We start from the raw sequence: 107,303 nt of genomic DNA, 5'->3' as shown, positions 1-107,303 counted from the left end.
AGCAACGCTTTCAACTCGCCTCTGCTCAGTCTAACGTCTCGATTGGTCATGGCACTTCCCCTTCCACGGGAATCGGTGATCGCAATGTCACCACCGTGCCATGGCCGCTCGCCCCTCAGAGCAAGCGCCGTTCTCTCTCCAAAACTTTTTGCAGAACCTTCAGCACATTATCGAGCCTAGCCGCAGATGGCCGATGGCGTGTAGACGAGCGAAGAAACATACGGCAGGTCAATATCCCCGTATGGCATCGACCTCGATATAGAGAGGGGCTGCAATTCAGCCCCAGCTATAGACCGTTGCGGCCGGATCAGACGGGCTCGCGGGTGAGATGAACCGCAATTGAATTTCGTTCCACGATCTGGGCTGCCAGGACACGATGCTCGAAAGGTAACGTGGCCTGCGCTAACCTCTTCAAGAGAAGCTCCGCCGCCGCCGCCCCGATCAAATGCGCCGGCTGGGCGATGGCTGTGATACCCTGGGCCACGAATTGCATCCAATCGAGATCGTCGAAGCAAAGCAGCGAAACGTCTCCTGGAATCGCAAGCTTTAGTGCGGAAGTCGCCTCCAGAACGCCTGTCGACATCACACCATCGGCGGTAAATAGAGCGGACGGCGTATTGCGCATTGTCAGCAGATCGAGCGCCTCCTTGCGAGCTGCCTCGCTAGAATAGACCGCTACGCGGCGGATCAACCGCAGATCCGGCTCGATACCTGCGGCACGATGGGCTTCGAGATAACCCAACAATCGTTGCCAGCTTGGATGATGGTAGCGAACATCGAAGCTGGAGAGATCCGCGTTCGCCACAAAGGAGCCAACATCATCGCGGTGGCCCGGCCCGAGTTCCGCCAGTATTCCGATGCGGCTGTGTCCGGCGGCGATCATGGCCGCGATGCTGTTACGCGTCACAGAAACGTTGTCGACCACGACTGAATCGGTTTCCAGGCCCGCCACTATGCGGTCGAACTGCACGACGGGGCAGCGGGCCGCGACTGCTTCACGAAGATGATCCGGCTCGTCCACGAAGGTCGATGAGACGATCAACCCGTCGACCTGCTTTTCCAGCAGCAACTGCACCGCCTCTCGCTCGAGTTCGGCATTTTCGTCACTATTCGTAACGATAACCCCGAAGCCGCCACCGCGCGCGACATCCCCTATTCCGCGCAGCACGCTGGCGTAGAATGGGCTTTCGATGTCGCCAACCACAACTCCGATAGTCTGCGTCTTACCGGTGATCAGGCCTTTGGCCAGGCGATTGGGGCGATAGCCCAGCGCAGCTGCCGCCGCGCGCACCTTCTCCCGAACCTCAGGACTGCTGTAGCCGTAGTCACCAAGTACACGCCCCGCGGTGGCGGAGCTCACCCCGGCCCGGCGAGCGACCTCTATGATAGTTGCGTTTTTCGACGATTCTTGAGTCACTCGGCAAACCCCGCCGCCCATGCGCACGCGTGACGGCGACCTAGCGGCAGTTAATCCCGCCCCGCAAGGCCGAACACCGCAACAGCCGCCGTTGCGCACACCATTGCAATCACAGCACCTCTGACAGAAAGCGCCGAAGACGCGGGCTTTGCGGATTGTCGAATAGATCCTCTGGTCGGCCTGCCTCGACTATCCGCCCCTCGTCCATGAATACGACCTGGTTCGCGACCTTGCGAGCGAAGTTCATCTCGTGCGTAACGACCACCATCGTCATCCCGCCCCGTCCGAGGTCGGCCATTAAGTTCAAGACACCTTTGACCAATTCCGGATCGAGGGCACTGGTGACTTCGTCGAACAGCATGATTTCGGGTTCGAGGGCCAGGGCGCGCGCGATGGCTACCCGCTGCTGTTGCCCGCCCGAGAGATTGGCCGGCCGATGGTCTTTGCGCTCCAGCAGTCCGACTTCATGCAGCCTCGCTAAGGCCACCCCCTCAGCCTCCTCGCGCGACATGCGTTTTACTTTGCGCAGCGCCAGGGTGATGTTGGCGAGGGCGCTGCGGTCGGGAAACAGATTGAACTGCTGGAAAACCATGCCGACGCGCCGCCGGAGTTGGTCAGGCGTCTGTTTGTAGATGCTTTCGCCATCGAGCAGAATGTCACCGGCTCGACACTCTACGAGGCGGTTGAGGCAACGCAGCAAGGTCGACTTGCCCGAGCCGGACGGACCGACGAGGCAGGTGACGGTCCCGGGCTCGACCTTCAGACTGACGTCATGAAGCACCTGGACGGCGCCGTAGGCCATGTCGATGTTCTTGACCTCGATGCCGCCGCCCTTGAAGCGGGTGGGCGCCGCTGCGGGCAATTTCGCAGCGCCCGGCACGCCGGCTTCGGCAAGCTCGGCGACTTCCTTGAGGCCGCTCTGCACAGCGGTGATACGTTTGCCGACGCGCATGCGCGCGTCGATGTAATTGACGAGGTGGGTCAGCGGCACCGTGATCACGAGATAGAACACGCCGGCCAGCAACAGCGGCGACAGGTTGCCGGTCAGCACGGCCTGGTCCTGGCCAACGCGGAACAGTTCGCGTTCGGAGGCGAGCAGACCAAGGAAATAGACCAGGCTGGAGTCTTTGACGTTGCCAATAAACTGGTTGACCAGTGCAGGCAGGACGCGGCGGATGCCTTGCGGGATCACCACCAGGCGCATGCCTTGGCCATACGTCATACCGAGAGTGCGGGTGGCGTCGATCTGACCACGCTCGACGCTCTGGATGCCGGCGCGGAAAATCTCTCCGATATAGGCGCCGGCGATCAGGCTGAGCGCCAGAATGCCCAGCGGATAAGGCGATGGACCGAACAGATCTCGGCCCAACCGCGCGAAGCCTTGGCCAATGATCAGGATCGTGACAATAGCAGGAAGCCCGCGGAAGATATCGGTGTAGACCCGCGCAAGGAGTTTCAGCGGCCGGTTCTCTGAAATCCCCATGACTGCGAGGACGATACCGATCAGCGTCCCGAAAAACGTCGAGGCAAGGGCCAGGATCAAAGTGTTCTTGAGGCCGACCATCACCATGTTTGGCAGAACTTCTGCCATCGCCTGGAAATCAAGGAAGCTGCGGGCGAAGGTATCGAACCAGCTCATATCAAGTCCATCTATAACTCGGCCGGGCACCGTTGCTCACGGGCCCGGCCGGAAACGAAAATGAATACGCGCGAATTTACTTCTTGGGCAGATATTGATCCGGCATCGGAGTGCCCGGGAACCACTTCTCATGCAGCCGTTTCCAGGTGCCATCGTCCATGGCCTCGCGCAGCGCCTTGTTGAGCGCCTCGCGGAAGGCATCGTTGCCTTTCTTGACCACGAACCCGGCCGGCGCATCGAAGGACGGCACATTCATTGTTATCTTCAGGTTCTTGTAGCGCTCCACATACTGCTTGGCCGACTCATAGTCAGTGAAATGGCCATCGATCGTCCCGTTATTCAGCGCCGCCACCGCAGTGTTGTTGTCGGGGAATTTGACAATGTCGCCCTTCAGATTCTTCTCGGCATAGATTTCCTGCAGCGTTCCCTGGATCACGCCGATGCGCTTTCCGGCGGTGCTCTCATTGCTCGTCAGTGCCGGATCAGCCGAAATGATCGACAGGTAGCCGGCGAGATAGCCGTCGCCAAAATCCACGGTCTTCTTGCGCTCCGCGGTCGTGCCGATGGCGGCGACAGCGACGTCGAACCGGCCGTTGGCAACCGACGGCAGCAGCGCCGAGAATTCCTGGCCGGTGAAAACGACCTGTTCCTCCTTGAACCCGAGCCGGCGCGCCACATCGCGGAAGAGTTCAGCGTCGAAGCCAGTGAAGTTACCGTTGGCGTCGGTGAAGACATAGGGTTTCGCATCGCCCATGGTTCCGACGCTGATCACCGTCGGGTCGATGAGGTTGTAGGGGTTGTCGGCCGCGTTTGCCTGCGTTGACGAGGCCAACGTGCCAAGTCCTGTCAACAGCGCGATCGTCAGCGCCAGACCGGATTTCACAAGTTGGCGCCTGCTCGAATTCGTGTGCATGTCTTCTCCTCTTACGATTGGCCGAACTCGGCCCTGCGATCCCACTCGACGTCTCATCCATCAAAACGCTCTTAGGTGGCGTTTTGGCCAGATAGGTGAGAACGTTATCATTTCCTCTAGCATTGTCCATTTCTCGCGTCAATTGTTTCGGAGAATTTCGCTGCTAGACGGTTTTCCAGTCTTGAGCGTGCCGAGCTCCGCGAAGGATCTCCGGCGTCATCTTTCCTAACTCGATTGCTGTCGCATGGCCAATCGCCCCGTAGTACCGGCAGGTAGCGGCCGCCGCCTCCGCGGCATGGCCGAGAATGTCTTGAGGCGCCTCTTCCTTAAGCAGGCCGAATAGCGTTCTGGCGATGAAGGTGTCGCCCGCGCCCAGGGTGTCGACCGGTTCGACCAGCCGCGCCTGGGTGCGGTAAGAGACCGTGTCGGCGTGAAGCACCGCGCCGGCTCGGCCACGAGTCACAAGGACCCACTTTGAACCATATCCAAGGAGTTCGGCTGCGATTGCGGCCAATTCGTTGTCGTCGAGACCGTCACCCGAGACGGAAGCCAGATAGCAATAGGGCCCAATCTCGCGTCGATGTCCCGGTTCCCGCCGCGTAGAAAAGTCGTAAGACAGCAGGGACTTACTCGATACAGCGGCAACGCACGGGTCTAACCCGCTGGACTGGCCGATGTGGACGGCCTGAAAGCCCGAGAGAAAATCCAGATCTTCTTGCGTCGGCGTGAACACCGAAACTCCGAGATCGAAGTCCAGGAAAATCCGATCGGCGTTGCGGTGACCTATGAGGCAGTAAGCGGTCGGCCCCTCGAGGCGCCGTAATCGGGTGATGTCCACGCGCTCCGACGCCAGTGCAGTGCAGATAAGGTCCCCCGCCCGGTCTTTGCCGATCGCTCCGACATAGGCCGATCGCCCGCCGAAGCGGCTGACACAGACCGAGACATTGAGGCAATTTCCACCAGGATACATCTCGCCGCGAGCAAGATAACAATCGACCACGTTATCGCCTATCGCGGCAATCTTGACCATTGCAGCACTTTCAGTTTAAAGGATGTGATAACGTTCGCACAATGGCTGCCATCTGTCAATTGTGCGCCGGCCCGCAGCTCTGCCAACGAGACGAGGAAGCTCATGATTTCCGCCCTGCCCGCCGACGTGGAACGCGCCCTGACCGCTACGGCGGGCAGGCAGTTTTCGCACCTATTCCTCGTGGCGTGCGGCGGCTCGCTCTCGATCATGATGGCAGGCAAATACTTCGTCGACCGTCACAGCGGCACATTCGCCTGCGACATCTACAACGCGGATGAGTTCGTCTGCCGAGACCCGCGACGGCTGGGACCCGACGCGCTCGTTGTCCTTTGCTCGCAGACCGGCACCACCCACGAAACTGTGCGAGCGGCCAATCATGCAAAGGATCGAGGCGCAACGACAATCGGCATGACGCTCGACCAGATATCGCCCCTCGCGCGGGCGGTCGACCACGCCGTCGCCTACCAGGCCTCCTACACGACGGGCAAAGCAATCGATTCAGCCTGCAGCAACTACGGCGTGCTCTATATGTTGCTCGCCGGCCTGATCGATGCTCGGGAGGATGCCGGGCTAACTGCCGATGTGCTGATGAGCCTGAGCCATCTTCAGCCGGCGATAGAGCGTGCGCACCGGACCTATGCCGACCGGTTTAAGGCCTTCGCCCCCCGTTTCGCGCCGCGCAATGCGATCTACACACTGGCCAGCGGTGCCAGCTATGGTGCGGCCTATTCGTACGCCATCTGCGTGTTGATGGAGATGCAGTGGTACGACTCGCAGGCCATACACGCCAACGAGTTCTTTCACGGCCCATTTGAGGTGGTGGACCGGGATGCTTGCTTCGTGGTCTTGCTGGGTTTGGACGGAACGCGGAGCCTATCCGAACGCGCCCGCGACTTCCTTTTCAAACATGGAAGCCGGGAAAACATCCTGGTGCTAGATGGAGCGGAACTCGACCTCAGCGGTATGTCCGATGACATCAAACCCTATCTCGTGCCCTTGGTCTTCTTCGACACTCTATGGCGTTTTGCCTATGAGCTGGCCGGCCTGCGTGGCCGGCCGATGCTCGATGGCCGGCGCTACATGAAGAAGCTAACGGACTACTAGTTCCGCCGCGCTCTGCAGCGATCCAACAACTCCCAGCCCGGCTTCTGCGTAAAAGGATTTCCCTATGACTGCATCTGCAAAACCGCGCCAAGTCGTCGTTGTCGGCGCAGGCATCTTCGGCACCTCTTCCGCGCTGCACCTCGCTCGTCTTGGCTTTGATGTAACCATTGTCAATGACGGCGCGCCGGCCAACGGTGCATCCGGCCGTTCACTCTCCTGGCTGAACTCAGCGCGACGTGCCGACACTGCCTATCACCGCTTGAGGCTTGCAGGCATCGACCGTTATCGGACCCTGGCGGCCACAAGGCCGGAAACCGCGTCGTGGCTTCGCTTTGACGGCGGCCTCACCTGGGATGCGGATGATGAGGCGAACCAGATCGCGTCCATCTGCCAGCTGGAGCAGGAAATTGGTTATGACGCGCTTCTGCTCGGCCCTGCCGAAGTTGGTGCAATGACGCCCGGCGTCAATGCCAATGCAATCACCCCGCAGGGCGCAATCTTCAATCCTGGCGAAGGATGGGTCGACCTGCCCTCCCTGATCGATCTGCTGCTCAATGAATTCCGCTCCCGCGGCGGCAAGCTTATCCAGGACGCTGGACGCGTGCGGATAGATGCCACAGGTGGTCGCGCGCGTGGCGTCGTCACTGCCGATGGTGCGCCGATAAAGGCGGATGAAATGGTCCTTGCCGTTGGGCCAGCGACGCCTGTCATGCTTGCGGAGATCGGCGTCCATGTCCCCGACGCCACGCCGATTTCACTTCTTTTGAAGACCAAGCCGACCAAGACCGAGCTCCGTGCCGTGCTGAATACGCCGCGCGTGGCGGTGCGCCCGACGCCGGATGGCGCATTTGTTTTGGATTCGGCATGGTCGGAGGAAGAAGTCGTGGTCAACCCGGACGGCACCTACACCGTGCACGACAAGACCATCAAAGGACTGCTCGACGAGGCCAGTGCCGTGCTCGACGGCAATCCGCGGCTCCAACTCGCTACCTATGCTGTCGGCCCGAAGCCTATCCCCGGCGACGGCGAGCCGGTGCTTGGCTCAGTCGAGACCGTCGCCGGTCTTCACGTCGCCTTTAGCCACAGCGGCGCCACGCTTGGACTGATCGTCGGCGAATTGCTTGCCAAAGAAATCGCCTCCGGCAATCCGCACCCGATGCTTGCAACCTTCCGCGCCAACCGTTTCAGCTGACAGGGCATCGCGGCCGAGGTCGAACTGGCCAGATGGGCCGCGGGCCTGGGGAATCCTGGCAAGGTCGCTAAACAGCGAATTTCTGCCTCTTGCAGCTTCAACGTTGGACCGAGGGTGGTCAAGGCCAAGAAGCTGAGGTGCCCGGAGGAGCATCTCCAACCCGAATCCGAGCGTGAACTCGGCCGCGCCAGCCATCGAGATGAACACGTCCCGCGGCATGCCGAAGGTCAGAAACGGCTTATCTTCGACCAGCGGGTAGAACCACTCCGGATAGGCTCGATGTCGCGAGGTCCTAGAGGTTGTAAGGTGGGACACGAACGTGCGGCGCGTCTGTCTGGCGCCAGTCTCGAAAGTATTGGCGACTACACCGCCAGCGCCCCTGAGCACCGATGTCTTGCAATGGATCACCCAGCAAACATTCGTCGCCAAGAAACAACAGCTTCGCTTCGTAAGCCGATGCATTGTACCAGTCGCAGGCAGCCGCGCAACGGTTCAAGCCCGACCTTGACTGGAAGCTGGAGGACGAACCATCCAAGAGGGGCGGCATGTTGAGACACTCGTGGCCTTGGACGAACGGTAGCGCATTGCGCCTGAGCGCACCGGCCTGATGGTGCTGCGCGGCTACGCCTATCTCAACCTGCGCGGTTCGGCGATGCAGAACAGACAAAAAGAGCCCGGCGGTCTACCTTGTGGGAATCAGGTGCAGTGCAGACTTCCCGCCCTTCACGGCCGCGACTGACAGCTTGCGGTCAAAGCTCGCAAGTTGGCCGCCATTCGTCTTGGCGAGCGCAAGAAGATAGGTATCCGTGACCTGTGCCGAGGTCAGGATTTTCGCCGCATCGATGTCGCCGGAGCCAACCAGGCTCACATCGTCGGACCAGAAGCTGTGCCCGTGCAGAGCCCGCAACTTGGTAACGATTTGCGCAACGACGGCGGGCGAACCGGGAGAATTAGGATATCTTTGGTTGCCGACGATGCGCAGGACGCCGTTTTCGGTAATGGGACACGTAGCCCATGCCGCGTTACCGGTCTCTTCGAACCAGCCATGCGCGTCGTCATGGGCGACGTGGCCAGGATCTATCAGTGCGATCAGCACATTGACATCGAGCAGGAACGTCAAGGCAGTTCGTCTCGCAAGGCATTGACCGTCTCAAGCGTGACAGGAGGTGCATCCGGCCGAGGCGACAGTAGAGGAATCCCGTTGCGCTCGCCGCCGGCTTGAGGCCGGCGCAGCGAGCGCCGGGCGAGATCGGTGATGACCTCGCCGAGGCTGCGATCCTGCTGCCGGGCGATGGCCTTGGCCGCGACCAGGACGTCGTCATCGATCGCCAGTGTGGTTCTCATGTCGCCCTCCTTGGTGCGCATCAATCATCACGCATCATATAGAATAGCGACGTCGGATACTCAAGCGGTGCGACTTCCGACAGCGGTGCGACTTCGTAGCGTCGTAAGCAGATGAGTTGTCCGGATTAGGTAGCACACGAGTTGTCCGATCACTCGTAAGCGAGTTTGGTTTCCCTCACCCTTTGACTACCGACAAAGTTGCGCAGGGCCGAGGGGACCGTTATGGCCGCGCTACCTAAGGGACGTGCCTTCCGGAAGCTTATCAGCTCGGGAGACTATCGGCAGAAGCTACGGAGGCTGCAGCAAGGACCGACGCACCCTTTGGATGCGTCGGAGCAAAGGTCTACGCGTGGCGGATCTCCGTTCCCAGCACCTTCAGGCATTCGCGGATGAACGCTGCAAGCGCCGTCCAGCCTTTTGCCGAAACCATCGTGCCATCCACATATGCCTCCGTTGGAGACAGGTCGATATAGGTGCCGCCCGCAAGCGTCACTTCGGGCTCGCAAGCCGCCAGTGCGCCGACCTTCTTGCCACGCACGACGCCGTCCACCGCAATCAGGATCTGCACGCCGTGGCAGATCGTGAAGATCGGCTTCTTGGTTTCGTGGAAGTGGCGCACCATCGCCTGTACGCGCTTGTCGGTGCGGATGTATTCGGGGCCACGGCCGCCGGCGCAGTAAACGGCGTGGTATTGCTCCAACTGCTTCTCAGCGTCGGAAAAGGTCTTGTTGATCAGCGCATAGTGGCCGAGCTTTTCGGTGTAGGTCTGATCGCCCTCGAAATCGTGCAGCGATGTTTTGATCAGGTCTCCGGCGCTTTTGTCTGGGCACACGACGTGCACGGTGTGGCCCACCGCTTCCATCGCCTGCTGGTAGACGAAGATTTCGTATTCCTCGGTGAATTCACCGGTCAGCATCAGGATCCTTTTGCCTGGCATGGTACTTCCTTTCCTGTGACAACGGCCGGGCGAGACCTGTACCCGCCTGGTAGATTTGAGTTTCTAGAAGGGTGAATCGGGGAAGTCGTCTTCGTTGGCACTGGCCTGCGTGATGACCGTCAACGGCGGGTACGGGGACATCGGGACAGTCTCAGTCGAACGCCAACAACAAACGGTCGCGGGAATGCTCGATATGGCGACGCATCGCCTGCTCGGCAGCGGCAGGATCGGCCGCAGCGAAAGCGGCCAGGATGGCCTCATGCTCGTCAAGCGCCTCCTCGGTGACGCGCGAATGGAACATCAGGCGGAATATGTGGAAGTGGGTATGCTGGTGCGCCAGTGTCTCGCGCACGAGTTCGTTGTTGGCGAATTCCATGACCTTGTCATGGAAAATGGCATCCTGGCGGGCAAAGTTGGAATACCGCAGGCGCTCGTCCTTGCCCTCACGGCGCGCCATGACGCCGGCCGATGTCTGAAGCTGTGCGAGCTTTACCTCGTCCATGAGCACCGCTGCCTTGGCTGCACCATGAGGCTCGAGCAGCAGGCGAAGCTCGTAGAGTTCATCGAACCGTCGTTTCGTAATCTGCGGCGCAGCGCGGTAACCGATCAGATGCGTCTTCAGCACCAGGCCTTCGCCTTCGAGCCGGCCGAGCGCCTCGCGGATCGGCGTGTGGGATACGTTGAATTCCTTGACCAGGCTGTCGACGGTGATGCGCGAGCCGGGCGCAATCTTCAGGGACATGAGTTGCGCAAAGATCGCTTCGTAGACGTCCTCAACCAGGCTGCTGGAGCGCTGGATACGCCCGCCGGCGAGGTTCGCTTCGTCTAGACTGGGTAAGTTCATGGCCTGCATGTATTGCCTCTTGACACATTGAGTTGCTAACACGATGCTCCGGCCAATGCAATCCTATATCCTATACGATTTTATAGAGGATATCATTTGCGGCAGCTAGGAGACAAAGCAATCGAATTTGCAGTGGCCCTGCTGGAACAGCGTGCCGCCCTGGCAGCCCGTGCTTCCTCACCTGCTGAACGGACCGCCAGCGTTGCGGGCGATGGTTCGGCACGTCGATACGCAACCGCGCTGCGAGACGGGTTTTACATCGAACCCGGCCTTTGGGCCGAGTTGAACGCCATCTCGCATTCCAATCGAGTCATCATCACAGGATGCAGGTCATGAGCCTTTTCGCTGCCCTAAGACTGCCGCGCGAAATCCTCTTCGGGAAGGGCCAACGCCACATCATTGCGACCGTCGCGGCCCGGCTCGGGCGTCGCGCACTCGTCTGCACCGATGAACGTTTTGCCGCAACGGGCCCATTCGCAGAGATCGTCGCAGCGCTGCGAGCCGCCTCGATAGACGTACTGGTGCATGATCGTGTGCTGCCCGACGTTCCTCGGGACACCGTTGCCGTCTGCGTCGAGGAAGCACGGAAGTTCGCGCCCGACGTGGTGATCGGCATTGGCGGCGGCAGTTGTCTCGACATGGCCAAATGCGCCGCGTTGCTCATCAGTCACGGCGGTCAGCTCCAGGATTACTACGGCGAGTTCAAGGTGCCCGGCCCGACGCTGCCGCTGATCGCGGTGCCGACGACAGCCGGCACCGGCTCTGAAGTCACCCCGGTTGCCGTGATCTCGGATCCGGATCGCACGCTGAAGGTCGGCATCTCCAGCCCGTATCTGATCGCGGCCGCGGCTATCTGCGACCCTGAGCTGACGATGACATGCCCGCCGGGATTGACGGCAATGGCAGGCGCCGATGCGCTGACGCATGCAATCGAGGCCTTCACCGCCGCCAGGCGTGGGACCGATCCCGGCCTTCCGCAGAACCATGTCTTTATCGGCAAAACCGCCTTGACCGATCACTTCGCCCTGCTGGCGATCAAGCTGCTTGGCCGAAGCCTTGAAACGGCATACCGCCGGCCCTCTGACGAGGACGCCCGGACCGACGTCATGATGGGTGCACTTGCAGCCGGCTGCGCGTTCGGAACGGCCGGCACGGCGGCAGCGCACGCCGTGCAATATCCGGTTGGCGCGATAACCCACACCGCTCACGGATTGGGTGTCGCCACCATGCTGCCATTCGTCATGAAGTACAACAGAACGGCCGCAGCGACCGAGATGGCCGAGATCGCCAACGCGCTCTGCCTCGATGGAAAAGGCCGGACGCCCGAAGAGTTGGCCGACGCGACCATTGGCGAGGTCAGTCGGCTGTTTGGGGCAATCGGGATCACCCCCTCGTTGGCCGAGCTGGGGCTGCCTGCTGACAAGCTCGATTGGACGGCGGAACAAGCGATCGGTATCGAGCGCCTCATCAAGAACAATCCGCGGCCATTCGATTTGGGATCCATGCGACGCCTGGTCCAGGCCGCCTTTGATGGCGACCTCGCCAGCTGCGTCATTTAAACAATCGGGAATATCGAGATGAACACGTTTTCACAGGTTCTGTCGGATGATCAGGGCGTCAGCGACTTCCACACAATTTCGCACGGGCTGTATATTGGCGGCCAATGGCGGCAGTCAGCGGATGGCAGGGTGATTCCGGTCGTCGATCCTTCGACCGAGGCTGTCATCGCCGCTGTGCCCGATGCGACCGTGAACGACGCGGCCGCTGCCGTTGACGCCGCTGCCAAGGCAGCCCATGGCTGGCGGACAACGTCGCCGCGAAAGCGTTCCGAGATCCTCAGACGCTGCTTTGAACTGATGACGGAACGATTCGAGGCGCTGGCGACTCTCATTGCGCTGGAGAACGGCAAGGCTCTGCGGGATGCCCGCGGCGAGATCGCTTACGCCGCGGAATTTTTCCGTTGGAATGCCGAGGAGGCGGTTCGCATTATCGGTGAATTCGGTACTGCGCCTTCCGGCACCAACCGCATTGTGGTCGACTACGAACCGATCGGCATCTGCGTCCTGATCACGCCCTGGAATTTTCCTGCCGCGATGGCGACGCGCAAGATCGCACCGGCACTTGCCGCTGGATGCACGGTGATCCTGAAGCCGGCCAGTGAGACCCCGCTTACCGCATACGCGCTGGCCGCGCTCTACCAGGACGCAGGCGTTCCACCAGGGGTGGTCAACGTCCTGACAACCTCCAGTCCCGGGCCTTTGACAGCCGCCATGCTGGCCGATCCGCGGGTGCGCAAACTCTCCTTCACCGGTTCGACGGGTGTGGGTCGCGCTCTGCTGGCAGAGGCTGCCAGGCATGTGATCTCATGTTCCATGGAACTCGGCGGCAACGCACCGTTCATTGTGTTCGACGACGCCGATCTCGAAGCGGCGCTCGATGGCGCAATGGTGGCCAAGATGCGCAACGCCGGCGAGGCCTGCACGGCCGCAAACCGCCTCTACGTCCAATCTGGCATCTACGAAGCCTTCTGCGAGGGCCTCGAGAAGCGAATGTCGTCGCTCAAGGTCGGCGCCGGCACCGACCCGGACACGGAATGCGGGCCTATGATCACGAAAAAGGCGATCGAGAAGATAGACCGCCTTGTCGTCGACGCGGTCACACGCGGCGCGCGGGTCTTGTGCGGCGGCTCAGTCCTGTCCGGACGTGGTTTCTTCTACCCTCCGACAGTGCTTCGCGACGTGCCAGGCGACGCAAAGATGGCGCATGAGGAGATATTCGGGCCGGTGGCGCCAATCTCCAGCTTCGAAACGGAGGCCGAGGTCATCGGGCGCGCCAATGACACCGAATATGGGCTTGCTGCCTACATCTACACGCGCGATCTGGCGCGCGGCATGCGGGTGGCCTCGCGGATCGAGGCCGGGATGATTGCTCTCAACCGCGGCCTGATGTCCGATCCGGCAGCTCCCTTCGGCGGCGTCAAGCAAAGCGGGCTCGGCCGCGAGGGAGGGCAGCATCACGGCATTGCGGAATTCATGGAGGCGAAATACCTCGCCATCAGCATGTGAGCAGAAGAATGCAAGGCGATCCCTTTCGCATCCGCGACCACGTCGCGGATTTTGACCAAATCGTGCAGGACATTGTTGACCGCAGCGAGGTCGCCCGCGCCGCCATTGCGATGACCGCTGACGTGGCCTACGGACCGGATCCGACCGAGACCATGGACCTGTTCTTTCCCGCGGGCAAAAGAACGGCGCTGCCGGTGCACATCTTTGTCCATGGCGGCTACTGGAGAATGTTCTCCAAGCGCGACTATTCATATATGGCGACGACGATTACCCAGGCCGGGGCCATTGCCGTCATCCTTGATTATGCTCTGATGCCCAAGGTCCGAATGGCGAGGATCGTCGACCAGGTGCGCCGGGCCAAGCAGTGGGTCCTGGCCAACATCGCCGATCATGGCGGAAGCCGGGCGGCCCTGACCGTCAGTGGTCATTCGGCTGGAGCCCATCTTGCAACGTTCCTGTTCGATGGGGCGCACACCCCCTCGAATGTAAGGGCAGCCCTTCTGTTGAGCGGGCTCTACGATTTGAAGCCGCTCCAGGATTCCTTTCTCGCCAACGAGATTGGAATAACCGACGAGGAAGTCGCCATGTTCACGCCGCTCGCCTGTCGGCATGATCCTCAAACCAAGGCGGCGGTTCTGGTCGGAGCCAATGAGACGCCACCCTTCCATCAGCAAGCCGATCGATTCAAAGCAAGCTTGCTGCGGCAGGGATCGTTGGTAACGTCGCATGTGCTCCCGAACCGCAACCACATGGACAGTGTCAGAGATCTCGGCGTGCCGGGGACTGAGGCTGCCGATTGCATGGCAAAACTGATCGCCAAGGCCTGCTGACTAACTCGGGTTCTTCAGGCGATTTGTTTTGCGCCACTCCTCGTACTCTCCGCGGGCATCGTCATGCAGCGGATAGTAGCGTTGCAACGGCCCACCCTCCATGAGCTTCACTCGCGAAAACTCCTCCCAATCATGATGCTTCTGTGATTCTTCGATCACCTTCGGGGCCATCACGACGGGAAGCACCACCACCCCGTCGTCGTCGGCGACGATGATGTCGCCGGGGATCACCGTGACACCGCCGCAGGCAATCGGAACGTTGACGGCATTGGGATAGATGCTGGTCTGCACATGATAGTTTGGCGTCCAGCCGCGCAGCCATAGGGGCAGGTCGAGCTTTTCGACATTGGGCCGGTCGCGCATGCACCCATCGATGACGATACCGGCCCCGCCCCTGCCCTTGAAATATGTCGACATCATATCGCCGAAGACGCCCGAGCTCATGTCGCCGCGCGCGTCGACCACGACCACATCGCCCTCCTGCGCGTGATAGAGCACGTGTCGGTGCAGCTGCGTCTCCGGATCGGCATATTCTCCTTCGGTGAAGAGGTCAGGCCGCTGCGGCAGGAACTGCAGCGTCAACGCCGGCCCGACGATCGACTTCCCGTGGTTTTGCGCCACCGGACCAACCATGTGCGGATTGCGGAAGCCCATGTGCCCAAGCGTGCCGGCTACCGTCGCGGCGCCGATCTCCCTTAGCGCGTCGATCAGGTCTTTAGGCGGCCGCGTGATATCGGAAGTATGCGTCATTGGGGACTCCGGATGAATGGAACTACCAGTTCGTAACAGAACCATCGCGGCGCTTAAGGTGAGGCGCTTCCCAGGAACGCAAACTCTGCGCCTGGACCGCAACTTCGTTGACCTCGACGCCGAGCCCCGGCAGATCGCTGACCGGGTAATCGGTCCCGTCGAGCCGTGGTTGCACGGGGAAGAAGTCGGAATTGTCGAAGCCCAGCTTTGTTTCGGGTGCCCTGGTCTCGAGCCACGCGAAGTTGGGTACCGCGGCAGCGAGATGCACGGTCGCGGCCGTGCACACTGGGCCAAGCGGATTGTGCGGCATCAGGTCCACATAATGCGCCTCGCTCCAGCCAGCGATTTTCATCGCCTCGGTGAGCCCGCCGACATTGCAAACATCGATCCGGTTGAACTGATGGATGCCGCGCTCGATGTAGGGCAGGAACTGCCACTTGCTGGCAAATTCCTCGCCTATGGCAAAGGGGATTTCGGTCATCGTGCGCAGCGATTCATAGGCCTCCGGCGTCTCGGCCCGTATCGGCTCCTCGAGGAAATCAAGCACGCCGCGACCGAGCTTGTTGCAGAAGCTCGCGGCCTCTGCCACCGACAGCCGATGATGATAGTCGAGGCCGAGGACCACGTCGTCGCCCAGCGCCTCGCGCGCCTTGTTCAGCATACCCGCGGTAGCGCCGATGGACTCGCGCGGCTCGAAGATGTCCTTGCTGTTTTGCCCGAAGGGGAAGAAGCGGATCGCCTGCCACCCCTGCGCGCGAAGTTCGCGGGCCCGTTCGATGGCAACGTCGCCCTCGGCCTCGTCGCCGGTCGAGGCAAAGGTGGGAATGCGGTCGCGCTGCTTGCCGCCCAGCAGCTCGTAGACCGGCACGCCCAGCGCCTTGCCCTTGATGTCATGAAGGGCGATGTCGATGGCGGAAATCGCCGCCTGAAGGACTCGCCCGCCTTCGAAGTACTGGCTGCGGTAAATCTCCTGCCAGATCCGCCCGATCTGCATCGGGTCGCGGCCGATGAGAAACTCGCGATAGTGCTCGACCGCGCCGGCCACGGCCCTCTCGCGACCGCTCAAGCCGCTCTCGCCCCAGCCGAAGATGCCCTGGTCGGTCTCGACCTTGACGAGCAGCTGGTTGCGCGTTCCTACCCACACCGGATAGGGCTTGATCGCGGTGATCTTAAGCTTCTCAGTCATCCACGCCCACGTTTCACGCGCATTCGCCCTATCTCAGTTGGCCTTGAGGGCCATTTCAGTTTCGCCATCGAACAGATGCATCCGCTCCTGGTCGAACTCGAGCCAGATCTGCTCGTCGGGCGCGACGGCAATGTTCGGCGGCACGCTGACGTTGACGATGGCGCCGGACAGGAACGCCTGAACGAAGGTGACGTCGCCGGTCGGCTCCACCGTATAGGCCTTGGCCGGGACGCTGCCTGGCACCGCACTCTTGTGGAGCTTGATCGTCGAGTGACGTGCGCCGAGCACGACTTTCCGGGTCGTCGCTTTCGCGACCTTCTGGGCATTGCGCGGCGAGAGCTCAAGGCGCCAGCCCTCGGCGCCGGTCAACACCGTGTTGCCGTTTGCCATCGATGCCTGCAGCGGAATAAGGCTCATCGCCGGGCTGCCGATGAAGCTGGCCACGAACATGTTTACCGGATGGGCAAAGACCTGCGCCGGTGAATCGTATTGCTGCAGGTAGCCGCCATTCATCACCGCCATCTTGTCAGCCATGGTCACGGCTTCGAGCTGGTCGTGCGTCACATAGATGATCGTCGCCTTGAGGTCCTGGTGGAAACGCTTGATCTCCGACCGCATCTGCACGCGCAGTTTGGCATCGAGGTTGGACAGTGGCTCGTCCATGAGGAACACTGCGGGGTCGCGAACGAGGGCACGGCCAAGAGCCACACGCTGCTGCTGCCCGCCCGAAAGTTCGCGCGGCTTGCGCTCGAGCAGGTGCGTCATGTCGAGCACTCGCGCCGCTTCCTTGACCTTCTTGTCGATCTCGTCCCTGGGGAGTTTGCGCATCTGAAGCGGGAACGCCAGGTTCTTGTAGACCGATTTCTGCGGGTACAGCGCGTAGTTCTGGAACACCATTGCGATGTCCCGGTCCTTGGGGTCGAGGTCGTTGACCACGCGCTCGCCGATGATGATGTCGCCCGATGTGATCGGGGTCAGCCCAGCGACGAGATTGAGCGTGGTTGTCTTGCCGCAGCCTGAAGGGCCGACGAGCGCAACGAACTCGCCGTCATTGACCGTCAGCGAAACGTGGTTGACAGCTTTGAAGCTGCCATAGCTCTTGACGAGATCTTGGAGGACCACGTGGGCCATCGGCAACTCCCTAGTGCTTGACCGCGCCTTCCGTAAGGGCGCGTACAAAGTATCGTTGCAGGACCAGGAACAACACCACGACGGGCACACTCATTATGAAGCTGGCCGCCATCAGGCCCGGAAAGTCCGTCGTATTTTCCGAGAAGAAGCGTTGGATGCCGACCGGCAGGGTCAACTGCTCGTTCTTGGAGAGGAAGGTGTAGGCGTAGATGTACTCGTTCCACGCGCCGATGAAGGAATAGATTGCGGTGGCGATGATCCCCGGAGTCGAGAGCGGCATCACGATCATGATGAAGGCCTGGAACCGTGTTGCGCCATCGATGCGCGCCGCCTGCTCAAGCTGCACCGGGATATTGTCGTAAAAGCCCTTGAGCAGCCAGATCGCCAGCGGCAGGCCAAAGGTGAGATAGGTGAGTATCAGTGAGCCATGCGTGTTTATCAGACCGATCGCGCGCATCAGGATGAAGAGTGGCACGAGAAAGATCACCGCCGGGAACATATTGCGCAGCAGCACGGCAAAGAACAGGAAATTCCGGCCGGGGAAACTGAAGCGCGAAAACGCGTAGGCCGCTGGGACAGCCACGATCACCGAAAGGATTGTCGTGACGGTCGACACGAAAAGGCTGTTCCAGAAGAAGCGGAGGAAGTCCTGGCCGACGCTGTTCTGCGGATCGAGCAGTTTCTGATAGCTGGCGAGGGTAGGTTCGTCCGGCCACCATTGCGGCGGGAATTGCGTCGCCGCGAATCCGGACTTGATCGAGGTGATCAGCATCCAGATCATCGGCAACGCGGTATAAAGCAGCATGAACACGAGGAATATGCGCCCGGCCCACCGCCATCCGTCGACGCGCATGCGGCGACGGGTCTGGGCTCGAGGGGCTGTCTCGGCAATCGTGCTCATGCGCTCCCCTCTTTCGGCTCGTTGCCGCTTAACGCACGGACGTAGAAGTAGCCCAGCGTCATCAGCGTGAGGAACAGGAGCACCGAATAAGCCGATGCCACCCCCCAGCGCTGCCGTCCGAAGGCGAGCTCATAAATGTGGGTTATCCAGATGTGCGATGCGTTCGACGGCCCGCCGCCGGTCATGATCCAGGGGATGATGAAGGAATTGAAGTTGGCCACCGCGAGCAGCAGCATCGTCACCACCGAGACGTTGCGCAAGTGCGGGAAGGTGACGTGCCAAAAGCGCTGCCATGCATTGGCACCATCGACTTTTGCGGCGCGTAGCAATTGGTCGGGGACTGTCTGCAGGCCGGCCATCATCATGATCATGGCAAACGGAAACTCGCGCCAGATATTGACGACGATCAGGGAGGGCAGCACCGTGCTGACATTGTCGATGAAATTCGGCGGCTTGTAGGCCAAACCCCGGCCGACCACCACCCCGCCGATGATCCCGAAGTCCGAATGGTAGATCCACTTCCAGATATAGGAGGCGGCCACTGCGCTGATGACCCAAGGGATGATCAGGATAGCGCGCAAGACACCACGGCCGATGAAGTCGCGGTGGAGCGCCAGCGCCGTTGCAAACCCCAGGACAAAGGAGATGAAAGTGGACCCCAGCGTCCAGATCAGTGTGTTCCAGGTGACCTTCCAGAACACCTGACTGGTGAGGATCGTCGTGTAGTTGTCGAAGCCGATGAAGGTCTTGTCGCGGAGCTGCAGACCAGGCGGTGTCTTAAAGAACGACAGCTCGACCGTGTAGTAGATCGGATAGGCGATGACGATGAGCATCACGGCGATCGCCGGGAGCACATACGCGTAGTCCGCGCGATGCTCCCAGATCTTCCGCAGCGTGCCGGACCAACCGGGTTGCAATCTTCGGCGAGCCTCGGCCTTGCCGGTCACGATCGTCACTTGTGGCGTGCCCTTATTCTTCGGAACGAGGCGGCTGCGCCAGCGGCGCAGCCGGTCAGGTCGTAGGTCAGGCTTGGACTAGAGTCCGCCCATCACGTCTTTTACCTTCTTGGCCGCGTCCTCCGCTGCCTCGTCGACGGTCATCGCTCCGGTCAGGGCATTCTGCAGCATGTCCGGGATGATGATGTTCATGATCTCGGGGGCCTGCGGCAGCGCTGGGAACGGAATGCCGTATGGCAGCATCGAGGTCGTGACATCCAGGAACTTGATGTTGTCCAGACGTTCCTTCATCCACTTGGTTTTGAAGCCGTTAAGGTTGCCTGGGTTTGATCCGGCGTAGGCCATCTTCAGCGACCACTCAGGGCTCGTCCACATGCAGATGATAGCCTTTGCAGCAGGCTCGTCTACCTTGCCGCCCTCGACATATTCGGGCTTCAGGATGTGAATGTTAGAGCCGCCGAACACGACGGCGCGCTTGCCGTCGGGGCCAGTTGGAATCAGGCCGTAGCGCATGTTGTCGATGACCGTCTGCGCCTTGTCCTTGTCGGTGCCCGTCGCCTTTTTCTGCAGGTCGAGCATGACGTTGTAATCGGACGGGTGCGAGATCATCATGCCGAGCTGGCCGGCGACGAACAGGGGCTGATTATCGGCCTGCTGGTTGGTGAGCGCCGAAACCGGAACCGACTTGTCGCGAACATACATGTCGTAGGAGGCTTGCAGCGCCGCCTTGCTCTGCGGGCTATCGAGCTGGACCTGCTCATAGGTCGGATTCGCGGTGGCTTCGTCGAAGACGCCGCCGCCATAGGCCCACAGCTGTGGCATGAAACGGTACGGCGTATTGCCGGCATTCTTGCGCGCCACGAGGCCGTAGCCGGCAATGCCGAGCTTGTCGTGGATCTGCTTGGAATATTTGACGACATCTTCCCAGGTTGCCGGAGCCTTGTCCGGATCGAGGCCCGCACGCTTGAAGATGTCGGCGTTCCAGATGAACGCCATCGTCTCGTTGTTGGTCGGAATGCCGTAGGTCACGCCCTCCCAGGTCACGGCCTTCATGGCGCCGGGCCAGAAATCCTCGGTCGAATACCCCACATCCTCTGGCTTGAGCGGCTGCAGATAGCCCTTTGAGGCGAACTCGGTACCACCCAGGATTTGCAGGCGGACCGCCATCGGCGCGGCATTGCCCAGGAGCGCCGTGCGGAACTTGTCGAGAAGGTCGTTATAGGTGAGGGCTTGTTCCTCGAGCTGGATGTTCGGATATGTCTTGCGGAAGGTCTCGAAGAAATCCTTGTAGTACTGGCGCAGGAGGTCGGGGTCGCCCTCGAACACGCCCTGATACCAGAAAGTCAGTCGCCCCTTGTAGTCGAGCGGGGTAACCTTGGCGCAATCGGCAGCCGTGTCAAAATCCTGTGTGCCCGCAATCGAGCGCACATATTCCGGCGACCACTTGCTCAGGTCGACCGGTGGCGCACCCAGCGCCGAAGTAGACGTCAGGGATGCCATCAAAGCAGTGGCGACAGTGCCGCGCAGGACGGCACTGCCGAGCGCAATTCTCGTCATAGGTATCCTCCCTGGTTCTCCCATGCCGCCCTAAAGCGGTCCTTGCTCGTTTCGATCGCGAGGATGCCTCTTTCAACTCAGTGTATCCTCTCGATCGCTTGGTACGTTTTCAGATCATGGATTGCCTGTCAACGCGCCAGATCGTACATTGTTTGCGAAAGCCGTGTGTGATACCGGGCAAAGTATGTATTAAATTGGGGAGCCGGCCTTGGCCGAAATAAGCGATTTCAAAGCGATGCCACCGGTGGGGACCGATCCCATCGGGGCCTCCAGCGAGGGCGCCTCGCTTTATGAATTGATCAGAGAAGATATCATCGAGGGACGGCTCGCCGCCAACGAACGGCTTGTCGTCACCGATCTCGCCCGGCGTCACGGCACTTCGACCAATCCTGTGCGCGAGGCCCTGCAGTTGTTGCGCGGCGAAGGGTTTGTCACCTTTGTCGCCAACCGCGGGGCGCGCGTCCGACCCATTGATCAAGATTTTGTCCGGGATATCTACGAGATCGGTGTTCTGATCGAGCCAGCCCTGACACGATGGTTTGTGAATATGGCTACCGGCGAGGACATCGCCGAACTCGAACGTCTCCAAGGCCTGATCGAAGAGAACAATTTCGCCGACACATTCAGGCATAGTGAGCTGGATACCGCTTTCCACACCGTGATGTACCAGCGGCACTACAACCGCCACGCCGCCGAGCTTTGGTGGAAGCATCGCGAAGTGCTGCGAGCCGTGAGCCGTCGTTTCAATTTCACGCTGGCGCGACGTGCCGCGATCATGCGCGAGCACCGCGAACTCATCGCGCTTGTGAAGGCGGGAGAGGCCGACAAGGCGGCCGAACTCGTTTCCCGCCATGTCGAGGGTTCGGGCCGGCATATTCTCGAACAGATGCGAGCGCGCAACGCCGCTCGGGCCGGATAGAATGTCCAGTCCAGAACATCGTTAGCTGACCATTTTCAGGCAAAGGTAGTTGAGATGAAAATCACGAGCATTCGGCCGTGGCTGATCAAGTCCGATGCTTCCTACTGGGGAGAGTTCCTGTTCGTCGAAGTGACGACCGACGAGGGAGTGAGTGGCTGGGGAGAGATCACCACCACGACAAGGCTCGCCAACCGCGCCCTCTGCACGATCCTGCGGCAGATCGGCGTCGCCGTGACAGGCGAGGATCCGGCGCATATCGAGCATCTCTGGCACAAGATCTTCCGCAGCTTCACCTACATGGGAAGCCGCGGCGCCGCCGTCGAATGCGTGAGCGCCATCGATATTGCCCTCTGGGACATCCGGGGCAAAGTCCTCGGCAAGCCGATTTACGAGCTGCTTGGCGGGCCGGTACGCGATGAAATCGCGCTCTACACCCATCCCAACCAGGCCAAATTCACCAGCAAGGAGGCTGTGGTCCGCGAAATTCTTGACATTGTCGAGTCCGGACACACTGCGCTCAAGTTCGATCCCTACCCCCACCAGGGCCGCAGCGCCGATGGCCTGCCCCGCGAACAGCGAGACGGCTACCTCGATGGCAGCATGACTCGCAAGGACGAGCGCGAAGCCGCCGAACTCACGGCTCTGATCCGCGAAACGGCAGGACCCGATGTCGACATTCTCATCGATGCGCACGGCCGCTTCGATGTCCCCACCGCCATTCGCCTCTGTCGGAGCCTCGAGGAGGCCGGCCAGATCGACTGGTTTGAGGAGCCCTGCCCGCCCGAGAGCCTTAACGCCCTCAAGCAGGTGCGTGAGAAGGTCAATACCGCCATCTCGTGGGGCGAGCGCGGCCACACGAAGTGGGATTTCGTGCCGGTACTCGAGAACAGGCTCGCCGACTACATCATGCCCGACGTTACCTGGACCGGCGGCATTACCGAACTCAAGAAGATTTCTGCGCTGTGCGAAGCCTACTACGTGCCGGTCTCGCCACATGACGCCGCGGGACCGATCAACGTGGTTGCGGGAGCGCAGGTGATGATGACCGTTCCCAACTTCTACAAACTCGAAACATCGGAATGGAACCTGGGCAAATACGATCACCTGATCGACAGACCACTCGACGTTTCGAACGGCAGCCTCAAGCTGACGTCGAAGCCTGGTCTCGGTATTGAGATGGACCGCGACTACTTGCAGGCCCACGAGATTGAGCTGGGCTAGCAACACTCTATGCCGGCCCAGGGTGCGGGACGACAAGCCGAAAACGAGGATAAGTCATGGCAAAGACAGGTGGCGCCGACGAAGCGCTCAATCGGGTAAACGCGAACTCCAAGCCATCCCAGCTTCGTATCACCGACATGCGGGTAGCCGAAATCGTCGGCGCGCCGTTCACCTCGACCCTGCTCAAGATTTACACCAACCAGGGCATCGTCGGGCTTGGCGAGGTGCGCGACGGCGCCAGTGCCACCTACGCGCTGATGCTGAAGAGCCGGCTGCTTGGCGAGAACCCTTGCGACATCGACCGCCTGTTTCGCCGGATCAAGCAGTTCGGTGGCCATGGCCGGCAAGGCGGCGGCGTCTCGGCGGTCGAGATCGCGTTGTGGGATCTCGCCGGCAAGGCCTATGGCGTTCCCATCTACCAGATGCTCGGCGGCCGGTTTCGGGAGAAGGTGCGCGTCTATTGCGACACCGACGCTACCGTGCCGAGCGGCACCGAGACCGGCAAGCGCCTCAAGCAGCGCATGGCGCTCGGCTTCACCTTCCTCAAGATGGATCTGGGGCTGATGCAGATCGCGGATGTACCCGGTGCGGTCGTCTCCCCTGCCGGTTCACTTGAAGGGTACCGCATCCATCCCGGCCGCGGCCCGGTCAAGACCATGGAGGAGCGGCGCGCCCGCAATGCCGCTTACGATTTGCATAACGTCCCCCATCCGTTTACCGGCCTCCACTTTTCCGACAAGGGCCTCGACCTGCTTGAACAGTACATTGCCGAGGTTCGCGATGTTATCGGCATGGATATTCCGCTCGCCATTGACCATGTCGGCCACATCTCGCTGCAGGACGGCATTCGGCTCGCCAGGCGGATTGAAAAATACGTGCCGGCCTGGCTCGAGGATGTGATCCCATGGCAGTACACCGAGCAGTTCCGGCAACTGCAGGCCGCCACGACGGTGCCGATCTGCACCGGCGAGGACATCTACCTTAAGGAAGGCTTCGAGCCTCTGCTCAAGAGCGGCGGCCTCTCCATTATCCACCCGGACCTGCTCACCAGCGGGGGCATCCTCGAGACCAAGAAGATCGGCGACATGGCCCAGGACCACGGCGTCGCAATGGCCATCCATATGGCCGAAAGTCCAATCGCCGCAATGGCCGCGGCACATGTCGCGACCGCGACCGAAAACTTCATGGCGCTCGAATACCACTCTGCCGATGTCGACTGGTGGGACGATATCGTCGCCGGCGTTTCCAAGCCGCTCGTGAAGGACGGCTTTATCACTGTTCCGGACAGACCGGGTCTGGGGATTGACGACGTCGTCGACGAGGTGATCTCGAAGCATCTGCAGCCGGGTGTCACCGGCATCTGGCAGCCTACGGATCATTGGGACAACGAGTATTCCTGGGACCGCACCTGGAGCTGAGGCGAAAAGAACCGAAGATGAAGATCACCGACCTCCGCTGCGCCGTGATCGGCAAACATCCCATCGTCCGCATCGTTACCGACGAGGGCCTCTATGGCCTTGGCGAAGTCGAGTTCACCAAGACCTACCTCAAACCCTGGGTGCTGCATTTCCGCGAGGCGCTGATCGGCGAGGACCCGACCGACGTCGAGCGGGTGATGCTGAAGATCCGCCAACGCGGCTCTTTCAAGCCCTATGGCGCGGCAGTAAGCGCTATCGAGCATGCGCTGTGGGACATTGCCGGCAAGGCTGCAGGCGTGCCGGCCTACAAACTGCTCGGCGGCAAGGTGCGCGACAAGGTGCGCGTCTATAACGGCTCGATCCGCCAGAAGCGAACGGGGGACCGGCCGGAGGATTACGCCGCTGACGTGAAATGGATGATGGAGCAGCCGCAGAATTTCTTCATGATCAAGCAAGGGATCTCGTTCCACTCCAACATGAAGGATACCATCGAGGACTTCCATTACGGCGTGAAGCAGAATAAGGCTGGCTACCACGGTGCCATGGATCAGGGCGTCATCAGCGAGCGCGGTTTCAACCACATGCTCGACTGCGTGATCGCGATGAAGGAAGTGCTGGGCGACAAGGTCAGCCTGGCGCTCGACTGCGGCCCGGGCTGGATGCTGTCCGATGCGATCAAGTTCGCTCGCGCGGTCGAGAAGTACAATTTGATGTGGCTCGAGGACATGCTGACCGGCGACTATGTGCCGTGGGTCAATCCGCAGGCCTATCGGGAGCTGACCACCGCCACCTCGACGCCAATTCATACCGGCGAGCAGATATACCTGCGGCACAATTTCAAGGAGCTGATCGAAACGCAGGCGGTGCGGGTCATCGGCCCCGATCCGGCCGATATTGGCGGCATTGCCGAGCTCAAATGGGTCGCCGAGCACGCCTGTATGCACTCGATCCTGATGGCACCGCACGGCACCGCGAACGGCCTTCTCGGCCTCGGCGCGCTGATCAATGTCTGCGCCACCCTGCCCGCCAACTTCATTGCCTTCGAATACCCGAGCGCCTCCGACCCCTGGTGGGAGGACCTCGTAATCGGCCTGCCGTCGCAGATCGTGAAGGACAGCATGGTGGACTTGCTGGAAGCGCCGGGGCTGGGCCTCGACATCGACGCCGAAGCAGCCAGGAAGTATCTCCGGGAAGAGGATGCAGGCTTCTTCGACTGAACCATCCTTCTTGCGCCACCCAGCACCACGCGGACCGCTTCACGCAACCTGTCATCCGGAATGACCGGTTCGTGATCTCTACCTCACCCCATGCGCCCATCCCGCGCAGCGGGTCGTCTAATCGCTCGACCGTCAAGGGGTGAGTGCAAGGCGGCCGTCCTTTTTGCCGATGCTCGTTCGCATGCCGGGTACAGGGTCGTCTACGCGGTCGATGCAAAGCTGATCGCCGCAGGATGAGTTTCGCTGGTGAGATCTTCCTATGTTCGTTACGCACTCTGCTAAGGAGGCAGTTGCTTCGGTTGCTTCCCGCTTCGCGGAATGATCTCAGCCACGTCCCGGCAGGGACGGCTCGGTGCGTCCTGGAAGAACGCTATCGGTTGAGTGAAGAAATCGTCGCAGGCATATGCAGATCAGGCGGCGGCGGGTATTCCTCCGTGCGGATCGAATAGCTCGCCCGTCCGGAGCATCGCATGCATGATCACTGCCAGCTTGCGCGCCAGGGCCACGGCCGCTCGCTTGAAGCCGAGCCGTTCTTTGAGCTCCAACGCCCAGGTTCGCAGGGTGCTGGTATCCGTCGACCGGTTCAGAATGACCGCGGCCGCCTCGTATAGCAGTCCGCGCAACTGATTGTCGCCACGGCGCGAGATATTGCCGTCATGATCGACCTCGCCGGACTGGTAGCGCCTTGGCGTCAGGCCCACCCATGCGCCCACGGAGCGAGAGTTCCTGAAGTTCGCCGGATCCTCCACGGCTGCTGCAAAGGCGGTGGCTGTGACGGTGCCTACACCGGGCACTGACATGAGCAGTCGGCAGTGCTGGTCGTTATGCGCCATCGCGGCCAACTGCTTGGTCAGCTCTGCTGTCTGGTGTCGGATATCACTCCAGGCCCGAAGCATTGGCACGACGATCCGCGCCAGCTTTTCCTCGCCCTGCAGAAAGTTGCGAACGTTGCGCTCGAACACGCTGCCGGCCCCTTTGGGCACAACAAGGCCGAACGTCTTCATCAATCCGCGGATCTGGTTGGATATCTGCAAACGCATCTTGAGAAGCTGGCGCCGCGCGGTGATCAGAGTGCGAATCAACATGCTGTCAAAACCTTTGACCCGAACCTCTCGGTAGAAGCCGACCTCGGCCAGATGTGCCAGGCCATCGTGGATGCCGCCGCGATCCCCTGCGCGGGATACACGGCCTACCAGGCACTGTTCGCAAGGCACGGCTCGCGGCGGGTCAGGCCATCCTAATCCAGGGCGCCAATGGCGGTGTCGGCGGGTTCGCTGTCCAGCTTGCGCGCCAGGCTGGAGCCAGGATTGTCGCGCTTGCCAAGCCCGAGCACCACGATGCGGTTCGCAAGCTCGGCGCCGAAATCGTCTTCGACTATCGGGACGCCGATCTGGTGGCCAAGGTTCGGGCTGAAGCGGAAGGCAGCTACAGCATCGACATCATGCTTGAGGTGGCCAATCCCGGCGACGCGCTCAAGTCTTTGGGCTTCATCCACTACAACGGCCAACTCCTGTCGATCGATCCGCTGCCGGTCATGGCGAATGTGCCGCCATATACGCGGCATCCGTGCACGAGGTGGCGTTGGGCGGCGCGTATTTCTCCGGTCATCTGCCGACCCAGCGTGATTTCAAGACGATTGGCGATGAGCTGATGAGGCGGCTTGCGGCCGGTCAACTCGATCCGATGGTTGAGGAAGTGATCGACTTCGCTGCCATACCCGACGCGCTTGGACGCCTTCGCCGCCGCGAAGTGTCAGGCAAGATCGTCGCACGTATGCCCGTCGCCTGAAGCCAAGCTCGAAGGGAGGATTTCCATGACATCTATAAGCATTTCATCAATGGGCGTTTCGTCGAAGATGCCGATGCGGCGAGCCGAATCGAGGTTTTCAATCCAGCAACCGAGGAGCGGATTGCCGACATCCCCCACGCGTCGGCCGCAACTGTCGATGAGGTTGCAGCAGCCCGCAAGGCGCAGCCAGCATGGGCGGCACTGCCGCCAATCGAGCGCGCCGGATATGTGAAGGCGATTGCGGCAAATATCCGTGACAATGCCGAGTCCCTGACCGAAATCATCTTCAGGGAGCAGGGCAAGATCCGCGATCTCGCGCTCGGTGAGGTGCTCGGCATCCGTCAATAGAACGAGCCTTCGCCGGGGACGGCGAGAACACCGGTCCCCGCCCGCCGTTCTCGTCCTCGTCGATCAGACAGGCAGTGGTTGCCTGGCAAAGCGTCCCAACTTCATCACCAGGATCGGCTTCTTGAGGGTCGTGACATCGAGCAAGGGATTGCCATCGACCGCGATGATGTCGACGGCCTTGCCCACCTCGATGCTGCCTGTTTCCGATGCGAGGTCGAGCGCTTCGGCAGCTACGATCGTTCGTGCGAGCAGCGCCTCGTGCTTGCTCATGCCCCACTCGACCGCGAGCCGGAATTCCGTCGCCGCCTCATGCAACGGATGTGTCGGCCCACCAATCAGAGCGGTACCGAGCGCGTACCGCACGCCGGCCGCGAGACCCAGCGGAAAATCGCGCTGCATTGCCGCCCAGTGGCGCTCGTAAACCTCCCGCTCCCACTGCGGTAGTGATAGGCATCATAGGCCGCGCGATGGAAATACAGTTGCGAGATCGTGGAGACGACGATCGTCCCCTTTGCCACCAGCAGTGCCCGTGTCTCCGGCGATATGCCGTAGCCATGCTCGATGACATCGATCCCGCCTTCAAGCGCCAGCCTGACGGGCGCCTCGCCAATGGCATGAGCGCTGACATAGAGCTGGTTGCGATGGGCTTCGTCAACGGCCTCGGTCACTTCCTCCAGGCTGTAGGCTGCGACCTGACGCAGCGGATCGTCGCCCCAGGCGTGATAGCGGTCGTGGGATTTTTGGAACGGCTGGCCAAGCTGTCGGAAGAAATGGTGGCCAAGCATGGCAAGGATTTCAGCATGGGCGCGCTGGTGCTCGCCGCGCGCTGGATCGCCGAAAACCGCGTCGGCCAGTTGAAGACCAACTAGACCAACGACTGACCAGCCGGTCGGTGATATATTGTCTAGGAGGTCAAAACGCCCAAGAGCTGATCCCGACACACACCGACACTCTCAAACAACTAGGCCCGCGGTTTCCTTGGCCACCGTGGACCTACTTATTTCAAGATGAGCGGAATGCCCCGCTCTCAGCCATGTGGCCTGACGCTCATCGAATCCGGCGCCGACCCCTTCTCCTTCAGCAAGTTCAATTGTCGTTCAGTCGGTATGGCAATGCCGCTCGCTGATCATGGTCAATCCCCAGCCGCTCCTTGAGCGGCGGCACGGCGCGCGCTGCACAATTCGTCCGTTCGCAAATCCGGCAGGAAATGCCAATCGGCTCAAAGCTATCCGATGCCGCCCACCAATTCCTCCGCCTTGGCGATGGCGGCCGCCTGATGCGGCTGCAGGGGCTGGCCGGCGTAGCCTTCGAAGACCGGCAGGAAAGGATCATCGATATCAGTCTCGATGCCGGACAATTGCTCCATCACCGCCAGCCCGCAATAGGGCACGTAGGAAGCCGAATAGCCGCCTTCATGCGACATCATCAGCCGCCCGCCGCAGAGATCGTCCGCCGCCTGCATCAGCAGCCGCGTCATCTCGCGGTAGCTGCCGCTGTGCAGCATCATACGTCCCAGCGGGTCGGCCGCTGAGGCATCGAAGCCCGATGGTACGACAATCAAGTCAGGCTTGTAGCGAGTGAGCGCCGGCAGCACGATGCGTTCGAATACCGACATGTAAGCGCCGCCACGGATATCGGCGGGCAAGTCGCAAATGCCGGGCGGTCCGATTCGATCCGGGGTACGGCCCAAAGCAAGCCTTGGAGCCGCGCTACAGGCTACTCAGGAACTCGATGATGGCGTGCCGCTCGTCTGCGCTGTTGAAGCGCTGAACCATTCGTGTGCCGCCCACCATGGCAGTCGGATTCGCGAGGTAGGTTTCCAGCGTCTCGGGCGTCCAGGTGATGCCTGAGTCGCGCAGGGCGGGAGAGTAGTTGAAGCCTTCGACGCTGGCGGCGGCGCGGCCGACCACACCCTGCAGGTGAGGTCCGGCACCGTTCCGGGTGGTCGCGATCTGGTGGCAGGCCCCGCAGCGCTGCCGGAACAGGCGCTCCCCTGAACCGGGATTCGCCTCCTGGGCAACGGACAAATCCGTTGCCCAGGTTGCTGCAATCAAGGCAGGTAGTACGAAATTCCTCATCCTTTCATGCCTTTCAGGTCGAGCTTCGAGAGGGGCAGGCTGCGGATACGCTGGCCGGTGAGCACCGAGGCGGCATTGACCACCGCAGGCGGCACGCCCGGCAGGCCAGGCTCGCCGATGCCGCCCATCGGCGCACCGCTTTCGACGATGCGCACATGCACCCGCGGCATCTTGTCGGGCGGCAGGATGGGATAGGCGTCGAAGTTGCGGGCCTGCGGCATGCCGTCGGCATAAACGACTTCCTCCAGCAGCGCCGAGGACAGGCCAAGTGCGACCGCCGAGTTCACCTGCGCCTCGATGATGGCCGGATTGACGATGCTTCCGGGATCGATAGCCACCCAGATCTGGTGCGCGACGACCTCGCCGTCGCGCAGCGAGACTTCGGCGATCGTCGCCACCTCGCTGCCGAAGGGCGAGGCCATCGCGACGCCGCGCGCGCGGCGGCTGCCGTCCTCTGCCGCGAAAGGACCGCGCTTCCACCCCCCGGACAGATCGGCGGCTGCCTGCAGAAGATTGCTGTGGCGCGGGCTGTCCGCGAGAAGCCGCAGCCGCAGTTCGTAGGGGTCCTGCTGACCTGCGTCGGCCATTTCATCGAAGAACGTCTCGTAGAAGAAGTCGTTCATCGACTGACCGACCGACCGCCAGAAGCCGATGATCGCCGGGTCGTCGACGTGAATCTGGCCGACGCGCCGGTTCGGAATCGCATAGACTTTGCCCGCGATGCCTTCGACGGCGGAGCTGTCCACCTTGTCCGGCTGGCGGCCGAACCAACGTCCTGTTGGACCTTCACCCACCGCAACGGCATCCAGAACGACCGGCAAACCGTCGGCGTCGAGACCGGCGCGAAAACGGGCGACCCCCATTGGTCTCAACGTGTCGCGCAGGAATTCCTCCTCGCGGCTCCAGATGAGCTTGACGGGACGACCTGCCGCCTTCGCCAGCAGGATCGCCTGCGGGAACGGGTTGGCCGTCTGATAAAGGAAGTGCCGCCCGAAGAAGCCGCCGAGCATCGGCGAATGGATGATCACCTTGCCCGGCTCGATGCCCGCGACCTTTGCAGCCTCGGCCTGGAACATCTCGGGCGCCTGGTTTGGGATCCAAAGCTCGAGAGTCCCGCCCTCGTTCCAGCGCGCGATCGCCGATGGCGGCTCGAGCTGGCCGTGCACGAGATAGGGCGCGTCGTACGTCGCCTCCACGACCTGGGCCGCACCTGCAAGGGCACCCGCGGCGTCACCTTCCTGCTCGAAAGCGACGCCGTCTCCGGGTGTCGACTTCAACATGGCCTTGTGGGTCTCGGAGGAGAAATCAGCCGGCATGGCGCGAGGCGTTGCAGCCGCAGGCTCCGTCCAGGTCACCTGCAGAGTTTCCACCGCGCGGCGCGCCCGCCACCACCCGTCGGCGACGACCGCCACTGCCCCAGGCAAGCGGTGAATCGAGTGCACGCCGGGCATGGCGAGCACCTCCGCCTCATTCGCCAGCGCGCCCGGCTCACCGCCGAGGCGCGGGCTATGCTGGACGGCGGCGTGAAGCATGCCGTCCACCTTGAGGTCGATCGCGTACTGCGCGCGCCCCGTGGACTTGTCGCGCGCGTCGAGCCGCCGAACGGGCTTGCCGATCCAGCGAAAGCTGTCGGGAGAGCGCAGCACGATATCGTTTGGCACTGGCAGATCGGCGGCTGCATCGGCAATCTCGCCGTAAGGGATTGCTTGACCGCTCGCGGTATGCACGACTTGGCCCGGTTCCGTGGAAAGCTCCGATAGCTGGACGCCGAGTCGTTCGGCGGCCGCCTGCAGCAGCATCTGGCGCGCGGATGCGCCAAGCCTGCGCATCGTCTCGTAGCTCATCCGCACCGACATGCTGCCGCCAGTAAAACGGCCGCCGCCGGTCAGCAGATAGTCAGGACCGGGAGGCGCTCCTTCCACGACGAACTGCGTTGGATCGAGATCCAGCTCTTCGCCGACGATCTGCGCCATGGCGGTAAAGATGCCCTGCCCGCCCTCGATGAAGGCGCTACGGAACAGCACCGTGCTATCAGGGCGGATTTCCAGGAAGGCGGCGATTCGCGTGCCAGGTGCGACGGATGGTGTACCGGCCTGCGCCCTGGCACGTCCGACCGGCACGGTGACCGAAAGAACGAGCGCTGCGGCGCCGCCAAGGAAGCCGCGACGAGAGATGTTGAGCGGTCCCTCCTCGCGGCGCGTGGACGAGCGGTCCCGGATGGGGGTCATGTCGTTCATGGTTGCCTCCTCACGCCCGGACGGCCTGCCGGACGGCAGCCGAGATCGCGTTGTATGTGCCGCAGCGGCAGAGGTTCACCATCGCGCCGGCGATGTCGTCCTCAGTGGGCTGCGGCGTCTGCTTGAGCAGCGCCGTCGCCGCCATCACCTGGCCGGACTGGCAGTAGCCGCATTGCGGCACCTGGTTGGCAACCCACGCCTCGACCACCTTCCGGCCCTCGGTGTCCTGCTCGATCGCCTCGATCGTCGTGATCGCCGTTCCGACGACGCTGTCCACGGTCATCACGCAGGACCGCGTGGCCTGTCCATCGATCAGCACCGTGCATGCGCCGCACTGGGCGACGCCGCAGCCATATTTTGTGCCGGTCATGCCCAGCACATCGCGCAGCACCCAGAGCAGAGGCGTGTCTGGTTCGACGTCGACCTGAAATGTCGAGCCGTTAATGGTCAGTTCCATGGCCTTCACCTTTCGGTTCGCGGGAAAGCCAACACGACTGGCTGTTGGCTTGTCGGACCTGCAGGGTAGCTGCTCCCGATCAAGAGGATTAGGGGCGCTAATTCGCTTGCATTGATCGATGGGAAGCATAAATCTTCCCCGATCGGTGCGAGGCAGCGACATGGCCAAGGAAGATTTCAACGACCTCTTGTGGTTCCTGGCCGTTGCCGAGGAAAAGAGCTTCACGCGCGCCGCCGCCAAGCTCGGCATGACGCAGTCCACACTCAGCCACACGATCAAGCGGTTGGAAACACGCATGGGTATCCGCCTGCTCATGCGCACGACCCGCAGCGTGGCGACGACCGAGGCCGGCGAGCGCCTAGGGCGGGCGCTTGCACCGCGTGTTGCGGAAATCGAGGCGGAAATCGCCGCGCTCATGGAGTTTCGCGACAAGCCCGCCGGAACCATCCGGCTGACTCTTTCGGATCACGCGTTCGACAGCCTCGTCTGGCCGAAGCTCAGGCCGGCGCTCGCGGCGTATCCCGACATCAAGCTGGAGCTCAGCATCGACAACGGGCTGCGCAACATCGTCGAGGATGGCTTCGACGCTGGGGTGCGTCTTGGCGAAAGTGTCGAGAAGGACATGATCGCGGTCCGCATCGGTCCTGACTGGCGGATGGTCGCCGTCGCCTCGCACGACTATTTCGCCTCACATCCTGCGCCTCGCCACCCGCAGGAGCTGATTGGACACAACTGCATGAACATGCGCCAGACACGTGGCGGCGGGCTCTATGGCTGGGAGTTCGAGAAGGAGGGTCATGAGCTTCGCGTCCGGGTGGACGGGCAGCTCACCTTCAACGCCTCCTACGCCATGGTGGATGCGGCTCTGAAGGGGTACGGCATCGCCTTCGTGCCGGAGAACCTCGTCGAGCGTCACATCGCATCTGGCAATCTCGTCCAGGTACTGGACGACTGGTGCCCGAAGTTTCCGGGCTACTACATCTACTATCCGAGCCGACGGCAGAATCTGCCCGCCTTCAAGGTCATCGTCGATGCACTGAGGCAGGGGGCGGCTTGAGGCGACCCGGCGACCTCGCACCCTCCATCAAGGGTTCGCACGTTTCTCGAAAACCTCCCGCGCCACCGGCGCTGCCGAAAACGCGTTCGGCCAACCGGACGGGCTACCAAGGCAAAGCCGCATGACGGGGCGGTGGAGGACGAATCGAAGCACTTTGTCTACTGCCCAGTCTGCGGCCAGACGTTCGACGCGCGTGATCTTGGACAGGTGTTCCACCACGCCGAGCCGCAGCACGAGCGGCTTCCGGTCGAGCAATAGTCCAGCTAGTTCAGCGCCGGGGCCGGCTAAGCCTGAAGGCCTTAAAGTGCGGCAGCGATGCCCATCATCACTGATTGCTTGGGATAGTCGAGCACCCGCAGCGTGCCCGGCTCGTCGCCGCCCATGCCGCAGATCGGCAACACCTGGTAGTCGTCGTCGAACGCAAAATGTCGCCGTTGGCAGTAAAATCGTATTCGGGAAAACAGCTCTTCAGGAATGCCTCGAGCCCCCGCGCAGGGCCGATTGCGACCGCGCGCCTGACGGCGGCAGGATGATGAAGCTGTCGACCTCGTCCCCGGCAGGCATGCCGGAAATGTCGATGGCAAAATCGATGAGAACCTACGCGCTGCGCAAGGGCATCCGGCATTTCGTCTGTAGCCAGGCCCCTCCCAAAGCACACACGAGGCGTGCCAGCCCGAAGCCTTGTCAATCAATTGCTTCGACCAAACGTTGCGAATACCTGACGCCCGATTTCCTTCTTCTAGTTTGAAGTTTTCTTCGGCCGTGCCTACTCCGAAGCGCCATATAATGCCGGCGTCGTTTGGCACCCAGACGATTTTCATCGAGTAAACCGCTGCGGTTCCGGAGATGCTATCGATTCGGCAATCAATGGACGCCGGCATCATCCCTTTTGCTTTCATCTTGCGGCTTTCGGTGATCACGGTCTCAGCCTTCATCCACACACTTTCAACGGCGTTGGGAGGCAAATCATTGTTGGGCGTTGCGGCGACCAATGTCACCATCAATGCGACTGCCTGAAATGTCATTTCCCGACCCCCTGCCCCCAACTGGATGTTCTCATTCCGCTCATGATCGGGAGTGCAGGTCAATCGCGTCCGACAAACGCAAAAAAGGGCTGTCAATACCAACTTCTTGCGATGGATTTGCCCTGCGGACTAGGCAATCTCGGGGCGAAGGAGTGATCGCCATGACCGTCCTCGCCTATAGCCTCGCCGCCGACGCAAAGGGAACGTGGCGACTCGTCTTTGTGCCTGACGATCTGCATCGCAATGTGGAATTCAGCCGGCCAAATGTTGAGTCAAATCCGGTGAACTGGCTGAGCGTGGATGATTTCCTTGCCTGGCGCCCTAAAGGCGCGCTCCATCGCTTAGTTGCGCTCATTTGCCAAGCGATGAGCGACCCGTAAACGCAAAAAAGCGCGCCGCACCTTTCGGCTCGGCGGGCGATCAGTCATTCACCAAGCACAGGGTGTGGGCGGGGATCGGGTGTGCCCGGTGCACGGATCGTGGAAAATCATATGCGCGTCGGCGGCGTCGCGTCTACCAACCGGCAGCCCTAGAGAAATACATTGACCCATTTCGCCGCCTGTTTCCTCTTAGGACCCCTGCCCATCCAATTGCCGGGCGCGTAGGTAACGCGGCTACTTCACCACTCCGAAATCACATGACAAGCAGCCGCGGTCTCTGTCTGATCTTTGAACTTAAACATATCATTGGAAAATAACCGCAACCATCTTTCATCTTGCCGCGTATGGTCCGATCATCTGCCGGTGCAAGTTTGAGGACATGCAATGAAGAAGGTCGCTGCTCTCCTGGTACTTTCCCTCGTTATCATGCTGCCCGCCATGGCAGCCGCGCAGTCCTACCTGCCGGAGCTTGGGCCATCGCCGCCGCAGGATGCTACGCAGCTGTACCCCGGCGGTGTCGAGAAGGCGCTGGCCGCGCTGCCGGACATCGTCAAGAAAGTCAAGGAAGCATCCGACGTTCCCGGCTTCGCCGTGGCGGTGGTGCATGGCGGCAAAATGATCTTTGACGAGGGCTATGGCCTTCGCGACAACCGGGACGACACTTCTAAGGTCAGCAGCACCACCATTTTCCAGGTCGCCTCGGTGTCGAAGTCGATCTCGGCCACGGTGGCCGCGATCGCCATGACGAAGGACCACAGCTTCAACTGGGATACCCCGGTCGGCGAGGTCTGGGACGGCTTCCGCCTCAATCTCGACTATGTCTCGGGCAACGCCACTATCGGCGATTTCTTCGCCCATCGCTCGGGCCTGCCGATGGCGGCGGGCGACGAACTCGAGGATCTCGGCTTCCAGCGCAAGCAGATCGTCGGGAGCCTGTGGATGGTGCCGCTCGATCCCTTCCGCATCTCCTATCACTACGCCAATTTCGGCACGACGATCGGCGCCGAGGCAGTGGCCCACGCCGAGAAACAGCCTTGGGAGCCGCTGGCCAAGAGCCTGTTGTTCGATCCGCTCGGCATGCGCTCGAGCAGCTATCGGCACGAGGACTTCATTGCCGCCGGCAAGAACCGCGCCCTGCTGCATGCGCGCGTGGCGGAGAATGTGTTCGAGCCGCTCTATGACCGCGACCCCGACCAGCAGGCGCCGGCGGGCGGCGTCTCCTCCAGCGCCCAGGATCTTGCCAAGTGGATGATCCTGCTGCTTGGCGACGGCACCTATAACGGCCAGCCCATGATCGACCCCAAGATCCTGCAGCCCGCCATCACACCACAGAGCGTGACCTACCGCGGCGAGACGCCCGATACGCGGGCCAGTTCCTATGGCTATGGCTTCAACGTGGGGGTGAACGCCAATGGGCGCACCACCATGGGCCATTCCGGCGCCTTCCTGCTCGGTGCCGGCACCACCTTCCAGATCTTGCCCTCGGCCGATGTCGGCATCGTCGTGCTCACCAACGGCTCCCCCGTCGGCGCCGCCGAGGCGGTCGCCGCCAGCTTCATGGACATCGTGCAATATGGCCAGGTCACCCGCGACTGGTATCCCTACATCAAGCCGCGGTTCATGGCCTACTACAAGCCGGTGGGCGACCTTGCCGGCAAGGGCAAGCCGACGAACCCCGCCAAGGCGCGCAGTCCATCCTTCTACGAGGGCCAATATACGAGCAACTATTTCGACACCGCCACCGTGCGGGCCGATGGCGACAAGCTGATGCTCGAACTCGGCCCAAAGCCCATGCAGTTCACGCTCGAGCACTGGGACGGCGACACCTACGCCCTCACGCCCCGCGGAGAGAACGCGCCGACCGGCTCGCTGTCATCGGTGAAGTTCGTCGGTTCCCCCGGCGGCATTCGCGCGCGGGTGATGACGGTGGACTATCTGAATGAGAACGGGTTGGGGCATTTTCAGAGGTAGGGGTGGAGGCGTCCGGTGCTTCATACACCCCATGCCGTCGAAAAGGCGAACCGGCCGTCTGCAAGGTGATGCCTGAGATGGCGGATTTGTGACGGTTCGCTTCGGGGCGTGGCGATTAGGAAGCCGGCATTTGCTCGGGAGCTTCCAACAAGCTATGTCGGCTTTGGCCAGCCGCTGATCCGAGCAGACCGACGGCTCCCGGCCCCTATGTTGCAATGCGCCGCTGAGTCGACGTTTGCAGCAAATGCGGCATGCGCTAGCAGTCAAGAGTCCCGGTCAGTCGGAGAGCTTTGTCATCTCGACTTGTTATAGGCAACCGCCCGAAAAACCGGCTCGGTGCAGTCCGGCGATGATCGCCGGCACGCAGCGCATCAGGCGCCACAGGAAGCCCGAGCGGTAGTTCTCTATCATCAGAGTGATCGGCCCCTGATTGATGCCGACATGGTCCGGCGATACCCAACCGCATGGCCGGCCGTCGGCGGCTGCTATTGTCGGATTGAAGCTTGCGGTGAAGCCGTAAGGGTTGCCCTCGTGCAGGTCGATCTCGTGGAAATGGCGCAGTGCGAGGACATCGGCGAGATAGCCCAGCGGCTCAACGCCGTTGGCTTGCAGGTTTCAATCAGCGACGGCTTAGGAAACGGCCACTCCTAAAAGAGCCATTTGATGGCTCCCAGGATCAGCACAACGATTGCTGCCGCCACATACTCCCGCCCCGGCTTAACCTGTGCACGAAGTCGCGGTGAAAACCGACAAGCCAGCAGGACGCCAAGCCCGCCTCCAAGCGGGGTTAGAACCTTGTCGATGAACTCAGCAGCACTCATTTTCTAACCCCCCACTGTCGAATATATAATCGCCATCTTGGCCGAGCATCTTCCTTCTGCCGTCGGCCGAATTTTTTCAGGCCAGGGGCGAGTGACGCGCCAACGTGTGCAGTCGAGCGTTCGCAATAGGCCGAAATCAATAAGTCGTGCAATTCACTGTGTTACCGAAGCGGTTGCAAGTCGTTGTTTTCGGCTGACTGTGTTGCATGTTGGCAAACGCCGCATTTGCCCTGGCAGATGGGCGGGACAGACCTCCGGCGAGTCGACCTGCTGGAGGCGCCGGCCGCTTACGAACCCGATGAAGACGAGGAAAATGATCCGGATGTCCTGATGCTCAAGGGCAGACACTTCCGTCTGAGATGGGAAAGGGGACGGGCCCAATCTTAGGCTTTTGAACCTTTTGAGGGTTCGGCCTAGGGGGCTTATCCAAATTTTCGGCCGCTCGTCGGCGATGCCTCCCCGCTGATAATACAGCGAGGAAACAGCGGGGGAGGGCTACCGGGGAATTAAGGTGGTGAGTGCTGCGAAGCAGTGCCGGTCTGCTTCGTGAAGTCATGGAGGCGCGCGCGAACATGTGCCAGCAAATTCACTTCATTGACGACCCCGGATTGAAAGAGAGACAGCGTGGTCGAGGCTAGAATCTGGCTGTCTACCGACGTGCTGTACGATTTGGCGTCGGCGGCTATCTGGTCGACAACCCGCTGGCAGATCGCTCGATCTTTAGGTCTAAGGAACTGACTTTTCGGTTCTCGTGGCATCTCGACGCCTTTAAAGGGGAAGTTACTGTGTCCCCCCACGCGACGGATGCGTGGGTCTCTGCGAATGGACCCTAATCGCATTCAGACAGATAGTTGCCATTTCGTTTGAGTGGTGCCGATGTCCCTCAAGGCCCATGGCCGTTATAGGCACGGTCAGTTCACTTGCGAGGCCGTCGAGCAGCGCAGAGAAATTGCCGCGTTGGTCGCCCAGGCGCGGCGAACAGCGGCCGCGGGGATATGAATGGAGTGGTTCGCCAATCACCCAGCAACGCCCGTGCCCCGTCGTCTGAAAACAGACGAGCAACAGGCCTCGTTACAGCCCTACGACTTGAAGCTGTTCCGCACGGTTGCCGGCTGGTCGCAAAACGCGCTCGCTTTCAGCATACGGCCCTCCTGACATCTGGCGTGTGCTGCGGAGCGGTGACCCAACGACGGTGTGCTCAATCCGGCGCCGGCAATGGCGCCTTAATGTCGGTCCGGTAGGTCCACTCCTGCTTCATCTCCACAATATCGGCAAGCCCAATGCCGCTCCGCTAAACACGGGGGCTGCGCGGCGGACACGCCGACGTCACCGCAATGCCACGCCATTTTGCAGAACTTGACGCACACAACTCAGGACGGCTCACCGGTGTCGCCGCTCGGTATGAAATCGCGGTGTCGTTCCAAGACAGAGTCGTTGAACGTGAGCGGCGAATGGGTTTCCCTGCGGAGATCGACGAAAATTCCTCGGGTCGCTCCTCACTACCCCCGGGCAGCCTTGAGCCGCGACGTCGAGCGGGGTCGCCATGTTCGATCCAACGGCGCCCAGTCCCGTACGCAATGGCCGCGCGTCCCGAGCAGCCTTGCTGGAGAGTTCAATCCTCTGTCATCTGTGGGCGGCTTTGCCTTAGCTCTTATCGCAGATAACTAAGATCGGAGCAAAGCCGCCGCCGGGTGTCCGGAAATTGGTGGTCTGGCCTTGATAGAGGCGTGCGGCGGCGAGCAGCACCTGGCCATCGTAAGTATAAAGCCGCACGTCCATCTTACGCGGCGCGGGTGCGCCATCGATTTCGATCACACGCTTCCCCGGCGCAGCAAATGCCTGGGCCACATAGCCGCCCCGGGCGATCTCGGCCCACACCCCTTTTGTCACCTTGTCGCCGCGGTAGACCGCCTTGCTGCCATGGCCTGAGAGCGGCTTGAAGAACATATCCTTGCGGGATTGCCAGGCGGCATCCGAATTGTCGGGCGTGACTAGTGTGGTCCGCGGAACGCCGGCGAGCCGCGAGCGCATCTCCGGAGGAAGGCCGAACGCTTCCAGCGCCGCCGGATCGGACAGCAATGTCAGATTGCGCTTGCTTGCAAAGAGCGCGTGGTTGTGCGGATTGGGAGTGAGCACCACGGCGCCATCCTGGTAAGCCACTCTGAGTGCGGCATGTTCCGGGCGATCGAGTGTGAAATCGACCAGGCGATTGTAGACGAGGTCAATCTCCTGTCCGTCGAGCCGAAGCCTGCCGCCATCATATGTCAGCTCGTTCGCGTCCCCGATCATCGCGTCTATGCCGTGCTTCAGCAATAGCTGCCGGGCTGGCACGAATTCAGGATAGAGATACTGCTCCCCAGGCTGATCGTCGACGATCGCAATCGTTCGCGGCGAGCCGGCTCCGCGCTGGCGGCGCCATTCGTTCTCGAACATCGCGATGACATTGGTTTCGAAGTGATCGTCCCTGGCGCCAATCAGCGCCCGGTCAACTTCAGAGCAGCAGGCCTTCTGTGCCCTGGCCAGCAAGGCATTGAGGAAAGCCCCGCCGGCGTTTGTGTTCACCTCGATCAGCTTGGGACCATCATCGTCGAGGTGGAAATCGTAGCCCATCAGAGCGCCAACGGGTCCAAAATCCCGTTGGGCGATTTCCGGGGCCCAGGAGAGGACGGTATCGCGGTAACCCTGTAGGTTGGCTGTTGCCTCAATGGCGACGACGATTGCTTGCATCTCATCGAGAGCTGACGCGGCGAGGAAGACCGGAACGTTGGAAAACAGATGCGGCCTCGACGCCATGAAGGTTTCGCAGAAGCCGGGATCGCCGGCCTCATGGTTCAGCGCTGCCCAAAGCGCTGTTCGGTCGAGCGTGATGCAGAAGCAGTTGCGATTGCGTCGCGCCGACGGGGACATGGCGGCTTCCGACACGCCGGAGACTGGAAGCATGTCAGAGTCTCCTCTGCGATGGCAGGGCAAAGCTGGGTCTTGCCCGCCTCGGCGAAGGCGCAGAGCGCAGCTGGCTGGCAACGGCTCTCTCTTCATCGGTAGGGATTACAAGAACCTCGACGTGTGAATTGGCAAAGGCTGATGATCTCCTCGCCTCTTCGGTTCTGGTCATGATCGATACCGACGCCAAGCCAGCCGGCAGCAACTCCGATCTTTTCCCGGATCGATGGCGCGTTTTCACCGATGCCGGCGGTAAACACCACCGTATCAACACCTCCAAGGGCAGCGGCCAGCGATCCGATCTCGCGCCCGATGCGATAGACGAATAGATCGACGGCCTCGGCGGCGGCAGGATCGTCCGAGCCGATGAGCGTCCGCATATCTCCGGATATACCAGACATGCCGAGCAGGCCGGACTGCTCATAGAGAAGCGTGACCAGTTCGTCGGTCGGCAGCTTCCAGTCCTGCAGGAGATGCAGGATGATCCCCGGGTCGAGCGCGCCGCAACGCGTGCTCATGATCAGGCCATCCAGCGTCGAAAACCCCATTGTCGTCGCAATGCTTCGTCCGGCGTCCATGGCGCACACGCTGGCGCCGCTGCCGAGATGGGCAACGATTGCCCGGCCGCCGGCGCCGGCGCCATAGCGGTCGCGCAGCCGCGAAGCGATGTGGCTGTAGGACAAGCCGTGAAAGCCGTAGGAAACGATACCCGCCTCGGTCATCGCACGTGGAATGCCGTAGATCTTCGCAACGCTCGGTCGGGTCGAATGAAACGCTGTGTCGAAGCATCCGACCTGCATGGCTTGCGGGAGGAGGTCGGTAGCCAGCGCCACAATTTCGAGATTGATCCGCTGATGGATCGGCGCCAACGGCTCGAGCCGGGCGAGCGCGTCGAGCGCGGGCGCATCCAGAAGCGTCGCTTGCGTGAAGTCGCGGCCGCCATGAACGATCCTATGCCCCACCCTGTCTATGCGGCGCAGGAGATCGCGATCGGCAAGGAGGGAGACGACGGAAGTGAATGCTTCGCCGATGTCGATCGGTCTCTCGCCCAGGCTCTTCAAGATCTCCGGTCTGTCGCCTGCGGCCTCGGCATGCAGCTGCGGATGTCCGCCAAGCGAGGCGATGTGGCCGCGCAGAAGCACGGGGAGGCCATCGCGTTCCTCGAAGACAGCGAATTTCAGGCTGGAGGAACCGCCGTTCAGGATGAGGATAGCGTCAGTCATGGGGCCGTCCGATGGGCTGTCACCGCAGTTCGCTGAAGACGTGGCATCGGCTCAAGCCGGGCGGATCTGCGTCACATCCAGGTCCTGATCCCACTTCCAATCAAGTATCTCCGGCATATCCTGCCCATTGGCGCGAATATAGGCTCGATGTTCAAGCAGCTTGCCGTCCATCGCCTGCTTGAGACCGACTTGAACGCTCTTGAGTTCCGGGACCCGTTCAAGCACGCTTTTGACGAGATGGAACCGATCGAGGCGGTTCAGAACGGTCATGTCGAAGGGCGTCGTCGTCGTGCCCTCCTCGTTATAGCCGCGCACGTGGATGTTGTCGTGGTTGGTGCGCCGATAGGTCAGGCGATGAATGGCCCAGGGATAACCATGATAGGCGAAGATGACGGGTTTGCCGGCGGTGAACAATGCGTCGAAATCGCGATCTGGCAGCCCGTGCGGATGATGCTCCTTGGGCTGCAGTGTCATCAGGTCGACGACGTTGACCACCCTGATCCTGAGCTCGGGGACGTGATGCCGGAGGATCTGCACGGCTGCAAGCGTTTCAAGTGTCGGAACGTCGCCGGCGCACGCCATGACCACGTTCGGCTCTTCGCCATTCTCGGTCGATGCCCAGTCCCAGATGCCGATCCCTGTCTTGCAATGGACGATGGCCTTGTCCATCGACAGCCACTGCCACGATGGCGGCTTGCCAGCGACGATGATGTTGATGCGATTCCATGTCTGCAGCACGTGATCGGTCACGCAAAGCAAGGTGTTGGCGTCCGGCGGCAGGTAGACGCGCACAATGTCGGCCTTCTTGTTGAGGGCAACGTCGATGAAGCCGGGATCCTGGTGGCTGAAGCCATTGTGTTCCTGATGCCAGACATGGCTCGACAGCAGGTAGTTCAGGGATGCGACCGGCCGCCGCCACGGAATGTGTCGGGAGGCATCCAGCCATTTCGCATGCTGGTTGAACATGGAATCGACGATATGGATGAACGCCTCGTAGCAGGAAAACAGACCGTGCCGCCCGGACAGCAGGTAGCCTTCAAGCCAGCCCTGGCAGGTATGCTCGGAGAGGATTTCCAGAACCCTGCCGTCGCGGCCGAGATGAACGTCTTCGGGCAGGATCTTTTCCATCCAGGCGCGCTCGGTGACTTCGAATAGGTCCTGAAGCCGGTTCGAGGCGGTCTCGTCGGGACCAACGATGCGGAAGTTCTTTGCCGCCTCATTCAACTGCATGACGGCACGCAAGAACTTGCCCATGGCCCGCGTCGACTCCGCTTTCACCGCACCTGGCTGTTCGACCGCAACAGCATGGTCGCGTAGCGCGGGCAGATCGAGCGACCGGCGCAGCAGGCCGCCATTGGCGTGCGGGTTGGATCCCATGCGCCGCGTGGCCTGGGGCGTGGTGGCGCGGATCGATGCGATGGCGACGCCGGCATCATCGAACAGTTCCTCAGGCCGATAGCTTCTCAGCCACTCCTCAAGCAGCTTCAGATGCGCCGGGTTTTCCGCGAGGCCGGATAAAGGGACTTGGTGCGAGCGCCAGAATCCTTCCGTCTTCAGCCCGTCGACCTCCTTCGGGCCGGTCCAGCCCTTGGGGCTTCGCAGCACGATCATCGGCCATTTCGGTCTCAAGGCCGATACCGCGGAACCATCACGCGCCGCGCGCTGGATCGCCTGGATGCGGTCGAGCGCATCGTCGAGCGTGGTCGCCATCAGCTCATGCATCAACACCGGATCATGCCCCTCGACGAACAGCGGTTCATAGCCATAGCCAACGAACAGCGCTCGCAATTCTTCTTCGGGAATGCGGCCCAGGATGGTGGGATTGGCGATCTTGTAGCCGTTCAGGTGCAGAATCGGTAGCACCGCACCATCGCGTGCCGGGTTGAGAAACTTGTTCGAATGCCATGCGGTGGCAAGCGGCCCGGTCTCCGCCTCGCCGTCGCCGACGACACAGGCCACGACGAGATCAGGATTGTCGAAGGCAGCACCATAGGCATGGGATAATGCGTAGCCCAGCTCGCCTCCTTCGTGGATCGAACCCGGCACGTCGGGAGCGGCGTGGCTAGGAATCCCGCCTGGAAAGGAGAACTGCCGGAACAGCCTGCGCATTCCCTGCTCGTCCATCGAAATGTCGGGATTGAGCTCGCTGTAGGTGCCCTCCAGATAGGTGTTTGCCACCATGGCCGGGCCGCCATGGCCGGGACCGCAGACATAGATGACGTTCGCGTTCCGGAGCCGTATGGCGCGGTTGAGATGGGTATAGATGAAGCTCAGGCCCGGAGACGTTCCCCAGTGCCCGAGCAGGCGCGGCTTGACGTGCTCCAACTGCAAGGGCTCGCGCAGCAGCGGATTGTCGAGCAGGTAAATCTGCCCGATCGTCAAATAGTTGGCGGCGCGCCAATAGGCGTCGATGTCACTCAGTTCGTGTTCGGACAACCGGCTGGTGGGGATCGGTATTGCCTTGTGCTGGGTCATGCCTGTCTCTCGTTGCCGATTGGGAATGCCGCCGGTTCCCGACACCCGTGCTCATCGAACCCTAGCGAATGGATACCAACGCGTTCGCGCACATGGGCGAATACGAAAGTCGGCCGGCGATTCTATCCTGACGGGAGTCTCGGTGGAACGCGGCTTTGCCGACATAGTTTCAGCTCCAGTTCATTCCCCATGGAAGAGCTGGGAAAAGAGGCTCGCTGAAACTAGGCACTCTCCCAGAGCCGCGGCATTGATTTGCATCAAAGTGGCGGCGCACAATTGGGCTAGACTGAATGCATGAAAATCGCGTTGGCTCAGCTTCGGTTATGGCTGGCCGTGATCCTCCTGATCGCGGGCGGTGCCGCTGCCGCTTCTGCAATTGGGGCCGATGGCGGCGTCACAACTGACGATGCGACGCTCTCGACGAGCGCCTTGCACAAGTTGATGGGTAACCACGCTTTCACAGACCAGGACAAGCATCGCGCCTCATGTGAGGGCTGCCTGGATTGCGTGCATTCGCCCGGCTCTGGCTGTTGTGCTGCAAGCATTTTCGCCGGCGAATGCGACATTCTTCATGATGCGCCGGTTGCCGCCCGGTTTATGGCGGGCAAGGCATTCCTGCCAACGGGCATCGACCCCGAGGCGCTCCTGCAACCACCCCAGACCTTCGCCTGATATCGCGCCGTCGCGGTGCTTGGGGCTGTTGAATCCAGCAGTGCCCGTCAAGGCGCATAGCGCGCGAACGATCCGCGAAACATAACCGGCAGCCGCGATCTGGGCTGCCTCCGCGCCCATTTCAGGGCTCGCCTGTCGCTTCACACCAACGACAAGGAAACTGTCATGAAAACTCACCTTCGATTGATCACGTTTGCAGCATTGACAACTCTTTCCGGCGCGGCATTTGCCCAGACCGACCCGCACCATCCGGCGGCCGATGCGCCGCAAGCCACGACAGCGGCTCCGGCCGCACAGGCGATGCCGGGCGGATTGCCCGAGCAGTGCACGGCGATGATGTCCACGATGCAAAAGATGATGCCGATGATGCAGCAAATGATTCCCGTGATGCAGCAAATGATGCCGATGATGCAGGGCGGCGGAATGCAAGGCGGACAGGGCGGCATGATGCAGGGCGGCCAGGGCGGCATGATGCAGGGCATGACGAACATGCCGATGGACACTGCCACCATGTCCGAAGCCTCTAGAAACTATATGGACGCGATGAAGCGAATGGACGGGCCGATGATGCAGGCCGTCCAGGCTGGCGATCCCGATGTCGCCTTCGTCCAGGCGATGATTCCGCACCACCAGGGCGCGATCGACATGGCCCGGGCGGTCCTGCAATTCGGCAAGGATGATCAGGTCAAGGTTTGGGCCAATCAGATCATCACGGCTCAGCAGGCCGAGATCGCCGCAATGCAGGAATGGCTCAAGCAACACGCAAAGTGACAGGAGGAAGACACGGACAAACTCAGCGTCCTGTCCGTCGGCATTGCGCTGGGCGTGACGTCGGCCCTGATAAGCATGTTCTGTGCTTTGGCCTTCGTCATCTGGCCGGATGCAACACTCGATTTCTTCGGCGCCTTCATGCACGGGCTCGACCTCAGCGCGGTCAGATCCGCGGCGCCGATGAAGCTGGGCCGCGTTCTCTACGGCGTCGTCGGCTTTGGCATCGTCGGGCTGCCGGCGGGTGTCGTTTACGCGTCGATCTACAATGTCGTCGCAACCGGGCGCCGGTAGGCAAGTCAAGGTTCAGCCCATGAAAGCCACAGTCAATCCATGGACGACGTCGTCCGTCACTCTTGCTCTGGCGGGAATAATCATCGCCGGGATCGGATTGTATTTCATCGCCCTCAGGCCACCCCTGCTGCCCGAGGACGTCCGCTACATGCACCTCTCGGCGGCCGAACTCGAAGCCATCGGCCCGCGTCTTGCTGTGTGGCTCACGCAGGTTTTCCGGGTGCTCGGCGGCTACGCCTTGGCCACCGGCGTTCTCCTGGTTGCGCTGGCAATCACTGCGTTCCGGGCGCGCCATCCGGTCGCGGTGGCCGGCGCTCTGGTCGGAGGAGCGTTATCCATCGGCTTGATGTCGGTGGTCAACTTCACGATCGGCTCCGACTTCAGGTGGCCCCTGTTCGCCTGCGCGCTGGTCTGGGCCGTAAGCCTCGTCGCGTTTGGGCTCGAAAGCTCCCGCAATGACAATCGGACACAAATAAAGGAACCCATCCCATGAATACCAACAACGTTCACCGCATGTCGGATCCGCCGACCGGGTCCCAACCAGAACCGAAGGCCGAGGCTGGTGGTTGTTGGACTTCGAAGGCCGGCCTGGTCACGATCGCCTTTCTGCTGATCGCCGCGTTTTTCCTGCTCACTGAGCACCGAGCTCATACCTTCGGTGTCCTTCCCTTTCTGCTGCTGCTCGCCTGTCCTCTGCTTCACATGTCCATGCATGGCGGCCACCGCGGCCACGGCGGCCATGCCAGGCGCAAGGAACCCGAGCCGGGCGCGCAAGACGGCATTACCCAACATAAAGGAACATGACGATGGTCGAGCAATCTCCCGCCTATGGCCTCTGGGTCCTGGTTATAATCAATTCGGCGGTCTTCGTTCTATTCGCATTCAGCTTCTTCAAGCCGCGAACCGGCCGTGACTGGCGCTCCTTCGGAGCATTCAGCGCCTTCCTGGTGGCGTTGTTTGCCGAGATGTATGGATTTCCGTTGACGATTTACCTGCTCTCGGGCTGGCTGCAGTCACGATACCTAGGCATCGACTGGTTCTCGCATGATGCGGGTCACCTCCCGGAGATGATGTTCGGCTGGCGGCTCAATCCGCATTTCGGGCCCTTCCACGTTTTCAGCTTCTTCCTGATCGGCGGCGGTTTCATGCTGATCTCGACCGCGTGGCGAGTGCTTTACGACGCGCAGCATCACAATCGCCTCGCAACGGGCGGCCCATATGCCTCCATCCGGCATCCGCAATATGTCGGCTTCGTCCTCGTCATGGCGGGATTCCTCGTGCAGTGGCCGACGCTGCTGACGCTGGCGATGTTTCCCATTCTCGTCGGCATGTATGTCCGGCTTTCCTTCATCGAGGAGCGGGAAGCGAGAAAGGAGTTCGGCGATGCATACGACCGATACGCCGCCCGTGTGCCCGCCTTTTTTCCGCATGTGACCAGGCTGTTCAGTTCGGCCGGCGAGCGCCGTGCGCCTTGAAGCGCGGGGGTCGATAGCCCTGTCCTTGCGTGCTGAACCAAGCAAGAAAAATCTGAACTCGAAAACGAAGGAACGATTATGAAACGTCGAGATATCCTGAAGGGCGCAGTTGCAGGCGCCGCAGCTTTTGCGATCCCATCATCGTTGCTCGCTGCAGCCTCCGCCAGCCAGTCAGAAGGCCAGATGCTTGGCATCTCACGCCGCACGATCGAGGTGAATGGCAAGGCCGCAAGTGTCTTTGGCTTGCGAGGGGCCGAGGGTGCGCCCGGCCTGCGCTTTCGCGCCGGCGATGGCTTCAATGTCCTGCTTCGAAACGAGACTCCCGAGCCGACAATCATACATTGGCATGGGTTGACGACGCCGTGGCCGAGCGACGGCGTCGCCGACGCGCCACTGCCGCTCATTGGCGCTCGAGCCGATCGCAGTTTCGATTTTCCGGTCGGCGAGCCCGGCACCTTCTGGATGCACGCCCACACCCTGCAGGAACAGCTGCTGCTTGCTGCTCCGCTCATCGTCACCGATCCCAAGGACGATGCGAGGGATGAGCAGGAGGTCGTCATCCTGCTTCACGATTTCTCGTTCTCATCGCCGGAGGAACTGCTGGCCCGGCTGCAGAGTAAGAATACTGGCGGTTCCATGCCGATGGACGGCATGGCCATGTCGGGTGGCGCCGGCAACACCATGGCAGGGATGAACGATGGCGGCATGGCGACCGATATCAACGACATCGATTATGACGCCTATCTGGCCAATGACCGGTCCCTGAACGATCCCGAGATCGTGGAGGTCGAACGAGGCGGACGCGTGCGGGTGCGGATCATCAATGGCGCCACGGCGACCGCTTTCACGATGGACCTCGGCGAGCTTGAAGGCGACTTGATCGCGGTCGACGGTCAGCCTGTCGAGCCGGTCAGGGGCCGGCGGTTTCCGATGACAATGGGACAGCGCATCGACGTGCGCCTGCAGTTGCCGCGCGAACTCAACTCCTTTCCGATCCTGGCGCTGCGCGAGGGAAGCAAGGAGCAGACGGGAATTGTCCTGCGTCCGGCGGGAGCGGCGGTGGCCAAGATCGGGCCGGCGGCTGATGTCGATGCTCCGGTTCTCGACCTGGCGCTCGAGGCGCAGCTTCGGGCAATGTCGCCGCTTGCATCACGCTCTGCCGAAAAGACGTTCGAAATGGCGCTGACCGGCGATATGGCTGCCTATCGCTGGGGCCTCGAAACCAACGCTCCGCTTCTCGTGGACAGGGGCGATCGCGTCGAGGTCACGCTGCGCAACGACACCATGATGGCCCACCCGATGCATCTTCACGGCCATCATTTCCAGGTGGTCGCGATTGATGGGCAGCGCTTTCAGGGCGCAGTTCGCGACACCGTGCTGGTGCCGCCGATGCGCTCGGTCACCATTGCCGTGGACGCCGGCAATCCCGGCAAATGGGCATTCCATTGTCACCACCTCTACCACATGGCGAGCGGCATGATGTCGACCTTTGCCTATCGAAGCTGAGGCACGCAGCAGCGCGAATGCCGGCACGGAGAACGACGATGAAAAAGGTCAATCTGGAAGTGCGCGACCTTGTCGGCATGATGGATTTCGCAGCGGTCGAAAAACGTCTGGCGGCTCTGCCAGGCGTCGCCGGTGTTGCCATGAACGCGGGGTCTACGACCGCGACCGTCGAATTCGACGAAGGACGGACGAGCCCCGGGGCCCTTGCCAGGGACATCGAGGCCTGCGGCTTCCATTGCCGTGGCGAGTCCGTGCCGCGGCATCTGTGCATTCCCGATAGCACGACCATTCCGCCCGGGCATCCGCGGGGGACGTCCGGGCAGGCCGGGCATGATCATGCGGGGCACGCCACCATGATCGAACCAAGTGCAGCGGGCCTCAGGACGGCTGCGGCCAAGATGCCGCACGACGCCATGGCCCATGAGATGGGACACGGCGCCGGCATGGACATGCAGGGCATGGTCAAGGACATGCGCAACCGGTTCTTCATCAGCTTGGTCTTCGCGCTGCCGATTTTCGCCATGGAGCCGATGGGCCTGGGCGAGCCCTGGCTGCGTCCGCCCTTCGGCCTCAGCGAAGACCTTGCGATGTTCTTCCTCGCCAGCGCCGCGATCCTCTATCCCGTCTGGCCTTTCCTGGTTGCCGCCTGGCGTGCCCTGCGCAACCGCGTCCTCAACATGGCCGTGTTGGTGGTGCTGAGCGTCGGCACTGGTTACCTGTTCAGCGTCGGCGCGACTTTCTTCTTCGAGGGGCAGCAGTTCTACGAGGCCGCGAGCGTGCTGCTCGTGTTCATCCTGCTTGGCCACTGGCTCGAGATGCGTGCCCGCGCCGGGGCCTCGGCCGCGATCAGGGCCCTGCTCGACCTTGCTCCACCCAAGGCCTCCGTCTTCCGCGAGGGCAAGGAGGTCGAGGTTGCAACCGCCGAGGTCGTGCTCGGCGACATAGTAGTCCTCCGGCCTGGCAACAAGCTTCCGGTCGACGGCGAGGTGATCGAAGGCACCTCGACGATCGATGAATCGATGCTGACCGGAGAGTCGATGCCGGTGACCAAGAAGGTCGGGGACAAGGTCATCGGCGCCACGATCAACAAGAGCGGGACGCTGCGCTACCGCTCTACCAAGGTCGGCGCCGACACGGCCCTGGCCCAGATCGTCAAGCTGGTCCAGGAGGCCCAGAATTCGAAGGCGCCGGCGCAACTGCTGGCCGATCGCGCCTCGCAATGGCTGGTGCTCGCCGCGATCCTCATCGGCCTTGCGACCTTCGCCGTCTGGTTCTGGTGGCTCGGCCAGCCTCTGCTGTTCGCGATGACCTTGACCATAACCGTCTTCGTCATCGCCTGTCCCGATGCGCTCGGCCTCGCCACGCCCATGGCCGTCATGGTCGGCACTGGCCTTGGCGCTACAAACGGGATCCTCTTCAAGAATGCAGCCGCTCTCGAGGAGGCGACCAAGCTCAACGTAATCGTCTTCGACAAGACCGGCACGCTCACCATGGGGCAGCCCAAGGTCGTCGAAATCGTCCCGGCTGCCGGCGTTTCGCCCGACGAGGTTCTGCAGGTCGCAGCTGCCGTGGATCAAGGGTCGGATCACCCGCTTGCCGTTGCCATCGGCGAGCAGGCCAAGGGTATGAAGCTTCCCAAGGTCTCGGGCTTCCTCAATATCGAGGGCAAGGGTGCCAGCGCCGCCATTGGCAGAGCCAACGTTTTCCTTGGCAACCGGCGACTTATGGAAGAGCAGAAGATCGATCTTCTGGCGCTTGGCGTCAGGGCCGAGACGCTCAAGGGCGAAGGCCGCACCGTCATCCATGTTGCACGGTCCGGCAAGCTGCTCGGGCTGATCGCGATCGCCGATACGCCGCGCCCGACAGCCATCGCAACGATTGCCAAACTGCACGAGCAGGGCGTTCGCGTGGCCATGCTCACGGGTGACAACGCCGGCACCGCCAAGCGCATCGCGGACATGCTCGGCATCGACATTGTGCTCGCCGACGTGTTGCCGGGCCAGAAGGCCGAAAAGATCAAGGAACTGCAGGGACAGGGCCTGAAGGTCGGCATGGTCGGAGATGGCGTCAATGACGCGCCGGCTCTGACACAGAGTGACGTGGGGTTCGCCATTGGTGCGGGCACCGACGTCGCCATCGAAAGCGCTGATATCGTGCTGATGAAGAGTGATCCTTACGATGTGGTCGGTGCGATGACACTCTCGCGTGCCACGCTGCGCAAGATGCACCAGAACCTGTGGTGGGCGGTGGGCTACAATCTCATTGCCTTCCCGATCGCGGCAGGCGTGTTCTACCCGTTCCTTTTGAGCCCCGAGCTTGCGGCGCTGGCAATGTCGGGCAGTTCTGCGCTTGTGGCCGTCAATGCGCTTTTGCTCAAGCGGACGAGGCTTGAGGGCATCCGTCCTGCCACCACATCGAGGGCCGAGGGGGTCGCACATGAGCACCCTAGAGGCGCACAGGCATGAGTGTGTCGATGCGGGCTGGCTTGCCTACGTCGCGATGGGTCCTGAGCGCCCTTCTCGGCCTTTGTCGTTGCGCTCGGCTACTGGATTGTCTTGCCGGTCCTGCCGATGATGATCGAGCGGCTTGCCGGCTCGGCAGACCCGACATTCATGCGCCGCAGATCGGCTTCTTGACCGCTGCCGAATCGTATGGCTGGTCCAGAAGGGCAATCATGCTCGCAAGCAGGTAACAGCCAAGGTGAGCATGCCGATCAGGACGGCATTCCACGTTAGTTATCCCAGCGCCTTCATGAGCCCGATCTGCTCGCGCTCCAGTGCAACGAGCCGGCTAAGTGTGAGATTGACCAGAAATGCCGACACCAAAAGGAAAATCGGTGGCAGCGTCCGGCTCATGTTGTTGAGCATATCGAGTTCGTGGTTCAGCCAGGCGTGCGAAGTGTGGTCCTTCCGGCCATAGGCCGCTCGGCCGCCATAGCGCTCGAGCATCGCGTCGAGGCGCATCATGACCTCACTCTCGGACGCGCCCCGCAGCAACTTCAACGAAACGGACGAGAACGCATCATCGAGGTCATAGGGGCGCGAATTGACGATTGTCGGGATCGCGCTGTCGCCCGAGTTCATCTATGCAGTCGGACCAAGCGATATCATGCCGGACGACCGCCGCTTCGGCCTCATCTGGATGTCGGAAAAAGCGCTCGCCAGCGTCCCTCTTGCCGGCAGCGTCCTGAAGATCATTCAGGAGAGCGAAGGAGTGGTCCAGGCGGGTGCACCGCTGATCGAAACAAGGCAGGGAGGCGGCGACGGACCACGGAGCGAGCGTGCCACGTCCTGGTCCTTCCACGCTCCAGTGGATGGGCATCGAACGCCGGTTCGAGAGCTACGTCGTGATGCGCTGTCCCTCTTCTGCCACCATTCCATCGATCGGGGACAACAACGACGCGATCTGTGAGGCGCTACTGCCCCCGAGCGGGTCTTGTCTGACTGTCCGGGCTCTCGGATGACGGGATCCGGCCGGCGCCAGCTAGGAACATGCGGACTGCCATGCGAACCTCCTGCTGTCGTCCGACAAGAAGATGTCCTCCAGTGTCGTAGATGACCAGCTTGGCACCCGGGATCTTGGCTGCAGCGAACTCAGCTGCCGGCAGGGTGTTAAACAGATCGTCGCGCGCAGAAATAATGATCATCGGCGCAGTGATTACTTCCAGCGGCAGTTCATGCAAGGCGGGGGTGCTGTCGATGTTGATCCCGGCGAAGCGCAGCGACAGCGGCTCGACACTCTCGACGATGCTCATGACGCGGTCCTGTTCGGCCGGAAGCGCAGCCGCAACCAGCGTCGGCGGAACGCCGAGGAAACGAACGAGCACTGACGGCGCGATCTTCTCAGCGGCCCACCAGGCGAAGTCGCCGCCGGCATTGACGGCCCAGAATGCGAACCTGTTGCCGCGGCTCGCTTCGATCGACACCGGACTGGTGGGCGAATAAAGGCCTGGGACGATCAGAACGAGAGCGGTGACCTTGTCCGGATGCCGGAGTGCCAGCTCGACCGCAGAACGCGCGCCTGCCGAAACGCCGACGACTATCGCTTCGGGAATGCCCAGTTTGGACAGCAACGCCGCGTGCGCATCGGCCTGCGCGGCTGGAGAGGTATCCTGCGGAACGGGGGTGCGCAGATACCCGAAGCGCGACGGCGCGATGATCCGAAAGCCCTCGCCCACAAGATCAGCCGCATTGGCAAGCCCTTGGTCAAAGCCGCCACCGGCCCCGTGGATCGATAGAAGCGCAGGACCCACTCCATTGTCGACGTATTCGATCGGACCTGCGTCGAGTTTAGCGACCACACTGCCTCGGCTGGCGGCGTTGCGTATACGGCTCAGCTGGGTTTCGTAAGCTAAGAAGGTCACAAAGACCGCGGCCGCGAGGGCGACAAATATGGCCAGCAGGAAACCACCAATTTGCCACATAAAAAAAGCTCCACAAAGCACGACCGAATATTAGCCTGTCTGGCTTGGAGGCAAGTTGATTTTCCCTGCTTCAAGTCGGATGCTGTGAACTTTGGATACGAAGACGGTCGAATATCGCCAAGACTTCTCCGGGTTGTGCATCGTTAATCCCAAAAGCCATCGACTCGCCCAACAGGCGTGAGCAGCAGGCCCTTGTACAGCAATGACCGGAGCCGCTGCCTCTTACGTGAGGCTGACGCAGTCGAGAGGTTCGCCCGCCCGCTGATCATCGTCCTCAATTGATGCGCATCAAAGCCAGTTGAATGCAGCCCTGGTACTTCGACACAAGCAGTCGGAAAGGGTGTTGGGCGGCTACGCTCACAACCGCTGCCGTGAATGGGTGTTAGCCGCTCCCTCCTAAAACAGGGGGCGATCAGCCGATTGCTTCGAACTGGCGCGACAGCGAAGCGTCGATGACAGCACCAATGCCAAGCAACGGGAGTTCGGGATGGCGAAGAGAACAGACAATATCGAGGTTGGCATGGATGTGGCTGTGAGGTGCCGCGTCCTCGAGACTTGGCAGGATGATCTAGGGGATCAGTGGGCGACCGTGCTGATTGAGGGCTATGACCTTCCGGTCACGCTGAAGGCTGTCCACTTCTTCCCGTTGGACGACCACGACCAGCACTTGCCAGCGGCTCGTCCCTGAGTTTCACCCCGGACCCGGCCAGCATCCACGTGAGGCGGTTAGTCGAGGCAAAGCCCCGATAGAGCCTCCAGTCCAGCCAGTCGCGCGATCAGACACATCACAGAGGCGCTGGACTTCGATGGTTGCTTGAAGATCTGCTGAAGGATTTGAAGGCCCGTCTTGTGATCGGAACTTGCTGGATTGAATACATGTCGGCGCGGTTGCCCCGACTCCAACACGGAAGTTCCACCCCTCGTGGACTGCTTGACCGACATGGGTCCAGCCAAATTGATCCGGCTCAATGCGACAGTCTTCCCGTCGGCCAGAATGGCAAGCCAGATTGAAGGATCTCCGCATGACCCACACTTCATTTCGAGCGCTGGACTTATCGGGGGAGCCCGTGGCGGAACGAAAAAGAGCGGCTTCCTCATTTGCGTCCGGAATAGCTTTGGGCGCAAGCTTGGCGTCGATATCACCAAGGCGATCGAAGCGGCTTGCCCGCCACGTATTGTCTGGCGAAGTGGTCCACCTCCGACACCTCTGGCCGGTGGGTTGAACGATGTTCCACGATCGTCGGGAGGCGGGCAGAGGCTTGCCATCGAGCTGATGAAACTCCAGTTGCACCAACCTGTCATTCTGGCCCTGCCGCGCGGTGGCGTTCCTGTTGCCGCTGAAGTGGCCAAAGTCCTGAAGGCGCCGCTTGACCTCATCATCGTGCGCAAGGTGGGCGCGCCGGGCAATTGCGAGTTTTCAAGAAAAGCTGGCAACTGCGCCGCCGGATATTTCAATAATCGTTCTCTCGGCCGATATTCTCCAAAGCTGTCAACCTCGCACTTTTGGTTCTCAGGTATAGAGGTGAACAATTTCAATGGTTTCGTGATAGCGGGACCATGCGAAGTTTAGCAGGTCATTCGCTAGGCGATACGAATATGGCCCTCTTGGGCAGTCCCGGCCTGCGAAGGTGAAATGGCCGCGACGGGCCAGCATCGGCCATTGCTGAGCAGATACATTTAATGTCGTGTGCGGGGCCGAAAGCGGTCTGACAGGTTTCGAAAGTAATCGGCGATAGCCGCCCTGCTTCCACGCTAAGCCAGTTAGCCCCTTGCGCCATACCGCGGATTCTCAGATGCATGGGCTAGAGCGATTCCGCCTAGGAGTGGTGGCTTATGAAAATTCGGTATGCCGACGTCGAAATGAGCCAGGTGGACGTCCTCTTCCGCGACCGGGTCAGGGAGCGATCTCGACAACTTTCTGGTTGAGGAGCTCTTCGCATCCCCGGCCTTCCTTACATGGATGGTGTCGAAGGTTGGGAACTCCTTTTCGGCGCCGATGAGCCAACACGTGTTGCTGCAGAAGTCGCCGCCCCGCGAGAACGATCGCCGTCAGACCGACGTGCGGATCGGCTGGTTCGACGATGATCAGACGCTCCGGGCCTGCGTCTTAATCGAAAGCAAGGTCACGGCTGATTTCCAAGCCGGTCAGGCGCAGGCGTATGCTGCAGAACTGGCGGTTCTGCGCGAGCGCCTTGGAAGGAAGGTAGCCACTGCGCTCCTCGTCGCGCCAGCGGCCCGGCTGGCAACGCTCGCCCACAATGGTTCGTTCAAAGGCAGGCGGCTGCCTATACCACAATTATTACAACTGTTCCCACGAAACGCCCTCCCCGCTAGGTACGGCAATTAGGCTGCCGATCACGAGCAGCGTTCCCCCGTCGCCCATGCGCGGTTGGGCATCTACCCAATGCCTCAAAAGGATCGTCAACAATCCGGCCGCCACAGCCAAGACTATCATGGCAACAATTTTGCTCCAGTCGCTCAATTTGGCCTCCCAGCTCGTTCGGCGTGTCTCGCGCTCTGCGCTCCGGGGACCAGCCCTTGGTGCGCCACTTTGATCCAGCTCATGGCTTCAGGCCAACGCTATCTGCCAAAGAGCGACGCCAGCAAGTACCAGCCCTGCAACGCCTTCGATGCTTCGAGAGATCGCATCAAACAACCGCGGCCGGCTCTCAAAAAAATGTACCAGCCGTTCGCGAAACAGGATCGACAGAACGGCGACTGTGGATAGTGTCAGCGCCACCCCGGCCATCATGGTGAGGGCAAACAGGATGCCCGCGACCGGAACGCCCCTGGAGATGGCGAAGGTCATCACGAACAGCGTGAGCGGGCACGGGATCAGGCCGGCCATGATGCCGACCGCCTCGCCTTCATGCTTGTGGTGGTGGCCGTGCCTTAATGCGCGCCCTATCATCCACAGGCCGATCAGACCGAGCAGCCCGCGGCTGACGTCCTCGAGCAGCGGCGCGCGGCCGACGCTGCCGAGGGCGATCGAGACTAGCGGCAGGGAGAGGACGGCAATTACCACGGCAATCGTCACGTGGGTGACGGATAAAGTAGTCGATACGAGAAGGCCGCGCGAGACCTTCGCATCCGATCCGGCGAGATAGGTCGCCAGCACCGCCTTACTGTGGCCTGGCGTCAGTGCGTGCGCGGCGCCGAAGAGCACGCCCATCGGCAGGAACGCCATGAACCCCAGCCAATCACCGCCGGCTGACAGCAACTTGATCTGCTCGGCAAGCGCCAGATAGATCGTGCGCTGGAATTCGACGAGGATCTGGAACATTGAGCGAGCCGATCCCTCACGCGCAAGTCAGTTCGAGGCGTGTGGCGAAAATCTTGCCGAGATCGGTGCCGGTCGGATCGCTGAAGAACGCATCTGTCAGACTTTTCTGGTTCTGCGCGATCGCCGTGTCCGGATCGGGACGCACGACGGCGCGTGCGCAGCCTTGCGGCAGGCCGGCCACCGCAAGTTTGTCGTCGTCGGTGAAATCAATCGCCGTGTAGAAAGTCGGATCATAGACGCCAATGCTGACCTTGCCGGCAAGCGGCAGTGTCTCTTTCGGCTGCGTCTCGAACTGGATGACGAGTTGATTGTTCTCATAACTGGTGACGAACCTGGCCGGCGGCGTCATCGCCACGTCCTCGCCATCCACTGTGACCATTTGAAAGTAATTGTACTCGGCAAGCGAGGCGTGGATGGTGAGAGCGGCGGCGTCGAGTTCCTTTGCCTCGAGCACGAGATCGGCGTTCTTGTCGAACTCCATCAGCACCGTCGAGGAAAAGAGCTCGTCGAACCGCCACAGATGCTTGAGCGACTTGACCGACTTGTCGGGGCCGACCGTCAGGTCCAGCCGCGCCTCTGCGAAAACGTGAGGATGGGCGCCAGCCGCAACGCTGGAAGCAAGCAGGAGCGCCGAGCCAAAAATCGTTCCGGTCAGTCGCATTTGCGCTGGCTTTTCGTTTGTCGTTTCACGCCAGCCGACTGATCTGGCAGCGCAAGCAGGCCAAATTGGGACGCGACCGGAAGCCTTTCAGTCATCGACGATCGAACTTGCAATGATGGCGTCCGGTGCGCCCCGAGCGGCCGGCGACGTCAAATGCACGAGTTGCTTGCGATTGCCCGCGATCAGTATGAACAGCCGGGAAACCTGCCTGCCCTTCCTCTCCTCGCCGATCTTCTCGGCGTCGGTGCGGTCAAAGAACCGCTTTTCAAATTCTGCGCGATCGACATCGAAGAGCTTGACCGAGCAGGTCTGGACGGACCTGCCGTCCATGGTCGCCCTGGTCACCGCGACCATCGTTCCGGCTGGTAGGTCCTTGCCGCCGACCTGCCATCCACGGAACTCTTTCATGGCAGCGACAGGAGCAAGTGCCTCGCCATCGGAGAGCGGCTTCCATCCACGGGTCTTTGCCAATGTCTCGGTTCGTTCGAAGTCTGGGCCGTGCGCCAGGCATGTTTCGTGGAAGGCATTGAGCGCCCGGTCGACGGTATCGGCATGCGCAAGCGGCGATGCCAACCACACGGCCGCGAGCGTCATGGAAAAGACGGGCTTGGGCATTCTTGGACCCGGGTATCGAAGCAGGCCGGTATAGCCAGTCCAGCAAGATAACGCCCGGGCGGCTGCGAACGCAACGCGGCCCAGCCCGCCCTGTCTTCTGGCAGCGTCCTCGGTCCGATCGCCCCCGCATGCGGCGATCAGCCAGGCTGGACCTTGTCGGTCGTTGCGCGAACATAGTTCAGGTTCATGGTCCCAACGGCGCCGATGTCGCTCACCTTGAACCCGCGCTGGGCCAATAGCGCGCCGACCGCATTCATGTCGATATGTCCATGCCGGTGGAGCCTCGGCATTCTGGATTCGCGTAGCGGCCTGCCGAAGTCGATCAGCAGCAGCCGGCCTCCGGGCTTCAGAACGCGCCCGGCTTCCCGGACGAAGGCCGATCGAACGGGCAGCGACAGATGGTGCAGCATGAGCGTGCCGATCACGATATCGAATTGCCCATCCTTGAAAGGAAGTTCCTGAGCAATCGCCTTGACGAAGGTCAGGTCGAGACCCGCCCGCGCAGCCTTGACGCGTGCCCTTTCGACCATCTCGGCCGAAGCGTCGACGCCCGTGACGCGACCATCCGTGCCGACAAGGGGCCTTGCGGCAATGGCAAGCGTGCCGGTTCCGCAGGCGACATCGAGCACGGCTTCGCCGGACTGGAGCGCTGCCAGGCGAAGCATAGAGTGGCGAAACCGGCCCTCGCGGCCGAAGGTCAGAACGCGCGCAAGCAGGTGATAGCCTGCCGCCCTGTGCAGGACGATGCCGATGCCCTTGACGCTGCCGGCATGCGCTCCGTTGCCGGCGGACCGCTTGTGGCGAAGTCCGCCCCAGCGCCACGGCCACGATCACTGCCAGAATGAGACCGTGGATCGTAGCCGTCCAGGCACCGGCATTGAGATAGCCGGCCCCGAATTGAAGCATCAGCAGGGAACCCGCGACCAGCGACAGTTTGACAACTACGGCAAGCGCGATAACGCCCTTGCGGGAATGCTGTGCGTCGCCGGCCCGATGACCAAATTGGTGCATGAATTTTTTGCCGCCTCTCTATTTCGGTGTGCTCAAATGATCATTCAGCTTCTGGACTTGGCGTATCATACTGGACACAGTGTCTGGAAAAGCTGTTGAGAGACACCGGACCGCTGAATGTCCGGAACCGCACGCGGCAGGGCGCAGTGACCATGAAAATTGAGCGGACCGACGACAGGGGCACGATCGACCGGCGCGTCGCGCGCGCACGCGCGCCCTGCTGCAGGACGCGCTGATTGCCCTGATTCCCGAGCGCGGCTACGCGGCACTCACCGTGGAGGACATCTGCCAGAAGGCTGATGTCGGCAGGTCGACCTTCTACACCCATTACGCCGGCAAGGACCAACTGCGCGGTGCGACCCTGGAGGCGCATCTGCAGTCGCTGAACAGGCGCATGTCGGAAAGGGAGCAGGCAAACCGCCGCCTGTTCGAATTCAGCCTGCCGATGTTCGAGCACGCGCAGGCCTTCCAATCGGTGCACCACGCGCTGCTTTTGAGCAGCGGCGATACGATCCACGACCAGTTGCGCGAACGGATCCGACGCGCCGTGCGAACCGAACACACCTCCTGCATGCCAGTCGGGAGGCCGACTGCACAGCCTAGACCAAACCCGTGGCGACGCCGTAAAGAACACCCAATATCGAACAGGTCGCGAGGACCTGGATCATGCCGACCTTGAAACGGAATACCGCCAGCAGCGCGACGAGCGTCAGCACCAGCGACGGGATATTGATGGAGTTGAGCACCGGCACGTCTAGCGTCATGCCCAGCCAGCTCAAGTCATGCAGTTCGCGGAACAACACATGAAGCGCGAACCATACCGCCAGGTTTAGGATCACACCAACCACCGCTGCAGTGATGGCAGCCAGCGCTGCGGACAAGGCCTTGTTGCTGCGCATGGTCTCCATGAACGGCGCGCCTAGGAATATCCATAGGAAGCACGGGATGAAGGTTACCCACGTTGTCAGAAGACCGCCGAGTGTTCCGGCTACCAGCGGGGTAAGCACACCTGGCGCACGGTAGGCCCCCATGAAGCCGACGAATTGGGTGACCATGATGAGTGGACCAGGCGTAGTCTCGGCCATACCGAGACCGTCAAGCATCTCTCCTGGCTTCAGCCAGCCATAGTGCTCCACACCCTGCTGAGCGACATAGGCGAGGACTGCGTAGGCGCCGCCGAAGGTGACCATCGCCATCTTGGAGAAGAAGATCGCGATATCGGTGAAGACGTTGCCCTGCCCTAGGAATGCAAGCAGCGCGAGGACCGGGACCAGCCATAGCAGTAATCCCACTCCGGCAACTTTGAACCCCCACCCGGCGGAGGGCCGTGCATGAGCCGGTATCCCTTCGCCAAGCGCCGAGTCGGCATCATCGACCTGCGTGCCGGCAAACTTGCCATGTCCGTTGCCCGATTTGAAAGCAGCCCAGCCTGCCCTGCCGCCGACGTAACCGATCACAGCCGCGGCCAGGATGACCACCGGAAACGGCGCCTTGAAGAAGAACAGGGCAATGAAGGCGGCGGCGGCGAGGCCTACCATCACATTGTTCCTGAGCGCCCGCCTGCCGATCCGCAGGACCGCTTCAAGCACAATGGCCAGAACTGCCGCCTTAAGGCCGAAGAAGAGCGCCTGAACGGCGCCGACGTTGCCGAAAATCGCGTAGATCCAGCTCAGGACCATTATCGCGATTGCCCCGGGCAGGACGAACAGGGTGCCGGCAACGAGGCCGCCTTTGGTCTTGTGCATGAGCCAGCCGATATAGATCGCCAATTGCTGCGCCTCAGGACCGGGCAGCAGCGTGCAGTAGTTGAGCGCATGCAGGAATCGGGTCTCGCCGATCCAGCGCTTTTCCTCGACGATGATCCGATGCATCATGGCGATCTGGCCCGCCGGCCCACCGAAACTGAGCATTGCCACACGAGCCCATACGCGCATGGCTGCAGCAAACGAAACGCCGTGGTCGTGAGTCCCGGCTGAAGAGGGCGTCGTCGCGACGGTCTGCTCCAGATTGGCCATTGCTTGCGTCCTTTCGGTCATCCGCGTTTCTTGCCGAAATACTGATAGAGGTTGTCGAAGACAGGAGCGCCCTGCGCGATCCGTTGCTCGTCGCTCTTGTTCGCCATGGCGATGCCGGCGATCAGGCTAGCAATGCCTGTCGCCTCTTCGCGACCGAACTTGTTGTCCTTGAGATCGATGTCATGGACGATCTCGGCGATGGCCTGCAGCGCCGGGTCGTTGATGGCGGCGCGGGCAAGCAGAACTTCGAAGCTGCAGCGATCGCCCTCATGCGTGATTTCGCCTTCAAACATGTCGAAGCGCAATTCCCCCTCCTTTGGCACGTATCCCTTGCCCGCCACGAAGCGGATGATCGCATCGGCGTCGATGAAACGACGGATCAGCCAGCTGCAAGCAATACGGTCGACATGCACGTCCCGGCGCGTGACCCAGATCCGGCCTTTGAGCTCGGCCGGGTCAGCCGCCTTCTTGGGCTCTTCGGTCATGCCGTCGTCCTTTGCAATCTGTGCCTCGAGTTCGGCGATCAAACCCTCGGCGGTGAGGCGACCGCTGGCGCCGAAAAAGTCGATCGTCACCACTTCAGCGAGCCGCTTGCGCAAGCGACCCAGTTGCGAACGTGCCTCGGCATCCTTTTCCGATGTCGCGTCGGCCCCAATCGCTGCAGCCAGTTCGCGCGCTTCCCCAGCGACCCCCGCATAGTCGGCATCACGGGCTGCGTCGAACAGCGCCCGCACCTGGGCGTCCGACAAACCATCGACGAGGCGCGCCTCGCACATCATGGCCTCGCCGCCGCCAGCGACGATCTCCTTCAGAAGCCATTCGAAATCCTCCTGCATCTCGGCATTGGCCGGCAGGGCATAAACGGTGCTTTTGACTGCGACCGCGCCGATGCCTTGCAACCGTCGCCAAATTTTCACCCGGAAGTAGGCGGGCTTGCTTGGCAGTTGATGGATCAGAAGCAGCCAGCGCTGCTCCTGCGGTTGCCCCTCATTCATAAATGAAACCGTATCACGAACAAAGTGAAATGCAACACTTGTATCATTTTTCGTTTGAGCATAGCCTTCGCTTCCTCGCGGATGGGCCGTGCCGCCGAGCGAGAGAACCCGATGCCACACCGGATCATGCCGCTACCGTTCAAGCCGCCCAGGCTCGTCGGCTTGTCCGAACGGTTGTTGGCCAGCCACTACGAAAACAATTACGGAGGTGCCGTTCGCCGCCTCAACGCCATCGAACGGCGGCTCGACGAACTCGATTGGAGCACGGCGCCCGTCTTCGACATCAACGGGTTGAAGCGCGAGGAGTTGGTTGCCACCAATTCAGCGATCCTCCACGAAATCTATTTTGATGGGCTGGGTGGCACCGGCGATGCCGGTGGCGATCTCGCCGCCGCGCTGGAGCGCGACTTCGGCAGTGTAGCGAACTGGCGCGCCAGGTTCATGGCATGCGCAAAGGCGCAAGCCGGCGGTTCTGGATGGACCTTGCTGACCTGGTCGGAGCGTCGCGACCGGCTGACGATCCAATGGGCGGCGGACCACACCAACTGCCTCGCTGGCGGCATACCGATCCTCGCGCTCGACATGTACGAACACGCCTATCATCTCGATTTCGGCGCGAAGGCCGGTGCCTATGTAGACGCCTTCATGAAGAACATCCATTGGGATCGGGTCGCTCTCCGCCATCAGCGAGCGGTTGCGCAACGCGATCCCGCAGCTAGGGCTGAGTCGGTTGAAAGGATTCCGGCAGTCGGGCCGGAGGAGTTGCGCGCGCGCCTCGATCGGGGAGAAGATCTCGTTCTGCTCGACGTGTGCCTAGCCGAGGATCTGGCAAAGCGCAGCGATATGCTGCCGGGAGCCAAGGTCCGCGCACCCGAAAAGATTGCCGATTGGGCGGAGGAGGTGCCGAAAGACAGGCCGGTGATCGTCTATTGCCTCTATGGCTTCCAGGTCAGCGGCGACGCCGTCGCCGAACTGCGCCGCCGCGGCGTCTATGCAAGTGCACTTTCAGGCGGCGTCGCCGCCTGGCATGCGATCGGCGCGCCAACCGTCCCCCTGGTGATGAGCGAAGAAAGGATTTCATCATGAAATGGGTTACTCGCGAACGTCCGGTCATCGACCGCATTGCCTGCCCCTGGCTGATTGCGCGCTTCATCGACAAGGAGCCGGAGTTTCTCTTTGTGGCGCCGGATCAGGTGATCCATGTTGCCGAGGAAACCGGCGCGACGCCCTATGACGTGCCCGGCGTCGAGTTCACGCATGTCGGCGACGGCTGCAGCTTCGACACCTTCGTCTCGAAATATGGCCTCGAGCGCGACCCGGCGATCGTGACCATTGCCGCAATCGTGCGCGGTGCCGACACCGACCGGCACGATCTCACGCCACAGTCGGCAGGACTACTCGCGATCTCCATGGGTCTGCGTGATGTGACACCCGACGATCACGAGGTGCTGAAGCACGGCTTCGTCATCTATGACGCACTCTACGCCTGGGCCTCGCGCCGCAAAGCGGAGACCCACAGCTGGCCACCCGCGCCGAAGCCGGCGGCCGCATGACAGATCGGGCAATGGGGCAGATCACAAGGAGATATCCCATGCATGCAAAACTCATGATCGGTGCAATCTCGATTGCAATGTCAGCGTCGCTCCAGCCCGCCGCCGCGGCTCCCGATTGGCAAATGGTTGCAAAGACACTCGGCAAATCCGGAACCGAAATGCCTGATGGCGTCTACAGGGTCGACCTGCCGCGAACCGACCTGAAGGTATCGCTTGACGGCGTAGCCGTTAAGCCTGGCTTTGCCCTTGGTGGCTGGGTCGCGTTCGAACCGATGGGAAACAAGGTCATGGTCATGGGTGATATCGTCCTGACGCAAGACGAAGTGAACCCCGTCATGAAGAAGCTTGAAGAAAGTGGCATCGAGATCACCGCGTTGCACAACCATCTGCTGCGCGCAGAACCGATGACCCTTTACATGCACGTCCTGGGTCAGGGTGATCCCGTGACGCTGGCGGCGGCTCTTCATGCCGGGCTGGCGCTGAGCAAGACGCCAATGGTGAATGCCACGCCCGCTGCGACACAGCCGCAGATCGCGTTCGACACGGCCGCCGTCGAGCAGGCCATCGGTCGCAAGGGCAAGGCCAACGGCGGCATCTACCAATTCACCATCGCGCGAGCCGAAACGATCACCGACGGCGGTATGACGGTTCCTGCGTCCATGGGCAGCGCCATAGGCATAAACTTCCAGCCAACCGGAGGGGACAAGGCTGCGATCACAGGCGATTTCGTCCTCATCGCGTCGGAGGTCAACCCCGTGCTGCGTGCTCTGCGCGAGAACGGCATCGAGGTAACGGCTTTGCATAGTCACATGCTGGATGAGCAGCCGCGACTCTTCTTCATGCACTTCTGGGCGAACGACGACGCCGTCAAGTTGGCGCGTGGCCTCAAGGCGGCTCTGGACAAGATGAACCTTGCCAATAGTTAGCCTGGAACCACACGGGGATGTGGATCAGAGGCGAGGCCGCATGCTGTGACCTTGCCCTGGCCTTCTCTGCCGACCTGTCAGATCACGTTCAGCGTGACGGCGGCAAGAATGAGATAGCGGCCGGCTTTCGCCATCGTGACGATCGCAACGAAACTCCAGAGCGGCTCGCGCAGCACTCCGGCCACCACCGTCAGCGGGTCGCCGATGACGGGGACCCAGCTCAGCAACAGGCTCCATCGTCCATAGCGGCGGTAGCGCGTCGCGGCGTGGTCGAGCGCGGCAGACTTAACTGGAAACCATTTGCAGTCGCGAAAGCGGTCGATGCCGCGGCCAAGCAGCCAGTTGACCACCGAGCCCAGCACGTTGCCGACGGTCGCGACGAGGATCAGCGCTGCCGGTGAGTGGCTGCCGGCCACCAGCAGGCCGGCCAGCACCGCTTCCGATTGCAGCGGCAACACGGTCGCGGCTGCGAACGCGGTTAGGAAAAGTCCGCCACAGGCGGCAAGGTCCCCGAGCATCGCAGCCGGTCAGCTCGCCTTTGGCCATTTTGGATGCTGATCGTCGACGACATAGCCATGCGAATGCTCGAACCCCGTTTCGGTCCATACGGCGTCCTCGAGATGCGAATGCCCATCGGGCAGATCGTCATGGGTGTGGGTGAGGACATCGGGATCATGACGCGGCCACAACCACATCGCTGCGAAGAGTGCGGCGGCGCCGATCACGCCAAGGAGGATGAAAGTGAAGGACAGGCCCATCGCGGCGCCGACGCGCCCGGCGATCGGATAAGTGATCAGCCAGCAGGCGTGCGAAAGCGCGAACTGCGCCGCAAACAGCGCCGGCCGGTCGACGGGATTGGCCGAGCGCTTGATAAGCCGTCCGGACGGCGTCTGCGCAAGTGAGTAGCCGAGCCCAAGCACAAACCAGAGCGGCAAAAGCAGCTCATAAGTGGAAGCGAGCGGACCGACGAACACGCCGGCGACCAGTATCCCCGCGCCCCAAAGCATCGCCACCCGGTCGGGGATGCTCTCCAGCAGCCTTGGCAGAACGAGAGCTGCAATCATTGAGCCACCGCCAAAGGCTGCAAGCGCAAGTGCCGTGTCGCTCTGGGAAAGCCCGAATTTCGCCTGCACCAGCACGACGGTGTTGACGATCACCATGGCGCTGGCGGCGGCGACGGCAAGGTTGAGCGCCAGAAGGCCGCGCAGTCTCGGCGTCGCCAGATAGATGCGGATGCCGCGCGTTGTGCGTTCATAGATGCCGCGCGGTTCAGACGGCTGCGGGCTTGGCAGCACCACGGACACGACCAGCACCGCGGATCCCAGGAAGCCGATCACCGCGCCAGCAAACAGGCTGTGGAAGCTGACAACGGAAAGCAGGGCCGCCGCCAGCATCGGACTGATGACGCTCTCCAGATCGTAGGCCAGCCGTGAAAGCGACAGCGCCCGCGTGTAGTCCTTCTCGTCGGGCAGCACGTCGGGGATCGACGCCTGGAACGTCGGCGTGAAGCCCGCTGAGGCCGCCTGCAGGACAAAAATCAATACATAGATCTGCCAGACCTCGGTGACGAAGGGCAGGAAGACGGCGACCGCGGCCCGCACCAGATCCAGCGATACAAGCATGGTGCGGCGCGGCAGGCGCTCGGCGAAAGCCGCCGCCACGGGCGCCACGCCGACATAGGCCATCATCTTGATCGCCAGCGCAGTGCCCAGCACGGCACCGGCATCGGCGCCGGCAAGATCATAGGCCAACAGCCCGAGCGCCACGGTAGCGAGGCCAGTGCCGATGAGCGCGATGACCTGCGCCAGAAACAGGTGCCGATACGTACGGTCGGCGAGGACTTCCAGCATGATGTCTGTCTTCTCGGGTGCTTGGGCAGCGCAAGGTGCCGCGCCAGTCGAGGGATCAGTGATGGTGGCCCTCCGGCTCAACCATCTTGAACGGCAGGATCTGTTCCCTGCCCTTCGCGGTTAGAATCAGCCTCGCCGCGAACTCATGCGGCTCGGCGGGGGCGACGCTGCTTTCGAGCCGGTGGTGATCGCCCGCGACGGGTCCGAGCGGCAGCGTCTCGGGTCCCCCGGGCCGGTCGATGATCACGGTTGCCCCGAGGTCGTCGGCATGGCTGTCGATGGTGAGACGCAGGCGCTCGCCTGCGGGCGTGTCGACGATTTCAAGCGTGCCGGTTGCCATATCGCAGGCGACCTTGAACGGGTCGGGTGCGTGGTGGGCATGGCCGGTATTTGCAGCCAAAGGTCCGCCCTCGCCTTCCAGGCGGATGTTCGCTTCCGAGAGGGCCGGCAGGTGGTCGAACAACTCCTCCCTCAGGGCATCGGTGATGCCGACCACTTCCTTCGCGGTCGCGGTGTCGGCCACCTTGATGGCGATGTCGGCATGAAGGCGATGGCCGATCCAGCGCGCCTGAACCAAGGCGACCCGCTCGATGCCCCGCACATGCCCGGCGGCATGATGGATCTCATCGACGATGCCGGGCTCGACGCCATCGAGCATGCGCGTAAGCACCGCCTTTGACGACTGCCAGACGATGGCGAAGATCGCCACCGTGATCAAAAGGCCGATGATCGGGTCGGCAAGCGGAAACCCGAGCCAAACGCCAATGGCCCCAAGCACCACCGCAAGGCTGGTGAAGCCGTCGGTGCGGGCATGATAGCCGTCGGCGATCAGCGCAGCACTGTTGATTTCGCGGCCGACGCGGATGCGGAACACGGCGACAGCCTCATTGCCAACGAAGCCGATCAGGCCGGCGGCCGCTACCCAGCCGAGGAAAGCGATGGGTTTGGGGTTGACCAATCTGTCGATCGCCTCATAGCCGGCGACGATGGCGCTGAACAGGATGATCAGGACGATAACGATGCCGGCCAGGTCCTCGACGCGGCCAAGGCCGTAGGTGAAGGTCTTGCTCGGCTTGCGCCTCGCCAGCATGAAGGCGATCCACAGCGGGATGGCGGTGACCGCGTCGCCGACATTGTGGATGGTGTCGGCAAGCAGCGCCACGCTACCCGAGAGGAATACGATGACCAGTTGCAGCACCGCTGTGATGGCTAGCAGGACGAACGCCCATTTGATCGCCCAGATGCCACGTGTGGTCGTCGCGATGGTGGGATCGACCACGCCGTGCGTGTGGCCGTGTCCGCCCTCGGCACGGTCATGGCCATGCCCGCCGAAGCCCTGGCTTCCAGGGCTGATGCCGAACCAATCGCGTATGCTGTCCATCATGGCGAGGCCTCAAAATTCCTTGCTCAAAGATATTTGGTGATGTCCTTGAACTCGTCGATCGAGCGCCTCTGCTCACGCGGGAGCGGACCCACGACATCCTCTAGGCAGTGGTTGAGATGGTCCTGGATGAGCGTCTTCTTGGCTTGGCATATGGCCTTCTCGACGGCGTGAAGCTGCTGGGCGATATCGATGCAAGGTCGGCCCGTTTCGATCATCTCTATGACGCCTCGTAGATGGCCATCGGCGCGTTTCAGACGTTTGATAATATCGGGATGTGTCTCGTGGACATGGGGGGGTCTATTCATGAGAAGGTCCTATCCCCCTGGAGAGCATCGTGTCAACGACAGGAGGCGTATTCAGCCCGCCAATGTTGCTCCGCCTTCATCAGAGCCCGCGGCTATTTTTGGTTCCCAGCGCGGTCGGCGTCAGATATAATCGCAGGACTGACTTGATAGGCGTCCGGCGAGCATCCACTCTTCGTGAGAAGGTGCTTGAAAGTGCCAAGCAAGAGCGCACGAACTGGCCGCACTTGTAGCAACCAACGAACTTGGCAGGAAGGCCCGACTGAAGTGCTAAGATTTCAAAAAAGTTGGTCCGGCCTACGAGTGATATTCAGGGACAACGCGAGCTATTTGAATTTTTTGCTCGCGGCTTCCTTGAGTAGGCCCTCATATCCAAGGCTGCTCGCTGAAACTGTAACCGCCAGTAGCGGCTCGATCGGCCTCTGGCGTCGGCGACCGTCCGCCTGACTCCCCCTTGAACCCTACCTCGTGCCCGCACCTGCCCGAGTCGGCTCAGCATTTTGCGACCATTAGAATCCCTCACGCGAAAGGTTCGCGAGGTCCACGTCTGACAACCCTTCGATTCCCAAAGCAGGAAGAATATCATTATCTGCCTTGAGATCGCGACCATAAGCCGCCGACAATATGGAAACTCCAGACTCGTGGAGTATCGCCGGTTTCCCCGTTATCTTCCCCAGTAGTACGGTCGGCAGCAGTCCGAACGGAACATCCTCGAGAATATAGCGGCTTTCGATGGTTGTCGGGCCAAAGCCGCCACGGCCCTGGCGGTCCATCTCCTGGTTCATCTCCGAAACGGTTCCCAGCGGGACATGGAACGACAATGAAAAATGCTCTTTGACGGTACGAACCGCGATACCAAAATGGCTGGCGATGGCGAGCCGTTCGGCATCCAGAGCCTCGATAAGGCGGCCCACGGCAGGGGTGACGTTTCCCCCCTGGCTCCATTGCTCGGCCTTTTCCATGCGTGTCAGATTAAGAAGCGCAATTCCTAGATGATTTTGCGGATTGAGGTTGCTGAGCGCGATCGCAAGCATACCGTCGCGCTTGACGAAACGATCGCCGAACAAGGTCGCGCAAAGCTCGTGTCCTTGATCCTGATAACTGAAAGGCAGCGTCGCAACGTCAAGCTTCTGGCGAATGGTGGTGACATGGACTTCGGTTGGTCCGAGTTGGCGGCCGGTCAGTAGTGTTGTGCCCCAAACGACGATCGGCAACCTGACCTTGCGCTCCGCCAACCGCTTGGAGAGATAAAGCGCCGAGAACGAACAATGCGAACTGATGATGACCGGGATTCCATCAATGAGATGGGGGACGGCGGCATCCATCACCATCTTGTGGCCGTAAGCCGGAAGCGCAATCATCACCACGTCCGCGTTGGCGACGGCATCCTTACAATCCCTGGCAATGCGCATCGGTGCCGTCGCCGCGATGTCCCCCGTCGCTTTTAACAATTCGCCGCCAGCTAAAGCCCTGGTGCGCAGTCCCGACGGTGACCAAAGCATTGGCGAATGTCCTGATCCTGCCAAATAGGCGGCAAGGCCATAACCAATTGCTCCGGCGCCCAGAATACTCACGCGCATAATATTCCTCCTGTTGCAGGCTTTGTGGTTCGAGAATCCTTGCCGTCGTCACACATGAAAGTTTTCATCAGGAGGTTCCGCAGGCCGGAGTCGCGTCTGACGTCCTCGGCCGCTTCCCGATCGGGATTCCGGCTCTGAAGCCGGCCAAATGCACAAAGCCGTAACGAACATTAGTTTCCGCTTGACATATATCAAAAACGAATGAGACGATGTCAATCATACGGATTGCGCATGAAGGAGACCATGGAAACCCGAGACCTTCAGACGTTCCTTGCGGTTGCCGCCAGCGGCAGCATCACCAAGGCGGCTGACATGCTCGGGCGGTCCCAGCCTGCGGTGACACGCACCATTCAGGATCTCGAGGCCGAGCTTGGCTTCGAATTGCTGCATCGGATCGGTCGACGGGTGCAGTTGTCTGAAGAGGGAGTGGCCTTCGAGGAAGAAGCGCGACGCCTGCTGATGTCCTTCACCGAACTCGCAGCACGTGCCAAGATGATCGCCGCCGGCAGGGGGCGAATCCTGCAGATTGTCACAACCTCTGCGATCGGCACCGGCTTGATCCCGACGGCGCTGGCTGAGCTCCAGGGTGCGGAGCTTCCGCACGAGACGCATCTCGGGCAGTTTCTTCCCTCGATCGTCGCCCAGGAAGTGCGCAGCGGACGCGCCGAAATCGGATTTTCAAGCCTGCCGCTCGATACGCCCGGTCTGGATGTCCTGCGGCTCTATTCGGCGCCTGATGTCGCTGCCGTGCGGGAGGACGATCCGCTGGCTGAACTTGACGTGGTTCCGCTTTCGGGTTTTGCCGGGCGCCGCGTCGCCACGCTGCTCAATCCGCTGCGTTTTCAGTTGCACGTCGCTAAAGCGCTGGCGGCTCGCGGCATCGACACCGGCCCAGTGATCCGGACCAATACTGCCTATGGTGCGTTGCAGATCGTGCGTCAGACTGGGGTTGCCGCTGTCATCGATCCCCTCACGGCATACGGCGTGCCCCTGCCCGGTGTCGTTATTCGCCCTCTCGACGTAACCGTTCTCTTTTATTGGGGCGTTGTGGCTGCCGCAAACCGTCCCCTTCGCCCAGTTGCGCAGGCGTTGATGGATGCGGTCGAAGCGGTGGCTGAACGGTCAATTGCCGGTTTCAGGAAACTCGATCCAGCTTTGGCCGGCCAATTGGTCACCGATCCTGCATCGGGCACAAATCACGGAACGGGAATATGAAGCATACTCCCACTCCTGCAGGCCTTGCTGCACTGGAAGCACAGCTTGCGCAAGATCTCGACTATCTCGAGTTGCCCGCCAAGCCCTGGGTCCCACAGCGCTTGCATGACGGCGTCCCGGTCCGTGACGTGGTTGTCATTGGCGCCGGCATGTGCGGACTTGCTGCCACCGCAAAGCTGGTACTAACCGGAATCACCAATGTCGTCGCCTACGATGCTGCTCCGACCGGGCTCGAAGGGCCATGGGTAACGTTTGCCCGCATGCAAACGCTCCGGTCGCCGAAGACCCTGCACGGTCCGTCGCTCGGGCTGCCGCAATTAACCTTCCGCGCCTGGTTCACGGCGCAATGGGGCGTTGAGGCCTGGCGGTCGCTGGACAAAATCCCCAAGGGCCAGTGGATGAATTACCTGGTCTGGTACCGCAAGGTTCTCGGTCTGCCAGTGCGCAACAGCGTGCGCATGACCGGCCTCGCACCCGTTGGAGATCTGATTGCGATCGATATCGAGGGCGCGGAAACCGGCCGGGTTCTCACCCGTCGTCTCGTTCTGGCGACCGGTCGGTCCGGTCTGGGCGGTTTTGCCGTTCCCGATTTCCTCAAGGGCATCGATCGCGCCCATTGGGCTCATTCTGCCGACGACATCGATTTCGACTCGCTGAAAGGTAGGCACGTGGCCGTCATCGGCGCCGGTGCCTCTTCCATGGACAATGCCGCAACAGCCCTCGAGGGTGGCGCCGGCTCAGTCGACATGTTGATCCGCCGCAAGGAAATGCCGCGCATCAACAAGCTGACCGGCATCGGCAGCCAGGGCGTTGTACATGGCATCTATCACCTGCCCGATGCCTGGAAGTGGAAGTTCTTCGACTACACCGCCTCGGCCCAGACACCGCCGCCGCGTTCATCGACGCTCCGCGTGTCTCGCCACCCGAATGCGCGGTTCTTTCTCGACTGTGGCATAGTCGCGGTAAAGGAAGATGCCGGAGGCCTTCTGGTCGAAACCACACAAGGGCCGATGCGCTACGATTTCATGATCGCGGCAACCGGATTTTCAAACGACTTCAACGGCCGCCCGGAATTTGCAGCACTCGCGCCACGTATCCGCACTTGGTCGGATGGGCGATATACGCCCGATATGGGGCCGCCGCGCGCAGGTATGTCGGACGCGCCCGATCTCGGTCCTGCCTTCGAATTTCGCGAACGCGTCCCCGGCTCCTGCCCGATGCTAGCACATATCCACTGCTTCAACGACGCCGCCATGCTGACCCACGGCAAGGTCTCCGGCGATATCCCGGCCGTCAGTGCCGGTGCCGACCGTCTGGTCCGCGGCATTGCCGCGTCGCTGTTTGCCGAAGATGTCGAAACCCACTTCGCCAATCTGATCGCCTACGACACGCCCGAGCTTCTGGGCGACGAGTGGGTCGATTCAACACCCTTGCTACATAAGGAGGCCGCGCTGTGATCGACGCCATGGACAAGGCCGCGGGGATTTCCCCGGACGATGCTCTTTTCACCGCGCGGCGGTTTCGGGCCGAATTCGTGCAAGGGGCCGAGGAATGTCGCCTCTCCGTCCTGCAGCCGGCAAACGATCAGGGGCTGGCCCCGAACCTGCGGGTTGCTCTGGCCCGTCGTATGGCGGCTCTGAATGATGATCCCGTCCTAATGGCCGAATATGATGTGCAACTGGCCCAGCTTGGTCCGACGGAGCCGCTTCTGGCCTTGGCTCGGGGGGAAACGGATTTGAATGAACCCCTGGCGACCATCGTCCGTCATGTTGACCTGATCACCCTTACGCCGAAAAAGGCGGAGGCGAACCACATCGCCCTCCTCGCTGCGGCCGGACTGAACAATCCTCAGATCGTCGCGCTCTCCGAACTGATTGCTTTCGTAAACTTCCAGACGCGGGTTGCGACGGGCCTGCGATTGTTGAGGTCGGCATGATTTCCTCGGTGCGCCTAAAACCGCTCAATTGGCATCCCTACATCGCACCGGTCGAGCTCTCCGAGGCCACGCCGGAACAGCTCGAAGCGATGAAGGTCACGCCATCGGCCAAGAAAGTTTCGGAGTATGTGCGCACCCTTGTGCATGATCCCGAGAGCTATCTTGCCCGCACCGTCTTGTTCAACGCGATCATGTATGTCGAAGGCGGGCTTGCCCGTCCCGACCGCGAACTTGGCGCATTGGGTGCCTCGATCGTCAATGGCTGCAAATTCTGCGCCGTTGTTCACGCCCGCCGCCATGCAGAGCTGACCAAGAGCGATGACGTGGTCACCGCGCTGTACCTCGACAAACCGGAAGCGCTCGGGCCACGCGATGCGGCAATCTACAGCTTTGCCCGCCGTCTGTCGGCGGCACCGTCGGAAGCAACGGTAGACGACATCGCCTCGCTGCGATCCGTCGGCATGGATGACGCCGAGATCATCGACCTGATCCACGCCATATCGATCTTCGGCTGGGCAAACCGGCTGATGCACGTTCTCGGCCACGCGGAGAGCGGATGATGATGACCCACATGTCAAGGCAGTCCGTCCCACACTCTGAAGGGCTAACCAGAAATGCTTGAACTCAAAGATATAAGGCTGTCCTACGGAAGCACGCAGGTCCTGAACGGCGTCAATCTCTCGGTAAAGCGGGGTGACGTGGTGTCGATCATAGGCCCCAGCGGCACCGGCAAGACCACGCTGCTGAAATGCATCAACTACCTGGCCAAGCCGTCGTCAGGAACCATCGCGTTCGATCAGATTCGGATGGATTACCAGCGCGCCGACAAGACAGCTGTCCAGGCGATCCGGCTCCGGACAGCGATGGTCTTTCAGCAATTCAATGTCTTCAAGAACATGACGGTCCTCCAGAACGTGATGGATCCGCTGGTCGTCGTGCAGCGCAAGTCCACGGACGAGGCGCGTGAAGTCGCGCTGCGAGAGCTTGAAAGGGTCGGCCTCTCAGCGAAGCGGGACAGCTATCCGTCCCAGCTGTCGGGCGGCCAGCTCCAACGCACCGGAATCGCGCGTGCGCTGGCGGTTCGTCCCGACGTAATGCTCTTCGATGAGCCTACGTCATCGCTGGATCCTGAACTCGTCGGTGAAGTTCTGAAGGTGATCAAGGATGTCACGTCGTCAGGGATCACTTCGCTGCTTGTGACCCACGAGATGCAATTCGCAAAGAACATCTCGAACCGGATCGTCTTCATGGATCGTGGCGTGATTGCCTCCGATGGCAGTCCAGCTGAGATCTTCGATGCGCCATCCAGCCCACGACTTGCTCAATTCCTGCAGTCCGAACTCGCATTTCAATAATCCAACAAGAAGGGAACCAAAGAAATGTCTGCAATCACATCCAGTTTTTCCCGTCGCGCTGCCCTGGCTGTTGCCGGCGGCATCGCAATTGCCCTTGCAACCGCAGGGATCAGCTATGGTCAGACCGTTCGCACGATCAAGATCGCGACGTCGGCGGAATCCAAGCCGCTGGCATGGGGCGCGATCGGCGTCGAGCCGCAAGGCTATGAGCCCGATCTTCTGAGAGCGATCAACGCAAAGCTGCCGCAGTATAAGTTCGAAATGGAAGGTGTTTCGGATATCGCGCAGGAAACCGGCCTCGCCACGGGCAAGTACGACATCGCCGTCGGTGGCTACTACAAGTCGCCTGAGCGCGCCAAGCAGTTCTTCATTCCGGAAAACCCCATGGGCGCCAGCCTGATGAAGATCTACAGCAAAAAAGGCAGCGGCATCAAGGAAATGAAGGACCTTGTCGGCAAGAGGATCGTTCCGACCACGGCCGGCGGTGGAACATACAAGTTTATTATGAACTGGCAAAAAGAAAATCCAAAATACAAGCTTGATGTTACGGCATCGAGCGCCGGTATTCCCTATCCGAACCGACTGGACGAAGTTCAGAACGGTAAATTCGACGCGCTTGTTCTGCCTTCGAATCTCGGTGAGCAGACCGTCATCGAGGAAAAGAAGCTCGATATTGTGGCGTCCGATCCGGTCTTCAGCAACAACACCTACATGCTGATTCACAGGTCGGACGAAAACAAGGTTTTAGCCGACGACGTGAACAAGGTTCTCAAGGAATTAAAAGACGATGGCACGATCGAAAAGCTCTCGCAGAAATGGTTCGGCGAGGACATCGTCAAATACATGAAGTAACAGGACCTTTCCCCAACCTTGTAGCGATAGCCAGCGGTAAGGCTGAATTGAAAGAAGGAGCGTTTCAAAGTGGATGTTTCTGCTATGATTCCCGAGCTGCTCTCGGCGTTGCCGCTGACGCTCGCCATCACCTTTACGGCCATGGTCGTCGGCTTTTGCTTGGCTCTCGTCGCGACAACACTCCGGGTTCGGAGGATACCGGTGATCAGTCACCTGACTGACCTCTACGTGTCCTATGCCCGGAGTGTTCCCGTCGTCCTGCAGTTGTTCGTCGCGTTCTACGGGCTGCCCTTGTTGGTGATCCTGTTCGGCGCCGAGGATTTTATTTCTGCAACGATCGCTGCGATGGTGGGGCTGAGCCTCTATCATGGAGGGTATCTGTCGGAAGTCATGCGACCTGCATACCTGGCCGTCGATCGCGGCCAGCATGATGCGGCCGACAGTCTGGGATATACCTTCCGACAGAAGATCACCCGCGTAGTCGGACCGCAAGCGGTGCACTTCGCATTGCCGGGCTATGGAAACTCCATCATCTACCTGATCCATAACGTTGCGCTGGTCATGTACATCGGGGCTGCGGACGTGATGGCGACCGCGCACTTGATCATGGAGCGCGACTATAACCAGTACCAGTTCGAAACGTACCTCGTGCTGGCGGTTATCTATTCGCTGATGTGCCTTGTCGCGTGGCTCGTCGTGCGCTTCTTCGAGCTCCGCTCACCGATGCAAGCGCCAGAGACGACGACAACAGCTCAGATCAAGAACGCGGCCGTCGCGAGCGTGTGACGTAGGGGTAATCCGACCATGTTTGATACCGATATTATGCTCCAGGACTCGCAGGAAATTCTGGGCGCCGTACCCGTGACGCTCGGCATGGCTTTCACGATTTTCATCCTGTCCACGATTGTCGGCAGCCTTTTTGCGCTCGTCGAACATAGGCGGATCCCCGTGCTGCGAGAGCTCATCATGGCCTACAAGGTCGTCTTCAAGGGCGTTCCGATGGTGATCGTGATTTTCCTCGCCTATTTCGGTCTGCCCCCAGCACTCCAGTTCCTGCTCTCGTTGCTCGGGATCAACTTCAACGCCCACGAAACGCCCAACTGGGTAATCCTTGTCATTGCAGTCACCGGTTGTGTTGCGGCGTTCCAAGCGGAGATCATCAAAGGAGCCCTCAACGCCTTCGATACCGGTCAGTCGGACGCCGCCCATTCGCTGGGCTATACAAGCGGCCAACTGTTCCGACGGATCCTATTTCCCCAGGTGGCCCTCACCGCAATTCCAGACCTGACAACCTCGATGATGGTGATCATGAAGGCGCTTTCCCTCGGGTTCGCCATCGAGGTTGTCGACATCTTCGCCCAGTCCCAGTTGACCGCCGCGCTGAATTACTACTACCTCGAAGCGTTCGTGATTGCCGTCGTGATCTACATGGTGATTGCCTATATCGTCACACAGATCGCCGACAGACTGGAGCAAGCCCTTAGGGTGCGGACATGAACGAAGGCTCGTCGGCACCCTCGAACAGCCCTTTTATGCTCGATAACGGCTCCGCCGCCCGTACAAATTTTTTCAGATGGCGCGCCACCAACGTGGCGGTTCAATTTCCGGTAATCGCCGGCGGCGTCAGGCACGAGAGACAGTTCCTCAGCTAGAGAAGGTGGGATGTCGGTTCCTCTCCCTCCGGAGTCCCAGTGGCCATCACTAGACATTTTGAGATTTGCGGTTCGAGCCGCTTCATCGGCATGAGCGGTCACGGAGTACATCATCATGGCAAATCAACACAGCCAGCATCCTCGCCCCTCGTTCGGTCGAAAGCTGGGTGGAACAATCAGGGTGCGCAACTTGTCATCACTGATATTGCCGCTTCACCCCAGCTTTGAGCGTGCGCCCTTCGGCCTATGCGTGGTTCACCGTTTTTTACTTTATTAGCGCACATTCATAAACGGACATGTTGGTGTAGCTTGTACCTGCCCAAAGCCCCGGCGCAACGACCCAGCGCCGGGGCTTTTTTGTCCGCCTGGTAATCCGCGTGTTTGGGCGGCACCGCGGTGCGAAGCGCGAGTGCGGAGGAACTTGCTGGCACTCCGCCAATTATCTGCATGTCCCAAACAGCACAAGTCGAACCGCCCCTTCTCTCCCAGGACAGCCCGGACGGAGCGTGAACTGCGCAGTCGCCCTCGAAGGTGCGTACGCCGCTCTGGTGTCCTCTTGCATCGAGCAAGGCTGGACGGCTGAAGAGACTGCCACCGCACTTTTCAACCTCGCCAAGGAACGAGCCTAGCTGTGCGTGTTTCGGCATTTCGACGTCGCGGTGTCGGATTATTTGCATGCAAACCAGTTTTACGACGCTATCCTCCCATCCTCAACGGAAGATTCTGGGAGGAATGCATGGCTGCGCATGAGCAACATGCCGTTGAAATCATTAGGGACAAAGAGTGGTCGGTTCGCGTGACGGTCAACGGCACCACCACCACGGTCGCTTTTACATCTGAGAGCTACGCGCGTTCGTTTGCAGACGGTCAGGCGTTCCGACTGGGCGTTCAGGTCGCGGAGATCAAGAAGGCGGCCTAGCTGCGCGCTTGCCCAAAAGCCCCACAGCGATTGAACCTCGACTCACCAAAGCCAAATTAGCCGTTGCGCGGCAAGCGAATAGAAGCGCACGCCCCGGTGCTCGGGAAGCTATTCTTAACCGCGTCCGAAGCAACGGCTTTGGGTGTCTGATATCATGCAGTACGGTGACCACGTCAAACAACTTATGGGGCATGATCAGCATGGGTCCGGTTATCGATTCTAACAATCTGCCTCGCTCCAAGGTTTGGGGTGAGAGCGACCCCGCTGTGCGTTGGCAGGGTGCCTTCGCCCGTTTTGGCGGGAACGGATCAACGGCTTCTTCGACAATTGTATATGAGATCGAGCCAGGGGGTCGACTGGGCTGGCATACTGACGCCACTGAGGAAACCCAATACATAATTGCAGGCACCGGCCTGCTGTACTGCGAGGATGGTACCACTCACCCCGTCGCGCCCGGTAGCGTGTTTGTGTTGCCCACACCATTTCGCCACGATCTTGAGAATACCGGGACCGAAACGCTCCGCGCCGTGGCTTTCTTTGCGGCAGCGATGTTCACGCAGAGCTTCGACCAGGTGATGCTGCCGCCGAGAACCCACGTCCTTGGCACACCGAACCGCGACGGGCAGATCGCCTACTGAGAAGCAAGTCAGAAAAACACAAAGGGCGCCAGCGGCCCGAATGACCGGTAGCTTCGGCACTAAGAAATGGCCTTCGAGGGTCTGGACGCGGAGATGAAGGCCACCTTTGCTGCGCCCCGCTCAGCATAGTGCTCCGGCACTCGGAACGACGCGACGTCTCAAATGCTCAGGGCGAAAAAGGCGCATGATACGAACAGACCGAAGCTGCGGCTCTTCAATGAGGAGCCCCGACACTGTTCGTCACGCAGCCGTCCCGCCGCTCCCACCTGATCTCGACTAGGGCGGCGGAACGGACGGTGCCAGCCCTTGCCCTACAGGCCCGCACCTCTCCCATGCGCTCTGAACGGATCAAACCGAAGCGCCATAACATCTGAACATAGACCGATTGGGGAGATCCCAGGGAGCGGTATGCTGAGATCGTGGCGGGGTCGAGCGGGCCATAGCTGGGAACCTTACCTGGATTGCGATATTTGCCTGCTCCTAGCGCGTGCACGGGTTGAAGTTCGTTTTTCCAGCGAAGCCTGGAGCAATGCAGCGCGGAATCCCGACCGCTTTTGCGGCGCCCATCCTAAAGAACGTGCTAATAAGCGCTGGCAGCTACATCTATGTGTGGCCCTATGCCAGCGGCCGCGACATGGGACAATCGGTGACGCCGATGTTTAAAAGCGTTCCTGAAGCCGTTCAAAGGGATGATCGGCTGTATGAGTATCTTGCCCTTGCGGACGCAATAAGACTCGGAAACCAGCGCGAGGCTGCCCTCGCGGCGGAGCGTCTTGCGGAAAGGCTCGCGCAGAAATGACCAGCATCCAAGGCCAGCTACTAGCAATGCTAAGGGCTGTCGCGGAAGCTCTAGGCGATGACCTGCGCAAGCTCTTGTGTTCGTCGGCGGATGTACGACCGCTCTTTTCATCACCGATGCCATCACGCTCGAGGATGTCAGGGCGACTGACGACGTCGACCTAATTGTCGATCTGGCCGGCTTTTCGGAATGGGCGCAGCTCCTGGAACGGCTTCGAGAGCGGGGTTTCTCGGAGTCACCCAACGACAGTGTCATTTGCCGAACGCATCTTGGCCGGATCAAAGTCGACTTCATGCCGGACGATCCCAAAATCCTCGGATTCAGCAATCGTTGGTATGAAGCGGGTATTGAGACGGCGGTCGATTGTCCGTTGGACGATAAGCTCATCTCCGTCGCCTGACACCGGCACTCTTCGTCGCGACGAAGCTGGAGGCATACCTTGGCAGAGGTGGAAAGGATCTGCTTTCTAGCCGGGATGCCGAGGACATACTCTTGATCGTCGACGGCCGAGAAGAGTTGGTTGCTGAGCTGGGAGGCGCGGAAGACGAGGTCCGTACTCGGCGACCAGTTCAAAGACATGCTTGCAGCCCCAGATTTCGACGACTTTCTGGAAGGCAATATCAGAGGGCCCCAAGGCCGGGTCGAGATTGTGCCATCGCCACCAACGCCTCGATCACTACCGCCATTCGCAATGCCAGCGCCGACTATCTGCTCGCCGTCAAGGCCAACCAGCCGACGCTGCGTACCGAGATCGAATGCTACTTCGATGATGCCTCTGCCATTGCCTCGACAGCGTGTCGATCTCGACAAGGCCCATGGCCGCATCGAGGAACGCACTGTCACCGTCTCGTCGTCTTTCAATGAGCGGGAATTGATAGCGCACGTTCGATGTACAAGGCGACATTTCGTCGTCTGCCTCACGTCATGTAGCCAGTGCTCAGATAATGGACCACTCCCGTCCGTTTACGCAGAGGGGTAGAGGCAGGCACTCGTCCGTGAATACACCGGCCGCCCTTGGTTCGTCTCCGGATCGACCACGTGCACATGAAGCTGCGGCTCTAATCCTAAAGCCCCTGCTCGACGCGCCACAAAAGATAGTGACTGGTTGCCGTGCATCCAACCGGCCTTACCTGCGCGAGCGCTGCCTGATCAGACGAACGAGAAGCCGCTCAACCGGCGAAGACCTCCGACCGGCGCCGAGCAAAATCGTGTTCCGCCACGAGAGCCGCAATGGCTGTCGCGATCTTCGCGCCGCCACGAACGGAAGGTTCGATCGGATTGGCGAAGTCCGCATCCTCATTGCAGACCAGGCGCAGGTCAATGAGCGGCAAACCGCGGGAGAAGACCGACCGGGTGATGACGTCATTGAAGATCGTTAAGGCACTTGCGGCAATCCTGCGACGCTGCGGGTCGGGAAAGCGTGCCTCGTAGATCGTGCATATGGCCGTGGGCAGATCCCGGCTCAGCACCCCCTCGAGCATCCTCATGTAATCCTGCTCGAACTGCTCCCGGACATCGCTGATTCTGTCCAGAGCCTCGGCCACCGAACGAGCCGCCTGATCCAGAAGACCCGCATGACGAAGAGCATCATTGCCACCGACACTGACGACGAGATGGCTCGCATCCTGCGCGAGCCGTTCAAGCTGCCGCTCGACGCCGCTCGTGACAGCACCGTCGACGGCATTGAGAGTTGCACGCCACCCTTCGGGCAGGCGCTCCCGCAACTGCCACGCGACGTCAGGTCCGCCGGCAACATAAGCCGCGTTGTCGAAGATCGAATCCCCAAGAAGGACGACATGCGGCATGGGACGCTCCGTTGAGGCCTCTGCCTCTGATGCATCAGCGACGGAGGTAAGGTGGTAGGCTGTGATGGTGACGGCGAGCGTCGTCAACAGCTCGCGCCGGCTCGAACCGCCTGCAGAACCGTATCGCATGTCAGCCCTCCAGGAACGCCAGAAGCGCCGCATTCACCGCGTTGCTTTCTTCGCGTTGAACCCAATGCGTCCCCTCCTCGAAAGTCTGCAGGCGGCCATCGTCGCAAAGGGCGAGACTGCGCTTGGCCAGCCCGGATTCCAGAGTCTGGTCCTGCATCCCCCACATAACAAGAGTGGGCGTCGTGATCCGCTCCTTCAGGCTCGGGCGAAAGCGCAAGGCGCGATACCAGTTGAGCATGTTGGTCAGCGCCCCCGGCCGCTCCCAAGCCTGCCGATATTCTGCAATCTCCTCTTCTTCGAAGGCGCCTTCCCGGCTGGATGTCATGAGTGCTCGTGCGAGCAAGGCCGAGCGGCGCGCACCCAAAACGGCTTCGGGCAGCAAGGGGATCTGGAAGAAAACCGCGTAACTGCTCCGCAGAAACTGCGTCGGAGATCGTAGGGCATGGGTAAACACCACCTCGGGATGGGGCGCATTCAGGATGACGAGCTTGTCCAGGCGATGAGTCAACTTTGCCCCGGCGGCCCAAGCGACGATGCCGCCCCAGTCATGGCCGACGACGTGAAACCTTCCGATGCCGAGCGCGTCGGCCAGGGCGACGACATCGCCGAGGAGCTTGGGGAGCGTGTACTCGCGGATGCCCTCTGGCTTGTCGCTGGTGTTGTAGCCCCTCTTGGTCGGGAACGATGACCCGATATCCGGCGGAAGCGAGCGTACCGATCTGCCGTCTCCAGCCGATCCAGAAGTCCGGGAAGCCGTGCAGGAGCATGACCGGCTTACCCCCGGCAGGCCCGGCCTGAACGACATGAAGCCGAATGCTTCCGGCGTTGACGAACTGATGTTCAGGCGCGAGTGAGATCATGGCTGGAAACGCGGGTGTCCTAAAACTGATCCAGCGCAATGAGGATTTAGATCAGGCTGCGTCGTCCCGACAACATGCACGCTCAGCCGTCGCATCCCCCCGGCAGATGGGCATGGGAGCCGAAGGTCCAAGTGGAGGCCGGGTAGCGGACTGTCCGGCTTGAAAGGCTCAAGGGCGGATAGCTGCCGATCGGCACTCGTGAAGATCCTATGGGGATGGAAGGCGACCAGCGCTCTGCCAGAGTGAAGTCGCTAAACATCACCTGGAGGTCAGCATGCAAGCCAACACCACCAAAGCCCCGGCCGCTATCCGCGTCGATCTTGCCGCAATATTTGTCTCGTTAGAACTGTCTCGTTAAAAATGGCTCGTGACTTCGCTTTCGCCAGGTGGAGGCGAGAGATTGTCGAGACACCTCGTGTCGGGGGGCGACATTCCGGGTTTGCTCGATCACTTCGCAGAGCTGCAACGAAAGGCGGAAGTGCGGACAGGGCAGCGTTTCCGGGTCATATCAATCCAGGAAGCTGGTCTGGATGGATTCTGGATACATCGGGTCCTCGAACGCGAAGGCATCGAGAGTTATGTCGTGGACCCGGCATCCATTGCCACATCACGTCGCCGCCGGCGGGCCAAGACCGACAGGATTGATGGGGAAGCACTGGTTCGAGCGTTGTTGGCCTACAACCGCGGCGAGCCTCGGGTTTGCGCGATGTTGCGAGTGCCAACGCCGGAGGAGGAAGACCGTCGCCGGTTGGTGCGGGAGCGGAAGGCGCTGACGAACGAGCGGATCAGGCACGTCAACAGGATAAAGGGCCTTTTGTTCAGCCAAGGTGTGTCCGGATACGAACCATTGAAAGGCGATCGACGCAAATGCCTCGATGCGCTCATTACCGGAGATGGGCGTCCACTGCCGCCAGCGCTCATGGCGCAGATCAGCCGCGAGCTTGATCGCATCGAGTTGCTGATCCAGCAGATCAAGGATGTTGAAGAGGCACGCGACGCCTTGCTCGTCGCGGCAGATGAGCCAACACCGGCCCTGCTGCTCAGCCTCAAGGGAATAGGTCCGGAGTTCGCGGCCGTCCTGTGGTCTGAGGGATTATCGCGCAAGTTTGACAATCGACGACAGGTTGCCGCCTACGCTGGTTTGGTGCCAACGCCCTGGCAAAGTGGGCAGATTAATTGCGAGCAGGGAGTCTCGAAGTCCGGCAATCCAAGGCTCCGGTCGACGCTTGTCCAGGTTGCGTGGCTCTGGGTTCGCCATCAACCCAATTCCGCACTCAGCCAGTGGTTCAGGGCGCGAGTCATCCAGAATGGTGGCCGGTACAAGAAGACGGCGATCATCGCCCTCGCTCGGAAACTGCTTGTTGCGCTGTGGAAATACGTGAACGCCGGAGTCGTTATAGAAGGAGCTCTCCTGACGAAACCATCAGCGTAGACGCTAATCGATTCTAATAATCTCCAGGACCGACCAGGGCCTGGCAGATCCTCGGTAGACGAACCGACGAAACTCATGGCCTCAAACAGCCGCCGTTGAAGAATGGTTTCGTCTCTTGGGTTCCGAATCCGCCGCAAGCGGGATCATGGAACAGGTGCATGCGCCCTGACCGAATATAAGGTGGACTGGGTTCGTTCGCGAACCGCGTCACGCTAACGGACCCATCGAATGGATCTACGGATTGCCGCGGAGGTACATGACAATGTCGACGTGATGCCGTTTGTAGTTGACCATCCCCATATAAGAGTTTCGGGCGCCGGCAGGCGTACGAAAGTCCCCGAGGAAGGAACCCGCGGGCCGCAGACGATGGCTATGGGGATTTCGGATTTCGGCAGATGTCGGCGATGGCGTGACCGCCGTCGGGAAGCGCTGGGGTGAATGCGGACCGACCGCTTCGTTGCGCCCTCGCGCGGTGTTGTCGGGACGGTGGGCGGCTGGGCGCGGCTCTGTCGGCGTCGATAATCACCATAGACGTGCGTCGATCCGTTGCCGGAGGCTGAGTGCCTGCAGCTGAAGGCTGAACCATTCCATGCCGGGTCATGGCGTACTGCTCCCGGTCGACGGGGAACCGTGTGGCGGTCCGCGCGGCTGCCTCCGTCGTTCGAACACCTCGATCACGATCATGCGGCCGCCACAGCAGGGGCATGGCGGGCGGAAGTTGTCCGGTTCGTCCGTGGTGTCATCGTCGGACGGTGCGGCGACGTTCAGGAGTTCACGAGCAAGCGCGAGGCTGGCCTTGCGAGCAGAGCCGGCAAGCAGGCCGTAGTGCCGGATGCGGTGGAAACCCTTTGGCAACACGTGGAGCACGAAGCGGCGGATGAACTCGTCGGTAGCGAGCGTCATGACCTGCTGCCGGTCGACGCCGTCGCGGCGATAGTCTTTGTAGCGGAAGGTGACGCCGCTCTCGTCGAGGCGGATGAGGCGGCTGTTCGAGATCGCGACCCGGTGCGTGTAGCGCGACAGGTAGGCGAGGACCGCCTCCGGCCCTGTGAACGGCGCCTTGGCGTGGACCACCCATCGCTTACTGTGAACAGGATTGAGATGACGCAGAAAGGCGCGTCGGTCGGCTACATGGGCCATCGATCCGACGAAGGCGAGCCGGCCCGCGTCGTGAAGCGCGATCAGCCGGGTAAGGAACAGGCGGCGGAAGAGCTTGCTGAGCACGCGCACCGGAAGGAGGAAGGCCGGGCGCGACGATACCCAGCGCTTCCCGTCGAGCGCGATGCCGCCGCCCGGCACGATCATGTGCACGTGCGGATGGTGGGTCATCGCGGAGCCCCATGTGTGGAGGACGGCGGTGATGCCGATGCGCGTGCCAGATGCTTCGGATCGGTCGCGATCGTCAGCATCGTCTCCGATGCCGCACGGAACAGCAGGTCGTAGACCAGCGCTTTATTCTGGAAGGCAATATCGGCGACCTCTGCCGGCAGCGTGAACACGACATGGAAGTAGCCGACCGGCAGCAGGTCGGCTTCGCGCTCGGCAAGCCATGTACGTGCGGCCGCACCTTGGCACTTCGGACAATGCCGGTTGCGGCAGCTGTTGTAGGCGATGCGCCAATGCCCGCAGTCCTCGCAGGCTTCGACATGACCGCCCAGTACGGCGGTGCGATAATGCTCGATCGCCGACATGACCTTGAGTTGCTGCAGGCTCAGGTGCCCTGCATGGGCGGCCCGGTAGGCTGGCCCAGCAGCACGGAAAATGTCGGCGGCCTCGACAGAGGAGTGCACGCTCAGCTGTCGGGCGAGATCTCTGCCTCCTTGAACAGGCCGAGCTTGTCGAGCGGGCTCGTGACCGTGCGCACCGTGCGGGTCGCGACTTTGGTGTAGAAGGCGGTATTGTCGAGCTTGGCGTGCCCGAGCAGGATTTGGATCACCCGGATGTCGGTGCCGTCTTCGAGCAGGTGGGTGGCAAAGCTGTGGCGCAGCGTGTGCGGCCCGACCCGCTTGGCGATGTCGGCGGCCTGCGCTGCCTCGACGACCACGCGATAGAGCTGGCGGGTGCTGATGGGCTTCATCGCATGCTGCCCCGGAAACAGCCAGCCCTCGCGGTGCATCACCCCCTGCTGGCGTCCGACCTTCCACCACTGGCGCAGCAACAAGAGCAGGTCTTGCGACAGTATGGCGTTCCGGTATCGCCCGCCCTTGCCGCGCTCGACACGTAGCAGCATGCGCTCGCTATCGACGTCGGCGACCTTCAGCGTCGACACCTCCGCCACGCGCAGGCCCGCGCCATAAGCGACCGACAGCGCGGCCTGGTGCTTGAGGCAGGTGGTGGCGTTGAGCAGCCGGGCAACCTCGTCGCGGCTCACTACCACCGGCAGCTTGCGCGGGTGCGCCAGACGAACGAGCTTGCGCACCAGATCGGGACGATCGACCGTGTGCGTGAAGAAGAAGCGCAGCGCCGACACGATGCTGTTCATCGTCGGCACGGGAACACCGTCGTCCTGCTGTTCGATCTGGAACCGGCGCAGGTCGTCGGTGGTCGCTGTGTCTGGTGAACGCCCGAGGAACGTCGCCAGGCGTCCGATGTCGCGGAGATAGTTGCGCTGCGTCTCCCGTGAGAAACGCCGCATGTTCATGTCGTCGATCAGCCGCTGACGAAGTGGACTGATAGGTGCATCAGAACAGGATAGGGCATGGTCAGGCTCCTTGTTGAAGAAGCCCGTAATGCTCTGCCGCTGCCGAACCACCCTCAATGCGAGTGCGGCGTCCGGTTCGTGATCTCTACCTCACCCCACGCGCCCATCCCGCGTAGCGGGTCGTTCCTCGGCACCCGTTCTAGTCTTGCCAATCCATCCGTGCGATGGTCCGCAGTCAACGCCGCTCGGCCACTGGGCCGACGGCTGAAAGCAACGTGCGCCGTCAGAAAGCGTTGCCCACCCGTTGATCCGCTACGACCTGCCTCGCAGGGTTCCGTTTTCCGCATGCGAGGCCATCGACCGGCTCGGCTTACATCGGCTTTGGCAAGAGTAATAACCGAGCCCACGTACATCAATGTTTCAGCTCGCCAATTCTCGACAAAAGGGCTGTCGATTTGTGGTCATTGTCCTATTCTCAACATCACCTTGCGCCCGTCGGAAAGGGTTCCCGTTCCTGAGCCAGCTGGGGGTTGTCTGCTAGTCAGCGAGAACACGAACCGGGACGAGAGTTGCCCGCAAACGATCGTTCCTTCTCCATGCGAGAACGTAAGATTGACGGTAGCCGTCCCTCGACATTCGACCGCGGTATTGGTCTGTCCGCTAATAGTTCCGCGCCGTGTAATGCTGTTGACGGAAGCGGTCCCGGAAAAGGAAAGCGTCCCATCAACAGTCTGACCGGAGACTGGTGCGATGATGGTGAGCGGATTTTGCGCCTGCGCGTAGCCGACATCGTCTACGACACCATAGGCAATCACCATTGTCGCTAAGATTTGTTTGGTCGCACCGAGGGCTCCGCTATTGTATCTCAATTGAAGCTAGGCCAGCCCCGCGCGGCGGGCGCCCTCCCGGATCGCGGCAACAGCGGGAGGATTGATGACTGGATAGGAGCCGATAAACCCTTCGGCCGAAATGTCTGGAAATTCTCTCGCCAACCGGTTGGCAATCTTCATTGCCTGAGGTGTTTCGCTGAGCACGGCATGCGCCATGGCCTGGAACAGCAACGTTGCGGGCGAGTCCGGCGGTGCTTGGCTGAACGCGGTCAGGCACTCCCTGTGGAGACCTACAACGAAGCTCGATCGGCCCAGCATGCTATAGTACCAGGAAACATGTGGATTGAGACGGATCGCGCGCTTCGCCAGTTCATATCCTTCCAGCGGGTCGCCTGTCACGAACGCCTTTCCTCCGGCAAGCAAGGCGAGGGTATCGGCATCGTGCGGGGCGGCCGCCAAGGCAAGCTCGTGTTCTCTTGCTGTGGCATCGAGATCGCCCTGCAATGCTCGAAGCTCGGCTAGACATATGCGCGCTTGGGTATCACCCGCGTCGAGCGCCAAAGCTCGTTCGAGGCACAGTTTCCAGCGCTCCTTTGCGGCGGAAGGGTCAGTGGTAAACGCATTGATGGCGGCGACGGCATGCGCCAGACCCAAGACTGTCCAGGCTCTGGCAAGACCAGGGTCGAGCTCGATGGCACGCGTCAGAAGCCGCACCGCTTCCGCATTCGAAGCGTGCGTGTACAAATTGTGCTGCTCGACGCCGAGCAGATAGTAGTCATAGGCACATAGGCTGGCGGGTTGTTTTCGCCGGACAACATCGCGTCGAAGTTTTGCGAGCTTGCCGCAACAGCTAGCAAGGACATTGACGACGTTTTCGGTGACTATGTCCTGCATCGCAAACAGGTCTTCCGCTGATCGATCATAGCGGGCCGTCCACAAATCGACTCCAGTGCGCGGGTCGACGAGTTGGACGCAGATCCGCAGCTGCTGCGCTGCCGCCTGCAAGGTCCCCTCAAGTAGATAATCCGCATTCAGTTCCCGCCCGATGGATCGCACGTCATCGCGCCGTCCCTTGTACGAGAGCATGGTCTGGCGGGCGATGACCGCAAGGTCGGGGTAGCGAGCGAGGTCGACCATGATGTCCGCCGACAAGCCATCGGCCAAGCGGTTCCATGGTTCCTCCGCGCTCAGATTGTCGAAAGGGAGAACCGCAACGACTGTTGGCCCAGATCCCTCTACCGAAAGGCCACAGGAAGGTGCCTGGCCCGTGTCTTGCTCGCGTTGGTCGGCAAGCAAGGTTGCAAGCGCCAATTTGCTGCGAATATCGAGTTTCCGATAGATGGCCGACAGATGGGTCCGAACGGTAGTCGGCGCTATGAAGAGCGTCTCGCCGATTTCACGGTAGGTCATCCCCTCGGCGAATTTTGCAGCGACCACCCGCTCCCGGTCCGACAGACTGGTCAGAGGATTGCTTACGGCGCGAAGCATCGCCTCAAGTCTCCGATCCGCTACGAGTTGTGGCCAACCCGGCACGGCAAAATACTACAGATGCGATCTCGAAAACACTGCATTTGCACGATTCCATGCGACCGCCAGCAATTCTAGGCTTTCCTGTCGACAGGGTTTCGTCGGGTTGCAGAACCCCGATCCATTCTGGAACAGGAGGAATCCATGACAAAGTCATCTATCTTTGCCGCAATGCTGGTGCTGCCTTTGTCGGCTGGACCATGCTTGTCCGAAGGCACGCAATCTGGTGGCATGCTGATTTCCGAAGATGCCATGAGAGCCGTCAGTGCCGAATTGTATTCAGACATTCTCATCCGAACGTGCAGGAACGGATGGCGCTAGCCTCGGAGCCAAATCGAGAACGGCTTCAAACGGCATATCAAGGAGCTGAAATTGCAACTGGTCGATCAGGGTTACACGATGGTGCCTGGTGTGAAAGCGAACAACACCCCCCGGAGTCTCTTCGCAATGGCATTTGTCGCCAAGCGCCAATCTGTCGCCTCGCGCCAGTTCGGCTGTTCCGGCCAATACTGGCTCGACGAGTGACCATTCTGGAGCGCGCAACCGGGGCAGCATATCAGGCAGGTATTGTGGTCAATTGGCTTCCTAGTCTGGTCGTTTCGGCTCGGTGGCCCCTTGAGTTCCAACCTAGATGTTCGGTCTAGGATCCGACGAATGTCTGGAATGGGTCAGGGGCGCGAATTCGGCCAAGGGCGAACGAGCGTCCGCCTGTTACAAGCGCCATTGCCGCGCGAGCGGCTTAGTCCCTCGGGCAGCGGCAAGCAACGTCGTTGCGGCCAAGATGGGCTCACCAGCGGAATGGCACCTTTCTGGCTAGTTCGTTCCAGAACCGGACCGTCCGCTTTCGGCCCGCCTTTCGGTCCTTCAATGCCACCAGTTCTGACCGCCGCTCCTTGACACAGTTGACTGCAAGCGACCCGAGGCAGGGTTCAAAACGAGCGCCCACCAAAGTCACCGCTTATTCTCCATTGGCGTTGTTTGACGTACTTTTATCGCGATGCCCTCAAGTGCAGGCTTTTCGCCGGTCTCCGCTCGATTAAAAAGCGCGCTCGACGGCTCCTGCCATCCTCTGGGAGAGCCTCAATCCTGAACATGCCAGACTATATGATGGATAGCCTCTCGCCAGATATGACCCTGATCCGGAGAGTCCCAGAAGGTCAGCTTAGGGTTGACTCAAGCCGTTGCGCGAACGGCGGCTCTGGAGAAGCGCCAGGAAGGTCCGGAACTGGCGCACGTGGTCGGTTGGTGCGTTCAGACATAGCGCGAACGGCAGGTTTGGAGAACCGTCGGGAACGGCGGCTTATGGCGCTACTTGCTCGTTCCCATCGACGAGACGAATGGCAACGTTCCACCGATACTGTTGAAAAGTCCGCGTCGCGGCTGCCCATGGCATTTGCGTCCGTTGCGTACTTTTGTGACTTGCCATCCCGCTGGCAAGACAGTCGATTTGATGTTTGGTGCGGTTAGGCGAGCGATCCCAGCTGGCAGTTCGTTTGCCGTCCGCTCACTGATCATTGGTTAACGAACGCGTCGGCGCTTCAGAAGGCCTCAGTCGCGCCTTGCCAGTTGGGCGGCGTGGCGAATGGCGTGCACCGCGTCGGGGTTGGTCACGGGATAGCCCGTGATGAAGCGTTCGACCGAAAAGTCCGGGAATTCAGCTTTCAAGCGGGCTTCGATCCTGGCCGCCTCGCCGGCCTCGCCCACGGCCGTATGCGCTAGCGCCAAAAACAACAGCACATTCGGAGAATCCAGCGTACTTCTGCGCAGCGCCGCGATGGCTTCCCTGTGCTTGCCGGCCGTGAACAGGATGCGGCCCAGCATGCCGAAATACCAAGGTGGGGCCAGCGGATTGAGGCGCATGGCGCGCTCGATGAGCGGCATCGCCTCGGCTGGATCGCCAGCGACCAGCGCCTTGCTGCCGGCCAGCAGCGCCAGCGTATCGGCATGGTTGGAGCCATATTCGAAGGCGCGGCGATACGCGCGGTCCGCTCCTGCGAGGTCGCCGAGACATCCCCTAAGATCGCCAAGGCAATTGCAGGCAACGCTGTCCATCGGATCGAGCAGAACCGCGTTTTCAACCGCCGTCCGCCAGTTCTCGATCGAGCCCTGCGCATCGTCGCCGAAGCCGTTGGCGCCCTCGATCGAATAGGCATAGGCAAGCGCGGTCCAGGCCCTGACCAACGTGGGGTCAAGCTCCAGCGCGCGTGAAAACAGGCGTATCGCTTCGGCAGTGCCGGCGCGGCTGAATGTGTCCTGCTGTTCAACACCAAGCAGATAACAATCGTAGGCCCGCAGACTGGCCGGCGGTTTGCGGCGAATCGCGTTACGGCCGACCGTGGCAAGCGCTCCGTAGCTGCCGGCGATCACATTGATGACGCTTTCGGTCAGACTGTCCTGCAGCGTAAAAATATCCTCGACTTGACGGTTGTAGCGTTCGCTCCACAGGCTGACGCCGTTGCCCGCGTCGGCGAGCTCTATCGATAACCGAACCCGCCGCTCGTCGGCGCGCAGCTGGCCCGACACGATATAGGTGGCGCCAAGCGCCTTGCCGTCGGCGGGGAAGTCGGCGGGCTTGCTGCCCAGAGATTTCATGGTGTGGAAGGCGATAACTGGCAGATCCGCGTAGCGCGCCAGGTCGATAGTGATGTCCGACGACAGGCCGTCGGCAAAGCGGCGCCAGCGCTCTTCCGAATTCAGGCATTCGATGGGGAATATGGCGAGCACGGGAGAGCCGTCTGGCCAAGGTGACAGCCCATCCGTCCCAGCGCTGATAGCTCTATTGATATGCGAGGCAAGCGCGACTTTGTTGCGCACGCCGAGCTTGTCGTAGATCGAGGCGAGATGGGTCCGCACGGTCGACGGGGCGATGAACAGCGCCTCGCCGATCTCGCGATAAGTCAGTCCGGCGGCGAATTTTTCCGCCACCGCGCGCTCCCGATCGGACAGCGCGCCGTGACCCGGCGAAGATGTCGCGATGCGGCCCATGGCAGACCCGATCGGCACGGTTTCAGCTGTTGCCGAGGCAAAATACTACGAATGCAGGAGCCCGAATACAGCATCTGCCCGATCCCAACGCAGGCGCACGCGATGCAAGCTCCCTTACAGCAAAATGGGTTGCAATGGACCGAGGGAGAATCTCATGCGCGCTGTTTCGATTGTGTTGGTATCCGCGATCCTGGGCTTGTCCGCCGCACCGCCGCCGTCGTTCGCAAGCGGATGCAGGCAGCTGCTAGAGTCGGACGTGAAAATCGCCAGCATGCGCTTCTATGCCGACATCCTGGCCAATGCCGCCCGTAACGGCTGGAACTACGCGCCTGAATCGATCGTCAGCGGCTCAAAGCGGCATTTTGACGAGATGAAACTCCAATTAATCGCCGTCGGCTATGAGATCGTACCCGTCGGCGGCCCCCGGCCGCATTGCGGCATGGCAGGCTGATCGCCAAGTCGTTCTGGCACCCGGTTTCAGATCTGATGACATTGTCGCCCCGACGCGTTGGCTAGTTCCAGTAGCGGGATAATTGCCAGGGGCCGTCAATATCTTTGCTTTGACGCAAGAGGAACGTCGTGTCGGAGATTAAGCGATCCGAACGGTCAGGCGATATCGCTTGCTGCACGGACAAGCCGTGACTATTGGTGAGGAAGTCCCATTTTCATCAACGGCTGGCTTCAGCGAGAACACCATACGCGGAATCACCTTCCCTAGTTGTCTTTGCGGCGGACCTGTGTGCGCTTGGCCGGCGTCATCCAAAGCCCACCAGTTCCCAACAGTCGCCGGCCACTTTCAGCGCCTTTCTGGTTTATCACTTGGAACGTCGGCTTTCGACGCGGCCAGCTGGTCGAAGCTCATGCCTGTGCGCGCGTTTGGCGCACTCTGCTGGAGCGAGCAGCTCTACGACTCGAAGCCATAGGCTTGTCACCCAGCTCGTTGTGAGGCGCCCTCTTCATCCCGTGATCCGAACGCCTGACCACAGGCGTGCCGCTCCGGGCAATTGGCCAGTGCGCGCGTCGCCGGCCGTCGCGCGCCGTTGCCGGATGGAGGTAGCATGGCACGACGAGAACTCTCCCGAGAGGAATTGTTTGCGCTGGTTTGGGAGAAACCGACCCGCGAGATCGGCAAGGATCTTGGCCTGTCAGATGTGGCGATCGGAAACTGTGCGCGCGCCTGCAGGTGCCGAAGCCTCCGCGCGGCTACTGGGCCCGCGTAAAGGCTGGGCAGATGTTGCGCCGCCCACCGCTGGCTGCTTTCCGAGAGGAGCTTGAAACCAGACGCCGGGAGGCTGCGCGCCAAAGAGCAGCGGAATCGTTTTCGAAGCTGCAACGGGAGGTCTATTCGGCGGCCCGCTTTGCGGTCGTTCAGTTGCGAGGGTAGCATGACGCAATCTGACCCGGCTAAGACGTTGCGTGCCTATGCAAAGCATCGGCGTGCGCAGGCCTTGATACCGCTTTCTCAATGACATGACATCGTGTAGTCTTTGCAGCTCTGTTCTTGAAGCTAGAGGCCCGGAGAGGCCTTCGCGGGAGAGCGGCAGTGACATCTACATTCGACGCATCCAAACAACGCGCGTGGTACGCACGTCCTTGCGTGCTCTCGACATGTTCACCGAGCTTTCGAGACGAATCAAAGGAGAACACAATGAGGAGGTTTAGCACGATCACTGCGGTTGCGACCCCTTTGTTAATTATCGCGTCTCCCGTTCAGGCCGAGCCGGTGAAGTTTGAGGCGCTTGTCGCGCAGAAGGAAGCCATCCGGCTCGATTTCGCCGATGCGAGCAAGCACTTCTTCTTGCTGGTCCGACGGGAAGGCAAGTCCGAAGGTCAGGGTCCACTCGCCGGCGCGACCGTTCAGGAATATGGCGCTCACGACGTCGTGCCAGGCGTTGGCGGCGAACCGCGCGGCTATCTGGAATTCGCTACGACGGATGGCAACAAGGCCTACATAAAATGGGTTATCCAGGCGGTGTTCGTCCCCGGGCCTGATGGTAAGCCGAAGCTCCTGGACAATGGAGTGTGGCAGGTCGTTGGCGGCACCGGCAAGCTGGAGAAGCTCAAAGGCGCCGGAAGCTTTCGTTTGCTGCCAACCGGTCCCACCGAGCGCCGTTTCGTGATGGAAGGCGAACTCGTCCAGTAGGGATCGCCGTCGAAGACGAAATTACTCGCTGGTTGCCAATCGTCACAGCGCTCGGCCTAAGCTTGACTGAGCGGTTCGAGTCGACTGGGTCCATGGTGCCCACCACATCAGCGTGGGCTTGTCAGCTGATGGCACCACGTGCTCGTTCTGTAGCCGAACGGCAACTTCCCACCCTTCTCCGACCCTCGATTTCGCGCGGGACTGGAGCTCGGAATCGGGCCGCTGTTCATGATATGATCTTTCTACCGTATATCTGTGCCCCTTTAATGTTCAGGGGCGTTGTAGTCGTGTTGCTGTCCGCAAAGAGCCATCAGTGCCGGTTGCCGCGAATGTCGGCTATCAGGCAGCGAAATGTGAAGGGCAACTCAGGGTCACAAAGCGACGCTTCAGCCCGCGTCGCTCTGTCCGTTGTCGCAGGTTCTCACAGGTCGATCTGTTCAGAGATCGCCAAAGCGTCGTCCCCTTTGATGCCGAGATAGCGGACCGTGCTCTCAAGCTTCGTATGGCCCAGGAGCAGTTGCACCGCGCGAATGTTTCCCGTCTTCGTGTAGATCTGCGCGGCTTTCGTACGCCTCATCGAATGAGTTCGGTCCAGGTCGTGCCGGACGCGCGCTTTGTTCAGAATTTCGCCCTGCTCGGCCAGATCCTGCGTGCCGTAAATCGAACGCGTGAACATCAGCTCATGGTGGATCAACACCGCCTTAGGCTTGAACAGCATGATGTCGAACGTCTTCGGGTCGTCGATGAGGCCAAACCGACCCTGCGGCGCGATCAGCTCGGCAATCTCGCTGACATGCTTTTCGGTGTGCGTCGTCGAAAAGACAAAGGCTGGCGCACCGATACCAAGTGCGGCGAATTCAGCGGCAAGCGGTTTGGAATGATCAATGACGTGATTGGCGCCGAGCGTTTTGACCATGCCTGCGTGTCGGAGCGCGATGCCGTGGCGATCACGGTGAGATCGGTGCACTGGCGTGCGATCTGAATGGCAATTGAACCGACGCCGCGCGCTCCCCCAACGATGAGGATCGCGGGCGCCGCACCTGGCACAGCCCTGTGCACGTCGAGGCGGTCGAAGAAGGCTTCCCAGGCAGTGAGCGACGTCAGCGGCAGTGCTGCCGCCTCGGCCCAGTCCAGCGATTTGGGCTTCTTGCCGACGATGCGCTCATCGACGAGATGGAACTCGGCATTGGCGCCCGTCCGAGCAATTGAGCCGGCATAGAATACCTCGTCGCCCGGCTGGAACAACGTGACCTCAGGGCCTACGGCGCCGATACTTGAGACGCAGATAAGTCGTATCTGCGCGGTCCGTCGGCGGGGCATTCTGCGTCAGGAGACGCGGGGCGTGAGCAGGACTTCCAGGCCGATGTTGCGGTACATCTCACGGCGCATGCGGTCGGCGACGCCATTGACGATCTCGGCCCCGTCTTGCGACGGATCGACGTGGACCCGGAACGGACGCTTGCCGAAGGGCGCGCCGACGACGCGAACGATCTCGCGGGCCACTTGTGCCGGATCGGCGTCGGCGGGTTCCAGGCCCGCTAGGCCCTTCAGCGCTTTGTCGGCGATCCCGGCGTAGGGGCCGGATTCATACTCTGCGACTCGGACCGTATCGGACGGCGAACCGGAGTGAGCGAAGTGGTTGGTGCCCTTGGTGAAGGCGCCTGGCACCATGATCGTCGTCTCGATGCCCCACAGGGCCAGTTCAGTCGAATAGGACACCGCCAGGGCGTCCATGGCCGCCTTGGCGGCGAAGTAGGGCGCCAGGAAGGGCGGCGTGCCGCCGCGCGTCGAGGACGAGCCGACCCAGACCAGCAGACCCTTGCCCTGGCCGCGCATGTGCGGCAGCGCGGCGCGATTAACCCGCTGCGCGCCCAGCACGTTGACGTCGTACTGCTGGATGAACTGGTCCGGGGTGAAGGCCTCGGCAGGGCCGAATACCATATGCCCGGCATTGTGGACGATGACGTCGAGCCGGCCTATGTCCTTCAGAACATGAGCGATACCGGTCTCCGCCGAGGTGTCGGACTGGACGTCCAACTCGATGGTGCGCAGGTCGAGGCCATGCTCCTTCGACCAGGCGGCGACTTCGGCGACGCGAGGAGCGTTGCGGCCTTCGGTCTCGCGCATGGAGGCATAGACCGTGTGGCCGGCTTCGGCCAGGGCGCGTGCGGTCATGAGGCCGAAGCCCGACGAGGCGCCGGTGACGAGGATGACTTGCTTGGACATGGTGATGGTCCTTCTTCTGGATTTGGATGAACTTATGGCTGTGTTGTGGTCTTTGGCGGTCGGCTGAGATCAAATGATCCCGCCATTGGCGCGCAATATCTGGCCGTTGATCCAGGAGCCGTCTGGCCCCGCCAGGAAGGCGACGGCGTTGGCGATGTCTTCGGGCTGGCCGAGACGTTCAAGCGGCGCCAGCTTCGCGAGGCGGTCGATCAGCTCCTGCGGTTTGCCGTCGAGGAAGAGCTTCGTGGCGGTCGGTCCGGGGGCGATCGCGTTGACGGTGATGTTCCGGCCCCGCAATTCCCTCGCGAGAATGGGAGTCATGGCCTCGACCGCGGCCTTGGTGCCGGCATAGACGCCATAGGTAGGCTGCAGCAGCCCCACGACACTTGAGGAGAAGTTGACGATCCGACCACCGTCGCGCAGGCGCTTGGCCGCTTCGCGCAGCGTGTTGAACGTGCCCTTCAGGTTGATCGCGATCTGGCGATCGAACAGCGCATCATCACTCTCAGCGATCGTCGCCAGATTCATGATGCCGGCATTGTTGATCAGCACGTCAACGCCGCCGAAAGCGGTCTCGGCGGAATCGAACATGCGGCGTACGGCTTGTGCGTCTGAAATATCGGCCTGCGCAGTAACCGCCCGCCCGCCGCCCGCCGCTTCGATCCTGGCGACCACCGCATCCGCCGAGGCGGCGTTGCCGGCATAGTTCACCACCACGGTGAAGCCGTCCTTGCCGAGGCGTTCGGCGACGGCCGCGCCGATGCCGCCCGAGGCGCCGGTCACGATGGCAACCTTCTGTGTCTGATTGGTCATTGTCTGTCTCCTTCTGTGGGTGTCGTTGTGGCTCCTGATGACAGACAGATGCACCTTTCGCTTATGCAGATAATCATGCATTATCCGGCATCACTATCCGACAGGTCGTATTATGGATCGTTTCGACGCCATGCGCGTCTTCACTCGCATCGTCGAACGCAGGAGCTTTACCAAAGCTGCCGATGACCTCAGTCTGCCGCGTTCATCCGTGACAGACGCCGTGCAAGGGCTGGAGGCGCGGCTCGGTGTGCGGCTGTTGCAGCGGACCACCCGTCAGGTCAGCCCCACACTCGATGGCGAGGCCTATTACCAACGATGCGTCAGCCTTATCGCTGACCTGGAGGATGCCGAGGGCGCTTTCGTCGGCGCTAAGCCGTCAGGCCTCATCCGCGTGGACGTGCATGGCACGCAAGCGCGGCACTTCCTGTTGCCCGGTCTGCCGCGCTTTCGCGAAATGTACCCCGACATCCGCCTGCATTTCAGCGAGGCGCATCAGCCCGTGGACCTGATCCGGGAAGGGTTCGACTGCATCCTGAGAGCGGGCGAGCTGGCCGACAGCGCGCTAATCAGGCGGCGGCTGGCTATTCTGGAGCGGGGCACCTTTGCCAGTCCGGACTATCTTAAGCGGCTGGGCACGCCGAACACACCCGACGACCTTAATGGCCATGAAATGATCGGGCTGCTTGCGCCCGACACGACCGAGGTCGTCCCTCTCGCTTTCCTTGTGAAAGGAAAAGTGAACCGCATCACGCTGCCTGCCATGATGACGGTGACCGGCCCGGAGACGAACGTTGCCGCCGCCGGTCTTGGCCTTGGGCTCATTCAGGTGCCGCGCTATCGTGTAGTCTCGGAGCTGGCGAGCGGCGCGCTTATCGAAGTCTTAGCCAACTTCCCACCGACGCCCTTGCCAGTTCACGCGCTTTATTCGCACAAGCACCAGCTGTCGCCGCGGCTGCGAGTGTTCATCGACTGGGTGGCGGAGCAATTCCGCGACAAGACTGCACCGAAAATATGATACCTTCCCCCAAGGGCGCAGACGATGCTCCGATTGTTTGCAATTATCGGTCGATTCGTGAATGGCAACCTGGGCACCAGACGCAGCCTAGTCGTCACTGCCGCCAACGATCTGCCCGGTGGGACGCCCGCGGGCTCGCGCATTGGCGGCCACTATCGCGCAGATTCATAGCGGCGTTAGAGGGCTATAGAGTAGACAAAGTTCTCATCTTCATCCCGCACGGCCCGCCGCGAAGTGGCCTTATGTCAAGTTTTCCGCTGATAGCGCGCATTGTGCTGCGGACACCGGGAGTCCGAATAGGGTCAAAGGCGTGAATTTGAGACGACATCACGGTCTCAATCAGCGCGGATAGAGATTTCAGTTTCGAACGGAAACGGGAAGCTGAAATAGCTGGCGGATTGTCGGTGCAATGAAAGAATCAGCCCAGCGAGCTTTCAGCCACGTCCAGGCGAAAAAGACGGAATTCGGCATTTGCGCGCGGTTTCGACATTTCGAAAATACACGTCGAGGTAATCGACCTCCGTGGCAATCGAGTCGAGGCTGAGGTTGCTGCCGCTCGCGCAGGCGATCGTTCCGCAAAACAAGTGAAAGAAGCGCGCCTCCCCTAGCTTTGCGGCGGGGATAACCCATCAGTTCACTCTTTGTTCTTTTCCGAAAACGCTTGGCGAGATATAGTCTGGGGTGTCCTAAAATAGATTCCTCAGGGAGCAGCGCGCAGATGACCATCCAGCCCACCAATACCATGCTGCAGGGGGACAGGATTCTCAATGAACCGACCATCAGCTGCCCAAGCTGCAAGACGGAAATCAAGCTCAATGAGTCGCTCGCCGCCCCTTTGATTGCCGCCACGCGTGAAGAATACGAAATGCGCCTGGCGCAGAACAAGGCATCGATGGCTGCCAGAGAAGAGGAGCTTAAGCGCCAGCAGGCCGAGATCGCCGCCGCCAAAGAGGACATCGGCAACCAGGTGGCTGAGCAAATCAAGCTTGAGCGTGCCGGAATCGCGATCGAGGAGGCCCGCAAGGCAAAACTGCTGCTGTCGGTAGACCTGGAGGATAAGGATAAAAAGCTGGCTGAGCTGGAGGCGACGTTGAAGGCGCGTGACGAAAAGCTCACCGAGGCCCAGCAGCAACAGGCGGAATTCCTGAAAAAGCAGCGTGCGCTTGACGACGAAAAGCGCGAGATGGCGCTGATCATCGAAAGGAAGATCCAGGAAGGACTGGACGCCGTTCGAGTCAAGGCGAGGTCGGAAGCCGAAGACGGCCTTAAAATGAAGGTTGCGGAGAAAGAAGAACAGATCGCCGGCATGCAGCGTCAGATTGAGGAGCTGAAGCGTCGTGCGGAACAGGGTTCCCAGCAGCTTCAGGGTGAAGTGCTGGAGCTCGAGCTGGAAGCCCTCATTGCCAGCCGGTTCCCGATGGACATCATTGAACCGGTTGCCAAGGGTGAGTTCGGCGGAGATGTCCTGCACCGCGTGGTCGGACCGGCCGGCCAGCCATGCGGCGCCATTTTATGGGAATCGAAACGCACCAAGAACTGGAGCCAGGGTTGGCTGGGGAAGCTCAGGGCGGATCAACGGGCGGCGAAAGCGGATATCGCGCTTATGATCTCCGAAGCTCTGCCTCCCGGTGTGGAAACCTTCGATCTTCTGGACGGCGTCTATGTCGCCCATCCCAAATGCGCGATGCCGATCGCAATCATGCTCCGGCAATCCCTTATCGAGCTGGCGAACTCCCGCCTCGCCCAGGACGGCCAAGCTACCAAAATGGGGCAGGTCTATGGCTATCTGACCGGTCCGCGGTTCCGCCATCGCGTCGAGGCCATCGTCGAAAAGTTCTCTGATATGCAGGAGGACCTGGCCAAGGAACGCAAGGCCTCAACACGCCTGTGGGCCAAGCGGGAGGCTCAAATACAAGTCGTAATCGAATCGACCGTCGGGATGTACGGCGATTTGCAAGGCATCGCTGGAAAGGTGATGCAAGAGATTGAGTGCTTGGAGGTCCTGGCTATTGAAGCATCTCCGCCCGGTGCCGGATAGGCAATCGGTATGCAGCTCAACAGGAAAACGATTGGGCAATCTGGAGCGGCTTCCCCAGACGTAACCATCGAACTTCTTCAGATGGCGTAAGCAAAAGAAGTCCGCCGCACCTGAGGCAAACATCGTCGGCCGATCGCTGTGGCCGACGTCTATAAGGCGGTCTCGCAGCAAATCCGGGAGATCTTCGCCGAGCACACGCCGAAACTGTTCGCGCGCCTGCAGGTGCCGAAGCCTCCGCGCGGCGCTGGTTTCAAGCTCCTCTCGGAAAGCGGCCAGCGGTGGGCGGCGCAATGTCTGCGACGAGCGACCGGTGCAGCCTGATCGCGTGCGCAAGTCCGTAGGAGCGGAGGATACGTTTGCGCGGGATCTGTTCACGATAGCAGAGGCACGCGAAGGGTTGCGTCCGCTCATAGAAAAGGTGTGGCGGTATTGCGAACACAACGAAATCTCTGGGCGCGCGGTGACGCTCAAGGTCAAGTATGCCGATTTCCGCCAGATTACGCGGCGTCGCACCAGTGAAACCGACGCGATCTGTCCGGCCGCGGTATCGATGTCCGCGCGGCACAACCTCGGGGAAGCAGGCTGCCAGACCTCGACGCGGACCTCGCGGCTCAGATCCTTCTCCTCATCCAGGGTCGCGCCCAGGACTGGTCCTGGAAGGTAGGATAGCCACACGCTGGGGAACCTCCGTCCAGAGCAGTGCGGCGAGGCTCGTGGAACGGCTGCTACCATTGGCGCGAGCGCAGCTGCTGCTGTTCGAAACCGAAGGTACGCGGCACTCCTACGTTGCGAACGGGCCTGTCATTTTCGTGCGTCTGACAGCGCAACTGCAGGAGCGGATCGCGATGCTTGCCAGAATGGTGCGGGACCAAAAGCTCCAGCATGTGGTCATGCCGTTGATTGCAGCCGATCATGCGTGGTCGGCGCATCATCTCCATGGGCCGGAGTCGCAGCTGTTTCTGGACAGCTGGCTGTGCGTTTCGGCAAGCGAGATCTGGGTCGAATGGAGCCGCAAGCCTTGGCGCGAGGAAGATCCGCCGGTGCGGTTCGCTACAGGTCCTATAGGCCTGCGCGCCGTCATGCCGATTGATTTCATGCCTGTCCGAGAGGCCGCTCTGCCGGCGGCGATTTCCGCTGCAACAGTCAAACCATATCACAAGCGCCTTCGCGCACTTCTGGAAGCCGAGCGGGTCATGAGATGATGAGCCGTGCCGCCTATGAGATGGAGCGGGAAGTTCCTGGCGAGATCCTGGCTGTGGCGGACCGGATCTGGTTTGGGGAAAAGAGGCCCTTTCAGACCGCGCGGGAGGCTTGGCGGTATGTTGAGGATGAACTGGAACGCTGGGAGAAGGAGCTCGAGGCCGGGCGATCTGATTTGGCCCGATCGATCCTCGGAATCAGGCCCGGAGACATCGTTGCGTCGCAGAGCCGCGGCGGGCTGTTGCGGCTTTTGGTCATCGGGATTTCGCTCTACCCCAGCGACGGGCATGTCACCTTCGTCGTCCAGGGGATTCGTTTTCGCAAGGACGGCACACTCGGCAAGTTGCACGAAACACTGACTTGTCATTCAAAGACGAAGGCAAGCGGAGGCAAGATAGGCAAAGGTGATTGGGCGCCGGTCAGGGAGGCAACCAACGATTTCGGCGGCACCCTCCAACATTCCGTCCATCCGGTCGGAAGCGCATGGTTCAGTTCAACGCTTCGACTATCAGTCGCAAACTACACATCACAAGGTAGTGGATATTCAACTCACTTGCAGATTACCCCACTGGTCACGCGGCGTCCAATATGTCCGACTCCGCCTCAAGTATTTCCACAGAATAGGGACAGCGATCGCGCGATCCGATCCCGATAGCCCTTGTTGTACCTTAGACCCGACTCGATGTTTTGGATTTCCTCAGCGGCTAGCCCGCACGCCACCGCCAAGTCCTCGATCGAATACCCAAGGTACTCACGATAAGCGCAAATGATATGGATCCCCTCCGACATAGCTGCCAAGACTGTCCCGGGAATGCGCGAATCCTTCATAGACACCTCCAAGAACAACAGGGATGCCTAACACAATCGGGAGATTTCCTCCCGACCTGGCGATCCCAGCAAATGAAATAAATGGACGTCGATTCGGCCGGATCGGCCTCGTCCATGGAAAAGGCCACCTGAATTGGCCGCCAGGTCGGAGTATGGCGGTTCACCTGGTTCTGATCAAGTCCAAGAGCCTGCCTGCCCTAAGATGGCCTGACCGGCTGTACCGCTCGCTTCCTGCGCGATCACCCGCGGTCCATCATAGCCGATGGACTTCTTGAACAGGAACTCGAACTCGCCCATGCCGCCGCGTCCAGTGGCTGTTCGAGGTACCGTCCACCGAGGCGGACGCTTTATTCCATTGCTGACCATTGTCCAAAAGCGCTGTTAACCAAATTTTCTCACCCGCCAATGCTTATTCGCGCGACTGAAGGGGTGAGGTGATCGATGTGTGATTCAAACATAAGCGCGTTTCCGCTGCATCGGCGGCGGAAGTTGGTCGAAGGGATCGCCCGGGTCCTAGAATCAAAGAACGGGGAGGACGCGAACGCCTTCTGGCGCAACACCGCTAAGGCAATTCTCGTTCAACTGTCCGAATCAGGAATTGCACCCGGGGTCGCCGAACAGGAAGTTGGAACGCTTCTTCATGCTGTCTTGGGCGATATCGCCACCCGCAGTGCTGCGAAACTTGCACAATAGCATCGGCTCACGACGAAGGATTGCCGCATAGAGACGCCCCGGGGCTCAGCAAGCGTAGCACCACTGCATCCGTCAAATGCAAGGTTTCTCAGTGCGGATGAAAAGATCACCGCGTTCGTCGAAATCATGCGCGCGGATGTGCTCTCGGGCGAGATACGGTTCCGCTTCGCCTGTCCGGCGGTCATCGACCAAATCGAGGTAGGCGATGCGGAAACCCGCATTCATGGAAGGCCGACGGACCTTTTCCACGAGCTGAACCGCAAAACCAAGCCGTTGAGTTCCACACTGCACTCTTATGTAACAGACCCAAGGTTGATTGACGATCCTGTCCCAGGTCCACGCGGTCCCGAACCGGCACAACGCGCCATGAACTGCCGTTCGGCGTAGGCGGCCCAATGGCGGAGTTGGCGCGAAGCCGACATTGGTAGCCGCGCATGGTGAGTCCTGCTCTCGATGCAACAAGTCCCGGATTGCGTTTGGGCGGCGGTTTGGGACGGTTCGCGTGTGTCACGCCGAATGACTGGCACAAAGAGGTATTTCACGGTGCGTTCGCGCGTCAGCAACAGCGCCTTCGACGTGTCCATATCGGGGTCGCGGCGGGTTCAGGTGTAGAGATTGAACTCGTCGCTAGTGCTCAGGATGATGCGAGGGCCGCCTTCGCTGACTTGCTCCCTGAGGCGGGCGACAGTAACCGCCGGGGTTGGGACTCGTCTGAGCATTGTAACCAGAAGCGATAGTCGTTTATTTCCTCTCACAGATGTAAGCGGTTGACAGATATTTAAGACCAACAGGAGGCCAGATAAATTCATATTGGTGTTTCAGATATTTGCATTCGGCCTCTGAAACCAACACCTTGGGAGGAAAGCCATTTTCATGATTGCCGGCTACTACGGTGCCGTCAAAATTTAACAGAAGGGTAATTAAAAGAAACTGTTCCATCGCTATCCCCTAATCTCCCTGACATGGTCAGGGCCGCAGAGTTTCGCGATGCGGGAATCCGCTTTTGCAGCCGTTTGCACTGCCAAAAGAAGAGCGAGCTCGATGATGAGCTTGGTGCGATTCATGTCGTCCTCCGTCCCATCCAGTGCTGCTGGGATCGCTTGGAAGCGACGGCCGAATGGGCTAGAGTTAGGAGGCGCGCCAGGTGGGTGAAATGTCCCGAACGGCCCCTGAAATTGACCTGAAATCTGCTGAAACGGTCAAGTTTCGCGGTTTTGTCTTCCTGACGAAAAGCAAAGAATTCCGAACCGTCGAAGGCAAAGCGATCAGTCTTCGCAGCCAGTCCGCCGAGGTGCTCTCCGTGCTCGCGGCGCGACCGGGCGAAATCGTGTCCAAGGATGCGCTGATGCAAGCGGTTTGGCCCGATACCTTCGTGACCGACGACAGCCTCACTCAATGCATTGCCGATATCCGCCGCGCCTTGGGGGACGACGCGCACGTCATCGTGGAAACCCTCCCCAAGAGAGGCTACCGGCTGAATGCCAATCCGTCGGACGCGGCGGACGCAAACGCCGCAGCCGGCACGAAACGTGCCAAGACACGATTCTCGCAGCGCGGCTTCATTCTTGCTGCAATCGTTCTCGCTGCGGCAGCGATCGGCGCATACTACGGCGCGGAAATATGGCGAGCCGCTCCAGTTCCTTCGAGCGACATGCCGAGGATTGCGATCCTTCCCTTCGACGACTTCAGTACCGGCGCGGATAAGGGATATCTCAGCGATGCCGTCGCCGAGGGGATCATCACCGAGCTTTCGCGGAGCAAGACTTATGCCGTCATCGCCCGAAACTCGAGCTTCAGGTACCGCGACCAGCCGGTCGACACCAGGAAGATCGGAGATGAACTCGGCGTCGACTACCTGCTCGAAGGCAGCCAGCAGAAGGTCGGAGATCGGCTGAAAGTGACCGCCCAGTTGCTGAATGCGCATGACGGATCGCATGTCTGGGCCAACACCTACAACCGGGAGATTGGCAATTTTTTCGTCATCCAGGAGGAAATCATCCGCACGCTTGCGGATCGGGTCGGGCAGAGAATCCAGCGCCCGCTGCCAAGGAGTGACGCCGCGCAGGTCAGCGCGCTGCGCTATTACCTGATGGGAAGGGCCGAGCTGATGGGAAGGGCCGAGATCAATTTCTCTGCCGCGGGGAACGATCTGCTAAGGCAGTTCAGCCTCAAGGCGATCGAAGCGGATCCGAACGCCCAGTTCGGCTATATCGGGATGGCCTGGTCCTATCGCCATGACGCGGTATTCTGGCACAAGCAGGAAAATAACCCCGACGAGGCGTTGAAGCGGGCCGCCGAATACGCCGATAAGGCTATTCTACTCGCTCCCGACGATTCCGAGGCGCATAACATCCGCGCCAGCATCCACACCGAAGCCGGCGAGATGGAGCAGGCCCTTGCCCGGTACGATCAGGCGATCGCCCTGAACCCCAGCGACTCGAATATCCTCGTCATGAGTGCAGGCGTGCTGCTGAATGTTGGCCGCACGGACGAAGCGATCGATCGGATCGAGCAGGCCAAGGGCATCGATCCTTTTTACCCTGACTGGTTCCACTGGCAGATGGGCTGGGCGCTCTACGAAAAGAACGATTGCGGGGCTGCGCTGACGGCGATGCGGAAAATGTCCAGAATCCCGAGCGGCGCACACCGAATGCTTGCGGGGATCCACGCTTGTCTGGGAAACAAGCGGGAAGCAAAGGAAGCACTTGCGGTTTTCCTCAAAGACTCGCCCGGCGACTCCATCAGCAAACAACGCAGGCAGTGGGAGAAGAACTACCTCGCCGCCGGGGCCCTCGAGCGCTGGATCGGACACATGCGGTTCGCGGGGTTGCCGGACTGAACGGCTGTCCGGTTGTGGCCCGGCAGAAGTCCGATAGGCCGAATAAAAACCGTTGAAGCCTTTGTGTTGTGGACGGTGGTTGCCCTCAAAGCAAGATCATCCTTCATAGGAATATTGGGTGCGGGAAAGTCGGCATTGGGGCCGACTTGCGCCACAGTACGCTCGCACCCCAACTTCTGGAACGGGTCATGGCCGTGAATTGACCCGGAGCGAGCGAGCTTCCGCTTAGGGTCGGTCTTTCGCGTTCCCTCAGAATCGCAAGAGCGTGGGGTGAGCGGTACTACATCGACCCGGCCAAACGCCATTCCAACCGCTGATCCGTCTCGACGGCTTTCGGCCGCGTCGGACGTTTCGCTAGGTCGCTTCGCCCGGCTTATGGAAGTTCGATCTCGCCGTCCACCACGTGGTTGAGGCCGGTGCCTTCCGCCGTCAGCGTCATGCGGACCTTCAGCTTCTTGCCGCCGATTTGCCCTTCGCGCACCGTCTCCTCGATCTTGCGCTGGGAGGTGACGCCGACTTCCTTCAGGAACTTGCGGATCGACATGTTGACGGCGTCTTCGCTCATGGCGAAACTCCTCTGTGTCCGGAAGGGATTGTAAGGGAAGGCAAGGGATCAAGGAAGCAGCACGGTGACCTACGGTTTTATTGAAATAGACCTCGAGCCGGGAGGAGACGTCGGGTCCTTAAACTTGATCGACCCCTGGCAGGAGGAGTGGAACCGATCGACGTCTTGCGCAGAAGGAGCACGATGACGGCCATCTCGGCCTTGATCTGACCGATCAGGAAAAGAGTGATCTGATCGAGTACCTCAAATCGATCTGATCAGCACTCGGCGCTTCTTTGGGTTCGATTGAGAGGAAAGATCATTAAAGAAGATCGTGGTGAGATAAATTGCGGGTCGGCACAACGTGAGCCAGGCCAAGCGCTGTGCTGGGCACACGCGCCTTACTGTAGCCGTTCCGAATCACGTTCTGTTCACTCTAGCTAATATAAGCTTTGTACCGAGTATTGACTGGGTGCGTAAAATTGTAAGTACCGGCGCCGGCCGCCTCGAGTTCATACCGCCTATGGAGCCCAAGCTGGTCGCAAAGCCGCCCGAGGGCGAACACTGGATTCACGAGATCAAGCTCGACGGCTACCGAACCCAGATCATCATAAAGAGCCCTGACGATATTCGCGCATTCAGCAGCAGCGGAGCGGACTGGACCAGGAAATACGCAGGCATCATCGAGGCGGCCCGGATTCTCGACGTAGAACGCGATCTTCGAGGGCGAGGCGGTCGTCACCGGCGCGAATGGCCTGCCCGATTTCGACGCACTGCAGAAAGCCGTCCACAGCGATCCGTACGCCACGATCCTCGGCGCCTTCGATATCATGCATCTCGACGGCCACGATCTGCGCGACATCGGATGCAAGGCGCGCCGGGAGCTTCTTTTCGGCATCATTAAGTCGAACAGCAGGATCCAGTTCAGCGAGGCGATACCTGGCGACCCCAAAGCCATCTTCTATCTCGCCGACAATGCGGGGCTAGAAGGGATTGTCTCCAAGCGCGCCGACAGCCCGTATCGAAGTGGCCCGACATCGAATTGGCTGAAGACGAAGAGCTTCACGGTCCAGGAATACGAACTGCTGGGCGTCGAGCGTGAGCCGGGCAAGGCGGCATTCGCCTTACTGGCCGAGCCAGGCACCGGGAAGTATGTCGGTTCGGCGTTCATCAGTCTGGGCCGCGACATGAAGGAACGGCTGTGAAAGCGGGTCAAGGAACATGCCGGCCCGCTCCGGGCGGCATCAAGAAGCGACCGGCGACGCAGTGGGTTGGGCCAGGCGTGAAGCTGCGATCAAGCACCTTCGTGGCGAACATAAGTATATACGCCATGCCTCGCTGCTTGGCTTCGGCGACGATCCGGAGCGTCCCGGAAAATAATGACGAGCCGCTTCGCTGCGGGTCAATCAAGTAACCGATACAATCCGCTGATTGATTAAATTCGTTGTCACGACGAGGCCAAGCGTTGCCTTCGATATCGGCTCTCAGTCCAACACGGAAGCAAGCGAACCTCAAATGCAGTCTGTCTCACAACACTGCGCTGGCTAAAGCCAAGTTCAATTCATCAGTCGCGTTGCAGAATTCGTTGTCAATAAGGCACTTGCGCCAGCAAGATAAATCGAGCCATTGCCGTTCATCTCGATCCGGTTGACCACAAAGATGCGAGGCTTACTGTCGGTCGACAATGCACCGCCACCTGTAAGAA

The 107,303-nt window shown here is 60.9% G+C and carries 101 protein-coding genes and 11 pseudogenes; 59 read left to right on the top strand and 53 right to left on the bottom strand.

Going from position 1 to position 107,303, the window contains the following annotated elements; translation table 11 throughout:
* Positions 1–307 precede the first annotated feature (307 nt).
* From NKJ32_RS20410 to NKJ32_RS20395, 4 genes are all read right to left on the bottom strand, one after another.
* Complete coding sequence (locus NKJ32_RS20410; protein ID WP_352828641.1) at positions 308–1,417, bottom strand: LacI family DNA-binding transcriptional regulator; 1,110 nt, start codon at positions 1,415–1,417, stop codon at positions 308–310.
* 109 nt (positions 1,418–1,526) lie between these two features.
* Positions 1,527–3,056 carry an amino acid ABC transporter permease/ATP-binding protein gene (locus NKJ32_RS20405; RefSeq protein WP_352828638.1) on the bottom strand — a complete coding sequence of 510 codons (1,530 nt, stop codon included), beginning with the start codon at positions 3,054–3,056 and terminating at the stop codon, positions 1,527–1,529.
* 76 nt (positions 3,057–3,132) lie between these two features.
* A complete protein-coding gene (locus NKJ32_RS20400; RefSeq protein ID WP_023679271.1) occupies positions 3,133–3,969 on the bottom strand; it encodes an ABC transporter substrate-binding protein in 837 nt (278 codons plus the stop codon).
* Between the two features lie 163 nt (positions 3,970–4,132).
* Positions 4,133–4,999 carry a PfkB family carbohydrate kinase gene (locus NKJ32_RS20395; RefSeq protein WP_352828635.1) on the bottom strand — a complete coding sequence of 289 codons (867 nt, stop codon included), beginning with the start codon at positions 4,997–4,999 and terminating at the stop codon, positions 4,133–4,135.
* Between the two features lie 102 nt (positions 5,000–5,101).
* Between NKJ32_RS20395 and NKJ32_RS20390 the strand changes: the two genes are divergently transcribed.
* Both NKJ32_RS20390 and NKJ32_RS20385 read left to right on the top strand, forming a co-directional pair.
* Entirely contained in the window at positions 5,102–6,103 is a 1,002-nt protein-coding gene (locus NKJ32_RS20390) for an SIS domain-containing protein (protein ID WP_352623043.1), read from the top strand.
* Positions 6,104–6,167: 64 nt separating this feature from the next.
* The gene (locus NKJ32_RS20385; protein WP_352623042.1) at positions 6,168–7,295 is read left to right on the top strand and encodes an NAD(P)/FAD-dependent oxidoreductase; all 1,128 of its coding nucleotides are present in this window, start codon (positions 6,168–6,170) and stop codon (positions 7,293–7,295) included.
* A 682-nt stretch (positions 7,296–7,977) separates the two neighbouring features.
* Here the strand turns inward: NKJ32_RS20385 and NKJ32_RS20380 are convergent.
* From NKJ32_RS20380 to NKJ32_RS20365, 4 genes are all read right to left on the bottom strand, one after another.
* Complete coding sequence (locus NKJ32_RS20380) at positions 7,978–8,415, bottom strand: TA system VapC family ribonuclease toxin (protein WP_352623041.1); 438 nt, start codon at positions 8,413–8,415, stop codon at positions 7,978–7,980.
* Entirely contained in the window at positions 8,412–8,639 is a 228-nt protein-coding gene (locus NKJ32_RS20375; protein ID WP_023679266.1) for a hypothetical protein, read from the bottom strand. Before NKJ32_RS20375 ends, NKJ32_RS20380 begins: the two co-directional genes overlap by 4 nt.
* Positions 8,640–8,982: 343 nt before the next feature.
* Positions 8,983–9,576 (bottom strand): DJ-1/PfpI family protein, encoded by a 594-nt coding sequence (locus NKJ32_RS20370; RefSeq protein ID WP_352828631.1) that lies wholly within the window; start codon positions 9,574–9,576, stop codon positions 8,983–8,985.
* Between the two features lie 151 nt (positions 9,577–9,727).
* Positions 9,728–10,429 (bottom strand): GntR family transcriptional regulator, encoded by a 702-nt coding sequence (locus NKJ32_RS20365; protein WP_352569970.1) that lies wholly within the window; start codon positions 10,427–10,429, stop codon positions 9,728–9,730.
* 323 nt (positions 10,430–10,752) lie between these two features.
* Between NKJ32_RS20365 and NKJ32_RS20360 the strand changes: the two genes are divergently transcribed.
* Genes NKJ32_RS20360 through NKJ32_RS20350 form a run of 3 tightly spaced genes read left to right on the top strand, consistent with a single transcriptional unit; the run spans position 10,753 to position 14,315 of the window.
* The gene (locus tag NKJ32_RS20360; RefSeq protein ID WP_352828628.1) at positions 10,753–11,979 is read left to right on the top strand and encodes an iron-containing alcohol dehydrogenase; all 1,227 of its coding nucleotides are present in this window, start codon (positions 10,753–10,755) and stop codon (positions 11,977–11,979) included.
* A gap of 18 nt (positions 11,980–11,997) precedes the next feature.
* Positions 11,998–13,485 carry an NAD-dependent succinate-semialdehyde dehydrogenase gene (locus NKJ32_RS20355; protein WP_352785438.1) on the top strand — a complete coding sequence of 496 codons (1,488 nt, stop codon included), beginning with the start codon at positions 11,998–12,000 and terminating at the stop codon, positions 13,483–13,485.
* 8 nt (positions 13,486–13,493) lie between these two features.
* Positions 13,494–14,315: an alpha/beta hydrolase gene (locus NKJ32_RS20350; protein ID WP_352828626.1), complete on the top strand. Its 822-nt coding sequence runs from the start codon at positions 13,494–13,496 to the stop codon at positions 14,313–14,315.
* Here the strand turns inward: NKJ32_RS20350 and NKJ32_RS20345 are convergent, their stop codons facing one another.
* From NKJ32_RS20345 to NKJ32_RS20320, 6 genes are all read right to left on the bottom strand, one after another.
* Entirely contained in the window at positions 14,316–15,065 is a 750-nt protein-coding gene (locus tag NKJ32_RS20345) for a ribonuclease activity regulator RraA (RefSeq protein WP_352828623.1), read from the bottom strand. It abuts the gene before it with no gap.
* 22 nt (positions 15,066–15,087) lie between these two features.
* Entirely contained in the window at positions 15,088–16,251 is a 1,164-nt protein-coding gene (locus NKJ32_RS20340) for a mandelate racemase/muconate lactonizing enzyme family protein (protein ID WP_352828620.1), read from the bottom strand.
* Positions 16,252–16,284: 33 nt separating this feature from the next.
* Complete coding sequence (locus NKJ32_RS20335) at positions 16,285–17,382, bottom strand: ABC transporter ATP-binding protein (protein WP_352708025.1); 1,098 nt, start codon at positions 17,380–17,382, stop codon at positions 16,285–16,287.
* 10 nt (positions 17,383–17,392) lie between these two features.
* Complete coding sequence (locus NKJ32_RS20330) at positions 17,393–18,283, bottom strand: carbohydrate ABC transporter permease (RefSeq protein ID WP_352708026.1); 891 nt, start codon at positions 18,281–18,283, stop codon at positions 17,393–17,395.
* Complete coding sequence (locus NKJ32_RS20325) at positions 18,280–19,239, bottom strand: carbohydrate ABC transporter permease (protein WP_352828617.1); 960 nt, start codon at positions 19,237–19,239, stop codon at positions 18,280–18,282. Before NKJ32_RS20325 ends, NKJ32_RS20330 begins: the two co-directional genes overlap by 4 nt.
* A gap of 78 nt (positions 19,240–19,317) precedes the next feature.
* Positions 19,318–20,796 (bottom strand): ABC transporter substrate-binding protein, encoded by a 1,479-nt coding sequence (locus tag NKJ32_RS20320; RefSeq protein WP_352708028.1) that lies wholly within the window; start codon positions 20,794–20,796, stop codon positions 19,318–19,320.
* Positions 20,797–21,004: 208 nt separating this feature from the next.
* Here NKJ32_RS20320 and NKJ32_RS20315 point away from each other — a divergent pair, with 208 nt between their 5' ends.
* Genes NKJ32_RS20315 through NKJ32_RS20300 form a run of 4 tightly spaced genes read left to right on the top strand, consistent with a single transcriptional unit; the run spans position 21,005 to position 25,571 of the window.
* Entirely contained in the window at positions 21,005–21,715 is a 711-nt protein-coding gene (locus NKJ32_RS20315; RefSeq protein ID WP_023679253.1) for a GntR family transcriptional regulator, read from the top strand.
* A gap of 54 nt (positions 21,716–21,769) precedes the next feature.
* On the top strand, positions 21,770–22,936 hold the full coding sequence (locus NKJ32_RS20310; protein WP_352623762.1) for a mandelate racemase/muconate lactonizing enzyme family protein: 1,167 nt from the start codon (positions 21,770–21,772) through the stop codon (positions 22,934–22,936).
* A 56-nt stretch (positions 22,937–22,992) separates the two neighbouring features.
* The gene (locus tag NKJ32_RS20305; protein WP_352786138.1) at positions 22,993–24,354 is read left to right on the top strand and encodes a mandelate racemase/muconate lactonizing enzyme family protein; all 1,362 of its coding nucleotides are present in this window, start codon (positions 22,993–22,995) and stop codon (positions 24,352–24,354) included.
* 17 nt (positions 24,355–24,371) lie between these two features.
* The gene (locus tag NKJ32_RS20300; protein WP_352623758.1) at positions 24,372–25,571 is read left to right on the top strand and encodes a mandelate racemase/muconate lactonizing enzyme family protein; all 1,200 of its coding nucleotides are present in this window, start codon (positions 24,372–24,374) and stop codon (positions 25,569–25,571) included.
* A 410-nt stretch (positions 25,572–25,981) separates the two neighbouring features.
* Here the strand turns inward: NKJ32_RS20300 and NKJ32_RS20295 are convergent.
* Positions 25,982–26,722 (bottom strand): annotated as a pseudogene (locus NKJ32_RS20295) (IS110 family RNA-guided transposase); the annotation flags it as partial.
* Here NKJ32_RS20295 and NKJ32_RS20290 point away from each other — a divergent pair.
* Genes NKJ32_RS20290 through NKJ32_RS20280 form a run of 3 tightly spaced genes read left to right on the top strand, consistent with a single transcriptional unit; the run spans position 26,710 to position 27,707 of the window.
* Complete coding sequence (locus NKJ32_RS20290) at positions 26,710–27,222, top strand: zinc-binding dehydrogenase (protein WP_352708033.1); 513 nt, start codon at positions 26,710–26,712, stop codon at positions 27,220–27,222. The pseudogene NKJ32_RS20295 and the gene NKJ32_RS20290 overlap by 13 nt on opposite strands.
* Entirely contained in the window at positions 27,138–27,359 is a 222-nt protein-coding gene (locus tag NKJ32_RS20285; protein ID WP_352828614.1) for a zinc-binding dehydrogenase, read from the top strand. Before NKJ32_RS20290 ends, NKJ32_RS20285 begins: the two co-directional genes overlap by 85 nt.
* 30 nt (positions 27,360–27,389) lie before the next feature.
* Complete coding sequence (locus NKJ32_RS20280; protein ID WP_352786250.1) at positions 27,390–27,707, top strand: aldehyde dehydrogenase family protein; 318 nt, start codon at positions 27,390–27,392, stop codon at positions 27,705–27,707.
* 63 nt (positions 27,708–27,770) lie between these two features.
* On the opposite strand, the gene NKJ32_RS20275 is transcribed toward NKJ32_RS20280, so the two are convergent.
* Positions 27,771–28,106, bottom strand: coding sequence for an amidohydrolase family protein (locus tag NKJ32_RS20275; RefSeq protein WP_352785506.1), 336 nt, complete (start codon positions 28,104–28,106; stop codon positions 27,771–27,773).
* On the bottom strand, positions 28,043–28,375 hold the full coding sequence (locus NKJ32_RS20270) for an amidohydrolase family protein (protein ID WP_352785507.1): 333 nt from the start codon (positions 28,373–28,375) through the stop codon (positions 28,043–28,045). Before NKJ32_RS20270 ends, NKJ32_RS20275 begins: the two co-directional genes overlap by 64 nt.
* On the opposite strand from NKJ32_RS20270, the gene NKJ32_RS20265 reads away from it, so the two are divergent.
* A complete protein-coding gene (locus NKJ32_RS20265; protein ID WP_352785510.1) occupies positions 28,349–28,576 on the top strand; it encodes a hypothetical protein in 228 nt (75 codons plus the stop codon). The two genes, NKJ32_RS20270 and NKJ32_RS20265, sit on opposite strands and share 27 nt — an antisense overlap.
* 217 nt (positions 28,577–28,793) lie before the next feature.
* Here the strand turns inward: NKJ32_RS20265 and NKJ32_RS20260 are convergent.
* The 5 genes and pseudogenes from NKJ32_RS20260 to NKJ32_RS20240 all read right to left on the bottom strand — a co-directional run.
* A pseudogene (locus NKJ32_RS20260) lies at positions 28,794–28,934 on the bottom strand (short-chain fatty acyl-CoA regulator family protein); the annotation flags it as partial.
* Positions 28,933–29,352, bottom strand: a complete 420-nt coding sequence (locus NKJ32_RS20255) for an arginase family protein (protein ID WP_352623747.1) — start codon at positions 29,350–29,352, stop codon at positions 28,933–28,935. The pseudogene NKJ32_RS20260 and the gene NKJ32_RS20255, both read right to left, overlap by 2 nt.
* A gap of 64 nt (positions 29,353–29,416) precedes the next feature.
* Entirely contained in the window at positions 29,417–29,785 is a 369-nt protein-coding gene (locus NKJ32_RS20250) for a c-type cytochrome (RefSeq protein WP_352623746.1), read from the bottom strand.
* The gene (locus NKJ32_RS20245) at positions 29,782–32,022 is read right to left on the bottom strand and encodes a xanthine dehydrogenase family protein molybdopterin-binding subunit (RefSeq protein WP_352828610.1); all 2,241 of its coding nucleotides are present in this window, start codon (positions 32,020–32,022) and stop codon (positions 29,782–29,784) included. The genes NKJ32_RS20250 and NKJ32_RS20245 overlap by 4 nt, the downstream gene beginning before the upstream one ends.
* Before the next feature lie 10 nt (positions 32,023–32,032).
* A complete protein-coding gene (locus NKJ32_RS20240) occupies positions 32,033–32,479 on the bottom strand; it encodes a (2Fe-2S)-binding protein (RefSeq protein ID WP_352623742.1) in 447 nt (148 codons plus the stop codon).
* A 160-nt stretch (positions 32,480–32,639) separates the two neighbouring features.
* On the opposite strand from NKJ32_RS20240, the gene NKJ32_RS20235 reads away from it, so the two are divergent.
* On the top strand, positions 32,640–33,536 hold the full coding sequence (locus NKJ32_RS20235) for a LysR family transcriptional regulator (RefSeq protein WP_352708035.1): 897 nt from the start codon (positions 32,640–32,642) through the stop codon (positions 33,534–33,536).
* 299 nt (positions 33,537–33,835) lie between these two features.
* On the opposite strand, the gene NKJ32_RS20230 is transcribed toward NKJ32_RS20235, so the two are convergent.
* Entirely contained in the window at positions 33,836–34,561 is a 726-nt protein-coding gene (locus NKJ32_RS20230) for a hypothetical protein (RefSeq protein ID WP_352786124.1), read from the bottom strand.
* Positions 34,562–34,722: 161 nt separating this feature from the next.
* Here NKJ32_RS20230 and NKJ32_RS20225 point away from each other — a divergent pair, with 161 nt between their 5' ends.
* Positions 34,723–34,941, top strand: coding sequence for a hypothetical protein (locus NKJ32_RS20225; RefSeq protein WP_352641569.1), 219 nt, complete (start codon positions 34,723–34,725; stop codon positions 34,939–34,941).
* 384 nt (positions 34,942–35,325) lie between these two features.
* The gene (locus NKJ32_RS20220; RefSeq protein ID WP_352708042.1) at positions 35,326–36,912 is read left to right on the top strand and encodes a serine hydrolase; all 1,587 of its coding nucleotides are present in this window, start codon (positions 35,326–35,328) and stop codon (positions 36,910–36,912) included.
* Between the two features lie 306 nt (positions 36,913–37,218).
* On the opposite strand, the gene NKJ32_RS20215 is transcribed toward NKJ32_RS20220, so the two are convergent.
* The 4 genes from NKJ32_RS20215 to NKJ32_RS20200 all read right to left on the bottom strand — a co-directional run bounded on the left by NKJ32_RS20215 (position 37,219) and on the right by NKJ32_RS20200 (position 44,371).
* A complete protein-coding gene (locus NKJ32_RS20215) occupies positions 37,219–37,449 on the bottom strand; it encodes a glucoamylase family protein (RefSeq protein ID WP_352623777.1) in 231 nt (76 codons plus the stop codon).
* 1,928 nt (positions 37,450–39,377) lie between these two features.
* Positions 39,378–40,673: an ATP-grasp domain-containing protein gene (locus tag NKJ32_RS20210; protein WP_352623729.1), complete on the bottom strand. Its 1,296-nt coding sequence runs from the start codon at positions 40,671–40,673 to the stop codon at positions 39,378–39,380.
* Positions 40,674–40,765: 92 nt separating this feature from the next.
* The gene (locus NKJ32_RS20205; RefSeq protein ID WP_352828605.1) at positions 40,766–41,896 is read right to left on the bottom strand and encodes an acetate/propionate family kinase; all 1,131 of its coding nucleotides are present in this window, start codon (positions 41,894–41,896) and stop codon (positions 40,766–40,768) included.
* Positions 41,897–41,947: 51 nt separating this feature from the next.
* Positions 41,948–44,371 (bottom strand): phosphoketolase family protein, encoded by a 2,424-nt coding sequence (locus tag NKJ32_RS20200; protein ID WP_352642949.1) that lies wholly within the window; start codon positions 44,369–44,371, stop codon positions 41,948–41,950.
* Between the two features lie 294 nt (positions 44,372–44,665).
* Between NKJ32_RS20200 and NKJ32_RS20195 the strand changes: the two genes are divergently transcribed.
* The 8 genes from NKJ32_RS20195 to NKJ32_RS20160 all read left to right on the top strand — a co-directional run bounded on the left by NKJ32_RS20195 (position 44,666) and on the right by NKJ32_RS20160 (position 51,551).
* On the top strand, positions 44,666–45,043 hold the full coding sequence (locus tag NKJ32_RS20195) for a hypothetical protein (RefSeq protein ID WP_352642947.1): 378 nt from the start codon (positions 44,666–44,668) through the stop codon (positions 45,041–45,043).
* A gap of 300 nt (positions 45,044–45,343) precedes the next feature.
* Positions 45,344–45,814 carry a CopM family metallochaperone gene (gene copM, locus NKJ32_RS20190; RefSeq protein WP_352642945.1) on the top strand — a complete coding sequence of 157 codons (471 nt, stop codon included), beginning with the start codon at positions 45,344–45,346 and terminating at the stop codon, positions 45,812–45,814.
* A gap of 30 nt (positions 45,815–45,844) precedes the next feature.
* Positions 45,845–46,105, top strand: a complete 261-nt coding sequence (locus NKJ32_RS20185) for a DUF5676 family membrane protein (RefSeq protein WP_352623775.1) — start codon at positions 45,845–45,847, stop codon at positions 46,103–46,105.
* 97 nt (positions 46,106–46,202) lie between these two features.
* A complete protein-coding gene (locus NKJ32_RS20180) occupies positions 46,203–46,598 on the top strand; it encodes a hypothetical protein (protein ID WP_352623719.1) in 396 nt (131 codons plus the stop codon).
* Positions 46,595–46,909, top strand: a complete 315-nt coding sequence (locus tag NKJ32_RS20175; protein WP_352623717.1) for a DUF2933 domain-containing protein — start codon at positions 46,595–46,597, stop codon at positions 46,907–46,909. Before NKJ32_RS20180 ends, NKJ32_RS20175 begins: the two co-directional genes overlap by 4 nt.
* A 2-nt stretch (positions 46,910–46,911) precedes the next feature.
* Positions 46,912–47,580, top strand: a complete 669-nt coding sequence (locus tag NKJ32_RS20170) for a methyltransferase family protein (protein ID WP_352623715.1) — start codon at positions 46,912–46,914, stop codon at positions 47,578–47,580.
* A 78-nt stretch (positions 47,581–47,658) separates the two neighbouring features.
* Positions 47,659–49,086, top strand: a complete 1,428-nt coding sequence (locus tag NKJ32_RS20165; protein WP_352708044.1) for a multicopper oxidase family protein — start codon at positions 47,659–47,661, stop codon at positions 49,084–49,086.
* Between the two features lie 38 nt (positions 49,087–49,124).
* Complete coding sequence (locus tag NKJ32_RS20160) at positions 49,125–51,551, top strand: heavy metal translocating P-type ATPase (protein ID WP_352828602.1); 2,427 nt, start codon at positions 49,125–49,127, stop codon at positions 51,549–51,551.
* A gap of 273 nt (positions 51,552–51,824) precedes the next feature.
* Here the strand turns inward: NKJ32_RS20160 and NKJ32_RS20155 are convergent.
* Positions 51,825–52,121, bottom strand: a pseudogene (locus tag NKJ32_RS20155) (ABC transporter permease); the annotation flags it as partial.
* Between the two features lie 10 nt (positions 52,122–52,131).
* Between NKJ32_RS20155 and NKJ32_RS20150 the strand changes: the two are divergent.
* Positions 52,132–52,497, top strand: a complete 366-nt coding sequence (locus NKJ32_RS20150) for a hypothetical protein (RefSeq protein WP_352642952.1) — start codon at positions 52,132–52,134, stop codon at positions 52,495–52,497.
* A 4-nt stretch (positions 52,498–52,501) separates the two neighbouring features.
* Here NKJ32_RS20150 and NKJ32_RS20145 read toward each other — a convergent pair whose 3' ends face one another.
* The gene (locus NKJ32_RS20145; RefSeq protein ID WP_352623706.1) at positions 52,502–53,509 is read right to left on the bottom strand and encodes an alpha/beta fold hydrolase; all 1,008 of its coding nucleotides are present in this window, start codon (positions 53,507–53,509) and stop codon (positions 52,502–52,504) included.
* 487 nt (positions 53,510–53,996) lie between these two features.
* On the opposite strand from NKJ32_RS20145, the gene NKJ32_RS20140 reads away from it, so the two are divergent.
* The 3 genes and pseudogenes from NKJ32_RS20140 to NKJ32_RS20130 all read left to right on the top strand — a co-directional run bounded on the left by NKJ32_RS20140 (position 53,997) and on the right by NKJ32_RS20130 (position 55,856).
* Positions 53,997–54,197: a hypothetical protein gene (locus NKJ32_RS20140; protein WP_352786116.1), complete on the top strand. Its 201-nt coding sequence runs from the start codon at positions 53,997–53,999 to the stop codon at positions 54,195–54,197.
* A gap of 538 nt (positions 54,198–54,735) precedes the next feature.
* Positions 54,736–54,929 (top strand): annotated as a pseudogene (locus tag NKJ32_RS35525) (phosphoribosyltransferase family protein); the annotation flags it as partial.
* A gap of 588 nt (positions 54,930–55,517) precedes the next feature.
* Positions 55,518–55,856, top strand: coding sequence for a hypothetical protein (locus tag NKJ32_RS20130; protein WP_352623701.1), 339 nt, complete (start codon positions 55,518–55,520; stop codon positions 55,854–55,856).
* 222 nt (positions 55,857–56,078) lie between these two features.
* Here the strand turns inward: NKJ32_RS20130 and NKJ32_RS20125 are convergent, their stop codons facing one another.
* The 4 genes from NKJ32_RS20125 to NKJ32_RS20110 all read right to left on the bottom strand — a co-directional run bounded on the left by NKJ32_RS20125 (position 56,079) and on the right by NKJ32_RS20110 (position 58,808).
* The gene (locus tag NKJ32_RS20125) at positions 56,079–56,792 is read right to left on the bottom strand and encodes a HoxN/HupN/NixA family nickel/cobalt transporter (RefSeq protein WP_352786113.1); all 714 of its coding nucleotides are present in this window, start codon (positions 56,790–56,792) and stop codon (positions 56,079–56,081) included.
* A 16-nt stretch (positions 56,793–56,808) separates the two neighbouring features.
* A complete protein-coding gene (locus NKJ32_RS20120) occupies positions 56,809–57,453 on the bottom strand; it encodes a DUF1007 family protein (RefSeq protein ID WP_352623700.1) in 645 nt (214 codons plus the stop codon).
* An 87-nt stretch (positions 57,454–57,540) separates the two neighbouring features.
* On the bottom strand, positions 57,541–58,068 hold the full coding sequence (locus NKJ32_RS20115) for a hypothetical protein (protein ID WP_352784680.1): 528 nt from the start codon (positions 58,066–58,068) through the stop codon (positions 57,541–57,543).
* A 137-nt stretch (positions 58,069–58,205) separates the two neighbouring features.
* Complete coding sequence (locus tag NKJ32_RS20110) at positions 58,206–58,808, bottom strand: class I SAM-dependent methyltransferase (RefSeq protein ID WP_352623774.1); 603 nt, start codon at positions 58,806–58,808, stop codon at positions 58,206–58,208.
* Positions 58,809–58,818: 10 nt separating this feature from the next.
* On the opposite strand from NKJ32_RS20110, the gene NKJ32_RS20105 reads away from it, so the two are divergent.
* The gene (locus NKJ32_RS20105) at positions 58,819–59,178 is read left to right on the top strand and encodes a hypothetical protein (protein ID WP_352784683.1); all 360 of its coding nucleotides are present in this window, start codon (positions 58,819–58,821) and stop codon (positions 59,176–59,178) included.
* A gap of 175 nt (positions 59,179–59,353) precedes the next feature.
* Positions 59,354–59,758, top strand: coding sequence for a TetR/AcrR family transcriptional regulator (locus tag NKJ32_RS20100; protein WP_352623695.1), 405 nt, complete (start codon positions 59,354–59,356; stop codon positions 59,756–59,758).
* Here NKJ32_RS20100 and chrA read toward each other — a convergent pair.
* Positions 59,679–61,094: a chromate efflux transporter gene (chrA, locus tag NKJ32_RS20095; RefSeq protein ID WP_352623772.1), complete on the bottom strand. Its 1,416-nt coding sequence runs from the start codon at positions 61,092–61,094 to the stop codon at positions 59,679–59,681. The two genes, NKJ32_RS20100 and chrA, sit on opposite strands and share 80 nt — an antisense overlap.
* A 17-nt stretch (positions 61,095–61,111) precedes the next feature.
* On the bottom strand, positions 61,112–62,089 hold the full coding sequence (locus tag NKJ32_RS20090; RefSeq protein WP_352828599.1) for a chromate resistance protein ChrB domain-containing protein: 978 nt from the start codon (positions 62,087–62,089) through the stop codon (positions 61,112–61,114).
* 111 nt (positions 62,090–62,200) lie between these two features.
* Between NKJ32_RS20090 and NKJ32_RS20085 the strand changes: the two genes are divergently transcribed.
* Genes NKJ32_RS20085 through NKJ32_RS20075 form a run of 3 tightly spaced genes read left to right on the top strand, consistent with a single transcriptional unit; the run spans position 62,201 to position 64,568 of the window.
* A complete protein-coding gene (locus NKJ32_RS20085) occupies positions 62,201–63,175 on the top strand; it encodes a Fe-Mn family superoxide dismutase (protein WP_352623692.1) in 975 nt (324 codons plus the stop codon).
* Positions 63,172–63,642, top strand: a complete 471-nt coding sequence (locus tag NKJ32_RS20080) for a chromate resistance protein ChrB domain-containing protein (protein ID WP_352623691.1) — start codon at positions 63,172–63,174, stop codon at positions 63,640–63,642. Before NKJ32_RS20085 ends, NKJ32_RS20080 begins: the two co-directional genes overlap by 4 nt.
* A 38-nt stretch (positions 63,643–63,680) precedes the next feature.
* Positions 63,681–64,568 (top strand): DUF1259 domain-containing protein, encoded by an 888-nt coding sequence (locus NKJ32_RS20075; RefSeq protein WP_352828596.1) that lies wholly within the window; start codon positions 63,681–63,683, stop codon positions 64,566–64,568.
* Positions 64,569–64,645: 77 nt separating this feature from the next.
* Here the strand turns inward: NKJ32_RS20075 and NKJ32_RS20070 are convergent, their stop codons facing one another.
* The 5 genes from NKJ32_RS20070 to NKJ32_RS20050 all read right to left on the bottom strand — a co-directional run bounded on the left by NKJ32_RS20070 (position 64,646) and on the right by NKJ32_RS20050 (position 69,684).
* A complete protein-coding gene (locus NKJ32_RS20070) occupies positions 64,646–65,086 on the bottom strand; it encodes a YqaA family protein (RefSeq protein WP_352623688.1) in 441 nt (146 codons plus the stop codon).
* Between the two features lie 9 nt (positions 65,087–65,095).
* On the bottom strand, positions 65,096–66,418 hold the full coding sequence (locus tag NKJ32_RS20065; protein ID WP_352623686.1) for an MFS transporter: 1,323 nt from the start codon (positions 66,416–66,418) through the stop codon (positions 65,096–65,098).
* 55 nt (positions 66,419–66,473) lie between these two features.
* Entirely contained in the window at positions 66,474–67,802 is a 1,329-nt protein-coding gene (locus NKJ32_RS20060) for a cation diffusion facilitator family transporter (protein ID WP_352786104.1), read from the bottom strand.
* Positions 67,803–67,825: 23 nt separating this feature from the next.
* Positions 67,826–68,107: a metal-sensing transcriptional repressor gene (locus NKJ32_RS20055; protein WP_352623682.1), complete on the bottom strand. Its 282-nt coding sequence runs from the start codon at positions 68,105–68,107 to the stop codon at positions 67,826–67,828.
* Between the two features lie 506 nt (positions 68,108–68,613).
* A complete protein-coding gene (locus NKJ32_RS20050) occupies positions 68,614–69,684 on the bottom strand; it encodes an NAD/NADP octopine/nopaline dehydrogenase family protein (RefSeq protein WP_352623680.1) in 1,071 nt (356 codons plus the stop codon).
* A gap of 201 nt (positions 69,685–69,885) precedes the next feature.
* Between NKJ32_RS20050 and NKJ32_RS20045 the strand changes: the two genes are divergently transcribed.
* The 13 genes and pseudogenes from NKJ32_RS20045 to NKJ32_RS19985 all read left to right on the top strand — a co-directional run.
* A complete protein-coding gene (locus NKJ32_RS20045) occupies positions 69,886–70,899 on the top strand; it encodes a LysR family transcriptional regulator (protein WP_352623679.1) in 1,014 nt (337 codons plus the stop codon).
* A complete protein-coding gene (locus NKJ32_RS20040) occupies positions 70,896–72,356 on the top strand; it encodes an NAD(P)-binding domain-containing protein (RefSeq protein WP_352708054.1) in 1,461 nt (486 codons plus the stop codon). Before NKJ32_RS20045 ends, NKJ32_RS20040 begins: the two co-directional genes overlap by 4 nt.
* Positions 72,353–72,835, top strand: a complete 483-nt coding sequence (locus NKJ32_RS20035) for a CMD domain-containing protein (RefSeq protein WP_352623676.1) — start codon at positions 72,353–72,355, stop codon at positions 72,833–72,835. Before NKJ32_RS20040 ends, NKJ32_RS20035 begins: the two co-directional genes overlap by 4 nt.
* Positions 72,832–73,395 (top strand): peroxidase-related enzyme, encoded by a 564-nt coding sequence (locus tag NKJ32_RS20030; protein WP_352623674.1) that lies wholly within the window; start codon positions 72,832–72,834, stop codon positions 73,393–73,395. Before NKJ32_RS20035 ends, NKJ32_RS20030 begins: the two co-directional genes overlap by 4 nt.
* A 54-nt stretch (positions 73,396–73,449) precedes the next feature.
* Complete coding sequence (locus NKJ32_RS20025) at positions 73,450–74,190, top strand: amino acid ABC transporter ATP-binding protein (RefSeq protein ID WP_352623672.1); 741 nt, start codon at positions 73,450–73,452, stop codon at positions 74,188–74,190.
* Between the two features lie 24 nt (positions 74,191–74,214).
* Positions 74,215–75,042, top strand: coding sequence for a transporter substrate-binding domain-containing protein (locus NKJ32_RS20020; RefSeq protein ID WP_352623670.1), 828 nt, complete (start codon positions 74,215–74,217; stop codon positions 75,040–75,042).
* A gap of 69 nt (positions 75,043–75,111) precedes the next feature.
* Positions 75,112–75,828, top strand: a complete 717-nt coding sequence (locus tag NKJ32_RS20015) for an amino acid ABC transporter permease (RefSeq protein ID WP_352623668.1) — start codon at positions 75,112–75,114, stop codon at positions 75,826–75,828.
* An 18-nt stretch (positions 75,829–75,846) separates the two neighbouring features.
* Positions 75,847–76,539, top strand: a complete 693-nt coding sequence (locus NKJ32_RS20010; RefSeq protein WP_352623666.1) for an amino acid ABC transporter permease — start codon at positions 75,847–75,849, stop codon at positions 76,537–76,539.
* Positions 76,540–77,430: 891 nt separating this feature from the next.
* On the top strand, positions 77,431–77,613 hold the full coding sequence (locus NKJ32_RS20005; protein ID WP_352637940.1) for a hypothetical protein: 183 nt from the start codon (positions 77,431–77,433) through the stop codon (positions 77,611–77,613).
* Positions 77,614–77,813: 200 nt separating this feature from the next.
* Positions 77,814–78,251 carry a cupin domain-containing protein gene (locus NKJ32_RS20000; RefSeq protein WP_352623663.1) on the top strand — a complete coding sequence of 146 codons (438 nt, stop codon included), beginning with the start codon at positions 77,814–77,816 and terminating at the stop codon, positions 78,249–78,251.
* Positions 78,252–78,738: 487 nt separating this feature from the next.
* A pseudogene (locus NKJ32_RS19995) lies at positions 78,739–79,050 on the top strand (hypothetical protein); the annotation flags it as partial.
* A 76-nt stretch (positions 79,051–79,126) separates the two neighbouring features.
* Entirely contained in the window at positions 79,127–79,450 is a 324-nt protein-coding gene (locus NKJ32_RS19990) for a hypothetical protein (RefSeq protein WP_352623662.1), read from the top strand.
* A gap of 251 nt (positions 79,451–79,701) precedes the next feature.
* Positions 79,702–79,897, top strand: a pseudogene (locus tag NKJ32_RS19985) (ISAs1 family transposase); the annotation flags it as partial.
* Between the two features lie 322 nt (positions 79,898–80,219).
* Here the strand turns inward: NKJ32_RS19985 and NKJ32_RS19980 are convergent.
* Together NKJ32_RS19980 and NKJ32_RS19975 are read right to left on the bottom strand one after the other, a co-directional pair.
* The gene (locus tag NKJ32_RS19980; RefSeq protein WP_352623660.1) at positions 80,220–80,855 is read right to left on the bottom strand and encodes an SGNH/GDSL hydrolase family protein; all 636 of its coding nucleotides are present in this window, start codon (positions 80,853–80,855) and stop codon (positions 80,220–80,222) included.
* A 130-nt stretch (positions 80,856–80,985) separates the two neighbouring features.
* Positions 80,986–81,789 (bottom strand): alpha/beta fold hydrolase, encoded by an 804-nt coding sequence (locus NKJ32_RS19975; RefSeq protein ID WP_352828593.1) that lies wholly within the window; start codon positions 81,787–81,789, stop codon positions 80,986–80,988.
* Positions 81,790–82,118: 329 nt separating this feature from the next.
* Here NKJ32_RS19975 and NKJ32_RS19970 point away from each other — a divergent pair.
* Positions 82,119–83,276 (top strand): annotated as a pseudogene (locus NKJ32_RS19970) (IS110 family RNA-guided transposase).
* Between the two features lie 597 nt (positions 83,277–83,873).
* Here the strand turns inward: NKJ32_RS19970 and NKJ32_RS19965 are convergent.
* From NKJ32_RS19965 to NKJ32_RS19955, 3 genes and pseudogenes are all read right to left on the bottom strand, one after another.
* Positions 83,874–85,066, bottom strand: a pseudogene (locus tag NKJ32_RS19965) (IS91 family transposase).
* Positions 85,067–85,068: 2 nt separating this feature from the next.
* Entirely contained in the window at positions 85,069–85,917 is an 849-nt protein-coding gene (locus NKJ32_RS19960) for a tyrosine-type recombinase/integrase (RefSeq protein WP_352625069.1), read from the bottom strand.
* An 875-nt stretch (positions 85,918–86,792) separates the two neighbouring features.
* The gene (locus NKJ32_RS19955) at positions 86,793–88,235 is read right to left on the bottom strand and encodes a LuxR C-terminal-related transcriptional regulator (protein ID WP_352642863.1); all 1,443 of its coding nucleotides are present in this window, start codon (positions 88,233–88,235) and stop codon (positions 86,793–86,795) included.
* Between the two features lie 411 nt (positions 88,236–88,646).
* On the opposite strand from NKJ32_RS19955, the gene NKJ32_RS19950 reads away from it, so the two are divergent.
* Entirely contained in the window at positions 88,647–88,799 is a 153-nt protein-coding gene (locus NKJ32_RS19950) for a hypothetical protein (protein ID WP_352625067.1), read from the top strand.
* 1,023 nt (positions 88,800–89,822) lie between these two features.
* On the opposite strand, the gene NKJ32_RS19945 is transcribed toward NKJ32_RS19950, so the two are convergent.
* Positions 89,823–91,259 (bottom strand): LuxR C-terminal-related transcriptional regulator, encoded by a 1,437-nt coding sequence (locus NKJ32_RS19945; RefSeq protein WP_352625065.1) that lies wholly within the window; start codon positions 91,257–91,259, stop codon positions 89,823–89,825.
* 154 nt (positions 91,260–91,413) lie between these two features.
* On the opposite strand from NKJ32_RS19945, the gene NKJ32_RS19940 reads away from it, so the two are divergent.
* Positions 91,414–91,710: a hypothetical protein gene (locus NKJ32_RS19940; protein ID WP_352625063.1), complete on the top strand. Its 297-nt coding sequence runs from the start codon at positions 91,414–91,416 to the stop codon at positions 91,708–91,710.
* Positions 91,711–92,802: 1,092 nt separating this feature from the next.
* A complete protein-coding gene (locus tag NKJ32_RS19935; protein ID WP_352625061.1) occupies positions 92,803–93,402 on the top strand; it encodes a hypothetical protein in 600 nt (199 codons plus the stop codon).
* Between the two features lie 421 nt (positions 93,403–93,823).
* Here NKJ32_RS19935 and NKJ32_RS19930 read toward each other — a convergent pair.
* The 3 genes and pseudogenes from NKJ32_RS19930 to NKJ32_RS19920 form a co-directional block, all read right to left on the bottom strand.
* Positions 93,824–94,674, bottom strand: a pseudogene (locus NKJ32_RS19930) (zinc-binding alcohol dehydrogenase family protein); the annotation flags it as partial.
* A 54-nt stretch (positions 94,675–94,728) separates the two neighbouring features.
* Positions 94,729–95,628: an SDR family oxidoreductase gene (locus NKJ32_RS19925; RefSeq protein WP_352625059.1), complete on the bottom strand. Its 900-nt coding sequence runs from the start codon at positions 95,626–95,628 to the stop codon at positions 94,729–94,731.
* Positions 95,629–95,697: 69 nt separating this feature from the next.
* On the bottom strand, positions 95,698–96,441 hold the full coding sequence (locus NKJ32_RS19920) for an SDR family oxidoreductase (protein WP_352625058.1): 744 nt from the start codon (positions 96,439–96,441) through the stop codon (positions 95,698–95,700).
* A 112-nt stretch (positions 96,442–96,553) separates the two neighbouring features.
* On the opposite strand from NKJ32_RS19920, the gene NKJ32_RS19915 reads away from it, so the two are divergent.
* The 6 genes and pseudogenes from NKJ32_RS19915 to NKJ32_RS19890 all read left to right on the top strand — a co-directional run bounded on the left by NKJ32_RS19915 (position 96,554) and on the right by NKJ32_RS19890 (position 101,349).
* Positions 96,554–97,456, top strand: a complete 903-nt coding sequence (locus tag NKJ32_RS19915; protein ID WP_352625057.1) for a LysR family transcriptional regulator — start codon at positions 96,554–96,556, stop codon at positions 97,454–97,456.
* 718 nt (positions 97,457–98,174) lie between these two features.
* On the top strand, positions 98,175–99,494 hold the full coding sequence (locus tag NKJ32_RS19910) for a DUF2130 domain-containing protein (protein ID WP_352828589.1): 1,320 nt from the start codon (positions 98,175–98,177) through the stop codon (positions 99,492–99,494).
* Between the two features lie 138 nt (positions 99,495–99,632).
* On the top strand, positions 99,633–99,815 hold the full coding sequence (locus tag NKJ32_RS19905) for a hypothetical protein (protein ID WP_352828586.1): 183 nt from the start codon (positions 99,633–99,635) through the stop codon (positions 99,813–99,815).
* A pseudogene (locus NKJ32_RS35520) lies at positions 99,793–100,008 on the top strand (DinB/UmuC family translesion DNA polymerase); the annotation flags it as partial. The gene NKJ32_RS19905 and the pseudogene NKJ32_RS35520, both read left to right, overlap by 23 nt.
* A gap of 199 nt (positions 100,009–100,207) precedes the next feature.
* Entirely contained in the window at positions 100,208–100,696 is a 489-nt protein-coding gene (locus NKJ32_RS19895; RefSeq protein ID WP_352625054.1) for a hypothetical protein, read from the top strand.
* A complete protein-coding gene (locus NKJ32_RS19890) occupies positions 100,696–101,349 on the top strand; it encodes a hypothetical protein (RefSeq protein ID WP_352828583.1) in 654 nt (217 codons plus the stop codon). Before NKJ32_RS19895 ends, NKJ32_RS19890 begins: the two co-directional genes overlap by 1 nt.
* A gap of 16 nt (positions 101,350–101,365) precedes the next feature.
* On the opposite strand, the pseudogene NKJ32_RS35515 reads toward NKJ32_RS19890, so the two are convergent.
* Positions 101,366–101,483: pseudogene (locus tag NKJ32_RS35515) on the bottom strand (XRE family transcriptional regulator); the annotation flags it as partial.
* A gap of 213 nt (positions 101,484–101,696) precedes the next feature.
* Positions 101,697–101,819: a hypothetical protein gene (locus NKJ32_RS19885; RefSeq protein ID WP_352625052.1), complete on the bottom strand. Its 123-nt coding sequence runs from the start codon at positions 101,817–101,819 to the stop codon at positions 101,697–101,699.
* Between the two features lie 144 nt (positions 101,820–101,963).
* Between NKJ32_RS19885 and NKJ32_RS19880 the strand changes: the two genes are divergently transcribed.
* Complete coding sequence (locus NKJ32_RS19880) at positions 101,964–102,215, top strand: DUF6074 family protein (protein ID WP_352449758.1); 252 nt, start codon at positions 101,964–101,966, stop codon at positions 102,213–102,215.
* A 941-nt stretch (positions 102,216–103,156) separates the two neighbouring features.
* Here NKJ32_RS19880 and NKJ32_RS19875 read toward each other — a convergent pair.
* A complete protein-coding gene (locus NKJ32_RS19875; RefSeq protein ID WP_352625049.1) occupies positions 103,157–103,279 on the bottom strand; it encodes a hypothetical protein in 123 nt (40 codons plus the stop codon).
* An 89-nt stretch (positions 103,280–103,368) separates the two neighbouring features.
* Between NKJ32_RS19875 and NKJ32_RS19870 the strand changes: the two genes are divergently transcribed.
* Positions 103,369–105,054: a winged helix-turn-helix domain-containing tetratricopeptide repeat protein gene (locus NKJ32_RS19870; protein ID WP_352708595.1), complete on the top strand. Its 1,686-nt coding sequence runs from the start codon at positions 103,369–103,371 to the stop codon at positions 105,052–105,054.
* A gap of 373 nt (positions 105,055–105,427) precedes the next feature.
* Here the strand turns inward: NKJ32_RS19870 and NKJ32_RS19865 are convergent, their stop codons facing one another.
* A complete protein-coding gene (locus tag NKJ32_RS19865) occupies positions 105,428–105,619 on the bottom strand; it encodes a DUF6494 family protein (protein WP_023679340.1) in 192 nt (63 codons plus the stop codon).
* A gap of 695 nt (positions 105,620–106,314) precedes the next feature.
* On the opposite strand from NKJ32_RS19865, the gene NKJ32_RS19860 reads away from it, so the two are divergent.
* The gene (locus NKJ32_RS19860) at positions 106,315–106,803 is read left to right on the top strand and encodes an ATP-dependent DNA ligase (protein WP_352625070.1); all 489 of its coding nucleotides are present in this window, start codon (positions 106,315–106,317) and stop codon (positions 106,801–106,803) included.
* The last annotated feature ends 500 nt before the right edge of the window (positions 106,804–107,303 follow it).

The sequence above is a fragment of the Mesorhizobium sp. M0159 genome (assembly GCF_040322295.1).
GTDB lineage: Bacteria > Pseudomonadota > Alphaproteobacteria > Rhizobiales > Rhizobiaceae > Mesorhizobium.
Note: the sequence above shows the minus strand (reverse complement) of the source record. Positions and strands in the feature narration are given on the sequence as shown.

Coding starts and splice junctions, on each gene's coding strand:
- NKJ32_RS20200 (WP_352642949.1), bottom strand. CDS start 44,371: ATGACCCAGCACAAGGCAATACCGATCCCCACCAGCCGGTTGTCCGAA.
- NKJ32_RS19925 (WP_352625059.1), bottom strand. CDS start 95,628: ATGTCCAAGCAAGTCATCCTCGTCACCGGCGCCTCGTCGGGCTTCGGC.
- NKJ32_RS19880 (WP_352449758.1), top strand. CDS start 101,964: ATGTGTGATTCAAACATAAGCGCGTTTCCGCTGCATCGGCGGCGGAAG.
- NKJ32_RS19910 (WP_352828589.1), top strand. CDS start 98,175: ATGACCATCCAGCCCACCAATACCATGCTGCAGGGGGACAGGATTCTC.
- NKJ32_RS19870 (WP_352708595.1), top strand. CDS start 103,369: ATGTCCCGAACGGCCCCTGAAATTGACCTGAAATCTGCTGAAACGGTC.
- NKJ32_RS20250 (WP_352623746.1), bottom strand. CDS start 29,785: ATGAGGAATTTCGTACTACCTGCCTTGATTGCAGCAACCTGGGCAACG.
- NKJ32_RS20000 (WP_352623663.1), top strand. CDS start 77,814: ATGGGTCCGGTTATCGATTCTAACAATCTGCCTCGCTCCAAGGTTTGG.
- NKJ32_RS19875 (WP_352625049.1), bottom strand. CDS start 103,279: ATGAATCGCACCAAGCTCATCATCGAGCTCGCTCTTCTTTTGGCAGTG.
- NKJ32_RS20385 (WP_352623042.1), top strand. CDS start 6,168: ATGACTGCATCTGCAAAACCGCGCCAAGTCGTCGTTGTCGGCGCAGGC.
- NKJ32_RS20080 (WP_352623691.1), top strand. CDS start 63,172: ATGAAATGGGTTACTCGCGAACGTCCGGTCATCGACCGCATTGCCTGC.
- NKJ32_RS20005 (WP_352637940.1), top strand. CDS start 77,431: ATGGCTGCGCATGAGCAACATGCCGTTGAAATCATTAGGGACAAAGAG.
- NKJ32_RS20170 (WP_352623715.1), top strand. CDS start 46,912: ATGGTCGAGCAATCTCCCGCCTATGGCCTCTGGGTCCTGGTTATAATC.
- NKJ32_RS20240 (WP_352623742.1), bottom strand. CDS start 32,479: ATGGAACTGACCATTAACGGCTCGACATTTCAGGTCGACGTCGAACCA.
- NKJ32_RS20165 (WP_352708044.1), top strand. CDS start 47,659: ATGAAACGTCGAGATATCCTGAAGGGCGCAGTTGCAGGCGCCGCAGCT.
- NKJ32_RS20140 (WP_352786116.1), top strand. CDS start 53,997: ATGGCGAAGAGAACAGACAATATCGAGGTTGGCATGGATGTGGCTGTG.
- NKJ32_RS20090 (WP_352828599.1), bottom strand. CDS start 62,089: ATGAATGAGGGGCAACCGCAGGAGCAGCGCTGGCTGCTTCTGATCCAT.
- NKJ32_RS19955 (WP_352642863.1), bottom strand. CDS start 88,235: ATGCTTCGCGCCGTAAGCAATCCTCTGACCAGTCTGTCGGACCGGGAG.
- NKJ32_RS20340 (WP_352828620.1), bottom strand. CDS start 16,251: ATGACTGAGAAGCTTAAGATCACCGCGATCAAGCCCTATCCGGTGTGG.
- NKJ32_RS20045 (WP_352623679.1), top strand. CDS start 69,886: ATGAGACGATGTCAATCATACGGATTGCGCATGAAGGAGACCATGGAA.
- NKJ32_RS20225 (WP_352641569.1), top strand. CDS start 34,723: ATGACCGTCCTCGCCTATAGCCTCGCCGCCGACGCAAAGGGAACGTGG.
- NKJ32_RS20030 (WP_352623674.1), top strand. CDS start 72,832: ATGATTTCCTCGGTGCGCCTAAAACCGCTCAATTGGCATCCCTACATC.
- NKJ32_RS19980 (WP_352623660.1), bottom strand. CDS start 80,855: ATGCCGCATGTCGTCCTTCTTGGGGATTCGATCTTCGACAACGCGGCT.
- NKJ32_RS19975 (WP_352828593.1), bottom strand. CDS start 81,789: ATGTCGTTCAGGCCGGGCCTGCCGGGGGTAAGCCGGTCATGCTCCTGC.
- NKJ32_RS20230 (WP_352786124.1), bottom strand. CDS start 34,561: ATGACATTTCAGGCAGTCGCATTGATGGTGACATTGGTCGCCGCAACG.
- NKJ32_RS20265 (WP_352785510.1), top strand. CDS start 28,349: ATGGGCTTCGTCAACGGCCTCGGTCACTTCCTCCAGGCTGTAGGCTGC.
- NKJ32_RS20400 (WP_023679271.1), bottom strand. CDS start 3,969: ATGCACACGAATTCGAGCAGGCGCCAACTTGTGAAATCCGGTCTGGCG.
- NKJ32_RS20075 (WP_352828596.1), top strand. CDS start 63,681: ATGCATGCAAAACTCATGATCGGTGCAATCTCGATTGCAATGTCAGCG.
- NKJ32_RS20085 (WP_352623692.1), top strand. CDS start 62,201: ATGCCACACCGGATCATGCCGCTACCGTTCAAGCCGCCCAGGCTCGTC.
- NKJ32_RS20205 (WP_352828605.1), bottom strand. CDS start 41,896: ATGACTGACGCTATCCTCATCCTGAACGGCGGTTCCTCCAGCCTGAAA.
- NKJ32_RS20115 (WP_352784680.1), bottom strand. CDS start 58,068: ATGCCCAAGCCCGTCTTTTCCATGACGCTCGCGGCCGTGTGGTTGGCA.
- NKJ32_RS20370 (WP_352828631.1), bottom strand. CDS start 9,576: ATGCCAGGCAAAAGGATCCTGATGCTGACCGGTGAATTCACCGAGGAA.
- NKJ32_RS19940 (WP_352625063.1), top strand. CDS start 91,414: ATGCGCGCTGTTTCGATTGTGTTGGTATCCGCGATCCTGGGCTTGTCC.
- NKJ32_RS20020 (WP_352623670.1), top strand. CDS start 74,215: ATGTCTGCAATCACATCCAGTTTTTCCCGTCGCGCTGCCCTGGCTGTT.
- NKJ32_RS20350 (WP_352828626.1), top strand. CDS start 13,494: ATGCAAGGCGATCCCTTTCGCATCCGCGACCACGTCGCGGATTTTGAC.
- NKJ32_RS20355 (WP_352785438.1), top strand. CDS start 11,998: ATGAACACGTTTTCACAGGTTCTGTCGGATGATCAGGGCGTCAGCGAC.
- NKJ32_RS20235 (WP_352708035.1), top strand. CDS start 32,640: ATGGCCAAGGAAGATTTCAACGACCTCTTGTGGTTCCTGGCCGTTGCC.
- NKJ32_RS20365 (WP_352569970.1), bottom strand. CDS start 10,429: ATGCAGGCCATGAACTTACCCAGTCTAGACGAAGCGAACCTCGCCGGC.
- NKJ32_RS20310 (WP_352623762.1), top strand. CDS start 21,770: ATGAAAATCACGAGCATTCGGCCGTGGCTGATCAAGTCCGATGCTTCC.
- NKJ32_RS20040 (WP_352708054.1), top strand. CDS start 70,896: ATGAAGCATACTCCCACTCCTGCAGGCCTTGCTGCACTGGAAGCACAG.
- NKJ32_RS19885 (WP_352625052.1), bottom strand. CDS start 101,819: ATGGGCGAGTTCGAGTTCCTGTTCAAGAAGTCCATCGGCTATGATGGA.
- NKJ32_RS19865 (WP_023679340.1), bottom strand. CDS start 105,619: ATGAGCGAAGACGCCGTCAACATGTCGATCCGCAAGTTCCTGAAGGAA.
- NKJ32_RS19920 (WP_352625058.1), bottom strand. CDS start 96,441: ATGACCAATCAGACACAGAAGGTTGCCATCGTGACCGGCGCCTCGGGC.
- NKJ32_RS19960 (WP_352625069.1), bottom strand. CDS start 85,917: ATGAACATGCGGCGTTTCTCACGGGAGACGCAGCGCAACTATCTCCGC.
- NKJ32_RS20220 (WP_352708042.1), top strand. CDS start 35,326: ATGAAGAAGGTCGCTGCTCTCCTGGTACTTTCCCTCGTTATCATGCTG.
- NKJ32_RS20050 (WP_352623680.1), bottom strand. CDS start 69,684: ATGCGCGTGAGTATTCTGGGCGCCGGAGCAATTGGTTATGGCCTTGCC.
- NKJ32_RS20160 (WP_352828602.1), top strand. CDS start 49,125: ATGAAAAAGGTCAATCTGGAAGTGCGCGACCTTGTCGGCATGATGGAT.
- NKJ32_RS20195 (WP_352642947.1), top strand. CDS start 44,666: ATGAAAATCGCGTTGGCTCAGCTTCGGTTATGGCTGGCCGTGATCCTC.
- NKJ32_RS20320 (WP_352708028.1), bottom strand. CDS start 20,796: ATGACGAGAATTGCGCTCGGCAGTGCCGTCCTGCGCGGCACTGTCGCC.
- NKJ32_RS20245 (WP_352828610.1), bottom strand. CDS start 32,022: ATGAACGACATGACCCCCATCCGGGACCGCTCGTCCACGCGCCGCGAG.
- NKJ32_RS20360 (WP_352828628.1), top strand. CDS start 10,753: ATGAGCCTTTTCGCTGCCCTAAGACTGCCGCGCGAAATCCTCTTCGGG.
- NKJ32_RS20395 (WP_352828635.1), bottom strand. CDS start 4,999: ATGGTCAAGATTGCCGCGATAGGCGATAACGTGGTCGATTGTTATCTT.
- NKJ32_RS20305 (WP_352786138.1), top strand. CDS start 22,993: ATGGCAAAGACAGGTGGCGCCGACGAAGCGCTCAATCGGGTAAACGCG.
- NKJ32_RS20335 (WP_352708025.1), bottom strand. CDS start 17,382: ATGGCCCACGTGGTCCTCCAAGATCTCGTCAAGAGCTATGGCAGCTTC.
- NKJ32_RS20300 (WP_352623758.1), top strand. CDS start 24,372: ATGAAGATCACCGACCTCCGCTGCGCCGTGATCGGCAAACATCCCATC.
- NKJ32_RS20375 (WP_023679266.1), bottom strand. CDS start 8,639: ATGAGAACCACACTGGCGATCGATGACGACGTCCTGGTCGCGGCCAAG.
- NKJ32_RS20345 (WP_352828623.1), bottom strand. CDS start 15,065: ATGACGCATACTTCCGATATCACGCGGCCGCCTAAAGACCTGATCGAC.
- NKJ32_RS20055 (WP_352623682.1), bottom strand. CDS start 68,107: ATGAATAGACCCCCCCATGTCCACGAGACACATCCCGATATTATCAAA.
- NKJ32_RS20125 (WP_352786113.1), bottom strand. CDS start 56,792: ATGTTCCAGATCCTCGTCGAATTCCAGCGCACGATCTATCTGGCGCTT.
- NKJ32_RS20065 (WP_352623686.1), bottom strand. CDS start 66,418: ATGCTGGAAGTCCTCGCCGACCGTACGTATCGGCACCTGTTTCTGGCG.
- NKJ32_RS19915 (WP_352625057.1), top strand. CDS start 96,554: ATGGATCGTTTCGACGCCATGCGCGTCTTCACTCGCATCGTCGAACGC.
- NKJ32_RS20330 (WP_352708026.1), bottom strand. CDS start 18,283: ATGAGCACGATTGCCGAGACAGCCCCTCGAGCCCAGACCCGTCGCCGC.
- chrA (WP_352623772.1), bottom strand. CDS start 61,094: ATGGCCAATCTGGAGCAGACCGTCGCGACGACGCCCTCTTCAGCCGGG.
- NKJ32_RS20070 (WP_352623688.1), bottom strand. CDS start 65,086: ATGCTCGGGGACCTTGCCGCCTGTGGCGGACTTTTCCTAACCGCGTTC.
- NKJ32_RS20145 (WP_352623706.1), bottom strand. CDS start 53,509: ATGTGGCAAATTGGTGGTTTCCTGCTGGCCATATTTGTCGCCCTCGCG.
- NKJ32_RS20210 (WP_352623729.1), bottom strand. CDS start 40,673: ATGCTTCCAGTCTCCGGCGTGTCGGAAGCCGCCATGTCCCCGTCGGCG.
- NKJ32_RS20105 (WP_352784683.1), top strand. CDS start 58,819: ATGCCCTTGACGCTGCCGGCATGCGCTCCGTTGCCGGCGGACCGCTTG.
- copM (WP_352642945.1), top strand. CDS start 45,344: ATGCCGGGCGGATTGCCCGAGCAGTGCACGGCGATGATGTCCACGATG.
- NKJ32_RS20060 (WP_352786104.1), bottom strand. CDS start 67,802: ATGATGGACAGCATACGCGATTGGTTCGGCATCAGCCCTGGAAGCCAG.
- NKJ32_RS20010 (WP_352623666.1), top strand. CDS start 75,847: ATGTTTGATACCGATATTATGCTCCAGGACTCGCAGGAAATTCTGGGC.
- NKJ32_RS19890 (WP_352828583.1), top strand. CDS start 100,696: ATGAGCCGTGCCGCCTATGAGATGGAGCGGGAAGTTCCTGGCGAGATC.
- NKJ32_RS19945 (WP_352625065.1), bottom strand. CDS start 91,259: ATGGGCCGCATCGCGACATCTTCGCCGGGTCACGGCGCGCTGTCCGAT.
- NKJ32_RS20025 (WP_352623672.1), top strand. CDS start 73,450: ATGCTTGAACTCAAAGATATAAGGCTGTCCTACGGAAGCACGCAGGTC.
- NKJ32_RS20390 (WP_352623043.1), top strand. CDS start 5,102: ATGATTTCCGCCCTGCCCGCCGACGTGGAACGCGCCCTGACCGCTACG.
- NKJ32_RS20120 (WP_352623700.1), bottom strand. CDS start 57,453: ATGCGACTGACCGGAACGATTTTTGGCTCGGCGCTCCTGCTTGCTTCC.
- NKJ32_RS20175 (WP_352623717.1), top strand. CDS start 46,595: ATGAATACCAACAACGTTCACCGCATGTCGGATCCGCCGACCGGGTCC.
- NKJ32_RS20405 (WP_352828638.1), bottom strand. CDS start 3,056: ATGAGCTGGTTCGATACCTTCGCCCGCAGCTTCCTTGATTTCCAGGCG.
- NKJ32_RS20275 (WP_352785506.1), bottom strand. CDS start 28,106: ATGCAGCGCGATTTTCCGCTGGGTCTCGCGGCCGGCGTGCGGTACGCG.